At 71.7% G+C, this 115,087-nt stretch carries 106 protein-coding genes and 5 tRNA genes (2 of these 111 cut by a window edge); 67 read left to right on the top strand and 44 right to left on the bottom strand.

All coding sequences use genetic code 11. The features are described 5' to 3' along the window. A protein-coding gene (locus EDF23_RS02595) for a flagellar hook protein FlgE (protein WP_123292728.1) crosses the window boundary here: on the top strand, positions 1-304 show its end. It extends 872 nt beyond the left edge of the window; only the last 304 of its 1,176 coding nucleotides appear in the window; its start codon lies off the left edge, out of view; its stop codon occupies positions 302-304. A gap of 142 nt (positions 305-446) precedes the next feature. Beyond that, complete coding sequence (locus EDF23_RS02590; protein ID WP_123292743.1) at positions 447-989, top strand: DoxX family protein; 543 nt, start codon at positions 447-449, stop codon at positions 987-989. 86 nt (positions 990-1,075) lie between these two features. Here the strand turns inward: EDF23_RS02590 and EDF23_RS02585 are convergent, their stop codons facing one another. The 4 genes from EDF23_RS02585 to EDF23_RS02570 form a co-directional block, all read right to left on the bottom strand. Then, a complete protein-coding gene (locus EDF23_RS02585) occupies positions 1,076-1,705 on the bottom strand; it encodes a hypothetical protein (protein ID WP_243648785.1) in 630 nt (209 codons plus the stop codon). An 18-nt stretch (positions 1,706-1,723) separates the two neighbouring features. Beyond that, positions 1,724-2,722 carry an alpha/beta hydrolase gene (locus EDF23_RS02580; RefSeq protein ID WP_243648784.1) on the bottom strand — a complete coding sequence of 333 codons (999 nt, stop codon included), beginning with the start codon at positions 2,720-2,722 and terminating at the stop codon, positions 1,724-1,726. A 74-nt stretch (positions 2,723-2,796) separates the two neighbouring features. Next, complete coding sequence (locus EDF23_RS02575; protein ID WP_131920263.1) at positions 2,797-8,811, bottom strand: isopeptide-forming domain-containing fimbrial protein; 6,015 nt, start codon at positions 8,809-8,811, stop codon at positions 2,797-2,799. Continuing rightward, positions 8,808-9,722: an HAD family hydrolase gene (locus tag EDF23_RS02570; RefSeq protein ID WP_131879970.1), complete on the bottom strand. Its 915-nt coding sequence runs from the start codon at positions 9,720-9,722 to the stop codon at positions 8,808-8,810. Before EDF23_RS02570 ends, EDF23_RS02575 begins: the two co-directional genes overlap by 4 nt. 154 nt (positions 9,723-9,876) lie before the next feature. On the opposite strand from EDF23_RS02570, the gene EDF23_RS02565 reads away from it, so the two are divergent. The 5 genes from EDF23_RS02565 to EDF23_RS02545 all read left to right on the top strand — a co-directional run bounded on the left by EDF23_RS02565 (position 9,877) and on the right by EDF23_RS02545 (position 13,645). Next, entirely contained in the window at positions 9,877-10,296 is a 420-nt protein-coding gene (locus tag EDF23_RS02565; protein WP_123339567.1) for an SHOCT domain-containing protein, read from the top strand. Further along, positions 10,293-10,799: a DUF1269 domain-containing protein gene (locus EDF23_RS02560; RefSeq protein ID WP_123339568.1), complete on the top strand. Its 507-nt coding sequence runs from the start codon at positions 10,293-10,295 to the stop codon at positions 10,797-10,799. The genes EDF23_RS02565 and EDF23_RS02560 overlap by 4 nt, the downstream gene beginning before the upstream one ends. Further along, positions 10,796-11,101 carry a hypothetical protein gene (locus tag EDF23_RS02555; RefSeq protein ID WP_123292747.1) on the top strand — a complete coding sequence of 102 codons (306 nt, stop codon included), beginning with the start codon at positions 10,796-10,798 and terminating at the stop codon, positions 11,099-11,101. Before EDF23_RS02560 ends, EDF23_RS02555 begins: the two co-directional genes overlap by 4 nt. 103 nt (positions 11,102-11,204) lie before the next feature. Next, positions 11,205-12,746, top strand: coding sequence for an arylsulfatase (locus EDF23_RS02550; protein ID WP_123292748.1), 1,542 nt, complete (start codon positions 11,205-11,207; stop codon positions 12,744-12,746). Between the two features lie 50 nt (positions 12,747-12,796). Beyond that, entirely contained in the window at positions 12,797-13,645 is an 849-nt protein-coding gene (locus tag EDF23_RS02545; RefSeq protein ID WP_131880222.1) for a formylglycine-generating enzyme family protein, read from the top strand. 58 nt (positions 13,646-13,703) lie between these two features. Here the strand turns inward: EDF23_RS02545 and EDF23_RS02540 are convergent, their stop codons facing one another. The 3 genes from EDF23_RS02540 to EDF23_RS02530 all read right to left on the bottom strand — a co-directional run bounded on the left by EDF23_RS02540 (position 13,704) and on the right by EDF23_RS02530 (position 18,828). Next, entirely contained in the window at positions 13,704-15,284 is a 1,581-nt protein-coding gene (locus tag EDF23_RS02540) for a Na+/H+ antiporter (RefSeq protein ID WP_131846864.1), read from the bottom strand. 80 nt (positions 15,285-15,364) lie between these two features. Further along, positions 15,365-15,859, bottom strand: a complete 495-nt coding sequence (locus tag EDF23_RS02535; protein ID WP_123292749.1) for a MarR family transcriptional regulator — start codon at positions 15,857-15,859, stop codon at positions 15,365-15,367. Beyond that, complete coding sequence (locus EDF23_RS02530; RefSeq protein WP_131920261.1) at positions 15,856-18,828, bottom strand: glycosyl hydrolase; 2,973 nt, start codon at positions 18,826-18,828, stop codon at positions 15,856-15,858. The genes EDF23_RS02535 and EDF23_RS02530 overlap by 4 nt, the downstream gene beginning before the upstream one ends. 216 nt (positions 18,829-19,044) lie before the next feature. Here EDF23_RS02530 and EDF23_RS02525 point away from each other — a divergent pair, with 216 nt between their 5' ends. Continuing rightward, the gene (locus EDF23_RS02525; protein WP_243648783.1) at positions 19,045-20,385 is read left to right on the top strand and encodes an MFS transporter; all 1,341 of its coding nucleotides are present in this window, start codon (positions 19,045-19,047) and stop codon (positions 20,383-20,385) included. Position 20,386: 1 nt separating this feature from the next. Here the strand turns inward: EDF23_RS02525 and EDF23_RS02520 are convergent, their stop codons facing one another. The 6 genes from EDF23_RS02520 to EDF23_RS02495 form a co-directional block, all read right to left on the bottom strand. Then, positions 20,387-21,532 (bottom strand): DUF475 domain-containing protein, encoded by a 1,146-nt coding sequence (locus tag EDF23_RS02520; protein WP_131920259.1) that lies wholly within the window; start codon positions 21,530-21,532, stop codon positions 20,387-20,389. Between the two features lie 147 nt (positions 21,533-21,679). Further along, entirely contained in the window at positions 21,680-23,248 is a 1,569-nt protein-coding gene (locus EDF23_RS02515; protein WP_185002989.1) for a UDP-N-acetylglucosamine 1-carboxyvinyltransferase, read from the bottom strand. A gap of 108 nt (positions 23,249-23,356) precedes the next feature. Beyond that, positions 23,357-24,106, bottom strand: a complete 750-nt coding sequence (locus EDF23_RS02510; RefSeq protein ID WP_131879979.1) for an anti-sigma factor — start codon at positions 24,104-24,106, stop codon at positions 23,357-23,359. Further along, positions 24,103-24,648: a sigma-70 family RNA polymerase sigma factor gene (locus tag EDF23_RS02505; protein WP_131920257.1), complete on the bottom strand. Its 546-nt coding sequence runs from the start codon at positions 24,646-24,648 to the stop codon at positions 24,103-24,105. Before EDF23_RS02505 ends, EDF23_RS02510 begins: the two co-directional genes overlap by 4 nt. A 68-nt stretch (positions 24,649-24,716) precedes the next feature. Continuing rightward, complete coding sequence (locus tag EDF23_RS02500) at positions 24,717-25,316, bottom strand: class F sortase (RefSeq protein ID WP_131920256.1); 600 nt, start codon at positions 25,314-25,316, stop codon at positions 24,717-24,719. 50 nt (positions 25,317-25,366) lie between these two features. Next, positions 25,367-26,206 carry a DUF4397 domain-containing protein gene (locus tag EDF23_RS02495; protein WP_131920254.1) on the bottom strand — a complete coding sequence of 280 codons (840 nt, stop codon included), beginning with the start codon at positions 26,204-26,206 and terminating at the stop codon, positions 25,367-25,369. Positions 26,207-26,445: 239 nt separating this feature from the next. Here EDF23_RS02495 and EDF23_RS02490 point away from each other — a divergent pair, with 239 nt between their 5' ends. The 13 genes from EDF23_RS02490 (at position 26,446) to csrA (ending at position 36,980) form a co-directional block, all read left to right on the top strand. Further along, on the top strand, positions 26,446-26,727 hold the full coding sequence (locus tag EDF23_RS02490) for a flagellar FlbD family protein (RefSeq protein ID WP_123938088.1): 282 nt from the start codon (positions 26,446-26,448) through the stop codon (positions 26,725-26,727). 1 nt (position 26,728) lies between these two features. Next, a complete protein-coding gene (locus EDF23_RS02485; RefSeq protein WP_123339575.1) occupies positions 26,729-27,553 on the top strand; it encodes a MotA/TolQ/ExbB proton channel family protein in 825 nt (274 codons plus the stop codon). 2 nt (positions 27,554-27,555) lie between these two features. Next, positions 27,556-28,485, top strand: coding sequence for a flagellar motor protein MotB (locus EDF23_RS02480; RefSeq protein ID WP_131920252.1), 930 nt, complete (start codon positions 27,556-27,558; stop codon positions 28,483-28,485). A gap of 87 nt (positions 28,486-28,572) precedes the next feature. Beyond that, positions 28,573-29,451 carry a flagellar motor switch protein FliM gene (locus tag EDF23_RS02475; protein WP_131920250.1) on the top strand — a complete coding sequence of 293 codons (879 nt, stop codon included), beginning with the start codon at positions 28,573-28,575 and terminating at the stop codon, positions 29,449-29,451. Continuing rightward, positions 29,451-30,155, top strand: coding sequence for a flagellar motor switch protein FliN (gene fliN / locus EDF23_RS02470; protein ID WP_123292757.1), 705 nt, complete (start codon positions 29,451-29,453; stop codon positions 30,153-30,155). The genes EDF23_RS02475 and fliN overlap by 1 nt, the downstream gene beginning before the upstream one ends. 7 nt (positions 30,156-30,162) lie before the next feature. Continuing rightward, positions 30,163-30,690 (top strand): flagellar biosynthetic protein FliO, encoded by a 528-nt coding sequence (locus tag EDF23_RS02465; RefSeq protein WP_131920248.1) that lies wholly within the window; start codon positions 30,163-30,165, stop codon positions 30,688-30,690. A gap of 68 nt (positions 30,691-30,758) precedes the next feature. Further along, entirely contained in the window at positions 30,759-31,505 is a 747-nt protein-coding gene (gene fliP / locus EDF23_RS02460; protein ID WP_228505755.1) for a flagellar type III secretion system pore protein FliP, read from the top strand. 9 nt (positions 31,506-31,514) lie between these two features. Then, entirely contained in the window at positions 31,515-31,790 is a 276-nt protein-coding gene (gene fliQ, locus EDF23_RS02455) for a flagellar biosynthesis protein FliQ (protein ID WP_111084131.1), read from the top strand. Further along, complete coding sequence (locus EDF23_RS02450; protein WP_123292760.1) at positions 31,790-32,548, top strand: flagellar biosynthetic protein FliR; 759 nt, start codon at positions 31,790-31,792, stop codon at positions 32,546-32,548. Before fliQ ends, EDF23_RS02450 begins: the two co-directional genes overlap by 1 nt. Before the next feature lie 6 nt (positions 32,549-32,554). Next, positions 32,555-33,748 carry an EscU/YscU/HrcU family type III secretion system export apparatus switch protein gene (locus tag EDF23_RS02445; protein ID WP_131920247.1) on the top strand — a complete coding sequence of 398 codons (1,194 nt, stop codon included), beginning with the start codon at positions 32,555-32,557 and terminating at the stop codon, positions 33,746-33,748. Then, positions 33,745-35,799, top strand: coding sequence for a flagellar biosynthesis protein FlhA (locus EDF23_RS02440; RefSeq protein WP_123938084.1), 2,055 nt, complete (start codon positions 33,745-33,747; stop codon positions 35,797-35,799). The genes EDF23_RS02445 and EDF23_RS02440 overlap by 4 nt, the downstream gene beginning before the upstream one ends. Continuing rightward, positions 35,774-36,706 carry a hypothetical protein gene (locus EDF23_RS02435; RefSeq protein ID WP_131920245.1) on the top strand — a complete coding sequence of 311 codons (933 nt, stop codon included), beginning with the start codon at positions 35,774-35,776 and terminating at the stop codon, positions 36,704-36,706. The genes EDF23_RS02440 and EDF23_RS02435 overlap by 26 nt, the downstream gene beginning before the upstream one ends. Before the next feature lie 4 nt (positions 36,707-36,710). Then, complete coding sequence (gene csrA, locus EDF23_RS02430; RefSeq protein WP_111084126.1) at positions 36,711-36,980, top strand: carbon storage regulator CsrA; 270 nt, start codon at positions 36,711-36,713, stop codon at positions 36,978-36,980. A 113-nt stretch (positions 36,981-37,093) separates the two neighbouring features. Here the strand turns inward: csrA and EDF23_RS02425 are convergent, their stop codons facing one another. Next, the gene (locus tag EDF23_RS02425; RefSeq protein ID WP_243648802.1) at positions 37,094-39,067 is read right to left on the bottom strand and encodes an acyl-CoA dehydrogenase; all 1,974 of its coding nucleotides are present in this window, start codon (positions 39,065-39,067) and stop codon (positions 37,094-37,096) included. A 377-nt stretch (positions 39,068-39,444) separates the two neighbouring features. On the opposite strand from EDF23_RS02425, the gene EDF23_RS02420 reads away from it, so the two are divergent. Continuing rightward, positions 39,445-40,908 (top strand): peptide MFS transporter, encoded by a 1,464-nt coding sequence (locus EDF23_RS02420; protein ID WP_131920241.1) that lies wholly within the window; start codon positions 39,445-39,447, stop codon positions 40,906-40,908. Positions 40,909-41,109: 201 nt separating this feature from the next. Here EDF23_RS02420 and EDF23_RS02415 read toward each other — a convergent pair whose 3' ends face one another. From EDF23_RS02415 to EDF23_RS02395, 5 genes are all read right to left on the bottom strand, one after another. Beyond that, on the bottom strand, positions 41,110-41,409 hold the full coding sequence (locus tag EDF23_RS02415) for a hypothetical protein (RefSeq protein ID WP_123292766.1): 300 nt from the start codon (positions 41,407-41,409) through the stop codon (positions 41,110-41,112). A 363-nt stretch (positions 41,410-41,772) separates the two neighbouring features. Beyond that, positions 41,773-45,138, bottom strand: a complete 3,366-nt coding sequence (locus tag EDF23_RS02410) for an SbcC/MukB-like Walker B domain-containing protein (RefSeq protein ID WP_131920239.1) — start codon at positions 45,136-45,138, stop codon at positions 41,773-41,775. Further along, positions 45,135-45,923 carry a DUF4194 domain-containing protein gene (locus tag EDF23_RS02405; protein WP_131920237.1) on the bottom strand — a complete coding sequence of 263 codons (789 nt, stop codon included), beginning with the start codon at positions 45,921-45,923 and terminating at the stop codon, positions 45,135-45,137. The genes EDF23_RS02410 and EDF23_RS02405 overlap by 4 nt, the downstream gene beginning before the upstream one ends. Beyond that, positions 45,920-47,449 carry a DUF3375 family protein gene (locus tag EDF23_RS02400; protein ID WP_123292769.1) on the bottom strand — a complete coding sequence of 510 codons (1,530 nt, stop codon included), beginning with the start codon at positions 47,447-47,449 and terminating at the stop codon, positions 45,920-45,922. Before EDF23_RS02400 ends, EDF23_RS02405 begins: the two co-directional genes overlap by 4 nt. A gap of 100 nt (positions 47,450-47,549) precedes the next feature. Further along, positions 47,550-47,622: transfer RNA gene (locus tag EDF23_RS02395), tRNA-Val, on the bottom strand. 215 nt (positions 47,623-47,837) lie between these two features. Here EDF23_RS02395 and EDF23_RS02390 point away from each other — a divergent pair. The 9 genes from EDF23_RS02390 to EDF23_RS02355 all read left to right on the top strand — a co-directional run bounded on the left by EDF23_RS02390 (position 47,838) and on the right by EDF23_RS02355 (position 52,059). After that, a tRNA-Gly gene (locus EDF23_RS02390) sits at positions 47,838-47,909 on the top strand. A gap of 82 nt (positions 47,910-47,991) precedes the next feature. Then, positions 47,992-48,065, top strand: a tRNA-Cys gene (locus EDF23_RS02385). Between the two features lie 48 nt (positions 48,066-48,113). Then, positions 48,114-48,188 (top strand) — tRNA-Val (locus tag EDF23_RS02380). A 931-nt stretch (positions 48,189-49,119) separates the two neighbouring features. After that, positions 49,120-49,296, top strand: a complete 177-nt coding sequence (locus EDF23_RS19090) for a hypothetical protein (RefSeq protein ID WP_165900977.1) — start codon at positions 49,120-49,122, stop codon at positions 49,294-49,296. 97 nt (positions 49,297-49,393) lie between these two features. Continuing rightward, positions 49,394-49,993 (top strand): hypothetical protein, encoded by a 600-nt coding sequence (locus EDF23_RS02375; RefSeq protein WP_131880015.1) that lies wholly within the window; start codon positions 49,394-49,396, stop codon positions 49,991-49,993. 80 nt (positions 49,994-50,073) lie between these two features. Continuing rightward, on the top strand, positions 50,074-50,253 hold the full coding sequence (locus EDF23_RS02370; protein ID WP_131880017.1) for a hypothetical protein: 180 nt from the start codon (positions 50,074-50,076) through the stop codon (positions 50,251-50,253). A gap of 284 nt (positions 50,254-50,537) precedes the next feature. Further along, positions 50,538-50,960, top strand: a complete 423-nt coding sequence (locus tag EDF23_RS02365; RefSeq protein ID WP_131880019.1) for a hypothetical protein — start codon at positions 50,538-50,540, stop codon at positions 50,958-50,960. Between the two features lie 166 nt (positions 50,961-51,126). Further along, positions 51,127-51,411: a hypothetical protein gene (locus EDF23_RS02360; protein WP_123655005.1), complete on the top strand. Its 285-nt coding sequence runs from the start codon at positions 51,127-51,129 to the stop codon at positions 51,409-51,411. Positions 51,412-51,459: 48 nt separating this feature from the next. After that, entirely contained in the window at positions 51,460-52,059 is a 600-nt protein-coding gene (locus EDF23_RS02355; protein ID WP_131880021.1) for a hypothetical protein, read from the top strand. A gap of 112 nt (positions 52,060-52,171) precedes the next feature. Here EDF23_RS02355 and EDF23_RS02350 read toward each other — a convergent pair whose 3' ends face one another. The 3 genes from EDF23_RS02350 to EDF23_RS02340 all read right to left on the bottom strand — a co-directional run bounded on the left by EDF23_RS02350 (position 52,172) and on the right by EDF23_RS02340 (position 55,035). Continuing rightward, positions 52,172-52,987 carry a hypothetical protein gene (locus tag EDF23_RS02350; protein WP_131920235.1) on the bottom strand — a complete coding sequence of 272 codons (816 nt, stop codon included), beginning with the start codon at positions 52,985-52,987 and terminating at the stop codon, positions 52,172-52,174. A gap of 317 nt (positions 52,988-53,304) precedes the next feature. Beyond that, complete coding sequence (locus EDF23_RS02345) at positions 53,305-54,270, bottom strand: alpha/beta hydrolase-fold protein (RefSeq protein ID WP_243648782.1); 966 nt, start codon at positions 54,268-54,270, stop codon at positions 53,305-53,307. A gap of 141 nt (positions 54,271-54,411) precedes the next feature. Continuing rightward, positions 54,412-55,035, bottom strand: coding sequence for a hypothetical protein (locus tag EDF23_RS02340; RefSeq protein WP_131880025.1), 624 nt, complete (start codon positions 55,033-55,035; stop codon positions 54,412-54,414). Positions 55,036-55,505: 470 nt separating this feature from the next. On the opposite strand from EDF23_RS02340, the gene EDF23_RS02335 reads away from it, so the two are divergent. Together EDF23_RS02335 and EDF23_RS02330 are read left to right on the top strand one after the other, a co-directional pair. Continuing rightward, positions 55,506-55,970 (top strand): hypothetical protein, encoded by a 465-nt coding sequence (locus tag EDF23_RS02335; protein ID WP_131920234.1) that lies wholly within the window; start codon positions 55,506-55,508, stop codon positions 55,968-55,970. A gap of 147 nt (positions 55,971-56,117) precedes the next feature. After that, a complete protein-coding gene (locus tag EDF23_RS02330; RefSeq protein ID WP_131920232.1) occupies positions 56,118-56,879 on the top strand; it encodes a glucose 1-dehydrogenase in 762 nt (253 codons plus the stop codon). Here the strand turns inward: EDF23_RS02330 and EDF23_RS02325 are convergent. Together EDF23_RS02325 and EDF23_RS02320 are read right to left on the bottom strand one after the other, a co-directional pair. Beyond that, entirely contained in the window at positions 56,864-58,315 is a 1,452-nt protein-coding gene (locus EDF23_RS02325; protein WP_279388185.1) for an MFS transporter, read from the bottom strand. The two genes, EDF23_RS02330 and EDF23_RS02325, sit on opposite strands and share 16 nt — an antisense overlap. Before the next feature lie 135 nt (positions 58,316-58,450). Then, positions 58,451-58,873, bottom strand: a complete 423-nt coding sequence (locus tag EDF23_RS02320) for a helix-turn-helix domain-containing protein (protein WP_123938059.1) — start codon at positions 58,871-58,873, stop codon at positions 58,451-58,453. Positions 58,874-58,982: 109 nt separating this feature from the next. Here EDF23_RS02320 and EDF23_RS02315 point away from each other — a divergent pair, with 109 nt between their 5' ends. The 3 genes from EDF23_RS02315 to EDF23_RS02305 all read left to right on the top strand — a co-directional run bounded on the left by EDF23_RS02315 (position 58,983) and on the right by EDF23_RS02305 (position 63,417). Continuing rightward, positions 58,983-59,855 carry an oxidoreductase gene (locus EDF23_RS02315; protein ID WP_131920230.1) on the top strand — a complete coding sequence of 291 codons (873 nt, stop codon included), beginning with the start codon at positions 58,983-58,985 and terminating at the stop codon, positions 59,853-59,855. 73 nt (positions 59,856-59,928) lie between these two features. Next, positions 59,929-62,001, top strand: a complete 2,073-nt coding sequence (locus tag EDF23_RS02310; protein WP_131920228.1) for a GMC oxidoreductase — start codon at positions 59,929-59,931, stop codon at positions 61,999-62,001. A gap of 36 nt (positions 62,002-62,037) precedes the next feature. Next, a complete protein-coding gene (locus EDF23_RS02305) occupies positions 62,038-63,417 on the top strand; it encodes a hypothetical protein (protein ID WP_131846841.1) in 1,380 nt (459 codons plus the stop codon). 36 nt (positions 63,418-63,453) lie between these two features. Here the strand turns inward: EDF23_RS02305 and EDF23_RS02300 are convergent, their stop codons facing one another. Continuing rightward, positions 63,454-63,660 (bottom strand): hypothetical protein, encoded by a 207-nt coding sequence (locus tag EDF23_RS02300; protein ID WP_111084081.1) that lies wholly within the window; start codon positions 63,658-63,660, stop codon positions 63,454-63,456. Between the two features lie 186 nt (positions 63,661-63,846). Here EDF23_RS02300 and EDF23_RS02295 point away from each other — a divergent pair. Continuing rightward, positions 63,847-63,918 (top strand) — tRNA-Gly (locus EDF23_RS02295). A 543-nt stretch (positions 63,919-64,461) separates the two neighbouring features. Here the strand turns inward: EDF23_RS02295 and EDF23_RS02290 are convergent. After that, positions 64,462-65,301, bottom strand: a complete 840-nt coding sequence (locus tag EDF23_RS02290; protein WP_243648781.1) for a ferredoxin reductase — start codon at positions 65,299-65,301, stop codon at positions 64,462-64,464. Next, positions 65,298-65,891 carry a molybdopterin-dependent oxidoreductase gene (locus EDF23_RS02285; RefSeq protein WP_131920226.1) on the bottom strand — a complete coding sequence of 198 codons (594 nt, stop codon included), beginning with the start codon at positions 65,889-65,891 and terminating at the stop codon, positions 65,298-65,300. Before EDF23_RS02285 ends, EDF23_RS02290 begins: the two co-directional genes overlap by 4 nt. Before the next feature lie 155 nt (positions 65,892-66,046). On the opposite strand from EDF23_RS02285, the gene EDF23_RS02280 reads away from it, so the two are divergent. The 8 genes from EDF23_RS02280 to EDF23_RS02245 all read left to right on the top strand — a co-directional run bounded on the left by EDF23_RS02280 (position 66,047) and on the right by EDF23_RS02245 (position 75,199). Beyond that, positions 66,047-67,648: an ABC transporter substrate-binding protein gene (locus EDF23_RS02280; protein ID WP_111084078.1), complete on the top strand. Its 1,602-nt coding sequence runs from the start codon at positions 66,047-66,049 to the stop codon at positions 67,646-67,648. Then, positions 67,645-68,673, top strand: coding sequence for an ABC transporter permease (locus tag EDF23_RS02275; RefSeq protein ID WP_131920224.1), 1,029 nt, complete (start codon positions 67,645-67,647; stop codon positions 68,671-68,673). Before EDF23_RS02280 ends, EDF23_RS02275 begins: the two co-directional genes overlap by 4 nt. Further along, positions 68,670-69,554, top strand: a complete 885-nt coding sequence (locus EDF23_RS02270) for an ABC transporter permease (RefSeq protein WP_111084076.1) — start codon at positions 68,670-68,672, stop codon at positions 69,552-69,554. Before EDF23_RS02275 ends, EDF23_RS02270 begins: the two co-directional genes overlap by 4 nt. Continuing rightward, positions 69,551-71,332, top strand: coding sequence for an ABC transporter ATP-binding protein (locus tag EDF23_RS02265; RefSeq protein WP_131920222.1), 1,782 nt, complete (start codon positions 69,551-69,553; stop codon positions 71,330-71,332). Before EDF23_RS02270 ends, EDF23_RS02265 begins: the two co-directional genes overlap by 4 nt. After that, positions 71,329-73,398, top strand: coding sequence for a CocE/NonD family hydrolase (locus EDF23_RS02260; RefSeq protein WP_131920220.1), 2,070 nt, complete (start codon positions 71,329-71,331; stop codon positions 73,396-73,398). The genes EDF23_RS02265 and EDF23_RS02260 overlap by 4 nt, the downstream gene beginning before the upstream one ends. After that, a complete protein-coding gene (locus EDF23_RS02255) occupies positions 73,395-74,099 on the top strand; it encodes a TetR family transcriptional regulator C-terminal domain-containing protein (protein ID WP_243648780.1) in 705 nt (234 codons plus the stop codon). The genes EDF23_RS02260 and EDF23_RS02255 overlap by 4 nt, the downstream gene beginning before the upstream one ends. Positions 74,100-74,128: 29 nt before the next feature. Then, positions 74,129-74,542, top strand: a complete 414-nt coding sequence (locus EDF23_RS02250; protein WP_123292793.1) for an SIP domain-containing protein — start codon at positions 74,129-74,131, stop codon at positions 74,540-74,542. A 156-nt stretch (positions 74,543-74,698) separates the two neighbouring features. Beyond that, the gene (locus tag EDF23_RS02245; protein WP_111084072.1) at positions 74,699-75,199 is read left to right on the top strand and encodes a DNA starvation/stationary phase protection protein; all 501 of its coding nucleotides are present in this window, start codon (positions 74,699-74,701) and stop codon (positions 75,197-75,199) included. Positions 75,200-75,583: 384 nt separating this feature from the next. Here the strand turns inward: EDF23_RS02245 and EDF23_RS02240 are convergent, their stop codons facing one another. The 5 genes from EDF23_RS02240 to EDF23_RS02220 form a co-directional block, all read right to left on the bottom strand. Next, complete coding sequence (locus EDF23_RS02240; protein ID WP_123292794.1) at positions 75,584-76,246, bottom strand: response regulator transcription factor; 663 nt, start codon at positions 76,244-76,246, stop codon at positions 75,584-75,586. Then, positions 76,246-77,460: a histidine kinase gene (locus EDF23_RS02235; RefSeq protein WP_131920218.1), complete on the bottom strand. Its 1,215-nt coding sequence runs from the start codon at positions 77,458-77,460 to the stop codon at positions 76,246-76,248. Before EDF23_RS02235 ends, EDF23_RS02240 begins: the two co-directional genes overlap by 1 nt. Beyond that, a complete protein-coding gene (locus EDF23_RS02230; protein ID WP_131920216.1) occupies positions 77,457-78,230 on the bottom strand; it encodes a VTT domain-containing protein in 774 nt (257 codons plus the stop codon). The genes EDF23_RS02235 and EDF23_RS02230 overlap by 4 nt, the downstream gene beginning before the upstream one ends. A 93-nt stretch (positions 78,231-78,323) precedes the next feature. Further along, entirely contained in the window at positions 78,324-79,859 is a 1,536-nt protein-coding gene (rfaE2, locus tag EDF23_RS02225; protein WP_131920214.1) for a D-glycero-beta-D-manno-heptose 1-phosphate adenylyltransferase, read from the bottom strand. Further along, entirely contained in the window at positions 79,856-81,271 is a 1,416-nt protein-coding gene (locus EDF23_RS02220) for an aldehyde dehydrogenase family protein (RefSeq protein WP_131920212.1), read from the bottom strand. Before EDF23_RS02220 ends, rfaE2 begins: the two co-directional genes overlap by 4 nt. A 145-nt stretch (positions 81,272-81,416) precedes the next feature. Between EDF23_RS02220 and EDF23_RS02215 the strand changes: the two genes are divergently transcribed. Next, positions 81,417-82,514: a glycosyltransferase family 9 protein gene (locus tag EDF23_RS02215; RefSeq protein ID WP_131920210.1), complete on the top strand. Its 1,098-nt coding sequence runs from the start codon at positions 81,417-81,419 to the stop codon at positions 82,512-82,514. A gap of 235 nt (positions 82,515-82,749) precedes the next feature. Here the strand turns inward: EDF23_RS02215 and EDF23_RS02210 are convergent, their stop codons facing one another. From EDF23_RS02210 to EDF23_RS02180, 7 genes are read right to left on the bottom strand one after another with little or no spacing between them, the layout of a single operon-like run. Next, a complete protein-coding gene (locus tag EDF23_RS02210) occupies positions 82,750-83,454 on the bottom strand; it encodes an SDR family oxidoreductase (protein ID WP_131920208.1) in 705 nt (234 codons plus the stop codon). A gap of 35 nt (positions 83,455-83,489) precedes the next feature. Continuing rightward, positions 83,490-84,887: a PfkB family carbohydrate kinase gene (locus tag EDF23_RS02205; protein ID WP_123938124.1), complete on the bottom strand. Its 1,398-nt coding sequence runs from the start codon at positions 84,885-84,887 to the stop codon at positions 83,490-83,492. Between the two features lie 44 nt (positions 84,888-84,931). Beyond that, positions 84,932-85,552: an SIS domain-containing protein gene (locus tag EDF23_RS02200; RefSeq protein ID WP_123938041.1), complete on the bottom strand. Its 621-nt coding sequence runs from the start codon at positions 85,550-85,552 to the stop codon at positions 84,932-84,934. Further along, entirely contained in the window at positions 85,549-86,907 is a 1,359-nt protein-coding gene (locus EDF23_RS02195) for a glycosyltransferase (RefSeq protein ID WP_123938040.1), read from the bottom strand. The genes EDF23_RS02200 and EDF23_RS02195 overlap by 4 nt, the downstream gene beginning before the upstream one ends. Next, a complete protein-coding gene (locus tag EDF23_RS02190) occupies positions 86,904-87,917 on the bottom strand; it encodes a glycosyltransferase (protein WP_123938039.1) in 1,014 nt (337 codons plus the stop codon). Before EDF23_RS02190 ends, EDF23_RS02195 begins: the two co-directional genes overlap by 4 nt. 53 nt (positions 87,918-87,970) lie before the next feature. Continuing rightward, the gene (locus EDF23_RS02185) at positions 87,971-89,047 is read right to left on the bottom strand and encodes a glycosyltransferase family 9 protein (protein WP_243648779.1); all 1,077 of its coding nucleotides are present in this window, start codon (positions 89,045-89,047) and stop codon (positions 87,971-87,973) included. Continuing rightward, positions 89,044-89,775: an HAD family hydrolase gene (locus EDF23_RS02180; protein WP_131920206.1), complete on the bottom strand. Its 732-nt coding sequence runs from the start codon at positions 89,773-89,775 to the stop codon at positions 89,044-89,046. The genes EDF23_RS02185 and EDF23_RS02180 overlap by 4 nt, the downstream gene beginning before the upstream one ends. On the opposite strand from EDF23_RS02180, the gene EDF23_RS02175 reads away from it, so the two are divergent. From EDF23_RS02175 to EDF23_RS02165, 3 genes are all read left to right on the top strand, one after another. Next, positions 89,711-90,703: a glycosyltransferase family 9 protein gene (locus EDF23_RS02175; protein ID WP_131920204.1), complete on the top strand. Its 993-nt coding sequence runs from the start codon at positions 89,711-89,713 to the stop codon at positions 90,701-90,703. The two genes, EDF23_RS02180 and EDF23_RS02175, sit on opposite strands and share 65 nt — an antisense overlap. 50 nt (positions 90,704-90,753) lie before the next feature. Then, on the top strand, positions 90,754-91,110 hold the full coding sequence (locus EDF23_RS02170) for a PRC-barrel domain-containing protein (RefSeq protein WP_111084060.1): 357 nt from the start codon (positions 90,754-90,756) through the stop codon (positions 91,108-91,110). Between the two features lie 152 nt (positions 91,111-91,262). After that, positions 91,263-92,189: an SGNH/GDSL hydrolase family protein gene (locus EDF23_RS02165; protein WP_165900976.1), complete on the top strand. Its 927-nt coding sequence runs from the start codon at positions 91,263-91,265 to the stop codon at positions 92,187-92,189. Here EDF23_RS02165 and EDF23_RS02160 read toward each other — a convergent pair. Further along, positions 92,137-93,033, bottom strand: a complete 897-nt coding sequence (locus EDF23_RS02160; RefSeq protein ID WP_131920200.1) for a universal stress protein — start codon at positions 93,031-93,033, stop codon at positions 92,137-92,139. The two genes, EDF23_RS02165 and EDF23_RS02160, sit on opposite strands and share 53 nt — an antisense overlap. Before the next feature lie 185 nt (positions 93,034-93,218). Between EDF23_RS02160 and EDF23_RS02155 the strand changes: the two genes are divergently transcribed. Both EDF23_RS02155 and EDF23_RS02150 read left to right on the top strand, forming a co-directional pair. Next, complete coding sequence (locus EDF23_RS02155; protein ID WP_243648778.1) at positions 93,219-93,692, top strand: NUDIX domain-containing protein; 474 nt, start codon at positions 93,219-93,221, stop codon at positions 93,690-93,692. 116 nt (positions 93,693-93,808) lie between these two features. Then, complete coding sequence (locus EDF23_RS02150; RefSeq protein ID WP_131920198.1) at positions 93,809-95,893, top strand: carboxypeptidase regulatory-like domain-containing protein; 2,085 nt, start codon at positions 93,809-93,811, stop codon at positions 95,891-95,893. Between the two features lie 406 nt (positions 95,894-96,299). Here the strand turns inward: EDF23_RS02150 and EDF23_RS02145 are convergent, their stop codons facing one another. Continuing rightward, positions 96,300-97,652: an MFS transporter gene (locus EDF23_RS02145; protein WP_131920196.1), complete on the bottom strand. Its 1,353-nt coding sequence runs from the start codon at positions 97,650-97,652 to the stop codon at positions 96,300-96,302. A 228-nt stretch (positions 97,653-97,880) separates the two neighbouring features. Continuing rightward, positions 97,881-98,846: a hypothetical protein gene (locus EDF23_RS02140; RefSeq protein WP_131920194.1), complete on the bottom strand. Its 966-nt coding sequence runs from the start codon at positions 98,844-98,846 to the stop codon at positions 97,881-97,883. Between the two features lie 95 nt (positions 98,847-98,941). Here EDF23_RS02140 and EDF23_RS02135 point away from each other — a divergent pair, with 95 nt between their 5' ends. Next, a complete protein-coding gene (locus EDF23_RS02135; RefSeq protein WP_131920192.1) occupies positions 98,942-99,157 on the top strand; it encodes a hypothetical protein in 216 nt (71 codons plus the stop codon). 27 nt (positions 99,158-99,184) lie between these two features. On the opposite strand, the gene yidC is transcribed toward EDF23_RS02135, so the two are convergent. Together yidC and EDF23_RS02125 are read right to left on the bottom strand one after the other, a co-directional pair. Continuing rightward, the gene (gene yidC, locus EDF23_RS02130; protein ID WP_131920191.1) at positions 99,185-99,928 is read right to left on the bottom strand and encodes a membrane protein insertase YidC; all 744 of its coding nucleotides are present in this window, start codon (positions 99,926-99,928) and stop codon (positions 99,185-99,187) included. 63 nt (positions 99,929-99,991) lie between these two features. Next, positions 99,992-100,297 (bottom strand): DUF6412 domain-containing protein, encoded by a 306-nt coding sequence (locus tag EDF23_RS02125; protein ID WP_131920189.1) that lies wholly within the window; start codon positions 100,295-100,297, stop codon positions 99,992-99,994. 66 nt (positions 100,298-100,363) lie between these two features. Between EDF23_RS02125 and ybaK the strand changes: the two genes are divergently transcribed. The 15 genes from ybaK to secF form a co-directional block, all read left to right on the top strand. Then, on the top strand, positions 100,364-100,849 hold the full coding sequence (gene ybaK, locus EDF23_RS02120; protein WP_111084051.1) for a Cys-tRNA(Pro) deacylase: 486 nt from the start codon (positions 100,364-100,366) through the stop codon (positions 100,847-100,849). A 96-nt stretch (positions 100,850-100,945) separates the two neighbouring features. Next, entirely contained in the window at positions 100,946-103,555 is a 2,610-nt protein-coding gene (locus EDF23_RS02115) for an ATP-dependent Clp protease ATP-binding subunit (protein ID WP_131920187.1), read from the top strand. Between the two features lie 648 nt (positions 103,556-104,203). Beyond that, positions 104,204-104,437, top strand: coding sequence for a hypothetical protein (locus tag EDF23_RS02110; protein ID WP_131880088.1), 234 nt, complete (start codon positions 104,204-104,206; stop codon positions 104,435-104,437). A gap of 220 nt (positions 104,438-104,657) precedes the next feature. Continuing rightward, positions 104,658-105,200 (top strand): adenine phosphoribosyltransferase, encoded by a 543-nt coding sequence (locus EDF23_RS02105; protein ID WP_123292807.1) that lies wholly within the window; start codon positions 104,658-104,660, stop codon positions 105,198-105,200. A 103-nt stretch (positions 105,201-105,303) separates the two neighbouring features. Further along, on the top strand, positions 105,304-107,292 hold the full coding sequence (gene thrS / locus EDF23_RS02100) for a threonine--tRNA ligase (RefSeq protein WP_131920662.1): 1,989 nt from the start codon (positions 105,304-105,306) through the stop codon (positions 107,290-107,292). After that, positions 107,292-107,861 carry an HIT domain-containing protein gene (locus EDF23_RS02095; RefSeq protein WP_123671781.1) on the top strand — a complete coding sequence of 190 codons (570 nt, stop codon included), beginning with the start codon at positions 107,292-107,294 and terminating at the stop codon, positions 107,859-107,861. Before thrS ends, EDF23_RS02095 begins: the two co-directional genes overlap by 1 nt. 13 nt (positions 107,862-107,874) lie before the next feature. After that, positions 107,875-108,795 carry a pyridoxal 5'-phosphate synthase lyase subunit PdxS gene (pdxS, locus tag EDF23_RS02090; RefSeq protein WP_111084046.1) on the top strand — a complete coding sequence of 307 codons (921 nt, stop codon included), beginning with the start codon at positions 107,875-107,877 and terminating at the stop codon, positions 108,793-108,795. Then, a complete protein-coding gene (gene pdxT / locus EDF23_RS02085; protein WP_131920185.1) occupies positions 108,785-109,396 on the top strand; it encodes a pyridoxal 5'-phosphate synthase glutaminase subunit PdxT in 612 nt (203 codons plus the stop codon). Before pdxS ends, pdxT begins: the two co-directional genes overlap by 11 nt. A 118-nt stretch (positions 109,397-109,514) precedes the next feature. Continuing rightward, positions 109,515-110,282 (top strand): YebC/PmpR family DNA-binding transcriptional regulator, encoded by a 768-nt coding sequence (locus tag EDF23_RS02080; protein WP_111084044.1) that lies wholly within the window; start codon positions 109,515-109,517, stop codon positions 110,280-110,282. A 2-nt stretch (positions 110,283-110,284) separates the two neighbouring features. Next, complete coding sequence (gene ruvC / locus EDF23_RS02075; RefSeq protein WP_111084043.1) at positions 110,285-110,929, top strand: crossover junction endodeoxyribonuclease RuvC; 645 nt, start codon at positions 110,285-110,287, stop codon at positions 110,927-110,929. Continuing rightward, positions 110,926-111,546: a Holliday junction branch migration protein RuvA gene (gene ruvA / locus EDF23_RS02070; protein ID WP_111084042.1), complete on the top strand. Its 621-nt coding sequence runs from the start codon at positions 110,926-110,928 to the stop codon at positions 111,544-111,546. Before ruvC ends, ruvA begins: the two co-directional genes overlap by 4 nt. Continuing rightward, on the top strand, positions 111,543-112,586 hold the full coding sequence (gene ruvB / locus EDF23_RS02065; protein WP_111084041.1) for a Holliday junction branch migration DNA helicase RuvB: 1,044 nt from the start codon (positions 111,543-111,545) through the stop codon (positions 112,584-112,586). The genes ruvA and ruvB overlap by 4 nt, the downstream gene beginning before the upstream one ends. 91 nt (positions 112,587-112,677) lie before the next feature. Beyond that, a complete protein-coding gene (locus EDF23_RS02060) occupies positions 112,678-113,076 on the top strand; it encodes a preprotein translocase subunit YajC (protein ID WP_131920183.1) in 399 nt (132 codons plus the stop codon). A 92-nt stretch (positions 113,077-113,168) separates the two neighbouring features. Then, positions 113,169-114,920: a protein translocase subunit SecD gene (gene secD / locus EDF23_RS02055; RefSeq protein WP_123292812.1), complete on the top strand. Its 1,752-nt coding sequence runs from the start codon at positions 113,169-113,171 to the stop codon at positions 114,918-114,920. Next, a protein-coding gene (gene secF / locus EDF23_RS02050; RefSeq protein ID WP_123292813.1) for a protein translocase subunit SecF crosses the window boundary here: on the top strand, positions 114,920-115,087 show its 5' end (the start). Its footprint extends 846 nt past the window's final position; the window shows 168 of its 1,014 coding nt (coding positions 1-168); it begins with the start codon at positions 114,920-114,922; the stop codon falls past the right edge of the window. The genes secD and secF overlap by 1 nt, the downstream gene beginning before the upstream one ends.

The following is a 115,087-nucleotide window of genomic DNA, read 5'->3' as shown; positions in this document are numbered from 1 at the left end:
CTCGAACGGTGCGTCACTGGCCCTCGGCCGCATCGCCCTGGCGACGTTCGCCAACCCGGCGGGCCTCGAGAAGACCGGTGCCTCGGGCTACCGCGCCACCGGCAACTCGGGCACCGCGACCGTCGGCGGTCCGGGATCGGCGGGGGTCGGCTCGCTCGCGGCGGGCACCCTCGAGATGTCGAACGTCGACCTGTCGCAGGAGTTCACGAACCTGATCGTGGCGCAGCGCGGGTTCCAGGCGAACGCGCGCATCATCACGACCTCGGACGAGGTGCTGCAGGAGCTGACGAACCTGAAGCGGTAGGCGCGCTGCGCGCGTCGCGTTTCGTTGCGCCGCGGCGCTGTGCGCTTCGTGAGCAGAAATGGTCGGGTGCCTCCGGGCGACCCGACCATTTCTGCTCACGATCGCCGGTCGCGGCGTACGGTCCCGGCGTACCGTCGCGCGCATGAGCTCGCACACCACCGGCACCGCTTCGGTCACCGCCAAGACCCTGCTCCGCATCGCCCTCGGAGCCGTGCTCGTCTCGCACGGCTCCCAGAAGCTCTTCGGCGCGTTCGGCGGCGGAGGCATCGAGGGCACCGCGCAGGGCATGCACGCGATGGGGTTCCGCCCCGCCAAGCGGAACGCCGTGCTGGCCGGCATCGGCGAGGCCGGCTCCGGTGCCGCCCTGGCACTCGGGCTCGCCACCCCGATCGCCGGTGCGGGCGCCGCGACGACGATGGGCGTCGCGTCGAGCGTGCACACCCCGAACGGCTTCTTCAACGCGGACGGCGGCTTCGAGTTCCCGGCGTTCCTCGGCTTCTCGGCGGCGATGTTCGCGCTCGGCGGCCCCGGTCCGGTGTCGCTCGACCACGCCACCCGGCACGTGTTCGACCGCCCGTGGCTCCGGGCGGTCGCCCTCGCCGCGATCCCGGTCGCGATCGCGGTCCAGGTCGCGCAGCGTCGGAAGGCGCTCGCGTCCGACGCGGCGGCGCCCGAAGACGCGTAGACCACGAGACGGGAGGCCCGGTGCCAGCTGGCACCGGGCCTCCCGTCCTGTCCGTGGTCGGCGCTCCTGCCGCGCTCGCGCCCGTCTCAGACCAGGACGGGGAACGTGGCGAGCAGGCACGCCCCGCCGACGAGGCCGATGACCGCGGCGACGAACAACGCGATGCGGGCCCACTCGCGGCCACCTCGGTCCGACACGGCCGCGAAGAACAGGACGAGGGCGAACAGCACCGTCAGGAGCGAGTAGTCGTCGGACTGCTGGTTGTCGGCGAGGGCACGGTCGAACTGCCGGTCGGCCTTCGCCGAGAGCGTTGCCGCGCGGTCCGATCCGGCGGGCACGTACGCGTCCGTCGCGAACGGCCCGTCCGCGGTCCGACCGGTACCGTCCCACTCCTCGAACGCGGTGCGGAGCTCCGGGGAGAACCGCTCCTGCACGTAGCTGCGGAGCGTGGCGTCGTCCCGTGAATCGGCGAGCACCCACTGCACCCAGATGGTGACGTCCCACTGCCGTGCGTCGCGCGCGCCGGACGCGGCGTCGGCGGCCTGGATCCGGGCGCTCGACGCCTGGCTGAACGAGATGGACATCTCGCCGCCCCACTTCGACGCCTGGAAGCCGCACCAGGCGGTCACCACCGCGGTGATCGAGAGGAGGACCACGGTCGCCACCTCGCGTCGGCGCGTCCAGTGGGGGCGCTCGGGCTTCTCGGTCATCGTCATCGTCATCGTCCTGGTCGGTCAGGCGCCCGGCAGGGGGAGCGTGCGTGCCCACCGTCGGATGGCGGTGTAGGCGGTCTCGCGGACCCGGGGTTCCGAGAGCATCACGTCGTGCAGGGCGCCGTGGATCCGGGCGACGCTGACGTCGTCGCCCAGCGAGAGTGCCCGGTGCGCGACGGCGTCGACGTTCAGTGCGACGTCGACGTGGGTCATCTCCTCCGACCACTTCGGGGACAGCAGGCTGTGCGTGCTGAGCAGCACGAGCGTCGGGGTCTCGGCACCGAGCCCGTGGGCGACCTGGTCCTGACCGGCGAACACCGCCGCGAGCCACCCCGGGTGGAGCGGGAAGCCGCGCTCCGGACGCCAGGCCTGGTTGTAGGTCCAGCTGCCGTCGGACCCGCTCGACACGGCGCGGGTGTAGAAGCCGGGGTCGACGGTCGGGAGCGGAGCAAGGGGGTTGCGTCGCGCGCCGAGCTTCATCAGCGGAGCGATCAGCTCGCGGGCGAAGCCGGTCGCCTGGAACTCCAGCCACGGACTGTTGAGCACCAGTCCGGCGGCCACACCCCGGTGGCGGCTGTTCCAGAGCGCCAGCGTCAGCCCGCCGGTCGAGTGGCCGAACAGGATGAGTCGCCGACGTCCGTGCTCGGGGTCACCGTGCCCGATGGTGTCGAGTGCCGCAGCGATGTCCTCGTCGTAGACGGCGAGGTCGTCGACGTACCCGGGGGTCTGGTGCGGCAGCAGACTCCGGCCGTACTTGCGGAGGTCCAGTGCGAAGAAGCGCGCGCCGAGCGCCTCGAGGTGCTCGGCCATCTCGCGTTGGAAGAAGTAGTCGGACCATCCGTGGACGTAGAGCACGTCGGCGCCGCCCAGGGGGAGGTGGCCCGACCGCCACGGGATCGCGGTCCGCCACCGTCGCGGGAGCCGGTGGGTCCGGGTGCGCCGCACCAGGGTCGCGGTCACCGGTCCTTCGTCGTCGTCCTCGAGCGGCAACGAGCGGGCCTCGAAGTCGGGACCGAGCACGTCCGGGGCCCACCCGCTCGACGGATCGTCGCCGCGACGGGCTCGTCTCGTCGGCCCCGCACCCGGGCGCGTCCTCACCCGGACCACCTGGTCCCGTCTCGACGCCGACGGCGGGTGGAACGGCGGATCGCGATGCCACCGGTGAGCAGGAGCGCGGCGATGGCGAGCGCCACGACCGCCTGACGACCGTCGTAGCCCGTGGACGCCAGGGAGTCCGGAGCGGGGCCGACCGGACCCGACCCGCTGCCGTCCCCACCCGGTGTCACCGACGGAGGGCCCGGTGCCGGTGTGGGTGTCGGGGTCGGGGTCGGCGTCGGCGGGGTGGGGGTGAAGTCGTAGTCGTTGGTGATCGTCACGACCTGCAGGGTCGGCACGCTCTGGTCGGCTGTCGATGCGACCAGCACCCGGACCGTGCCCGGAGTGACGGTCCGGGCGTCCTCCCCGTACGCGCCCACCGCACCGCGTTCCGCGACGTCGCAGGTGGCGCCGACCGGGATGCCGTCGATGCGCGCCTCGAGGGCGTTCTCGGACGTGAGGGCCACCACGGCGGCACCACCCAGGTCGAGCGCGACACCGGCCACCTCGCACCGGACGTCGGCGTCGAACCGATCAGGGGCTCGGCCTGCGCCGGCGCCCGTCACCTGCTTCCGGATGAGCATCGACCCGACGGACGGTGCGACGCCGACCTTCACCGGCGCCTGGGCGATCGGGAGTCCGCCGTCGCTCAGTGTGGCGGTGGTCCCGACCTGGTTGAAGGCCGTCTCGTCGCGGAGCGGGACCGTCGTGGGGACACCGTCCGGGTGCGCGGCGGTCACCGGCTCGTCGACGGTGCGGTACCGGGCCGTGACGGCTTCGCCCGGGTCGAGCCCGCCGACGGACCCGAGGTCGACCGAGACGCGCAGGCCCGTCACGTCGTCCCAGTCGCCGGTGAACGCATCGTTCGCGGTCCACGTGTTCGTCGAGCAGAGCGAGTCGTCCGTCCAGGTCGTCGAGTCGGTGGTCGAGCACACGGTGCGGTCGCTCGTGACCTGCCAGGTCGTCGTCGCACCGAGCGGTGCGTCGACCTCCACGCCGAAGGAGTCGTCGAACACCGGCCGGTAGCTGCTCCCACGCGGAGCCCCGGTCGCGAGGAGCCGGTCGCCGGGCTGCGGGAGCGGGTCGACGAAGGTGACCCGGTCCTGGTCGACGGTGCCGGTGTTCGTCGTCCGGACGCGCCACTCGTCGGTCCCGCCGACACGCGTGGCGGCGACGCAGGGCGGGAGGGTGAAGCCGTCGTCGTCCGGGGTGCAGGACGTGCCTGGGTCCGACGGGTCGGACGCACCCGAGACGAGCGGGTCGACGACGTCGCCACGCACCGCCTTGCTCGTCTGCAGCGCCGGCCCGGGCGTGGGCTGCACGTAGTTGGTCGTGCCGCACTCCTCGGCAGGGAGTCCCGAGATGGTGCCCTGCCCGTTGCCGGAGTCGTTCGTGCAGCGGTCGAGCGCCGAGCCGGTGACGGCGACGGCCGAGTTCGTGGCGCGCTCGTCCTCGTGCAGACCGGGTTCCAGCGTCAGGGGGATCGTGATGGTGAACGTCTCGTCCGGGGCCATCCGGTCGTCGTCGGTGGGCCAGGTGAACGTGATCGTCCGGCCGTCCTGGACCGTCGTGACGTCGGCGGACAGTGTCCCGTCGGGCGAGGTGCGGAACGTCGGGTCCGTCCCGTCCCACGTGAGGCCCTCGGGGAGCTCGTCGCGCACGGACGTCAGCGTGACGATGCCGGTCCCGGTGTTGCGCATCGTGACGGTCCACGGGACCGGGGTCCCGACCGGCACGGTGTGCTGGTCGTTCGCGGGCGCCTTGGCGACGTCGAGCTGGCGGGTGCCCGGGTCGAGCGTGAGGGTGTCGTCCGCGGCGGCGGTGGCGTCGGGGAAGAGCGTGTCGTCGCTGCGGTGGGCGGTGACGGTCGCCGAGTCGTCGAGGGTGCCGGGGAACCGGACGGGTGCACCGTCCCGGCCGACCGGGAGCACGACGACGTGGAGCACCGCGGCGGCGGTCCAGGCTGCCGGCGGGTCGGCGTGGGAGAGGACGTCGCCGTCCGCTCGGTCGAAGACGAAGCGGATGCCCGTGATCGCGGCCGTGTCAGACGTCGGCAACGTCGCCGAGTCGGACGCCGCCCCGAGCTCCCACGCAGGCTGGCCGTCGAGCTGGACGTCGACGCGCACCCGGTCGGCCCCGGCCGGGAACGTCACGTCGTCCGCGGAGAACGCTGCGAGCCGGACGTCGTTCCAGAAGTCCTGGTCGGTGTCCTCGATGGTCACCGTGTCCGGCGAGACCGTCGCGTCGTCGCCCTGCGCACCGTCGAGGCGCACGTCGATCGTGTCGCTGCGGTCGGCCTCGAGCAGGGTGTCCGGTGTGAAGGTCTTCTCCGCGGTGACGTCGAGGACGCCGCGGACCAGCGCGACGGCCGCGGAGGCCGTGTCCGTCGGGGTGCTGGTCTGACCGGACGGCGCCAGGACGGGGTCGTACGACTGCGCGAACGCCCGGTTCGTGACGGTGGTCGTCGCGGTCACGGGGACGGACGGCAGGCTCCGGAGCGTCGCCCGCAACTGCGTGTGCATCGTCATGGTCAGCGGTCGGCCGGTGGAGATGGTCCCGCCGGTGCGGGTGGGGTCCGTGCCCTGGTAGACGACGCTGACGCCGACGACGTCCGCGAGCTGTGCCGCGGTCTGGGCCCGGGCGCCGGTGATCGAGGTCGTGCTGCTGGAGGTCGTCCCGGTGTCACTCCGGTGCAGCAACGTCACCGTCGATGCGTCCGCGTCGACCTCGTCGTCGTCGACGCTGAAGTCGAGTCCGGTGAGGGTGAACCGTTCGAACGGGTTGCCGGTCGTGGAGTCGGCTCCGTCGAAGGGGTCCGCCGACCACGCGTCGGGGTCGCTCGTGCAGTCGGAGAGGGTCGCCGGTGTGCACGGCATCGGGTCGGTCACGCGGACGTACGACGCGCGCGAGGCGGAGCCGTTCGTGGCGGTGACGGTGAAGTCGTTCGTGGGGTACTCGTCGGGGTCGACGTCACCGCGTGCCGGGACGGCGAGGCTGTCGTGCTCGGAGGTCTTCGCGAGCCCGACGAGGGGCGGCCGGTCGAGGATGACGAGGTCGTCGACCGCAGTGGAGCTCTGGTCTCCGTCGTCGGTCGTGGCCGTGACGTCGACCGCGTTGCGGACGGACCCGGCGGTGCTGAGGTTGTAGTCGGTGGTGCCGTTCACCCACTCGACGTCGGCGGTGCCCGGTGCTCGGAGGGAGTTCCGGAGCTCCCAGGTGAGGTGGAACGGTCGCGGCGTCGTGCTCGTGGCGATCCCCGACCCCGGAACGGGTCGGGTCGGGTCGGTGCTCGCCGCGCGGGCGTCGTCGTCGGGCGCCACGGTGATCCGGACGCCCGTCGTCGCAGCGGTCTGCTCGCTCGTCAGCGCGTACCCGACGAAGCCGGTCTGGTCGACCCAGCCGGAGGTCGGCGCCGGGACGGTGGACCACGTCCCGTCGCTGAAGAGCTCGACGGAGGTGACGGTGTCCCACCGCCAGAGCGGGTCGGTGCTCACCGCGATCGGGTCGATCGACTCGAGGTCGAACGCCTGGAAGACGGTGGCGGCCGGGTTCCCCGCGTTGCCTGCTGGATCGGTGACGACGATCTGGGACGTCCCGGTCGTCCGCGAGCCCCACTCGAGGACGGACCCGACCTGCTCGCCGGACTGGCTGTCCACGGTGGTCCGGTCGGTGGCGAAGTCGGTGTCGGTCCACCGCTTCCCGGCGATCGTGCTCCCCGTCCCGGTCGTCGACTCGATGTCGGCGTCGGCGTCGGCCTCGACGACGTCGCTCTCGATGGTGGTGCCGCCGTCGACGGCACCCTCGCCCTGTGCGGTCGCCGTGTTGGTGTAGGTCGACGGACCGGCGTCGGGGGTGCTCGTCGATCCACCGCCGTACCGCTGGTCCGCACGGGCCTGCGAGACGACGTTGGGTTGCACGGTGGTGCCCTGCGGGAAGCCGTCCGGGTTCGTGAACACGAACCGGAGTCCGGTGATCGCGCTTCGGAGGTCGGCGGGGACGGTGCCGGAGAAGTTCGTCGGGCCGGTGGCGGGGAGGCCGTCGATCGGGAGCGGCTGCCAGGTGGCGCCGTCGTCGGACGTGTAGTCGATGGTCAGCGTGGTGCCCGCGGGCACCTGCGTGGGCGCGATCGCGACCGGGTCGAACGCGTTCCAGAACGATCCGTCGTCGTGGGGCGTCGGCGCGACGTCCTCGATGGTGATCGTCGTCGGGGTCACGAACGCGGAGTCCGTGCTGGTCGTGGCCGGGAGCTGGGCCACGACCGTCCCGCCCGGTGCGATCGGCTCCTGCGGGCTGAGGGTCTTGGAGAGCGCGATCTCGATGTCCGGGCGGAACACGTCGAGCGGCGCGGACGCGCCGTCGTCGGCGGTCGCACGCCCGTTGCGTACGGAGGCCGTCGCACGGTTGGTGGTCCGGAGTGGTGCGTCGTCGGCAGCATCGAGCGCGGTGTCGATGCCGAAGCGCGTCGTCGTCGTCGCGTCGGCATCGATCGGGCCGTCGTACACGATCTCGAACCCGGTCACGAAGGTGCCGTCCGGGGCCGCGGCCGCCGGGGTGTCGCCGTCGGCGAACGGATCGGTGCGGGTCGTCCCGTCGCTGAAGTGCCAGACGACGTCGGCGCCGGTGGCGGTCGCGGGGTACGCGAGCGGACTGCTGAACCCGGCGAAGCCGACGTCGGCGGTGAAGTAGTCGAGGTCGCTGACGCGGAGTTCCTCGACCGGTCCGTCCGACGTGTTCGTGGCGGTCACGCTGCCGACCGCGTTCGTGCCCGCGGGGACCCGCGCCGGGTCGATCGACTTGGTGACCGCTGCTCCGAGGTTCGTCGGTGAGACGGCGTGTTCGGCGGAGGCCGTGCTCGTCGCGGGGTCCTGCCCGGGGACCGAGACGGTGGCGGCGGCGGTGTTCGTGGCGGACCATCCCTCGCCGAGCTCGACGTCGGAGTCCCGCTCGGTGCTGCGCTGTCCGACGTCGAGTTGGATCGAGGCAGCCGGATCGCCGGGCGTGAGGACGGCCCCGCCCGGGCCGGTGAAGGTGTACCGGACCCCGGCGACGTCGGCGTCGTCGACGCCGGCCGGGAACGTCGCGGATCCCGGCGCCGAAGGAGTCCCGGTGACCCAGCGGTAGGTGCCGGTCCCGGGGTCGAGCACGTACGCGTCGACCTGCACGGCGGTCGCTCCTGCGGGCAGGGCGATCGTGCCGGGTCCGGTGACGTCGACGTACCGGAACGGGTTCGTGGCGTCCAGCGTCGCCGCACCCTCCGCCGCGTTCGACGGGTCCTGGACGACGAGGGACGTGGCGGGGACGTTCGACGCGTTCGAGGCGGAGAGCTCGATGGTCGACGGTGCGCCGGGGGAGTACTGCTCGTTCGTGGGCGTCCAGGACTTCGTCGTCGCGACGTCGACGGTCGTCGGGATGTCCACGGTGACCGTCGCGGCGCTGGACGCGGTCGCGGCGTTGTCCGCGGTGCCGGTACCGGTGTTCGTGATCGGCTGGCCGTTGTAGGGCCACGTCGGCGGGAGGTCGGCGGGGACCCGAAGGGTCGCCGTGAGCGTGTACGCCTGGCCCGCGGCGAGGCCCTGGGAGCCGTCGGCGAGCGGTTGGACGAACTCGAGGGTGCCCACGCACGGCGGGTCGCTGGTGACGACCGTCGCCGGTGTGCCGCCGCAGCCGGTGTGGGTGACGACCCAGTCCGGGTCTGCCGGCGCGGCGGGGTTGGGCGGAGTGGCGCTGAGGTCGACGATCGGGAAGCCCTCGAGCTCCGCCGGCAGGGTGTCGACGATCCGGGCGTCCACACAGTCGGCGTCATCGCACCCGAGTCGGATCGTGAAGGTGAACTCGTCGCCGGGGCCGAGGGTGGCGCTCTTGCCGCCGTCGACCAGCTTGTTCACCTCGATCGCCGCAGGGTCCGCAGCCGATGCGGGGACCGCTGTCGTCACGATCGCCCCGGTCGCGAGGAGCACCGCGGTCGTCGCGGCGATCGCCGAGCGCAGCACGTGGTTCCGGCCGATGCGCTTCACGTCGGGAACACCGTGGCCCAGTCGTCGCGGACGCTGACCACGGTGATGTCGCGCTCGTCGGCCTCACGGAGCACGACCTCGGCGCCCTTGTCGTACGGCTGGTCGCCGCGGCCGGTGTCGTCGTCGTGGTGGACGAGCAGACGGAGTCCTGCGTGGCCGGGCACGGTGTACTCGAGCATCTCCCGGTCGCCGTCGGAGTTCCCGACCGCGACCGCCGGCCGCCGTCCGATCCGGCTCCAGACCCGGACGGGCTTCTCCGGGCCGTCGTCGAAGAACGCGAGTGCGTCGACGTAGCGGACCTCGCCGTCGACGTACTCCAGGCCCATGGCGGAGCCGATGACGTGTTCCGGGGCGATGCCGTAGTTCTGCTCCGTCATGGGACGCATGAAGTCGCGTTCCCCCGCGGACACCACGTAGCAGGTGAACCCGTGCTCGTGCAGGAGCCGCACGAGCTCGACCATCGGCTGGTAGACCGTCGCCGCGTAGGGAACGCCGAGCACGGGGTGTTCGGCGTGCGCGTAGAAGTCCGACACGAGCCGTCGGTAGTCGTCGACGCTCATGCCGGCGGTCGCACGCCCCACCGCCGCCAGCAGTAGCCGGAGATCGGAGTCGTCCCCGCTCGCGTGCCGGTCGACGGCGCCCCCGATCCACGACAGGTCACCGGACTGCGCGGCCGCGTAGGGCTGCGTGCGAGCGAGCTCCGGGTCGGCGGACGCTGCAGCGGCCCACTGCTGGACGAGCCAGTGCAGCTGGGTCGGCATCGGCTTCTCGTTCCAGAGCGTGCCGTCGTTGTCGAAGACGGCGACGCGGTCGTCGACCGGCAGCGGGGTGTCCCCGCCGGTCGTGCGGGCCAGGAACTGTTCGACGGCGTCGCGGGCGTGCCCCGGGCGCCAGGAGGGGAGTGTGTCCATGCCCCGGATCGTCCGGCCGCGCGGGCCGGTGCGCACCATCCTGATCGGGTGAACCGGGAAGCCCGTCGCGCCGGATCGCCCGAAGCGGGTGGTGCCGGCCGCGCGCCGTCGGCGCTAGACAGCACGCCCACGCACTCCTGAAGGGAACACGATCATGGACTTCTGGTACACGTTCTGGGCAGTGATCTGGTACGGGCTGCTCATCTCGGCGCTCATCGCCTCGCTCATGGCGCTCTTCTCGGTCCTCGCGGACCTCGTGCGGGATCGTTCGCTCAGCGGGTGGTACAAGGCGATCTGGGTCTTCTTCCTGGTCTTCGTGCCGTTCCTGACGACGTTCGTCTACCTGATCGCACGCGGTCGTGGGATGGCGGACCGCAGCGCGGAGTCCGCCCAGCGGCAGAAGGACGCCGCCGACGGCTACATCCGCACCGTGGCGGGCACGTCCCCGTCCGACGAGATCGCGAAGGCACGCGCGCTCCTCGACGCCGGCACGATCACGGCGGCGGAGTTCGACGCGATCAAGGCGAACGCGGTCGGCAGCACCCGCGCGGCGCCGGCACCGGCTGCGGCGTGAGCGACCGGGCGACCGAGCTCGTCGTCATCGCCTTCGACGACGACGACGGCGCCCGGGCGGCGCACGACGCCGCACTGCGCCTCGACCGCCGCGCGGAGATCGCCCTCGACGGCATCGCCGTCGTGCACGTCGACGAGCATGGTCGCACCCACGTCGACTCCACCGGGCGTGATTCGCAGCGTGGTGCACGGGCGGCCTCGAGCGCGGTGTTCGGCACCGTGCTCGGGTTCCTGTTCCTCATGCCGTTCGCGGGGCTCGTCGTCGGCGGTGCGGTGGGGGCGCTCTTCGCGAGCCTGGACCGTGCCGGCGTGGACGCGGACTTCCGGGAGCGTCTCGCCGCCGAGCTGGCGCGGGGCGGGGCGGCCGTCATCGTCTCGGTGGCGTCGGTCGACGGGGACCGGCTCGTCGGCGCGATGACGGACCTCGGCGGCACGGTGCTCCGGACGACGCTCTCCGACGAGGACCTCCGGGCGATCGCGCACGACCTTGGTGGGCACCCGTGACGAGCGCAGTCGGTCCATCGGCTCGGACACTCGTCCTCGTGACGGCGGCGTCGCTCGTGTCCACCGTGGCCTTCTTCGTCGTCTTCGGCCTCGTGGCGCCCCTCGACTGGTGGTGGACGCTCCCGATCGCGGGGGTCGGCCTCGTGGTCGTCGTGGTCCTGGGGTTCCTGCTGCGCCGGTTCGACGGTCGGCACCTGGTGGTGCGGTCGACCGCCACGGCGGCCCAGGGACTCGGGCTCCTGCCGATCGCGTGTGCGCTGGCGACCGCCGTCGCGGTGGCCGTCGCGCTGCTGACGGGCTGAGCAGACGACGTCCACGATCTCACCCGGTCGGGGTGGCCCGCACCGGAGCGCACCCGAGCACGATCCATGCACGAGCACGACCACACGAACGAGGAGGACAGCGATGCCGAAGGACAAGCCGAACATCCTGGTCATCTGGGGCGATGACATCGGGATCACGAACCTGAGCGCCTACAGCGATGGCCTGATGGGCTACCGCACACCGAACATCGACCGGATCGCGGATGAGGGCATGCGCTTCACCGACTCCTACGGGGAGCAGAGCTGCACCGCCGGCCGGTCGTCCTTCATCACAGGACAGAGCGTGTTCCGCACGGGGCTCAGCAAGGTGGGCATGCCCGGCGCGGACCTGGGGCTCCGCGCCGAGGACCCGACGATCGCCGAGGTGCTGAAGCCGCACGGGTACGCCACCGGGCAGTTCGGCAAGAACCACCTCGGCGACAAGAACGAGTTCTTGCCGACGGCGCACGGGTTCGACGAGTTCTACGGCAACCTGTACCACCTGAACGCGGAGGAGGAGCCCGAGTCGGCGAACTGGCCGTCCATCGAGGAGTTCCCGGCCTTCAACGAGCGGGCCCGGCCGCGCGGCGTGATCCACTCGTGGTCGACCGACGAGGACGACGACACCGAGGACGGTCGATACGGACGACGTGGCAAGCAGCGCGTCGAGGACACCGGCCCGCTGACCAAGAAGCGCATGGAGACCATCGACGAGGAGTTCGCGGACGCCGCGATGGACTTCATCGGGCGTCAGGCGGAGTCCGAGACCCCGTTCTTCGTCTGGATGAACACCACCCACATGCACTTCCGGACGCACCCGAAGCCGGAGAGCCGGGGGCAGGCCGGCCGGTGGCAGTCGCCGTACCACGACACGATGATCGACCACGACCTGGTGGTCGGCTCGCTCCTCGACCAGCTCGACGAGCTCGGGATCGCGGACGACACGATCGTGATCTACTCCACGGACAACGGCCCGCACATGAACACGTGGCCGGACGGCGGGATGACCCCGTTCCGCAGTGAGAAGAACACGAACTGGGAGGGCGCGTTCCGGGTCCCGCAGATGATCCGCTGGCCCGGCCACATCGAGGCGGGGTCGATCTCGAACGCGATCATCCAGCACCACGACTGGCTCCCGACGTTCCTGGCGGCGGTGGGGGACACGACCACGGTCGAGGAGCTCAAGGTCGGGAAGACGATCGGCGACCGGACCTACAAGGTGCACATCGACGGCTACGACTTCCTGCCGTACCTGACCGGGGAGGTCGAGCAGGGTCCGCGACCGGGCCTGGTGTACTTCTCGGACGACGGCGACGTCCTCGCGCTCCGGTTCGACAACTGGAAGGCGGTGTTCATGGAGCAGCGCGTCACCGGCACCCTGCAGGTCTGGTTCGATCCGTTCGTCGTGCTGCGGGTCCCGAAGCTCTACAACCTGCGGACCGACCCGTTCGAACGAGCGGACCAGACGTCGAACACGTACTTCGACTGGTTGTTCGAGAACGACTACCTGCTGCTCGCCGCCACGACGCTGGTCACCCAGTTCCTGGACACCTTCGAGGAGTTCCCGCCACGACAGCGCGCGGCGACGTTCAGCATCGACCAGGCGGTCGACAAGCTGCAGTCGTTCCTGGCCGGCGGCGACTGACGGTGCCGACCACCACCGGCCCGGCCACCGCCACGGCGATCCGCTCCTCGATGGTGCGGATCGCCGGCGGCGCGTTCACGATGGGCTCCGACCAGCACTACCCGGAGGAGTCCCCGGCGCGCAGCGTCACCGTCGCCGCGTTCGAGATCGCCCCGCAGGCCGTGACGAACCGGGAGTTCGCGGCGTTCGTCCGTGCCACCGGGTACCGCACGGTGGCGGAGCGGCCCCTCGACCCGGCGCAGTTCCCCGGTGCCCCGGCCGAGAACCTGCACGCCGGCTCGATGGTGTTCACCGGGACGAGCGGGCCGGTGGACCTCCGACACCTCAGCCAGTGGTGGGCGTGGACGCCCGGCGCGAACTGGCGTCGTCCCTCCGGTCCCGGCTCGACCATCGCCGACCGCGCCGACCACCCGGTCGTGCACGTGGCCCACGAGGACGCGGCTGCCTACGCGGTGTGGGCGGGCGGGCGACTGCCCACCGAAGCCGAGTGGGAGTTCGCGGCGCGCGGTGGCCTCGAGGGCGCGGAGTTCACCTGGGGGGACGAGGCGGAGCGCCCCGGGGAGCGGCGCGCGAACTACTGGCACGGCGACTTCCCCTGGCGCGCGGAACGCGGGTACGGACGGACGTCGCCGGTCGGGTCGTTCCCACCGAACGGCTACGGTCTGCACGACACGGCGGGCAACGTCTGGGAGTGGACGAGCGACCGGTACGTGGACCCCGCCGCCGAGCACGACTGCTGTGCGCCGGCGTCCGAGGCCGTGACCGTCGAGCGCCGGGTCGTGAAGGGCGGATCGTTCCTGTGCGCCGACAGCTACTGCCGCCGGTACCGTCCGGCGGCACGGCGTGGCCAGGAGTCCGACACCGGGATGAGCCACATCGGCTTCCGCATCGCGGGCTGACCGCCCCCGACCGGTCTGACCGCGCGCGACCGGTCTGACCGCCCCGTCCGGTGTCCCGCTACGCGGGGGTGATGCCGTCGAGTCGCGCCTCTTCCGCGTCGTAGCCGGCGCGGACCTGGCGGAGCACCAGGTCGTCGATCTCGTCCGAGTCACGGAGCCGCAGCAGGGTCGCGGCCTTGTGCTGCACCAGGGCGAGCTCGAGCGCGACGGCGGTGTCGTGCCGCTGCACCGCCGGGTGCTCGTCGTCGTCCTCCTCGCGCGCCTGGATGACGTCCAGGTGCGCCTCGTAGTCCTTGCGCACCCGGTCGACGGTGGCCTGGTCGGCTCCGGTCGACCGTGCCAACCGCGGCAGGGCGTCGAGGGCCTCCTCGATCGCGGTCCGCTCGGCGTAGCGACGTTCCTCACCGACCGACTCGTCCTCGGGCAGCGCAGCCCGCCGCAGGACCGCCGGCAGCACGAGTGCCTGACCGACGATGGTGACGACGACCACGCCCGCCGTGACGAAGACGATGAGGTCGCGGTCCGGGAAGTCCGCTCCGGACTCCAGAACGCGGGGGACGGCGACGGCCATCGCCAGCGAGACCGCGCCGCGGAACCCGGCGAAGCCGCTCACGAGCCGGTCGCGGTGGCCCTCGCGGGGCGCGCCTCCCGTGCGACGGGTGACGAGCCAGACGGTGCCGCCCGCGGCGTTGAGGAACGCGAACCGGACCACGACGAGCACGACCGCGACGGCCAGGACGACGCCGACGGCGCGGAGCAGCTCGGACGGCGTCAGCGCCCGGGCCGCGACCATCGCCTCGATGCCGACCAGGACGAACAGTGCACCGTTGAGCAGGAACGTCAGGAACGACCAGAAGGCGCGGACCTGCTGCCGGGTCTCGGCGCGGTCGAGCTTCGGCCCGACCTGGCTGACGACGATGCCGGCCGCCACCACGGCGAGCACACCGGAGGCGCCGATCGCCTCGGCAGCCAGGAACGCACCGAACGGCACGAGGAGCGTGACGAGGTTCTCGAGCACCACGGTGTCGACCCGGCGCAGCACGAGCGTGCCGACCCACGCCGCGGCGAGCCCCGCGGCGACCCCACCGAGGTACGACAGGACGAGCATCCCCGACACGCCCCAGAACGTGAGTTCCTGCGTGCCCACCGTGACGGCGACCGCGATGCCGTAGACGACGAGGGTCGTGCCGTCGTTCACCAGGCTCTCCGCCCGCAGCACGGTGACGTTCCGGCGCGGCAGCATCTTCGTGAGCACTCCGACCGCGGTCGCGTCGGTCGGGGCCACGGCGGCGCCGAGCACCCAGGCCGGACCCCACGGCATGCCGAGCAGGTGGAGCAGGACGGCGACGGCGCCCGCCGTGGCGACGACGAGCAGCGTGCCCATCAGGACGATGCCGCGCAGGTTCTTCCGGATCTCGCGCAGCGACGTCGTCAGACTCTCCCAGTACAGGAGCGCCGGCAGGAACAACAGCAGGACGGCGTCGGCCGGCAGCTCGACGTCCGCGAACTCCGGCACGAAGGCCAGCGCAGCGCCGAAGACGAGCAGCAGGACCGGAGGGGCCACCCGGATCCGGTCCGCGATCCCCGCCGTCAATGCGATGGCGAGGCCGAGGACGACCACCAGTTCAGGACCCAGCACGTGCACTCCTCGTTCGACCGACACTCCAGTCAACGCGGCCGACGGTGATCGTGCACACGGGTGCCGGAGCGACGCTCGGCTCAGGACCCGTTCGCCGCGTCGTGTCGCAGGCGCGCGAGCACCCGCCGGAGGGCGTCGACGTCCTTCGGACCCCAGTGGGCGAGGACCGCATCGAGGTCCTGGCTGAGCTGGTCGCTGATCCGCTCGCCGTACCCGCGGCCCTCGGCGGTGAGCGCGATCAACACGCTGCGCTCGTCATCGGGAGCCGGTACCCGGACCACGAGCCCGATGTCCTCGAGCCGGTTCGCGATCTTCGTGAGGTTGGCACGACCGGTGCCCAACGCCCCCGCGAGCACGCTCGGCTTCGTCGCGCCGCGGTAGGTCAGCTGGTTGACCACCAGGAACATCGACAGATCGGCCACCGGGAAGTCGATCGCGGTCATCATGCGCTGCCGGACCTGCGGGCTGTCCGCCCAGTGCACGATGCCCGCGAGCGCGACCCGGATGTCGAACGGGTCGGGGGTGATGACGGGGCGCAGGTCCACACCGCTCGGTCGTCCGCCGCGACGGGTCATCCGACCACCAGACGAACGGGACCGAGCAGGCCGTGGTCGCGGACGTGTGTCGTCTGCACCGCGTCGGGGTCGCCGAGCAGCTGCGCGATGACGTCGGGGACGTCCTCGTAGTACCCGCGGGCGAGCAACCGGTTGTTGAGTGAGCTGGCGACCCGCACGACCACCGTGTTCTCTCCCACGCGCAGGTCGTCGGTGACGTCGACCACCGGGTGCGAGGTGTCGAACCCGCGTGCCGGTCCGCCGTTGAGCACGACCGAACCGAGCCCGCCGGCCGTCGACCCGAGGTCGAGCAGGAACCGGGCGCCGTCGTCGTCCACCGTGTCGACGGTGAACGACGTGGCGTACTCGCCGACCCCGGAGACCTCCGGTCCCACGGCGGGCAGGTCCTTCCATGGACGGAGCGGACCGGTACCGGCGTCGAGTCGTCGGACGTCGGTCAGCGGCCGGACCTCGCGCGTGACGTAGCCGTGGCCGCGGTCCTCGGTGATGAGTTCCTCACCGCCCGCGTCCCAGCTCTCGACCACGATCCGCCAGTCGGACATCTCGACGACGACGTCGGTCGTCGTGCGTCCGCCGAGCCGGGCGTCGAGTGCGGTCTCGAGCGCAGGATCGCTGCGGTCGAGTGTGAACACCGCGGTCTCACCGGGCGCGAGGTCCACGGTGACGATCGTCCGGTCGCCCTCGATCCGTGCGGCCGGGTGGGGGAACACCGCGCCGGACCAGGCGTCCACGCGGTACACCGCGCCGGCGCCGGGCAGCGCGACCTCCACGGTGGTGGCCGAGGTCGTCTCGTACAGGAAGTGGTACAGGTAAACGTGCAGCAGGTCACCGTCCTCGCGCAGGTGCGACAGGACGCTCCGGTCCTCCGTCACGAACTCGGCGCGGCCGGTCACCCCGAGGCCGCGCAGGGCGGCGACGGTTTCGGCGGCGTCGTCGATCGCGGTCACCGACGGCAGGGCCAGCAGCCGCTCGACGGTGTCCGCGAGCTCGGCGTCGCGCCCGTCGAGGCCCGGGGTGCGGGCGGCCGCTCGGGGGTGGTGCGTGTCCGTCCCGGCGATCAGCGACTTGAGCTCGCGCGTGCCGTGCACGACGAGGATCCGCACGCCGTCCTCGGCCCAGGCGAGCAGGCGTGCAGCGACGTCGGCGTCGAGCGCGCTCTGGAAGACGAGCAGCGCCTGGTACCCGGGGCCGTCCGGTTGCACCAGGCCGCCGTCCACCCGGACGTCGTCGCGGAGCAGCAGCGACCCGTCGAGGAACTCGTACGTCCACCCGGCGTCCTGCATGCCGAGGTCGCGCCACCAGTGGTTCTGCCGGTCGCGCATCCAGTACTGGCCGTAGGCGACCTCGTCGGGGACACGGCCGCCGTCGGCGTCGCGGAACACCATGCCGGACGCGTTGTCGGTGAAGTGGTCGGTGTGCAGGATGCCGACGTCGATCCGCGGGCGTCCCTGGCGCAGGACGTACTGGTACCGGCCGATCGCGTCGTTCCAGAGCGGGTAGAACTCGGCAGCGGGCTGCCGGGCGTCGAAGCGCTCCGAGAACATGCTCCACATGCCCTCGTGTCCCGGCCAGCTCGTGACGCCCTCGGCGCCCGTGGTGCTCGCCCAGCCGTGCAGGACGGTCTTCGTGATGCCGGCGGCGAGCTGCGTCGCGACGATCTGGTCGTAGAACCGGTGGTCGAGCATGTGGTTGCGGGTCGTCGCACCGGTCTCCGACGAGTACTGCTTGCCGAACAGGTGCGCCGGCCCTGCGAGCAGCCGGTACGCGTCGATCTGGGCGGCGAACTCGAGCGACTCCGTCTCGATCCCGTCGACCTCCGGCCCGGGGCGCGTCAACTCGAACGGCAGCCCGTAGCTGATCTCGGACCGCAGCGTCATGCCGTTGGCGTGCAGGAACGCCGCGAACGGGCGCAGCATGTTCTCGATGTACAGGTCGGTGAGCGTCCGGACGTAGTCGAAGCGGACCTTCTCGACGTCGACCGCCCGGTCCGGCACCGGTTCGGCGTGGTACGTGGTGCTCGACGCCATGAACGGAGCGCTGCGGGTCAGGAACGGCAGCCACGGCGTGATCGGGTAGCCGCGGCGCGTCCGGAACTCCTCGGCGACGTGCGCTCCCCAGAAGAGGCCACCGGCGCCGTAGGTCGACAGCTCGAGGGAGTCCATGTACATCTGGGCACGGGGATTGCGAGCGATCTCGGCGCGGAGGCCAGGGGTCAGGACGACGTGTTCCCAGTAGTCGATCACGGCGTCCACGCCCGCTCGCTCCAGGTAGTTCACCGTCCAGTTGACCGTCGCCGACGGTGACGCCGTCTGGCCGGTGCCGTGGCTCCAGAACGTGGACAACCGCCAGGTGCCGCCCTCCGGTGCGGTCCAGTCGAGCGCCTCGTCGGTGACCGCGCTGGTCAGGTCCACCACCGAGTCGGGGTCCAGCACGGTCGCGGCGCCGGAACCGGCGGGGTCCGGGACGACGCGCGTCGCGACCACCGCGACGAGCGTCTGGACGCGCACCGTCCCGCGTTCGCCGGGGAGCGTCGTCTGTGCGATCGGCGCGTCGAGGTCGATCCGACGGAGCGCACCCGAGCGGCTCGTCCCGCCGGGCAGGTCCTCGTGCACGACGTCGAGTTCCTGCGCAGCGGCGGGGTGGTCTGCGTCGATCGTCGGCAGGTTCGCGTTCGACCAGTTCGTCCCGGACGTGAAGCTCACCGACATGCCCCTGGCGGTGGTCTCCTCGACGACGATCTGCGAGTCGTGCACCCACTCCTCGGACCCCCAGCCGTACCGGCCGTGGTCGATCGCCCCTTCGTCCATCGCCAGGAACTCCATGCCGCCGAACCCGAGTGCGTGGGCGGTGTCGACCTCGCGTCGGAGGGTCACGTCGGTGTGCAGGCCCTCGGCGAGCCACCACCGCAGCTCCGGACGGTACTCGATGGCCGGATGGGCGACGCCACGGGCGAGGTGCTCGATCGACATGGTGTTCTCCTCGGGAATGCGCGGCGACGGTGCTGCTGCGATGACCGTAGGTTCTGGGAGTCGCGGAAGTCAATGTCCTCAGGAAACGAACAGCGAGGCTGTGGACAGCAGGCGGAGTGAACGATCCTTGCGGTTGCGGTACTCGGCGGGCTACAGTGCCGCCGACCGGTTGAACCGTTTCATCCGGTGTTCGGCCGACGTTCAAGGGAGAACGCAGTGAACCGACCCCAGCAGCCCGCCCGGCGACCGCACCCCTGGTGGGTCGCCGTCATCTCGGGGATGGCCTCGTACATCGACGCGGCCGCGATCGTGAGCTCCGGCACCGCGCTCGTCCTGTACCAGCAGTCGATCGGCATCACCGGCACGCAGATCGGGGTGCTCTCCGGCGCGCTCACGTTCTGCATCGCGATCGGCGCGCTCTCCGGCGGCCGGCTCGGTGACCTGTTCGGTCGTCGGGCGGTGTTCATCGTGACGATGGCGATGACCGTCGTCGGTGCGGGGGTCCTGGTGGCGAGCCCGGCGTTCGCAGGGCTGCTCGTCGGCACGATCCTCGTCGGCCTCGGCACCGGGGCGGACCTGCCGGTCTCGCTCGCGACGATCTCCGAGGCGGCGACCGACGAGAACCGGGGCGGGCTCGTCGGCTTCTCCCAGGTGCTCTGGTTCGCCGGGATCCTGGCGACCTACGCCATCTCGGCGGGCGTCGGAGACCTCGGCCGTGCCGGTGGTCAGATCATGTTCGCGCACGTCGGGGTCGTCGCACTCGTCGTGATGGTCCTGCGCTTCACGATCCCGGAGTCCACCACGTGGTCCGACGCCCATGCCGAGAAGGCCGCGGGCGCACACACCGTCCGTGCTGCCCGCCACGGCATCCGCGACGTCCTGACGCAGCGCATCTTCCTGCTGCCGTTCCTGTCCCTGCTGGTCTTCTACACGTTGACGAACCTCGGCGCGAACACCGGCGGGCAGTTCGGCGCCTACGTGGCCGTCAACGTCGTCGGGCTGTCGGTGCCGTTCTTCTCGACGATGAACCTGGTCAGCGTGCCGATCGGGATGCTGCTCGCGTTCTGGTTCATGCGCATCGTCGACGGTCAGCTGCGGATGCCGTTCTACATCGTCGGCGCCGTGTGCCTCGTGGTGAGCTACGGCCTGCCGCTCGTGTTCGGCTTCTCGCTGCCGACCCTCGTCGCGATGCTCGCGTTCGGCGCGGTGGGCAACGCGTTCGCCTTCGAGGCGATCATGAAGGTCTGGTCGCAGGAGTCGTTCCCGACGTTGCTCCGCGGTTCGGTCCAGGGCACGATCATCGCGGTGGCCCGGATCGCCGCGGCGCTGCTGGCGTTCGTGACCCCGCTGCTCCTCGACCACCCCGAGGTCATGTACGGCATCCTCACGGCGCTCGTCGCGGTCGGTGTCGTGGTCGGGTGGCTCGGGTTCCGGCACGCGGTCTTCGACGCGTTCTCGATCGAGGGCAAGGACCTCGCCGACGCGCAGGAGGCACTCTTCGCCGCCGGTGTCCGCGATGACGCTCCCGCAGCCGCCGCTCGCCGCGACCACCGCTGACTCACGGAGCGAGACCGCTGCTGCTGCGCGACCTCGCAGATCCCCGCGCCACGCGACGCCACCACGCCCGCCACGGCAACGAGCTCGCGAGCGCCGAGCCGATCACCACGCTGCCGAACCAGGCGACGACGACCCCGGGGACCGGCACGAGCAGGCTCGCCCACAACAGCACCGCGAGCACCCCGAGCACGTACGCCGCACCGGCCTTCAGGTACCGCAGCCGCTTCAGCCCCGCGGCCTCGTCCAGCCGCGAGGTCAACCGCGCCAGGAACACGGCACCGACGCCGATCGCCGCCACCGCGACCGCCGCCTGTTCGAGCGCTCCGAGGCCGTCGGCGCCGAGGGTCCCGGACCCGGACAGGCTGTACACGCCGTCCAGGATCTCGAACAGCATGAACACCACGAGCCCCCGCTCGAACACGACGGTCGACGCGTAGGCGTGGATCCGCCAGGCACCCCGCCCGACCCCGATCGACGCGGTGTCCGAGCCGACCCCGTCGAGCGCCCAGGCGGCGACGCGCTTCGACCCGAGGTACGCGGCGATGCCCGCCGCACCGCCGAGCACGACCGGCAGCAGGGCACCCGGCGACCACGCGCGGTCGACGCCGACGAGGACGGCCGTGACGGCGACCCCCGTCGCAGCGGTGACCAGGGACCAGACGCGAGGACGCGCGACGGCGGCGAGCCGGGCCTCCAGGCGGCCCAGCCAGGACCTGCGCGACGCACGGTCGGTGTTGAACAGGTACTCGGCGAACACGAGCCAGATGAAGGCGGCACCGAAGGCGGCGAGGGCGGGGCGCACCTCGGCGAGGTGCGCCGAGAACGAGCCGGGCGCGAAGACGGCCTCCTGCACGGAGCTCGCGGGGTCGGTCGCGTCGCCGACCGCGACCGCCGCCGGCGGCAGGAGCAGCCGCATCGCGAGGACGCCCGCGACGATCCCGAGCGACAGGAACAGCCGTCGGGCGGGGGAGTGCAGCCGTCCGGCGATGCCGGCCATCGGCACCGACGAGTCGGCGGCCATCGCGATCTCGAGGAGCGCGAGCGCGACGAACGCCAGGGCGGCGGCGGGGCCGAGGACGAACCAGGCCGCCGCGGCGGCCGCGACCGTGGTGAACAGGGGGACGGTCAAGAGCGATCTCGTGGCCATCACCCCATCCAGCACTGGTCGCCTGGGTGGGTGGTGGAGCGCTCCTGCGCATCAGCCTGGAGGCACGGGTCGATCCGCGCAGAACGGGTGACGGCCCGTCCCCACTTGCGGGGACGGGCCGTCGGGTCACGCGGGTAGGCGGTCGCCTCAGTCGTGGAACGTCTCGATGGACGCGCCGAGGGAGTTCAGGCGCTCCTGCAGCTGCTCGTAGCCGCGGGCGATGATGCCCACGTTGCGCAGGACGCTCTCGCCCTTCGCCGCGAGCATCGCCAGCAGGATGACCACCGCGGGGCGGAGGGCCGGCGGGCAGCTGATCTCGGCACCGGAGAAGTGCGTCGGACCGGTGACGTCGAGGCGGTGCGGGTCGCGCAGGGTGACGCTCGCGCCGAGACGGGTCAGGTCGAGCAGGTGGATCGCCCGGCCCTCGTACACCCAGTCGTGCACGAGCGTGGTGCCCTCGGCCATCGCGGCGATGACCACGAAGAACGGCAGGTTGTCGATGTTCAGCCCGGGGAACGGCATCGCGTGGATCTTGTCGATCGGGGCGTGCAGCTCGGACGGGTGCACGGTGATGTCGACCAGGCGGGTGCGGCCGTTCGCTGCCGGGTACTCGTCGGTGACGTCGAACCGCAGGCCCATCTCGGCCAGGGTCGCGAGCTCGATCTCGAGGAACTCGATCGGCGCCCGGGTGACGGTGAGCGTGGAGTCGGTGACGATGCCGGCGGTCAGCAGGCTCATCGCCTCGACCGGGTCCTCGCTCGGCCAGTAGTCCACGACCTCGTCGATGCGGCTCTTGCCGGTGATGCGGAGCGTCGTGGTGCCGATGCCCTCGACCTGCACCCCGAGCAGCTCGAGGAAGAAGCAGAGGTCCTGCACCATGTAGTTGGGGCTGGCGTTGCGGATGACGGTCTCGCCGTCGCGGGCGGCCGCGGCGAGGATCGCGTTCTCGGTGACGGTGTCGCCGCGCTCGGTGAGGACGACGGACTTCGTGGGGACGTCCTGGTTCGCGACGCCGACCTCGTACCAGCCGGAGGTCGCCTCGACGTCGACGCCGAAGGGGCGCAGCGCGATGAGGTGCGGCTCGACCGTGCGGGTGCCGAGGTCGCAGCCACCGGCGTACGGGAGCCGGAAGGACTCGTACCGGCCGCTGAGCGGGCCGAGGAACATCAGGACGCTGCGTGTGCGGCGGGCGGCGTCGGCGTCGATCGCGTCGAGGTGCAGGTCGGACGGTGCGACGATCTCGAGGGTCTCGCCGTCCTCGGACCACGTGACGCTCGCGCCGAGGCTGCGGAGCACGTCGATGATCCGGTCGACCTCGACGATCCGGGCGACCTTGTGCAGGCGGGTGACGCCGCGGTTGAGCAGCGAGGCGCAGAGCAGCGCGACGGCGGCGTTCTTGCTCGAGTTGACGGCGATGGACCCGCTGAGCTTCCGCCCGCCCTGCACGCGCAGGTGGGCACGCTGCGGGGCGCCGCCGATCGAGACGATCTGCTGGTCGAGGGCGTCGCTGATGCGGGTGAGCATCTCGAGGGACAGGTTCTGGCCGCCCTGTTCGATGCGGTTGATCGCGCTCTGGCTGGTGCCGACGCGTTCGGCGAGCTGCGCCTGGGTCATGCTGCGGCCCTTGCGGGCGCCCCGGATGAGGGCACCGACCTCGCGGAGCGGGGCGGCGGATGCCGGGGTGGCCGGCGAGACGACGGTGGTGGTGTCGGACATGGCGCCAACGTAACACGCTCATGAGATAAAACGGCTGGAGAACGACGCCCGTTGCCCGTCCCGAGGTCTCGAATACATCACAGCTGAGAATTCGGGGGACGAAGACGCTCAGGGATCGGTCAGCGTCCCGCGCACGATCGAGTCGCCGGAGTGCGCCGGGTCGCCGTCGTCCGCTTCGGCGGAGACGTCGACCACGGGGAACCGCGCGGTGTCCAGGTCGGCGGGCACGGTGAAGGTGCCGCGGTCGCCGTCCAGGTAGCCGACGCTCACCAGGCCGGCGAGGTCGGACCGCATCATCCAGACCTCGCGGAGCGGACCGGTACCGGATCGACCGCGTTCACCGTGCAGGTCGACCACGAGCGTCACCCGCCCGTCCCGGTCGCGTTCGAGTTCGGCGGTACCGGACGTGCCGGACCAGCCGGGGAGCGCCGCGAGTTCGGTGTTCGCGAGGACGGTCTCGGTGCCCCCACGGGGCAACCCGGGGACGACGCCGGTCGCCACGCCGATGCCCAGGACGACCGCGAGGACGCCGGCACCCGCGATCAGGACCGTCACGAGACGACGAAGACGCGTGGCCGACCGGGGTCGACGGGACACGACGTGGGACCGCGGGTCGACGGGGGCGGTCACCTGCTGCGGCGTCTGCGCGATCTCGGCCGCGATCCGGTCCCACACGTGGTCCGGTGGCGCGATGAGCTCGAGGTCGTCGGACGCCCGCGTGACGGCGGCGACCCGCTGCAGCACGGCGACCTCGTCGCGGCACCGGGCGCAGGACGCCAGGTGTTCGGCGACGTCGTCCTCAGCCACCTGGTCGGAGACCGCGAGCATCGCCAGGGTCTCGTCGTCGACGTGCTTCATTCGATCACCTCCAGACGTGTTCGGAGCCGAGCCAGACTCCGGTGGATGTGGCTCTTCACGGTGCCCAGCGGCAGGTCGAGCCGTTCGGCGATCTCACGATGGCTGAGGTCGTCGTAGAACGCCAGTCGCATAACTCGTCTCGGTGTCTCGTCGAGTCGGTCGAGCTCGCCCGCGACCAGTGCGCGCTCCGCCAGGTCGAACGCCGGTTCCGGTGCGGGCGTCGTCGCTTCGACGACTTCGGGGTCGGCTGCGCTGGCGTGCCGACGGCGATCGTTCAGGGCGTCGACGATGCAGTTGCGGGTGATGCCGACCAGCCAGGCGCCGAGCGGACCCCTGGCAGGGTCGTAGCTGGCGCTCCGCTGCCAGGCCTTCACGAAGACCTGCTGCGTGACGTCCTCCGCGGCTGCCGGGTCCGACAGCGCCCGCAGGGCCAAGGAGTACACGAGCGACGACCAGCGTTCGTAGACGGCGCGCAGGGCGTGCTCGCCCCCGGCGCTGAACGCGTCGGAGAGTTCGCCGTCGTCCGAGAGGATGGTCGTCACGTCTTCCTGTCGCTGGTGCGGTCGTCGTCGACCACGACCTGATCGTAAGCGGCCGTCGGTCGCCTCGGTCAGATCGGTGCCGCGGTGACGACGAGGTTGCTCTCGTAGTGTCCGGTGCTCGTGTCGAACCGGCCGCCGCACGTGACCAGGACGAGTCGGCGCGGTCCGTCGTCGCGGAACACGTCTCCCCAGGGGAGGCCCTGCTTCTCGAGCGTGCTGACGGAGTCGATCCGCCACCGGGTGTCGGCACCGGCAGCGTCGGTGAGGGTGACCGTCGTCCCGCGGGGGACGTCCCGGAGCCGGGCGAAGGGTCCGATACCGTACCCGACGGCGTCGACGTGGGCGGCGATCACGACGGTGCCCTCCGGTGACGACGGCGCTGGGCCGAACCGGTACCACCCGGCGGTCGCGGGGTCGGGCGGGAGGCCCATCGCCCCGCTGCCGTCGACGCCCTCGGGCTGGACGGGGGCGCTGATGCCGTCGTGGTCGACGACGATGCCGGTCGGAGCCGGTGCGCGCCGGACCGGGGGGATGGTGGCTGCCTGCTGCGGCACCGCGGTCGAGAACGCCGTCGGGACCGGAGTGGGGGTGCTCGTCGGCAGGGCGGGCGGCTGCCCGTCGGGGGCGAATCCGGCCGACGAGCACCCGGTCAGGGATGCGACCGCCACGGCGACGACGATGGCCGTCACCGTGACGGACCGCACTGGGAACCGCACGTTCAGCGGCGGGCCGCTGCGGTGCGTCGACGGAGCAGCACGGCACCGATCGCGGCGGCTGCGGCCAGGGCCGCTGCTGCACCACCGACGAGCGGCAGGGAGTCCTGACCGTTCGTGGCCACCAGACCCGCGTTGCCGGCGGGGACACCGTTCGGCGTGCCACCGAGGTCCGAGATCGTCTGCGTGGCGAGCGCGAGGTTCGAGTCGTCCAGGCTGCCCCACGCGTACACGATGGTGTCGGCGCCGGCCGTGACCGCGACGTCTGCCGGGCCGATCACGGGGTCGGTCGTCCCGGTCGCGGCGACGGTCGCCGAGACCGTGCCGGCCGCCAGTTCCAGTGCCTGCTCGTCCGGGTTCGACAGGTTCGTGACGACGGCCTTCCCGCCGGCGAGGACGTCGACCGCGGGTGCGGCCGCGACGTGCCGGACGACGAGACGCCCCTGGCCGGCGGGCACGGCGGAGGTGTCGTTGGTGAACACCGTGGCGGTCGGTGATCCGTCCGCCGCGTCGTGTGCGACCGCGGTGTAGTTGCCGCCCGCGTCGAACGAGACGTCCGCCGGTCCGATGATCGGCTTCGACGCGTCGGCGGCGTCCGAGGCGGTGATGGCGAGTTGGTGTGCACCTGCCGGCACCATCATCGGACCGGCGAGGGTGCCGGGAGTGAAGTCGTCGATCGCCCGCTTCCCGTCGAGGTACACGTCCACGGTGACGTCCGCGACGGCGTGGAGGACCGAGAGTGTCGCCTCACCGGTGGCGGCGGTCGCGGCGGTCGCGGGCAGTACGACCGCGGCGGCCGCGAACAGCACACCGGCGCTCAGGCCGGTGACGAGTGTCTTGCGCATGGCGTTCTCCTTCGGGCCGGTCCGGGCCGGAGCGGACGGCGTCGTCATCGACGTCGTACCCCCACTACCTGCCGTGGACCCCGATCGGATGCACCGGATCCGTGCGGATCAGCCGAGCCGCCGCCAGACCGCTGCTAACGCCCCGGCCCCACCCGCCGATAGACCTCCGTGCAGGCCCACGGACGGGCAGCATCCCGCCCCACGGACGGCGGCGGGACGATCGAGAACCAGGACGGGCCATGATCGTCGTCACACGACTCAACGGCAGCGCATTCGCTGTCAACCCCGACCTCGTGGAGCGCATCCACGAGACGCCGGACACGACGCTCATCATGGTCGACGGGGCGAAGTACATCGTCCGCGAGTCCATGGCCGACGTCATCGACCTGATCGCCGCGTACCGCGCCCGCATCGTCGGCATGGCGTACGGCACCGACCTGCCGAACACGCGGAACGCCACCGGCCCCCAGCCGACGCTCGCGGCGGTCGCACCCCTCCGCACGCAGGACGGGGGACGCTGACGTGGACATCGCGACGATCATCGGGATCCTGCTCGCCTTCGGTGCCCTGTTCGGCATGGTCGAGATGGAGCACGTCGAGCTCGCCGGGCTGTTCCTGCCCGCGCCGATGCTGCTCGTGTTCGGTGCCACCATCGGCTGCGGCATCGCGAGCACCACGCTGAAGGACGCCATCGCGAGCTTCAAGGCCGTCCCGAAGGCGTTCACCGGCAAGGTCACGCCGCCGCAGTCGGTCATCGACGACGTCGTGGGCCTGGCGGAGACGGCTCGGTCGAACGGTCTGCTCGCCCTCGAGCAGGAGGCCGACAAGCACGACGACCCGTTCATGAAGAAGGCGCTGCAGAACATCGCGGACGGCACCGACGGCGACGAGCTGCGGATCCTGCTCGAGGACGAGATCGAGTCGAACGCGGCCCCCACGCGCAGTGCGAGTGCGTTCTTCATGGGTCTCGGCGGCTTCGCCCCGACGGTCGGCATCATCGGCACCGTGGTGTCCCTGACCCACGTGCTCGCGAACCTCGGCAAGCCCGACGAGCTCGGCCCGCTCATCGCGAGTGCGTTCGTCGCGACCCTGTGGGGCCTGCTCACCGCGAACTTCATGTGGCTGCCGATCGGCGGCAAGCTCCGGAAGCTCGCACAGCTCGAGTCGGACCGCCAGACGCTCCTGATGGAAGGGCTGCTCGCGGTCCAGGCCGGCAGCCAGCCCCGCCTACTCGGTGAGCGCCTCAAGGCGATGGTGCCGCCGGCCGCGCGCACCGACACCTCGAAGAGCAAGGCCGGCAAGAACAAGCAAGACGCCGACGCCGACGACCAGCAACTGGCGGCCTGACGATGAGCGCCAACCCCCGAGGGCGCGGCCGCGGTCGTGCGAAGAAGGGCCACGACGACGCCGAGCACCCCGACGAGCGCTGGATGGCCTCGTACATGGACATGATCACGGTGCTGATGTGCATGTTCCTGGTGCTGTTCGCCATGTCGACGGTCGACCAGGAGAAGTACATCGCCCTGAAGAACTCCCTGGCGACCGGCTTCGGCGAGGTGAAGTCGCAGAAGGTCGACACCGCCAGCGGCACGGTGGTGACGAAGGACCAGGTCGAGGACGGCTCCGGGTACTCGACTGACAAGTCGCAGGCCGACCACTCGACGGCGTCGTCCGGCACGAAGGACACCAACGTCGACCCCGCGTCGACCGTCGTGCCGGTGACCGCGACGAAGCAGGACCTCGCCGACGCCCAGAAGGAGCTCGACGACCTCACGGCGATCGAGCAGGCGATCAAGCAGAACCTCGCGAAGGCGGGGCAGACCGCGAACGTGCAGTTCACCGTCGACGCCCGTGGCCTGATCGTCCGCCTCGTCGGCAGTGAGACCTACTTCGGCACGAACAGCGCGGACCTGTCCGACCAGGCGAAGTCGATCATGGACGCGATCGCCCCGGTCCTGCAGACGAGCCACCACGACGTCAGCGTCGAGGGGCACGCCGACCAGCGGAACTCGACGGCACCGTACGCCACCAACTGGGAGCTCAGCGCCGCTCGGGCGACGGGGGTGCTGCGCGACCTCGTCGAGCGTGGCGGGATGCCGGGCGACCACGTGCAGAGCGTCGGCTTCGGGTCGAGCCGGCCGCTCGCGAAGGGCGGCACCGACCAGGACCTCGCCCTGAACCGACGGGTCGACATCGTGGTCCTTTCCAACGCCGACCAGGACGTCAGCGCGCTGATGCCGGCACTGGCGAAGGCGCAGGACGGAGCACGCCAGGGCTGACGCACGATCGACGGGGCTGGAGACCCGCATCCCCAGTACGGGGTACAGCACTGACGGGTGTCGCACAGGCGACCGATAGACGCACCCGTGACCGAGACCCTGCCAGCGCCCGAGGTGTACGACTTCGCGCGCCCGTCGACGCTCGCCCGCGAGCACGCCCGGGTCCTCGAGCTCGCGTTCGAGACCTTCGCGCGGCAGTGGGGCACGCAGCTCACCGCGAAGGTGCGTGCCGTCAGCCAGGTCACCTGCGAGCAGGTGCAGATGGTGACGTACGACGAGTACGCCGCCTCGCTGCCCGCGCTCACCGGCATGGTGCTGCTGCCGATCGCGGACATCGCCCCGAAGGGCGTCCTGCAGGTCCCGCTCGACGCCGCGCTGACCTGGGTCTCGCACGCCCTCGGCGCGTCGAAGCCGCTGCCGACCCCGGAGCGCACCTTCACGCCCATCGAGCAGGCCCTCGTGCGCAAGATCGTCGAGGACGCCCTCGACGACCTCCGCTACTCGTTCGGCGGGTTGCTCGCGCACGACGTCACGGCTGGTGGCTTCCAGTTCAACTCGCAGTTCGCCCAGGCCGCCCAGAAGGGCGACCTGATGATCGTCGCGGCGTTCTCGATCCGCGTCGGCGACCGCGTCGCCCCCGGCACGCTCGCGCTGCCGGCCGAGGCCGTGCTGCCGCAGCTCGGCGAGGCCGCCGCGCACGTGTCGCCCGCCGACGCCCAGGCCCTGCTCGACGCGCAGCTCGCGGGCGTCCCCGTCGGCGTCAGCCTGCGCTTCGCCCCGGCGACCGTCCTGCCCACGCAGGTGCTCCGGCTCGCCGTCGGCGACGTCCTGCCGCTGCCGCACCCGCAGCACCGCCCCCTCACCATCGCGGTCGACGGTGAACCCGTCGGCACCGCCGCGGTCGGCGCGAACGGCTCGCGCCTCGCCGGCATCGTCGTCACCACCACGAGCACGGAGCAGCACTGATGACCGAAACGACCACCCTCCAGACCACCGCGGCCGAGTCGCTCGCGGCGCAGCTCCCGACGGCCGTCCCGCTGGGTGCGCTGCTGCTGCCGGGAGGCGCGACCCCGGTCGTGCTCGAAGCGGCGACCGACGCCGTGGTCGCGTCGTTCGTCGGCGGCCTGTCGGCCGATCTGGCCCTCGTGCTCACCGACCTCGAGGCCGTGATCGCGGCCGGCGGCACCGACCACGGGATCGTGGCCGTCACCGACGTGCTGCGTCCGTCGCTCGAGGCCGCCGCGTCCGTGCTTGGCGTGGGGGTCCTCGGTGAGGCGAGCCGCGAGTCGGCGGCGGCGCTGCTGGCCGACCCCGACACGGTGGTGTTCGAGCTGACCGCCGGTGGTGTCCCGAGCGGCTGGTTCGGCATCCGGGTGCGCGAGCACGGCACGGTCTCCGCCGCCGCGCCCGTCGGGGTGCCCGCCGGCAACCTCGGCCGCATCAACAACGTCGAGATGACCCTGACCGTGGAGATCGGTCGCACCCGCATGTCGGTCCGCGACGTGCTCGGCATGGAGCCCGGCGCGGTCGTCGAACTCGACCGCAGCGCCGGTGCGCCCGCCGACGTCCTGCTGAACGGTCGCCTCATCGCGCACGGCGAGGTCGTCGTCGTCGACCAGGACTACGCCGTCCGGATCACCCGCATCCTCGACGTCGCCGAATCCCTCTGAGCCCCGCGTGGACACCCTCCTCATCACGCTCCGCGTCGCGCTGTCGCTCGGCGTCGTGCTCGCCCTCATGTGGGTGCTGCACCGTGCCAGCAAGAAGCGCTTCGCGGGCAAGACCTCCGGGCGCCGTGCGGCGACCGTTGAGGTCGTCGGTCGCCAGGGCCTCGGCGGCAAGGCGAGCGTCGTGGTGGTGGACGTCGAGGGGGAGCGTCTGGTGCTCGGGGTCTCCGAGCAGGGTGTCAGCCTCTTGACGAGCGGGCAGGCGCCCGCTCCTGAGCTCACCATCGTGACCGGACCCGTGCAGCTGCCCGTGCGTCCCGCCCCGTCGACCGACGCGTTCGGTCAGGAACTGACACTGCAGACGGACGCAACCGAGAGCCTCCCGGCCGACGCGGCGACGCCGCTGCCGATGCGCCCGCGCAACCGTCGTCCGCAGCGCACCACGGTGCCGACCGCGCAGCAGCTGCAGGGCTCGATCCTGTCGGTCGACACCTGGCGGCAGGCGGCCGCCGCCCTGCGGAACCGGCGCGCGGGGTGACCGCGGTCCGCACCGGACGCACCGCCGCACTCGTCCTGCTCGGGCTGGCGGTCGTCGCCGGTTTCCTCATGCTCACCGCGACCGGTGCCCACGCCGCCGGCGTCGTCGAACCCACCGCCCCCGCGACGCCGACCGCTCCCGCGAACGGCGACTTCAGCGTCAGCGTGAACGGCCCGGACGGCACCCCGTCGTCGGCCGTCGTGACGCTCATCGGCATCACGCTGCTCAGCGTCGCCCCGGCGCTCATGCTCATGATGACGTCGTTCACGAAGATCTTCGTCGTCCTCGCGATGACCCGGAACGCGCTCGGACTGCAGTCGATCCCGCCGAACCAGGTGATCGCGGGCCTGGCGCTGTTCCTGTCGCTGTTCGTGATGGCGCCGGTGCTCGGGCACATCAACGACGACGCCCTGCAGCCCTACCTTGCCGGCCACCTCGACTTCAACCAGGCCGTCGAGATCGGCACGAAACCCTTGCGGACCTTCATGCTGCACCAGACCCGTGACGAGGACGTCGCCCTGATCACCCGCGCCGCAGGGCTCGACAACCCGAAGTCGATGGCCGACGTGCCGATGACGACCGTCATCCCGGCGTTCATCATCTCGGAGCTCCGCAGCGCGTTCATCATCGGGTTCGTCATCTTCATCCCGTTCCTGGTGATCGACCTCGTCGTCTCGGCGGCACTCATGTCGATGGGCATGATGATGCTCCCGCCGGTCATGATCTCGCTGCCCTTCAAGATCCTGCTCTTCGTCCTGGTCGACGGCTGGGGCCTCATCATCACGTCGCTCATCGAGAGCTACCACGTTGTCTAGGGGGCGGGCATGAACCAGCAGGCCGTCATCGACCTGGTCCTCCAGGCGCTCCTGGTCGCGGGCAAGCTCGCCGCTCCGGTGCTCGTCACGTCGCTCGTCGTCGGGTTCGCGATCTCGCTGTTCCAGTCCGTGACCCAGATCCAGGAGGTCACGCTCTCGTTCGTGCCGAAGGCGGTCGCCGTCGCGATCGCCCTGGTCGTCTGCGGCAACTGGATGATCTCGGAGATGGTGGCGTTCACGCACGTCGCCTTCGACATGATCCCGAAGCTCCTCGGCAGCGGCTGATGGAGCTCGCGATCAACGCCGACCGTCTGGAGGCGACCATGCTCGCCGGCGTCCGGCTCGTCGCGTTCTTCATCATCGCGCCGCCGTTCTCGTACCGGGCGTTCCCCGGCACCGTGAAGGTGATCCTCGGGCTCGGCCTGGCGATCGGCGTCGCCCCGCGCGTCGCCGTCGGCTACGAGTCGCTCGACACCGGGCCCTTCCTGCTCGCGCTGCTCACCCAGCTCGTCGTCGGGCTGTCGCTCGGCTTCCTGGTGTTCCTGGTGTTCGCCGCGGTGCAGTCCGCCGGTGCGCTCATCGACCTGTTCGGCGGGTTCACGCTCGCGCAGGCGTTCGACCCGCAGTCGCAGGTCAACGGCGCCCAGTTCACCCGGCTGTTCCAGATGGCGGCGCTCGCGCTCCTGTTCACCTCGGGCGGGTACCAGCTCATCGTCGGTGGGCTCGTGCGCTCCTTCGATGCCGTGCCGCTCACCGGCAGCTTCGCGGTCGACGGTCTGGCCCACCTGCTCGTGGCGGCGATGTCGCAGATGTTCCTGGCGACGCTGCAGATCGCCGGCCCCCTGGTGGTCGTGCTGTTCCTGGCGGACGTCGGCCTCGGCCTGCTCACCCGTGTCGCACCGGCCCTCAACGCGTTCCAGATGGGGTTCCCGATCAAGATCGGGCTGACCGTCCTGTTCGCCGGAGCGCTCTTCATGGCCCTGCCCTCGGTGGTGTCGTCGCTGACCGGCGACGCCGTCCAGGCGATCACGGGACGGGGGTGAGGCGCCGTGTCCGACAGTGGTGAGAAGTCCGAGAAGGCCACCCAGAAGCGCATGCAGGAGGTCCACCGGAAGGGCCAGCTCGGCCGGTCCCAGGACCTCGGTGCGTGGATCGGCATCGCCGTCGTCGCCCTCATGGTGCCGTCGATGATCGGCAACGCGGCGGCCGCCGGTACGGCACAGCTCGTCGCCGTGCAGTCCGTCATCGCGAACCCGACGATCGGCACCATGAACCACCTGTTCGGCGACGCGATGGCCAGCGTCGGCGCGACCCTCGGCCCGATGCTCGCGGTGGTGCTCGTCGCCGTCACCGCGGCTGCCGTCGCGCAGGGCGGGGTGCACATCCGCAAGCTCGCGCCCGAGGCGTCGCACTTCGACCCCATCGCGGGCCTCAAGCGCGTGTTCGGCGTCCAGGCGCTCTGGAACGGGGCGAAGGCGCTGCTGAAGACCACCGTCGTCGGCCTCGTGCTCTGGTTCGCCGTGCAGGGCCTGATGCCCGTGCTCATGACCAGCGGCTCGCTGCCGTTGTCCGCCGTGCTCGAGGCCGCAGCGGACGGCGCGGGCACCCTGCTCCGCGCCGCGATCGCCGCCGGGCTCGTCCTCGCCGCGATCGACGTGCTCGTGGTCATCCGCCGCAACCGCAAGCGCACCATGATGACCAAGCGCGAGGTCAAGGACGAGCAGAAGAAGAGCGACGGCGACCCGCTCGTCAAGGGTCAGCGCCGCTCCCGCCAGCTCGCGATGAGCCGCAACCGGATGATCCAGGCGGTCGGCACCGCGGACGTCGTCATGACGAACCCGACCCACTACGCCGTCGCGCTCAAGTACGAGCCGGGCAAGGCCGCGCCCCGGGTGGTCGCGAAGGGCGCCGGGCCCGTCGCCGACGTCATCCGTGCCCGGGCGGAGGAGGACCGTGTGCCGATCGTGCGCGACGTCCCGCTCACCCGAGCGCTGCACGCCGCGTGCGAGCTCGGGCACGAGATCCCCGTCGACCTGTACACGCCGGTCGCCCGGGTGCTGTCGTTCGTGATGGCTCTGAAGGCCCGCGGCGCCGCTGCCGGCACCCACGCACCGCCGAGGCCGACCACGCCCGACGAGGTGGCGAGCGTCATCGACCCGGCCACGCTGACCGGTGACCTCCGCCCCCGCAAACTCCGCGCACCGCGCATCGCCGAGACCCCGACCGAAGGACTCCCCGCATGAACCGCAAGGACCTGCCGAAGCTCGTCGTCCCGGTGTTCATCGTCGGCATCATCCTGCTGCTGATCCTGCCGGTGCCGTCGTTCCTGCTCGACTTCCTGATCATCATCAACATCCTGCTGGCGCTGGTGATCCTGCTCACGACGCTGTTCGTGAAGAAGCCGCTCGACTTCTCGGTGTTCCCGTCGCTGCTGCTCGTCGCGACACTGTTCCGCCTCGGCTTGAACGTGGCGTCGACCCGGCTCGTGCTCGGCGAGGGCTTCGCCGGCGACGTCATCCAGGCGTTCGGCCACGTCGCCGTGTCCGGGTCGATCATCATCGGCGCGGTGATCTTCCTGATCCTCATCGTCATCCAGTTCGTCGTCGTGACGAAGGGTGCCGAGCGCGTCGCCGAGGTCGGGGCACGGTTCACCCTCGACGCCATGCCCGGCAAGCAGATGGCGATCGACGCCGACCTGAACGCCGGGCTCATCACCGACCAGCAGGCGAAGGACCGCCGCGCCGCGGTCTCCGCCGAGGCCGACTTCTACGGCGCGATGGACGGCGCCTCGAAGTTCGTCAAGGGCGACGCGATCGCCGGCATCCTGATCATCATCATCAACCTGGTCGGCGGCATCGCGATCGGCATGCTGCAGAACGGGCTCTCCGCCACCGACGCCCTGTCGAAGTACGGCATCCTGACGATCGGCGACGGCCTCGTCACGCAGATCCCGGCCCTGCTCATGGCGGTCTCCACCGGCATGATCGTCACGCGCTCCGGCGCGGAGTCCGAGATGGGGGCCTCGGCCGCCACCCAGCTGTCGCAGTCGCGCAACGCCCTGATGATCGCCGGCGTCGCCGCGATCGCGATGGGGTTCATCCCCGGCATGCCGATCCTGCCCTTCCTGCTCGTCGGTGCGACCCTGCTGTTCACCGCGTGGCGCATCGGCCGGAACGCCGCGAACGCCGAGTCGGCCGCCGCCGAGCAGCAGGCCCTCGAGGCCGCCGCGCCCTCCGGCGACACCCCCGAGGACCTCATCGAGCAGATGCGCGTGCACGCCCTCGAGATCCTGCTGGCGCCCGACCTTGTCGACATGGTGTCCGGCGCCTCCGACGACCTGCTCGGCCGGGTCCGTGCCCTCCGTCGCAAGATCGCCGTCGACATGGGCATCGTCGTGCCGCCGGTCCGCACCCGCGACAGCATCGACCTGCCGCCGTCGACCTACGCCATCCGGATCGCCGGCGTCGAGGCCGGCCGCGGCACCGCCCCGGCCCGCAGCGTCCTGGCGCTCGGCGACCACCTGGACGGCCTGCCGGGCACCTCGACGGTCGAGCCGGTGTTCGGCCTGACCGGCAAGTGGGTGCCCGCCGAACTCCGGCACGCCGCCGAGATGACCGGCGCCACCGTGATCGACCGGGTGTCCGTGCTCGTCACGCACCTGCAGGCCGTCATCGGCGACAACGCCGCCCGCCTGCTCACCCGCGAGGACGTCAAGGTCCTGACCGAGGGCGTCAAGCAGGTCAACCCCGCCGCGGTCGAGGAACTCGTGCCGGGCATGCTCTCGATGGCCGAACTCCAGCGCGTGCTGCAGGGCCTGCTCGCCGAACGCGTGCCGATCAACGACCTCGGCCGGATCTGCGAGGCGCTGACCCTGCGCGCCAAGGCCTCCACCGACCCCGAGGGGCTGGTCGAGGCCGCCCGCGCCGCACTCGGCCCCGCCCTCGCCGCCCGGTACACCGACCAGGGCACCCTGCGCGTCATCATGATCGACCCGCTGCTCGAGCAGTCGATGCTCGAGGGCCTGCGACCATCCGAACAGGGCAGCCAGATCGTCCTCGACGCCCACCGCATCGAGCAGGTCCTGGGCTCCGTCCGCGATGCCGTGCGCAGCATCGAGGACCAGGGCCTGTCCGCCGTCCTGGTCTGCGCCCCGCAGCTCCGCCCGGCCGTGCACCGCATGGTCGCCGCCCAGTCGAACGGGCTCCCGGTGCTGTCGTACCAGGAGGCCACCGCCGCGGGCTCCACCATCGAGACCGTGGGAGTGGTCCGTGCCGCCGACCCGATTGCAGCGTAACGGCGCAACGCTCGACGAGGTCCGCGACGCCGTCCGGACCGAGTTCGGCGCGGGCGCGAGGATCGTCGCCGCCGAGCGGGTCACCACGCCGGGCATCGGCGGGCTGTTCCGCAAGGCCCACGTCGAGGCCACCGTCGAGGTGCCGGAACCGGGGGAGACCCCGACCGCACGCGTCGTGATCGCCGACTCACCCGTCCAGCGGATCGGCATCGCGGCGCTGCTCGCCGACGCCGACGCGGCCGAGGCCCGCATCGCGCGCGGTGACGGCACCCAGGCCACGCGTGCCGACGCGTTCGCGTCGGTGCTCGACGGCTTCGTGGCGGACGGGATCACGGGGAGCGCCCCGCGCCCGACGCGCGCACTGCCCGGAGCGGACGGGCCTGCGGACGTCGACCCGCGCCTCCAGGCCGTCACCGACACTCTGCCAGGAGGCCCGGCCACCGTCGCCGACGTCGCGCCCGGCCGGCGCGCGGCCCGGTCCACGGCGCCTGCCGTGCGGTCTGCTGTCCCGGCAGTGCGGTCTGCTGACGGTGACCTGGTCCTGTTGGTCGGCCGGGCGAACGACGTCGACGCCGCGGCCGGGCTGTTCGCCGTCCGGCACGCGCTGCGGCCGACGGACGCCGCCGACCGGCGGTCCGCCATCCTCGCCCGCGCCGACGGCGTGCGCGACGGCCACGCGGTGCTCGCCGTCGCCGCGTGGGACGACCGCGCGACCGGCGAAGGGATCGAGGCCGACCAGGTCTGGGTCGTCGTCGACGTCGGACGGAAGCCCGAGGACACCGCGGCCATGGTGTCCGCGGTGGCCGCACGGCTGCCGGTGGCCGGTGTCGTCGCGATCGGCGCGGGGGAGACCGCCACGCCGGAGTCCGTCGACCTGCTGGGGGTCCCCGTCCTGTCGCTAGGCTGAGCGGGTGCTGGTACTCACGCGGAAGGTCGGCGAGCGGATCCTCGTCGGTGACGACATCGTCATCACGGTCCTCGACGCCCGGGGCGACGGCGTCCGGATCGGCATCGACGCACCACGCGGGGTGAAGATCCAGCGTGAAGAGGTCGTGCGGGCGGTCGCCGAGGCGAACGCCGAGGCCGCTGCGGCTGCCGGCGCGACCGGTGCCTCCGGTGACGACGCCGAGGCACGGTTGCGTGCCGCGCTCGGCGACCGCGGCGGGGCCGACCGGGCGTAGTCCGGGCCGGGCGCGGTCGTTGTCGCACCGTCGTCGGCGAGCGCGCCCCGTGGCGGGCATAGCGCCCCGACTCTTCGGGGCGCGATGACGCTGGCGGGGCGCGGGCCGGGCGGCTACGCGCGGGGCTTCTTCTCCTGTTCGGGGAGTCGTCCGGCTGCCGCCTCGGCGGCGAACCACGCACGGGCCTCGTCCTGGCGCGCCTGCTCCTCGCCGAGCGCGATCGGCGCCCGCACGTGGCCGGGCTCGTAGCCGAAGGTCTCGATGAGCTGCGGGACCACCGGACGGAGCCGCGCCACGAGCCGGTCGATCGACGCCGACACCGCACGGGCACGCTGCGCGCTCAGGCGGCCGTGCACCAGGTACCAGTCGAGGTGCTGCTCGAGCAGCCCGAGCGCGAACAGGTCGCGCAGCCACACGAGGACCCGGCGGGTGTCGCCCTCGGGGACCGCGTCGAGCCCCTCGGTGAAGGCGTCCCACTGCATGAGTTCCGCGTGGGCGCGCGCAGCCTCGATCAGCTCGTGCTGCGACCGGTTCAGGAGCACGGCCTGGCGGGCGCGGTCCTTGCCGGCGGTGTTCAACCGCAGCCCGATCTCGGTGACCATGGTGTCCACGCGGCCGGCGAGCAGCGCGCGCTGGGTGGCGGGGTCGTGTAGGTCCATGACGCTCGCGGCGAGCGACCCGCGGTCGGCGAAGGTCTGGGTCAGGCGGCGGAGGCCCGAGGCGTCCGCGAGCTTCGCGCCCACCTGCGAGGCGACGAACTTCGCGGTCGACGCGGCGTCGCGCGGCGCGCGCTTCCGGAAGTCGGTGAGCAAACGCTTGCCGACGAGCTGCAGCAGGACGGTGTTGTCGCCCTCGAACGTCACGTAGACGTCGAGGTCGGCGCGCAGGCTCGTCAGGCGGTTCTCGGCGAGGAAGCCCGCGCCGCCGCAGGCCTCGCGGCACTCCTGCAGGGTGTCGAGCGCGGACCACGTCGACAGTGACTTGAACGCGGCGGCCTGGGTCTCCAGGTCCTCGCGGCGCTCCGGGGTGTCGGCGCGCCCGCTGAACACGTCGTCGAAGGTGCGGAGCAGCTGCTCGTGCGCGAACGACTGCGCGAACACCGTCGCCAGACGGGGGATCAGTCGGCGCTGGTGCCGGCCGTAGTCGAGCAGGACGCCCTCGACACCGCCCGCCGTCGGGAACTGCCGGCGCTGCATCGCGTACGTCAGCGCGATCTGCAGCCCGATCTTCTGGGCGACGACCGCGGCACCGTCGAGCGACACGCGGCCCTGCACCAGGGTGCCGAGCATCGTGAAGAAGCGGCGTCCGGGCGAGTCGATCGGCGAGCTGTAGGTGCCGTCCTCGGCGACGTCGCCGTAGCGGTTCAGCAGGTTCGTGCGGGGGACGCGGACGTGGTCGAAGTGCAGCCGGCCGTTGTCGATGCCGTTCAGGCCGCCCTTGACGCCGTCGTCCTCGCCGCCGACGCCCGGCAGGAACGCGCCGTCGTCGTCACGGAGCGGCACGTAGAACGCGTGCACGCCGTGGTCGACGCCCTGGGTGACGAGCTTCGCGAAGACGACGGCCGCCTTGCCGTGCAGGGCCGCGTTGCCGATGTAGTCCTTCCACGCCCCGCGGAACGGCGTGTGCACGACGAACTCCTGCGTGGCGGGGTCGTACGTGGCCGACGTGGCGATGTTCTGCACGTCCGAACCGTGGCCGGTCTCGGTCATGGCGAAGCAGCCGGGAACGTCGAACCCGATGATGCCGGGCAGGAACTCCTCGTGGTTCCGTGCGGTCCCGAGGTGGTGCACCGCGGAGCCGAACAGGCCCCACTGCACGCCGGCCTTGATCTGCAGCGACGGGTCGGCGGTGGTGATCTCCTCGAACGCCGCCAGGTTGCCGCCGTGGTTGTCCTGGCCGCCGAGCTCGGGCGGGTAGGGGCGCTGGATGGCTCCGGCGTCGACCAGGATCTGCAGCTGCTCGAACGCGCGGGCACGGTGCTCGATGGTGCCGAGTCCCTCGGTCTTGTGCAGTGCGGGGTCGAGCACGAGGCGGCGGGAGATCCGGCGGTCCTCGGCCCAGCGGCCGAGCAGGAGGGTCTCGACCATGTCGACGTCGATGCGGATGTCGGTGTGCTTGCTCGGGTTGTCGCTCGTGTGCTTGCTCGCGTTCTTGCCCGATTCTTCGCTGGCGTTCGTGCCCGGGTTCACGCCGGCGTCGTGCTTCGCCGTGGGCGTGCCGGTGTGCTGCGCGGATGCGGTGTCGACCATGGTCGGAGTCCTCCTGAACTGCGGTGTCCGGTGTTGCGCTCCCCACGCTAGACACCACCGCCGGGAGCCGGCGGAACGCCGTGCGGGCCGCACAACGCTGCCCGGCACGGACCGACCACGATGGTGGGAACCCTCCAACTGCACGCGTCGATCGATTTGATGAGCACCCATCAACGATTGGGCGCGCCACCGGCCCGCGGGGCAGACTGGCCGACATGTCAGGCTCCACCACGGGACACGATCCCAAGCCCAAACGCACCTTCTTCGGACAGCCGTTCGAGCTGTCGACGCCCTTCGCGGTGGAGCTCTGGGAGCGGTTCTCGTTCTACGGCATGCAGGGCATCGTCCTGATCTACATGTACTACACGGTCACGCAGGGCGGCCTGGGGATCGACAAGGGCATCGCGACCGGGATCATGGGCGCGTACGGCGGCGCCGTGTACCTGTTCACGATCATCGGCGCGTGGATCGCCGACCGGCTGCTCGGTGCCGACCGCACACTGTTCGGCAGCGCGATCGTCGTCATGCTCGGCCACATCGCCCTGGCGCTCATCCCCGGGGTGGCCGGCGTGGGCGTCGGGCTCGTGCTCATCGCGCTCGGGTCCGGCGGACTCAAGGCGACCGCCACGACGATCGTCGGTGGGCTCTACAGCCGCGAAGACCCCCGCCGTGACGCCGGGTTCTCGCTGTACTACCTCGGCGTCAACCTCGGTGCGTTCTTCGGGCCGCTCCTGACCGGGCTGCTGCAGAGCTCGCTCGGCTTCCACTACGGCTTCGGGCTCGCCGCCGTCGGCATGGCAGCCGGCCTGGTCCAGTACGCCATCCGTCGGAAGAACCTGCCCGACACAGTCCGCCACGTCACGAACCCGGTCGATCGCCGACGCTTGCCGCTGATCGGCGTCGGGGTCGTCGTCGCCCTGGTCGTGATCGCGGTCGCCGTCCTGACCGGGCTGCTGAACGTCGGCAACCTGCCCACCGTGGTCGTCGCGATCGTGATCCTCGCGACGATCGGGTACTTCGTCGTCATCCTGACGAGCGGCATCACGGCGCAGGAGCGCTCGCGGGTGTTCGCGTTCATCCCGCTCTTCATCGGCAGCGCCGTGTTCTGGTCGCTCTACCAGCAGCAGTTCACCGTCGTCACGGTCTACTCCGACGAGCGACTGAACCGCTCGCTCTTCGGGTGGGAGATGCCGGTCTCGTGGGTGCAGTCGATCAACCCGGTCTTCATCATCGTGCTGTCCGGGGTCTTCGCGGCGCTCTGGACCAAGCTCGGCGACCGACAGCCGTCGACCCCGACGAAGTTCGGCCTGGGCACCGGCATCATGGGCGTCGCGTTCCTGTTGTTCCTGCCCTTCGTCGGGTCGGGCCAGAACGGCACGCCGCTGCTCGCCCTGGTCGGCATCCTGCTCGTCTTCACGCTGGCCGAGCTGCTGCTGTCACCCGTCGGGCAGTCCGTCGCCACGAAGCTCGCGCCGCCGAAGTTCCAGACGCAGATGGTCGCGCTGTTCTTCCTGTCCGTGTCGCTCGGCACCGCCGTCACCGGGCTGCTGTCGCAGTACTACGACCCGGCGAACGAGGCGCCGTACTTCGCCGTGCTCGGTCTCGTCGCCGTCGCGGTCGGCGTGGTCCTGCTCGTCCTGGCCAAGCCGGTGCTGAAGCTCATGCGCGGCATCCGTTGATCCGTCGCGGCATCCGCTGATCCGTCGCGGCATCCGCTAACCTGAGGGAAGCCACACGGCCAAAGCAACCAAGGAGTCACCCCATGCTCGAACTCATCGCCGGCATCATCATCGGCATCGGCGTCCTCGGTGGTGTGGGCTGCTGCATGGCGGTCGCCGCCATGATGAAGAGCGGCTCCGAAGAGTACTGAGCCCGCTGGGCTACTCGCCGCTGCCGGTCGTGATCGGCACCAACTGACGACTCAGGACGGTCGCGCGCTCGAAGGGGCCGCGGCCGTCCTTCGTGTACACGGGCTCCTCGAACGCGACGGTCCACGACAGCGGTTCGCCGACGCCGGGGTAGCCGACGATCTGGTTGCCACCGGGAGCCACGATCACACCGATCGGCTCGTCGGCCCACCGCTCGCCGCCCTCCGCGGAGTCGATGACCTGCACGAGCGCACCGATGCCGAGGCCGGGGGCGTCGTCGGGGCGGGGCTTGGGGGAGCGGCGTCCGAACACGCCCTCACCGTAGTGGCGAGTGGTGAAGGAACGTCTGTGCGGCGCCTGTCGACACGCTGACGAAGCACCCGCCGGGTGGCCACGACATCCCGTCGGCCGTGCTCCGAGTGGTCGCAGGCCGTCGGCGGCGGCGCCGCCAGGCGACGCATCGTGACCAGTGCGCGAAGGTGAGCGGGGTGTTGCGACCGGCGGACGAGCGGCCGGGACGCCCGTGGCGGGCCCGCACCGCGCCTCCAGGCCGCCGTCGGCCGTTCCCACAGCGTGTGCCGGGTGGTCAGGACACGCCGCCTGACGCGCGTCGAGTGGTCACCAACTGTCGGCGGCGCCGCCGCCATCCGACAGTTCGTGACCTCTCGGCAAGCGTCAGGCGTCGGCGGGGACCCGGGCGATCTCGGTGATGGACGAGTGACCGGTCTCGGGGTGCTTGCGCATCGAGAGCAGCCGCTCCATCGAGGGCTCGAGCGCCGTGACCTTGTCGAGCGGCGCGCTCACCACCAGCTGGAACCCGAGCCGGAGCCACGCGGTGACCGCACGACCGGCGAACTCCGAGTCCGCCTTGATGAACGCCTCGTCGAGGAACACCGGGGCGAACCGCGGCCGGGGCCGGGTCTCGTCGCCGAGCTGGTAGCGGAGCGCCGCACCGACGATGAACGCCACGAGCTCCTGCGTCTCACCACCGGACTTGTCACCGAGCGACGAGTACACACCGAGGTCGTTGCCCGACGTGTCGTAGCGGACCGCCGTGATCTCCATGTGCCGTCGGACGTCGAGCACGGCGTCGCGCTGCGTGGTGCGGCCACGGGCGGCGTCCGGGTCGGGGCGGATGACGGCCATGAACCGCCGGAGCCGGCGGAACCGGGTCTCGAGCACGTCGTCGGTCAGCTCGGCGTCGACCGAGGCTGACAGGGCGCGGAGCTCGCGGCGGAACGCGGTGACGTCCTCGCGGGTGACCCGCCGGATCTGGATCTTCAGACGGTCGCGGTTGGCGCCGAACGGCAGGTCCCGCAGGATCTCGTTGACCGGTTCGAGGCGCTCCTCGATCTCGACTACGGCACGGTCGAAGGCGCCGGCGAGCGGAACGAGGTCCTCGCCGCTCCACTGCGACAGCCGCCGACGCCACTCGGTGCGGCGGGCGTGCAGGCCGGTCGCGACGATCTGGTCGAGGATGGCGTGGTAGTCCGGGTACGACGCGACGCCGGTGCCGAGGTTCGGGTCCGGCCAGGCGTCCTGGTAGCGCTGGAACGTGAGGGTCAACGACGTCGAGGCCGCTGCGGCACCGTCGAGTGCCTGCGACAGTCGCTCCTCGAGGCGTCGTCGGAGCCGTCGGGTGGCGTCGTCGAAACCGTCCACACCGTCCGGTGCCCCGACCTCGGCGAACGTCTCGGCGAGGAGTCGCGACTGCTCGTCGTCGGGCAACGACTCGGGGGTGTCGTCGAAACGCGACAGGATCTCGGCGGCGGCGTCCTGGCCGTCCACGAGCACGGCCTGCCGCTCCTCGAGGCGCTGCACGGAGAGCCGCGCGGCAGAGCGGCGGTCGGCGGTCTCGTCGAGCGACTTCCGCAGGCGGGCGACCGAGGCGCGCAGGGTCCGGAGGCCGTCGTCGGCGGCGAGCAGCGCCTGCCGTTCCTCGTCGAGGCGTGCCAGCGAGGTCTCGACTCCCTGGACGTCGATGGCGTCCCACGTCACGTCGACGACGTGCTGGTGCGCGGCGCGGAGGACGTCGAGTGCGGTGAGGTCCTGCGCGACGTCGGTGCGACGGGCCTCGAGCGTGGCGAGGTCCTGCGCGATCGACGCGAGCTCCTGCTCGACGGCGGCGACTCGGGCCTCGTTCGTGAAGCCGATGACGTTCGCCTGGCGGCGGTCACCGTGCGCACCACGCCGGCCGTCGCGGAGCTGGCCGGACTCGGTCACCCGACGGCCACCACCACCGAGCTCCGAGGCGTCGGTGACGCAGCGGGCGTCGGTGCGGTCCGACTCGATCCGCTCCCGCACCCAGGTGCTGAACGGCGAGTGCTTGATGGCGAGCTTGCCGGAGACCATCGCGGGGTCGCCGTCGAGGTCCAGGTGTGGTCCGGTCGGCACGCCCTCGAACTGCACGCGGACGGGCAGGCGGAGTGCGTCGATCGCCTCGCTGAACGCGCCGAGGCGGTCCTGGTCGACGAGCAGGGTGCGGGCGACGGGGGCCAGCACGGACTCGATGGCCGTGCGCCAGCGCTCCTCGCCGGGCTGCACGTCGAGCAGTTCCGCGACGAAGGGCAGGTCTGCGGGGTCGATGCCGGCAGCCCGGGCCATCGCGAGTCGGGCCTCGTGCATCGGCAGGGGCATCGCGCCCTGACGGTGCTCGAGCGACTGCCGCTCCTGCCGCAGTGAGCGCTCCCGGTCGAGCAGCGGGTACTCCTCGCGCGTCAGGGCGTCGCGGCGGTCGTCCAACGACGAGCGCGAAGCAGCGTAAGACCCGAGGAATTCGTGCGAGCTGCGCTGCGCGGCAGTGAAGTCGGCCTCGGTCGCGACGGACGTGCCGAGCACCGCTGTGCGCTCGTCGAAGGTCGCCCGGGTCCGGACCACCGCGTCGCGCTCACGGGTGAGTCGCTCGATGCGGTCCTCGAGCTGGGCGAGCGCGTTGCCGCCCTGGTCGCGCAGCCGTGCCTCGGCGTCGCGCAGCTCGATCTCCACGGCGGCGTGCCGGGCCTCGGCAGCGGCGACCTCGGCGCGGGACGCGGTGCGCTCCCGGCCGTTGCGGTCCACCTCGGCGTCGAGCAGGTCCCGCTTCCGCGAGGCCGTCCAGTGCGCGAACGGGGAGACCTCGGCGCCGGTGGCGATGCCGTCCAGGGCCTCGGCCGCGGCCTTCGAGCGTTCGATCTCGTCGTGCAGGTCGGTGATCGGGGAGAGGATGCGGACCTTGCGCTCCTCGGTGTCCATCGCCTCGTACGCCTCGTCGAGCGCGGAGAAGTGCGCGAGGGCACGGTCGGCCGCCTCGTAGGTGCCCGGGGTCTCGAGCACGAGCGACTTGTACAGCGCATCGACCGTCGGCAGGTGTTGCCCGGCCTGGATGCGCGCGAGCAGACGCATCGCCCGGTTCCCGCCGCCGGAGTCGCCGATGCCGAGCCGGGTCTGCAGCGTGTACGCGAGCTCCTGGTAGGTGTCGCGGATCACCAGCCCCGGCACGCGACCGGTCAGCTCCAGGTGGTGGAAGCGGGTCGGCACGAACTCCTCGAGCCGACGCAGGTCGAAGGTGTCGTCGACCGTCGCCATGGTCATCTGGATGTCGCCGACGCCACGCGCGCGCTTCGGCACGATGTACGCCCGCAGCACCGTGAAGCGCCGCTCGTCGTCGTTCCGGAACGTGACCGCGGCCGCGCCCCAGGTGGTCTGGTCGTCGCCGCGCAGGTTCACGTCGCGCAGGGCACCCGACTCGGGATCGCGGCGGGTGTCGACCTTGCCCCGCAGGTACGTGAGCAGGTTGCGCTGGTCGGCGCTCCGCGCGCGACCCGTCGTGGCGTCGTTCGAGGCGCCGTTGAACGGCACGTCGGACGGCATCATCACGGCCAGGTACGCGTCCATCAGCGTGGACTTGCCGGTGCCGGACGCGCCGGAGATGAGCGTCGCGGTGCCGGACAGCTCGACCTGGCGGTGGCCGTGGAACCCGCCCCAGTTGACGACCTGCATCGACTCGGCGCGCCACTGCGCGACCGTGTCGAACAGCGCGGGGATCTGGAAGGTGTCGGTCATGCTTCCGTCTCGCCGTCGTCGTCGGTGTCGGTCTCGGCTTCGCCGTCTGCCGGGAGGCCCGTGGCAGCTCCGTCGGTCGGCTCGCCGCCCTGGTCGGCCGGGTCCTCCTGCGCGGTGGTGGTCCGCAGCCACGTGTCCAGTTCCAGCAGGCGCTCCAGGGGGAGCAGCACCTCGACGACGCTCGCCACCCGGAAGCGGTCCGGGTCCGAGGTGCGGATGAGGATGCGCGCCGTGACGAGGCGTTCGACGGCCTTCGCCACCCGGCCCTCGTCGCGCGTGCGGTCGGTCGCGGTCGCCGGTCGGAAGCCGGCGACGTGCCCGAGGATCTCCGAGCGGTCGACGACCACCTGGTCCGGACCCGGTCGGGCGTCGGCGCGCAGGCGCATCCGCAGGTAGACGAGGACGATCGTCTCCTCGCGGGTGTACGGCAGGTCGCGCAGCAACGTGGGGAACGTGCGGCGCTGGCTCTCCGACCGGGCCTGGCGCTTCCACGCGACCTCGCGGTCACGGTCGACGTGCAGCTCGAGGAACAGGTCGTTCAGACGCGACCGCAACTGGTACTCGGCGTCGAGCACCGCACGCCACTCGTCGGGGTGCGTCCGGGAGCTGACGTACGAGTGCCGGAGCAGCGCCACCAGCGCGCGGCGCTGGTGCTCGTCGAGCCGGCCCTCGTCGCCCTCGAAGAGGGCGAAGCTGGACTCGTCGCGTTCGTCGTCCTGCACGACCGTTGCGGGGTCGTCGTACGGGACGGTCTCGTCGACCGGTGCCGGCGTCGTGTCGCTCACCGTGCCTCCTGTGCGTTGTCGTCGTGGGGATCGCCGACCGGCGCGTGCTCGGCAGCGAGCGCAGCGGTGGGCATGTGGAAGGTGACCGGGCTGCCGTCCGGACGCACTGTCCGGTGCTCCGCGACGTGCGCGGCGGACTCGAAGTCGTCGCGTCCGGTGAGCAGGTGGGCGAGGCCGAACAGCTCGACCGGTCGACGCTGTTCGGGCGGCAGCCCGTGGAAGGCGTCGACGCTCGAGTCGGCCTCGGCGAACCGGAGCGCGGCACGCAGCTCGGTCAGGAGCGGGCCGCCGTGCTTGCGGAGCATCTCGACGTCGAGGTCCTCGAAGACGTCGTCGTCGGGTTCCTCGATGGGTGGCGGCACCGACTCGGCGTCCGGGTCGTAGAAGCGCTCGCGCAGGGTGCCGACCTCGGCCGACGCCGGCAGCAGCGGGAGCGGGATGCGGTCGCGCGCACCGCCCTGGTCCATGAGTGTCGCCAGGCCGCGGTTGATCGAGCGGATCACGGCGTCGAGCTCACGGTCGCGGACCACGTCGTGGGCGACGATCTGGTCTCGCAGTGTCGCGGTGAGCTGACGCCGCTGGGCGAGGACGTCCTCGATGCCCTGGCGCAGGATCGTCACGGTGTTGCGGAACGCCCGACGCTCACCGGCTCCGAGGCCGTCGGCGAAGGAGTGGGACAGGATCGTCGCGATGTCGTCACGCAGGCGGAGCAGCAGGGCGTCGTCGCGCAGGAGCTCGAAGGCGCCCTCGAACGCGCGGCCCTCGGGCGTCGCCTGCATCAGGTTGTCGGTGCGCGCGAGGTAGTCGTCGAGGATCTCGCCGATCGGGCGGACCTCTTGTCGGAAGTCCTCGACGATCGAGCGGTGCATCGTCGCGACGGCCTCTTCGACGCGCTTGAAGTCGCTCGGCAGCTGCCGGATCAGGTCGGAGATGTTCGTGTACCCGTCGCGCATCCGGTCGTCCTCGACGGTGACGACGTCGTCGCCGTGCTCGAGGCGCTCACGCTCGGCCCGCAGTTCGGCGATCTGGGCGTCGATGCGGCGGATCTGCACGTCGGGGTCCGGCTCCGCGCGGGCGGCCCAGCGGTGCACGGCGTCGACGATCATCGCGAGGCGGCTCTCGCTGATCAGTGCGCGGTCGGCCGACAGGGCGTCGACGAGGCTCAGGGCCTCGAGCGCGTGACTCGTCAGGGAGTACTGCTCGTCGCCGTCGGGGGAGTTGGAGCGGACCAGCCACTGTGCCGCCACCCATTCACGGCAGAGGGCACGGCCGTTCGGTCGGGGGTCCTGCTCGCTCTGCTCGTGCTGTTCGCTCGCGGGCACACGTGCACCCGATGCCTGCAGGCGGGCGACGTGCTCCTCGACCTGCAGGTGCATGCGGTCGGCGGGGACGTACTGGACGTCGCGGTCGAACACCGTGCGGAACACGGCGAGGACCGTCGCGCTCGTCGGGCGGGACATGAGGCGCAGGGTCGGACGGTCGAGGACCGCTCGGACCCGGGCGAACTCGAGGTCGACGTCGGTCATGCGCCCCTTCGTCCGATCGTGCTGGTGGTGTCGCCCGCGTACTGCGGCCGGGTGAGATGACAAGAGCCCGACGCTGCTGCGTCGGGCTCTGTCTCAAGGGTGGGCGATACCAGACTCGAACTGATGACCTCTTCGGTGTGAACGAAGCGCGCTACCAACTGCGCCAATCGCCCCCTGCACTGTTCGTGCGAGTCGATAGTAGCGGAAGTCCGGCGGTGCATCGAACACGGCGCGCGCCCCGGGTGTGGCGCGCGGTCTGCGAGGGGTGCTGAACCGGCCGGATCCGCATGAACTCGGGGGACACGCCCGGTGAACGGGAAGGATTTTGGTGGATGCCCCTGGGTTCGTATAGAGTTTACGTCGTCGCCGCGACAGCGGAAAGACAAGTGCGGATGTGGCGCAGTGGTAGCGCATCACCTTGCCAAGGTGAGGGTCGCGAGTTCGAATCTCGTCATCCGCTCGAGTGTGGGGCTTCTCGAAGTCCCACGACTCACCAGAGGGTATCCCACCGTTCGGGTACTCACGGAGACGTGAACCTCGATGGTGGGGTGGCCGAGAGGCTAGGCAGCGGCCTGCAAAGCCGTCCACGCGGGTTCGAATCCCGTCCCCACCTCCAGCAACACCCTCCAGATCCTGTACGAACCCCGGTTCAGACAGGGAATCTGGGCGATTGGCGCAGCGGTAGCGCGCTTCCCTGACACGGAAGAGGTCACTGGTTCGATCCCAGTATCGCCCACCACCGAGAAGCCCCCGGCAGGACCATCAGGTCCGGCCGGGGGTTTTTGTGTTCCTGCGGCCACGTCCTCTGGTTCACGCAGGACACTCGGCACCGAGCTGGCACGTTCTGCTGTCCCACCGCATCGGAACCGCGCTGTCCCTCCGCGCGTCGCTCTCGCCCGATAGCCCCCTCCGCGTGAGCCTCTCCGACTTCGACGTCGAGCCCGTAACCGGGTCGCGCTCCGGGGCGGTCTTGCTCGGAATCGCGAGCGCAATCGCCGGAGTTCTCGCGATCATCGGGTGGCCGTTGCCTGTCATCTCGTCGACACATGGCCGAGGTCAGCATGCTTGGGCACGGACCATCCGTGGAGTCCAAAACTGGTTCGCACACGACGGCTGGCGGATGTCCGGAGCATCGTGGATCTACGGTGCTTTCGCGGTCGTCGCCGCGGCCACCGTGGTCGTTCTGCTTCATCCTGCTTGGAGCGGCCGCCGCGCCTTGCTCATCGTCGTCGTGCCGGCCGGAGCGTTACTCGTGCTGGGCCCTGCTCTGCAATGGGCTCTCGGGCTGCCCTGGTCAAACTACGGAAGCGAGTCGACCGGCGACACGGCCATTGGCATCATCGCGACGGTTGTGTGCGGCGCCGTGCTCATGGGCTTCCGTCGGGCAACGAGGCGTAGGGCCCGACGTGACAGAGATCAGGGGACGCGCACTCACTGACCTGGTGAGCCAGCGGACGGCCTCCCGAGGGGCCGCGGTACCGCCTGGCCACCATGCGCCGTCGGCGCGAAGACCAGAACGGTCGCAAGAAGGGACCCAGGGCTGACGTCGCTGTACTCGTCGCAGGTATGGGCAGCTTCGCTCGGTGTCGTCGTTCTAAATACAACTGAATGCCCGACCGGGGTCCCGGAGGCCGATCCGCTACTGGGACGGTCGGAGGTACGGTGACCCCATGAACCGTTCGAACGCCCTGTGGCTCATGTTCGCGCTGCTCGGCGTGGTGTTCCTTGGAGCCACAGCCGCTTTGTTCGCGCACGAATCATCGAGGCCGTTCGGATGGATCACCCTCATCAGCGCCATCGTCATCATGGCGAGCGCCTGGTTGGGCTACAGACGTTCCAGGCTGTGAAAAAGGGGGTGCCGTGCGTTTAGATAGCCGATCCGCTACCGGGACGGCTTTGGCCGGCACATCAGCTTTCTCGGCAGCGATACGTGAGGATGGCGGCATGGACCTTGAAGTCGAGCGCGCCAACCGCGTCGTGCAACTTCGTCGGGCCCTCCAAGCAGCTCAGCCCGGATCGGTCGCGAGCGTCAGAGGCTCACTTGCGGAAGGGACTGCGGATGCGTGGAGCGACATCGACCTTTCGTGGCGGGTGAGCGACGGCGACGACGCACTCAACGCCCTGCCGCACACACTCAAGGCGGCGGGGCAGGTCGAGTCACTTCGGCTCGACCCCGAACTCGGTCCGGATCGTCGTCTGGTGTTCGTACGGTTCAGAAACTGGTCTCTGTTCCAGCGGGTGGACCTCGAGGTGGTCGGTTCGTTGCGCAGCGGGCGCGCACCTTGGGATTGTGGATGGTCACGGGCAGAGAGCGCCTTGATGAACGCGGTCGCTGCCGTGAAAGCGTCACATCGAGAGCGCGGTGACATCGACGGGCTGGTCCAGCGAGGGCTGGAGCGGGTGGAGGCCACTGATCCTGGCGGGGCGTTGACGGACCGGTTGTTCGTCCTCATCGACGCTGCGGTCGCCGCCGACCCTACTCAGACAGGTCTGGCACAACGGGTCCATAGAGAAGTGCTCGCCCTCGGCAGAGCGAATAGCTGATCTTCGCCGTTCGAATGTGGATCCTTTAACGGAGCATCGCTTTGCTTGCGCCCGCGGTTGGTCGCACTTACGCTGCCCGCATGTGGTGGTGGATCGGAACCGGCTTGGTCTTGGCGGTGCTTCTCGTGCTGTGGTTCGTCATGCACCGCTACACGAACTTTGGCTCTCGGGCGGCGAAGTTCGAGGGAACTGACCCCGAAGTCGCGGAGGGCCTTCGGCAGGCCGAGGCTGACATCGCGCGGGGGCGCGTGTACTTCTGATGCTCTCAAGGACCAGCGAGCCCACGGCCGTCCGGAAGCCGATCCCGTTCCGGGCAGAAGCAAGTCGACCAGGCGGCGTTCGTCGAGCCGACCGGCTTACCGGCACCATGTCGAACCGCCCCGCACGGCGTTACTAGCTAGGTTGATTGCAATTCGGTACTGCCGACGTGGCGAGCGGGAGGGATGACAATGGGTGCTGGAGTGCTCCGTTGGGTGCCGTGGGTGGGCGTCCGGCTGATCGTCGCAGCCATCGTCTATGCGGTCGTCTCGCCGTGGCGGAAACTGTGAACGAGGTAGTACAGTTCCCCCGGGCGACGAAGTATCTCCTTTCTGGACTGCTCTCGTTCCTGATCATCGGCGCCGCCCTCCTCGCCGCGTTCGCTGACCCTCGGATGTTGGTGCTGGTGGCGTTCCTGGTCTTGCTCTGGTGGCGGCTCTTCGCTCTGAAGGTCGTGTTCGCTTCGGACGAGCTCGTCCTCATTGGCCTGGTGTCTGTCCGACGGGTACCGCGGATGAACGTGCTCCGGGTTGAGGAGGGGGCCGTCGTCGTTACGAGCAAGCAGGGTCATGATCGCCGCATCACGATCCCGATCGCTATGGGTGCCTCCAAGATCACTGACTACTCGCCTGATGCACGGGTGAAGCAACGCATCGACGCCGCATACCGAACGTGGCTCGCGGCGCCGGCGACGCCCGCATCGGCCTGAACGCGACCCGCCCCATCGACCGCCGGAAGCCGTGCAGCTGTCGAATGCGCCCGGTGAACGACAAGCTAACGGGCAGGTGCGAGGAGCTCCTGAACGAGCATCCGCCTGGTCTTCTACCGGCGGTCGGGCTTCTGATAACTCATGGATCGCGGGGTAGCGTACCCGCATGACGTCCTGGTGGGATCGCACCGATCCAACTGACCGCCCGGAACTCACGAACCGCGCCCCCGCGGGGCTCCTCGCATCATGGTGGAACGTCATTGCGGGGGCCGCGTTGCTCGTCGGCTTGCCGGTGATCGTGCTCAGCGGCGGCTTCAGCCCAGCGCGCATCGCTTTCGCTCTGTTCGGCCTGGCGGTGATGGTGGCGATCGAGCTCGTCTTCTTACGGAAACTTCTTCAGCGGATTGCAGGCAGGCGAGCCCTTCGAGCGGAGTGCGCCGACGAGGAGTGAGCGCGATGCCCGATGGCCGATCGCCAGGCGGGCACATATGGTGGCGGCATGCGCCGACGCTACGACCCATCCGTGGACCGATGGGCACCATTGTCTGTGGCGGGCGTGCGAGACGTCATCGCTGGTGGCCCAGCGTGGCTCTCCGGTGGGTTCGGCCTCGATGCCCTCCTCGGGTACACATCACGCGCGCATGGCGATATCGACGTGAGCATCGTCGATGAGGACTTCCCCGCCCTCGCCGCGGCATTGCCCGGTTGGATGCAGCTCTTCGCCGCGCAGTCAGGGCAGCTCGCGCCGATCGACGAAGCCGTCGACACGGAACCGCTGGACAACATCTGGTGTCTCGACGAACGAACGGGACTCTGGTGCTTGCAGATCAATCGAGAGGCCGGCGACAGCGACAGGTGGCTCTACCGCCGAGTTCCGGCGGTCCAGCGCCTGTGGTCCGCGGCCGTCCTCGACGTCGAGGGATTACGGGTCGTCGCGCCCGAGGTGCAACTGCTCTGGAAATCCGCCGACCCGTCCGCGAAAGACGAATCGGACCGAGCAGCAGTGACACCGTTGCTCGACGACGAGGCGCGTCAGTGGCTCCACGAGGCGATCACACGGGCGCACCCTGGATCAGCATGGGCCAACGCGTTCCGTTGACGTCTCGATCGCCGATCGTCGATCCGAAAGAACCCGCAAAGTCTGATCTGTCGGCTGGCTGACCTCCATATGGCGGGGAGAACAGGCGGGAGGAGCCCGTGCTCTCGATGCTTCAACCGAGGTCGAAGTCGACGATCGCTGCGACGTGGGCGGTCGCCGTGACCATGCGAGCTCGCCATTCCCGAGGATCCTCGTCGCGACGGTCGATGGCACCGAAGTCATCTCGAGCCAGGAACCGGATTCCGTCGCCTTCGACGTAGCCGACGCTCGCCCCGTGTGCACGGACCAGCATCGGCCAGGTCACATCGTTCGTGATCGAGGTGTCGCGACTCTGATCGACGATCAACTGTGCGGTGTCCCGGGTCATCAAGCGCATGGCGATCAACAAGTCCCACCGATTCGCGAGTCCGTTTGCAAGCCCGTACACGTGGTTCACGATCTCCTCAGTTCGGCGAAGCCGATCTGGGGCAGCCTCCATCGCCACGGCGGAGCGTCCAACGACGAGGAAGTTGACGTCGCGTCGAGCGAGCGTGCGCTCCACTTCCCCTCGAGCACCGCTCACCCATCGCAGCATGTGGTCCAGGTCCGAGTGGAACAGCCATCCGCAAGCGCTTTGCAACCCGAGGGCCAGCGCGTTCTTCCTCGCCGTTCCGATCCCGATCGTGCCGGCAGCGTGTTCGTCGAGGAGCAACGGCACAGCCAGCGCACGAAGTGCCGCGATCGTCGCCGGATGAGTTTCAGCGGTGGCGTTCACTGCCACAGCACCGAACACCTCCGCGAGGGCGGGTACGGCGGCCTCGATACCTGCGGCGAATCCTCCGAGCGGGTCGTGACAGGTCGCAACGAGGCATACCGACTCCGGAGCCGCGTGATCATCGAACGTCCCGGCGGCCCGAGTTGCAACCACGTCGTCTTCGAAGCCAGGCATCACCCGACCATACGACGTTGCTCCAGGTCGCCCGACGAAGCGTGTGCTCGAAGGTTTCCCCGTCTGCGCCATCCGTCCGATGGCCGATCGTCGACCGGCCTCCTTTCAGGAGGCGGCGATTGTGAGCGCCAGGACCACGACTCCTGCGCCGATCAAGACTCCGATTACGCCGGCACCGATGATGCCCATGCGCGCGAGTCGCGGCCGGAACGGTACGCCGAGCCTGCCCCAGGATGCCTCGTAGATGGTGCGGGCGAGTCCACGGGAGGTTGCTATCACTCCAACGCAGGCGACGATCACCACGGCCCCCGCGGCGATCATCGCGATTTGCCGTCCAGGCATCCGACGCTCCCTTTCCGTTCGCAGGGAACGCTACTCAGCTTGAAGGCGCGCTTGGTTCGAGCGATCCCGCAAGCCAATCGACTATCGAACGGACGCGGGGTGAGCTTGCCAGAGCCAGCGGAGAGCGTCGGGGAGAAGTACTCCGCCGTGGTTGGGTGAATGGCCGCCGTCGCCGACAACGAGGCGAAAGTCGTAGCCCTCGCGCGCGAGTGAGGCCGCGGTGTCCAGGCTCTCGGCGAACCTATTCCACTCACGCTCGTTCCAGTGCAGATCGCGGTGAGCGGCGTGGAGGAACAGACGTGTCTGCCTGCGCGGTTCGGTAGCAAAAAGGGCCGGGTACGGGTTGCCACCGGGCATCTGCACGAAGCTCGGATTGAAGGCGATCGCTCGGCCCAGGCCCTCGGGTCGACTCCACGCCGCGGTGACGCAGCGTTCCCGCCACTACTGCCACCGCATATACCGCGCATCATCGGATCGTCCGAGACAACGTAGCGCTCTCGCACGACGGGGAGCACCTCGTCGAGGAGGAAGCTGGCGTAGGCGTCGTTGAACGCGTCGTACTCGGCGTTGCGGTGCTTCTTCGGCGTTCCGTTGACATCGAGCACGCCTGGGTCCACAAAGACGCCGATCATCTGTGGCAAATCACGGTTGGCAGCGAGGTTGTCGAGGACGATCCCACCGCGGACGTCGCCGTCGGGATCGAGGTACCACCAGCCGTCGTTGAAGAACATGACCGCGCTCGGCTCGTCGGCCCGATGCCCTGCTGGGCGGTGCACCCACACACTTCGCGTGGTGCCCGGGAAACGCTGGCTCTCTTCGAGCTCGAACTGTTCGGTCGAGCCTGGCTCAACGCCGACCCTTGTCACAGAGTCAGGTCCGTACTCGTACGAGACGTTGTCCTGAGACAGAGGAAGAGCAGCGAATGGTTGCGGCGTCGACACGCTCGGATGCTACCGGGATCGCTTCATCCCGCAGAGCGATCCCCTTCCGAACGCCCGCCGCCGCAAGTGACCACTCGTGCCGTCGAAGCGGTGCCAGGGACCGGCTCCCGTTCGTGTCGCGGAGGGCGGCGTCAGACAGTCTCAGCCGTCCTCGCGTTGAACGCCAGGGACGTGCGCGATTGCCTCACGCACTCGCTGCCACCGACGTCGTTCGATCCAGCTGACGACCGCGATGAAGACGCTGACGCCCAGGAAGCCGAGCAAAAGAACCCCCGAGGTGAGGTTCGCGCCAACGACGGCGACTCCGAACCCGATGAGCGTTGGCCAAAGGTTCCTCGCCGATGCTTGCTGCCGACGCGTCAGGAGGTCGACGAGCTCCATCGAGTGCGGAGTGGGCGGTGTCTTCCCGCGCATCTGCAAGCGGACGGCACGCCGTTGATCACGCTCGAGGAGTGAGGCGGGGGTTCGCTCGCCGCTGCCGAGGAAGGGCTCCAAACCTTCGTGCCGGCGGGCCCAGAACCACCCGAGCAGAGCGATGGTGACCCCCGCGCCGCTGACAATTGCCTTCCAAGGCGATGGCTCGAGTATCGACAGGGTCGTACCGAGCGCGAAGAAGATGAGGGCTAGTCCGGTCAGGACGGCCTGCACTGATGGACCGACGACTATCGGCCCTCGGTTTACAAGCACCCTGGCTTGCTGCGCGGCAGCGACCCAACTCGCATCGACCTGCTCCTCACGGAATAGAGGTTCTCTCGGATCACTCACGCGTCGAGCGTACGGCCCAGTGCGCGCATCGAACCGATCTCAACAAGTAGAGGCGGTCCCGCGCCGATGATGAATCGACTACCGCGCGGCGGCGGAGAGGGACACAGTCCGTCCGCGTCAGTCCGTTGGGAAAGGGCGCCGTGCAAGCCACGCCGTGAACCCGACGAGGAGTAGCGCATCGAGCGCCAGGAGGAAGAAGCCCCACCCGGCTCCGAACCCGGCTGCAAGTGATCCGACGCCGACAAGGACGAGCGCGATAGCTCCCAGCGCGAGGAACACGGGAGGATCCCGCTCAGACGGGGTTGGGCGTTCAGCGTGAGCTGAACCTCGCGAACCCATCGTTCATCCCGGCCACGACGGTGGCGAAGAGCCGTCCCGATAGCCGGATCGGTGGACGCTGTCAGGATCGAGCGGGTTCGGGACATCTCTCAGGAGAAGCACCGATCCGATCGCTCGAAGGAGTCAGCACCATGCAGACCCACGTCCGTCCCCTCGTCGCCGCTGCGGCGGCCACCGCACTCGTCGTCGCACTCACCGGCTGTGCCGCAGCATCGCAAGCCGGCCCGGCGACCTCCACGCCGGACCGCGTCGGGACCAGCACGTCGACGAGCCCGACGCCGACAGAGACGACTGCGCCCTCCCCGACCGCCACCGCACCGTCCCCGGCCCCGACCGCCACCGCGACGCCCACGGTCTCGGCGCTCGCCCAGCACATCTACGACGAGTGCAACAAGGGCGCCGACGACGCCGCGGTCGTCCTGGAGTTCACCGCGGAGCCGTCCGGGTACACCAGCGACGGCAAGTACCTGCTCGTGTACCCGATCAAGCTGTTCACGGACGGCCACACCGACCCGTGGGCGATCTACAACTGCACCCTCACCGACGCCACGGTCGGCTCGACGTTCGTCGGCGGCGGCGTGACCGACACGCACTGAGCGACCAGAGGCGGTGGACGTGACCAGCGCGGGAGGCGCGGTGCGGGGCGGACGCACGCCGCGCCTCCCGGCCGGGTCGTGTACGCAGGGCGGTACCTCGTCGACGCGGTGCACCGCGCCGACCCCGCTCAGGAAGGCGCCCGCACCATGACCTCACCCTTCGACCTCACCGGCCGGACCGCCCTCGTCACCGGCGGCAACCAGGGACTCGGCCGGGCCTTCGCCTTCGGCCTCGCCGAGGCCGGCGCCCGCGTCGCGATCGTCGGGCGCTCCGCGGAGCGCAACACCCGGGTCGCCGCCGAGGCCGCGGATGCCGGCCACGACTTCGTCACCATCACGGCGGACATCACCGACGGCGAGCAGGTGGCGCGCATGACCGAGGAGGCGATGGCGGCCCTCGGCCGCCTCGACGTGCTCGTCAACAACGCCGGCACGTGCCACCACCGGGACGCCTTCGACGTCCCCGACAGCGAGTGGGACGACGTGTTCGACCTCAACGTCCGCGCACTGTGGAAGACGTCGACGGCGGTCGGCGCGCACATGCGTGACGCCGGTTCGGGCTCGATCGTGAACATCGGCAGCATGTCTGGCCTCATCGTGAACCGGCCGCAGTGGCAGCCGGCGTACAACGCGTCGAAGGCCGCCGTGCACCACCTGACGAAGTCGCTCGCGGTCGAGTGGGCGAAGTACGGGATCCGCGTGAACGCCGTCGCCCCCGGGTACGTGAAGACCGAGATGGCGCCGGTGGACTCCCCGGAGTTCCGGCGGTACTGGATCGAGGACGCACCGCAGCAGCGCTTCGCCCTGCCCGAGGAGATCGCGCCGAGCGTCGTGTTCCTGGCGAGCGACGCGGCGTCGTTCATCACCGGATCCGTGCTCGTGGCGGACGGCGGCTACAGCGCCGTCTGAGCCGGTTCGGCCACCGGCGTGCCCGCGCGGGTCGTCGCGCGGGCCATGCCGACGGCGACGAGCACGGCGGCGACGACCGTCAGGACGACGCCCGCGACGGTGATCCCGCCTTCGAACGCGGCCAGCCGATCGACGCTCCAGGACGTCGTCGCGATGCTGCCCGGCACGAGCAGCGCCAGCACCGTCCCGGTCGCCGCGATGCCCACCGCGGTCGCGAGCTCGCTCGCGGTGTCGACGAGCGCCGCACCGACCGACGTCCGGTTCGACGGCAGGCCCTGGAGCACGTTGTTGCCCGCGACGACCCCGACGACCCGCATCCCCGCGGCGACGAGGACGAGCGCCGCGGCGACCCAGCCGTACCCGGCACGGCCGCCGACCGTGAAGAGCGCGAGTCCTGCGACGACGGCGCCGGCGCTCAGCCATGCCGCGCGGCCGAGGCCCACCCGCTGCACGAACGGGCCGACGAATCGCCCGGACGCCAGGAGCACCACCACCTGCGGCAGGGTCCCGATCGCGGCCAGCGCCGGCGACCACCCCCAGGCGAACTGCAGCTGCAGTGTCACCAGGTAGGACAGGCCGGAAACGGCCAGTCCGGAGGCCGCCTTGTACGCCAGACCGCTCGCGACGAGCGGACGGGCGAGCAGGCGCAGGTCGAGCAGCGGCTGTGCCGCGGTGCGCTCCCGCTGCACGAAGGCCGCCACCGCCGCGACCGTCACGACGACCCCGGTCCACCCCGGCCAGGAGGCGCTGCCCGCCTCGGCGAAGAGGGTGGGCGTCCCGAGTGCACCGACCAGGGCCGTGGTCCCGAACAGCGCGCCGGTCACGTCGATCCGGTCGGGGTGCAGGTCCTCCGGTCGGTCAGCGGGCACGCCGGCTCGGATGCCGATGAACGCGAGCGCCGCGATCGGGACGTTCACCAGGAGCAGGGCCTGCCACGGCGCCACCGCGAGGGCGAAGCCGCCCGCCGTCGGACCGACCGCGAGCCCGACCAGGCCCGCGGTGGAGATGACCGTCAGCGCCCGGACCCGCAGGGCGTCGGAGTCGAAGAGCCGGAAGGCCAGGGCCATCGACCCGGGCGTCGTCATGGCCGCTGCGAGCCCCATGAGCGCGCGGACCGCGATGAGTTCGCCGGTCGTGGTGACGAGCGTGGTCGCCAGCGCGGTGAGCGCGAGCAGCACCAGGCCGACGAGCATCACCCGGCGTCGGCCGAACCGGTCGGCGACCGCACCGAACAGGAGCATGAGGGCGCCGAACACGACCGAGTAGGCGCCGGTGACCCACTGCAGGCCGGGCGTCGACGCGTGGAGCTCACGGCCGATGGTGGGCAGGGCGACGTTCAGCACCGAGTTGTCGAGCATCTCGAACAGGAAGACGGCGGACAGGCCGGCGAGGGCGATCCCGGCGTCACGGAGCCGGGCGGGGGAACGGGTGGACACGTGCACTCCTTCGATGAAGAAGTGGCGACTCGTCCGAGACCGCGTGTGGGTGCCTGGCCGACGGAGCGACGAGGCGTTTTGCCCTCTGCGAAGACCATACGTCCCGCCGGACGTCCGGTGCAAGCGCGCCGGAGGCTAGCCGGTGACGTCGTAGCGCTCCTGGTGCGCGGCCACCTCGTCGCGGTGGGCTTCCGACCAGCGCTTGAGCTGCCGCACGGTGCCGTGCAGCGAGAGCCCCAGATCCGTGAGCTCGTACGTCACCGTCACGGGTACCGTCGCCGTCGCCGTGCGGACGACGAGGCCGTCGCGTTCGAGCGACTTCAGCGTCTGCGACAGCATCTTCGGACTCACGCCCGCCAGGACGCGACCGAGTTCGGAGTACCGCATCGGCCTCGGGTCGCCGTCGCAGTCCGGGCCGCTCCCGAGTGCCGACAGCACGAGCGTCACCCACTTGCCGGAGACCCGTGCGAGCAGCTGCTGGCTCGGGCAGGCTGCCAGGTAGGCGTTGTACTGCGCCTTGGCGTCAGCTCGTTGCTCGGCGGCGGTCGTGGTCGGCACAGGGCTCCTCGGGTAGCAACGCACTTCTGGGTAACTCCTTCCGAACGGGAAGCAGTTCGTCAAGAGTGGAACACGAGCAACCGCTCCACAAGTCCTCGAAGGAGATCCGATGACCACCACCACCCCTCGCCTGCCGGGCGGCACCTGGACCCTCGGCGACCGGCCGGTCGCACGCTTCGGCTACGGCGCGATGCAGCTCACCGGTCCGTGGGTCGTCGGGCCGCCGAAGGACCACGACGAGGCCGTCGCCGTGCTCCGGGACGCCGTCGCCGGCGGCATCTCGCACATCGACACCGCCGAGACGTACGGCCCGCGTGTGGTCAACGAGCTGCTGCACGAGGCGCTGCACCCGTACGCCGACGACCTCGTCATCGCGACGAAGGTCGGCGCGCGGCGCGACGCCCGAGGCGGTTGGCCGACTGCTCGGGAACCCGACCAACTGCGTGCGCAGGTCGACGACAACCTCGAGACGCTCGGCGTCGATGTGCTGGACCTGGTCAACCTGCGGTTGGGCGATGCGAACGGTCCGGTCGCGGGGCCGATCGCCCCGGCCTTCGAGACGCTGGTCGACCTGCAGCGACAGGGGGTCATCCGGCACCTCGGGGTGAGCAACGCGACGACGGACCAGGTGGCGGAAGCGCAGGGGATCGCACCGATCCTGTCGGTCCAGAACATGTACAACCTGGCCAATCGGCAGGACGACCCACTCATCGACCGGCTCGCGGCCGAGGGAGTCGCCTACGTGCCGTTCTTCCCGCTCGGCGGCTTCGCCCCGTTGCAGTCCGAGGTGCTCTCGACCGTGGCGACACGGCTCGGGTCGACGCCGATGTCCGTCGCCCTGGCATGGCTGCTGCGCCGGTCGCCGAACATCCTGCTGATCCCGGGCACGTCGTCGCGGGCGCACCTGCGCGAGAACATCGAGGGTGCCTCCGTCGTGCTGAGCGACGACGACCTGCTTGACCTCGAGGGCATCGGCGGCTGAGCCCGGCCCGTACCCCGCCGTGTCCGTTACGGTGCTCGTGGGCGGCACCGGCGCTGCTCGAGAGGCAGGACCGATGACGGACCACGCGGCCACCGCGGCGCAGGAGTTCCTCCGCACGCACGAGGAACGGCTCCGTGCCCTGGTCGACCGGGTGGTGCCGGCGGACGAGTACCCGTCGGCGTCCGAGGCCGGCGCACTCGACTTCCTGGCCGGGGTCCTGGTCGACCGGCCGGACTGGCTGGACCGTCTCCGTGCCGTCGTCGCGCACGCGGACGACCACGAGGGCGTCGACGAGCCCCGGGACGAGGACGATCCCGACTGGACCTGGTTCGCCGAGCTCGTCGCCGCGGGGTACTACGCCGACGCGGGGAACGGCGGGAACGCGGGGGAGCGGTCCTGGGACATGGTGGGGTGGCAGCCCGGTCCGCCGGACGGATGGAGCGTGCCGGTACCGGTGGCGACCGCAGCGCCCTCGGTCGTGCACCCGTCGCAGCTGGCCGACCGGTACGACGCGGTCGTCGTCGGGTCGGGCGCCGGCGGGGGTGTCGCGGCGTGCGGGCTCGCCGAGTCCGGTCGGCGCGTGCTCGTGGTCGAGGCCGGTGGGTGGCCCGGCACCGCGGAACTCAGCCGTGACCACATCCGGAACCCGCGGTCGAGCTGGGGCGTCGCACCGCGGTCGGGGCCGTCCGACGTCGGCAACCCGCGGACGGTGGCGGACGGTCGCGAGCTCCTGGTGCTCCGGCCCTCGTCGCCGGGGTGGCACAACAACGCCGTCACGGCCGGCGGCGGCACACGGGTCTACGGCGCCCAGGCCTGGCGGTTCGGGCCGCGGGACTTCGCGATGGCATCGACGTACGGCGTGCCGGACGGCAGTGCGCTGGCCGACTGGCCGTTCGGGTACGACGACCTCGAGCCCTGGTACGAGCGCGCCGAGTGGGAGATCGGGGTCAGCGGCGGTGACGTCGACGGTCCGTGGTCCGGGGAGCGCTCGCGCGCGCGACCGATGCCACCGCTGCCGTCCGGGGCAGCGCGGGACCGGCTCGCCGCCGCCGCGGACGCCCTGGGCATCTCGACGGTGCACGTCCCGCTCCTGATCAACTCGACGCCGTACCTGGGTCGCCGCGCGTGCGAACAGTGCGGCATGTGCGTCGGCTTCGCGTGCCCGGTCGACGCCAAGAACGGCAGCCAGAACACCATGCTGACCCGCGCGTTCGCCACCGGGAACGCGTCGATCGTGCTCGAGTCGCGGGTCGCCCGACTGCGCACGGATCATGCCGGCCGCGTGGTCGGCGTCACGATCGTCGGCACCGCGGACGGCCGCGACTGGCGGGCCGAGGTCGACGCCGCCGAGGTCGTCGTCGCGGCCGGAGCGGTGGAGTCGGCACGGCTCCTGCTGAACAGCCGGAGCGACCAGGAGCCCGACGGCATCGGCAACGGTGCGGACCAGGTCGGCCGGCACCTGCAGGGCCACGTCTACGGCGGCGCGATGGGGGTCTTCGACGACGTGGTGGACGACGGTCTCGGACCGGGGCCGTCGATCGCCACCACCGACTACCGGCACGGCGTGCCCGGGCAGATCGGTGGCGGGATCCTGGCGAACGAGTTCATCGCGACGCCGTCGAACACGTACCAGTACCTCGTCGGCACGGGGCTCGCGCCGCGATCCGGGCTCGACGGCAAGCACGCGATGCGGGACCTGGCGCGGCGCAGCATGCGGATAATGGGGCCGATCCAGGAGGTCACCACGGCCGACGCACGCGTCCGGGTCGACCCCGCGGTGACGGACCGGTACGGCATCCCGGTGGCGTCGTTCAGCGGTGGGGTCCACCCGGAGGACGTCCGTGCTCGCGACCACACCAGCGCCCGGAGCGGCGACTGGTTGCGCGCGGCCGGCGCCACGCGCGTGGCGGAGCTGCACGGTCCGGTCCGGGGCACGAGCGGTGGCCAGCACCAGGCCGGCACGCTCCGGATGGGGACGGATCCGGCGACGTCGGTCGTCGACCCGTTCGGCCGGGTGTGGGGACACGACAACCTGCGCGTGACCGACGGCTCGGTGCACGTCACGAACGGCGGGGTGAACCCGGTGCTCACCATCCTGGCGACCGCGATGCGGAGCGTCGACGCGATGGTCGCGCAGCACGGTTGACCACGTGCCCGGTCCGCCACCGATACGGTGGCGTCCGTGACCGACGACCCTGAAGCCGCCATCGCCCAGCACGTCCACGACGCGTGGGACGGTTCCCTGCGGCTCGTGCACATCACGATCTCGGACGAGGACGGCGACGCCTACCCCGGCCAGGACGTCGACCGGTGGGTGATCGACGTCCGGGTGCCCATCACCGACGACGAGGCCGAAGCGGTGTCGGTCGCCGAGGTCGCCGCGTACACGAGCCGTTCGCCCGAGTCGGTCGAGGCACTGGTGCTCGGGTACCAGGTCTCCGACGTCGACGGTGACTTCGCCGCGGCGATCGTCGTGCCGGACGCGACCGGCGAGACCTTCCTGTCGCTGCAGACGCACGCCGCCGAGATGCTCGGCAAGCCGGACCTGCTGGCGCTCGACCGCCTCACCGTGCGACCGGCGTACCGCGGGCTGCCCGGACTCGTCCCCGCCGTGGTCGACGCCGTGCGCCGTGGCCCCGCCGGTCGATCGGCGTCGTGGGTGCTCGCGGACCCCTCGGTCTGGAACGTGCCGTTCGAGGACCAGGACCGTGCGGCCGGCGAGTTCGTCCAGTGGGCGGACACCCCCGTGTTCGCGTCGATGAACGCCGACCACGAGGACCTCGAGCGGTTGGCCGCCGTGCCCCCGACCGGCGGCATCGTCATGGGGTCCCGCTCGGACGAGGTGCACCTCGGCGACGCGCTCGACGAAGCATTGGCACGTCCGGCGATCGCAGTCGCGTTCGCCCTGCCGCCGAAGCTGCCGGCGAGCATCTGGGCCGCGGCCCCCGAGGATGTCCACGGCGTGCACCCCGACGAGGCCACCGGGTCCATCACCGTCGAGACGCACGACGAGCAGCTCGAGGTCGTCGGATCGCCCGGCACGGCACCGCAGCTGGTCGGGACCTCGGCCTCGGCCGACGCCGCGACGCAGGACTGGCTCCGGGCGGTGCACCAGCGCTGGTGGCAGTACGAGCCCGGACTGCACGACCGGATCCACGAGGTCGTCGACGAGTACCTGACGTCGGGGGAGATCGAGTCCGTCACCGACGAACGCGCCCCGCACCTGCACGCGCCGGACCTGCCCGTGTTCCGCACCGAGTGGCCCGGGATCGGCGAGGTGCACCTGGAGCCCCTCGGCGAGGACACCGAACCCGTCGTGTACGACGCCGTGCTCGAGGTCGGCGATGCCCACGACCACATCGGGGTCGTCGTCGTGCACGAGTCCGGGCACGTCCGGGCGTCCCTCCACGACGAGTGGAACCCCGCCCTGGCGGACGTCACCGGTGCGCTCACCCACCTGGTCAGCCTCGGTGCCGGGGAGTTCTTCGCGGACGCGCTGCACGACGAACTGTCGGCCGGCGCCGAGCACGCGATCCTGACGGGCGACGTCCGCGGGCACTGACCGCAGTCGAGCGCCCGGCTCGTCGCAGAGCGCGGCTCAGACCGGGCGGTAGATCGCGATCGGGGGCGCCTGGTCGTCACCGTCGTCGTGCGCGTCGCCGGTGGCGAGCCAGGTCCGCCCCTCGTGCTCGATCGTGGTCGGCAGGTCGCCGTGCACCAGGATGCGGATGGCGGGGGTGTCACCGTCGATCAGGTCGACGCCGTGGGCCTCGGTCCCGCCCGGGTTGTCGTGCACGTAGCTCATGCTCCGATCGAACTCCTCGGTGCCTGATGACCGCGCCTGATGACCGCGCCGGGCCGCGCCGGGCCGCGCAGGGCCGCGCTGGACCGCGCCTCGCGACACCGGACACGCCCGGATCTGCCGCAGAACACGTCCGTAGGGCCGGGATCGGGTACAGTCGACTCCGCACGGCCCACACGGCGTGCGAATGCGGATGTGGCGCAGTGGTAGCGCATCACCTTGCCAAGGTGAGGGTCGCGAGTTCGAATCTCGTCATCCGCTCGGACGGAACAGGACCCCCGGGGTTGCTCACAGAGCAGCACCGGGGGTTCTGTCGTTCCCGGGCGCCGTGGGCGGGCGCATCCGGGGGCGCAGGCTTCGGGTACCCGCGCCCACCGGACGCAGAGGCCGCACTGCCCCGAGTGGAGACGCTGGGTGGGTGGCCCAGCGATGTCCCGAAGAGTGATCCGGAGCATCGTCTCGGTCGGATTGGACCCCAGTTCGGGGCATGCGGAAAGCCGCAAGAACTCCGCACGCGATGCGGTCGGTGATTGCGCTAGCCGCGATCCTCGGGTATTGGGATCAATGTGGCACGGGTACCGGGGAGGGTGATCCAGCGCGCGGATCCGGCCTCGACCACTGTGACGAGCACGGTGTCACACGTCCGGCACCGGGCGACGGAGCCCATCGCCGAGCAGTACACGGCGGTACGTGCGACCGTTCCGCGGGACCCGCACCCCGCGCAGCAGAGCACCGTCACGGTCGGCTCCGGACCGAGCACCTCGGACAGGACCCCCGCGAGCGCGTTGCCGTCGACGACCGTCATCAGCTGCCCCCGAACCGTTCGGCACGGACGTCGGTGGTGTCGTGTCCGAGGTCGGCGAGCCAACGGAGCACCTGTTCGACGAAGGGCGTCGAGCCGCACACGTAGACGAGCGCCCTGGCGTCGGGTGGGAAGACCGCGGCGGCGAGCGCATCGCGGGTCAGCCGTCCCGCGGGCACGGCGGACCCGGGTGGAGCGGTCCGGCTGTACACGGTGGTCACCTCGAGCGGAGCGTCGGAAGCGACGGCCCGGTCGAGTTCGGCGCGGAAGAAGACGTCGTCGGGGGTCCGGACGGCGACGAGCAACCGGAACGGTGCGGGGTCCCCGGCCTCGGCGTGCGCGGTGACCATGGCGACGAGCGGCACGATCCCCGAGCCGCCGGCGATCAGCTGCACCGGACGGTCGGACGCGCCGGGGCGCCACACGAACCAGCCGCCGAGCGGCCCGTGCACCTCGAGCACGTCGCCGACCTCGACCGCGTCGACCAGGAACGGGGACACCTCGCCACCCTCGACGCGGTCGACGGCGAGGACGACGTCGGTCCGGTCACCCGCCGAGGCGATCGAGTACGAGCGGGATGCCTGGTAGCCGTCCTCGGCCGTGAGTCGCAGGTCCAGGTGCTGGCCCGGGTCGTTCCCCGGCCACGTCGGGACGTCCAGGACGACCCGACGGGCGTTCGGGGTCTCGCGCTCCACCGAGGCGACCGTCGCGGGGTGCCAGGCCGGCCGCCTGCGGGGCGCGGGCCGGGTGGCGGGCGCGATCCGGGCCTCCAGGTCGGTGGACGGGTCGGCGGACACGCCGGCGGACACGCCGGCGGACACGCCGGTGTCGGGAACCGTCACCAGTACCGCTCTTCCTTCCACGGGTCGCCGTGCAGGTTGTAGCCCGCGTTCTCCCAGAAGCCCGGTTCGTCGTCCGCCTGCATGACGATCCCGCTCACCCACTTCGCGCTTTTCCAGAAGTACAGGTGCGGCACCAGCAGGCGCGCCGGACCGCCGTGTTCGGGCTCGAGCGGTTCACCGTCGGCCTCGAACGCGATCCACGCCTTGCCGTCCAGCAGCTCGTCGAGCGGCACGTTCGTCGTGTACCCGCCGGTGCTGTGCACCATGCAGTAGTCGAGCGACGTCTCGACGTTCTCGAACAGGCGGTCGAGAGGGACGCCGCGCCACGGCATGTCGAGCTTGGTCCAGTGGGTGACGCAGTGGATGTCGACGGTGACGTCCTCGACGCCGAGCGCGTGCACCTCGTCCCACGTCCAGGTGTGCAGACCGTTCTCGGTGCGGATCGAGAAGACCCACGACGCCGGATCGACGTCGGGCGTGGCACCGGCCGACAGGACGGGCCAGTCGCGCACCAGGGTCTGGCCGGGCGGGATGCGGGTGTCGTCGCGGTCGGCTCGACGGCCACCGAACCCCCTGGTGAACGTCGCCATGATCCTCCTCGGACGGGATGGTCCGATCATGCTCCGAGCCGGCGGCGCCCGTGTAACGAGTTCGTAAACACTCCGGAGGACGAGGAGCAGGAGTTGGGGGATCGCCGGTCTCCCTCTATCGTTCACCGGAACGATTACAGGAGGGGCCACCCCGAATGCAGCCCATCGTCCCCGAACCCCGGAACGCCCGCGGCCCGAGCCGCCGAGCGCTCCTCACCGGCGCCGCCGGTCTGGCCGGCCTCGGCCTGCTCACCCTGACGGGGTGCAGCTCCGGCGCGAACGCCGGCACGCCCACCATCCCCGAGGCGGCGGCCACCGGCGTCGCCCGACGCGGCGGTCGCTTGCGCATCGCGCGTCCGGCCGCCTCGGCCGCCGAGACCCTCGACTCCGCCAGCTCCCTGTCGGCGTACGAGTACCTCGGCGCGCTCTACAACCGGCTCGTCAAGCTCGACGAGCAAGGCACCACCGTGCCCGACCTCGCCGAGGAGTGGTCCGCGAACGCCGACGGCACCGAGTGGACGTTCTCGCTCCGCCGTGGCGTCACCTTCCACGACGGCAGCCGCTTCACCGCTGACGACGCCATCGCGAGCATCCGGCACATCCTCGACGAGAAGACCGGCAGCCCGCAGGCCGGGGTCCTCGGCGAGGTGATGGACGCCGACTCGATGCGTGCGACCGACCCGTACACGCTGCGGTTCTCGCTGACCAAGCCGAACGCCGAGTTCCCGTCGCTGCTCACCGCGTACCAGTGCTACATCGTGCCGGCGGCCGCGATCGCCGACATCGGCCGCACCGGGATCGGGACGGGCCCGTTCCGGCTCTCCGCGTTCACCCCCGCCGGTGCCGGCAGTGTCGAGGCGTTCGACGACCACTTCGCCGGGCGTCCCGCGCTGGACGGCATCGACTTCTACTCGATCCAGGACACCACCGCCCGGGTGAACGCGCTGCTCGCCGGCCAGATCGACCTGATCTCGCAGACGAACCTGGACTTCGCGACCGCTCGGGTGGTGTCCGCCTCCGACCGCGCCACCGTCGCCCGGTCGAAGAACGCCCAGTGGTACACGATCCCGATGCTCGCCACGAGCGACGAGTTCAGCGACCCGCGGGTCCGCCAGGCGATGAAGCTCGCCTACGACCCGCAGCAGATCGTCGACACCGCCCTGCAGGGCACCGGCTCGCCCGGGTGGGACAACCCCGTCCCGCCGCAGCTCGCCGCGTTCGTCGACGACCACCGCGAGTACGACCCGGACAAGGCGAAGGCACTGCTCAAGCAGGCCGGTCACGAGGGGTTCCGGACCTCGATCTACACGTCGAGCTACGAGTCGGTCTTCACGCCGATGGCGGTCGCCTACCGCGACGCCGTCGCCGACGCGGGCATCCGCCTGACGGTCCGCAACGCGAGCTCGGACTCGTACTACACGCAGATCTGGATGCAGAAGCCGCTCATGGTGAGCTACTGGTTCACCGGCCGGCCGATCGACCAGCTGCTCAACCAGATCTTCCGCACGGGCTCGTCCTACAACGAGAGCGCGTGGTCGAACGAGACCTTCGACGGGCTGCTCGACGACGCCCGCGCCGAGATGGACGACGCCAAGCGGCTGACGCTCTACCAGGACGCCCAGCGGCTCGTGGTCGAGGACGGGGCCGACATGACCCCGATGTTCGGCGACCGGCTCGTGGGGCTGTCCCGCGACGTCGTGAACTACTCGGAGTACGGCTTCGAGTTCGACTACCTCCGGATCGGACTGCGCCGATGACGACCAAGAACACCCCGTCGGACGTCCTCGTCCCCGTCCTCCGCCGGTTCGGCATCGCCGTGCTCACGGTCGTGCTCGCCTCGCTCTTCGTGTTCCTGGCGGTGCAGGCACTGCCCGGCGACGTCGCGCAGCAGCTCCTCGGCCAGAACGCCACCCCCGACGCCGTCAAGCAGCTCCGCGAGACCCTCGGCCTCGACCAGAACGTGTGGCTCCGCTACCTGCAGTGGCTCGGTGGCGCGGTGCACGGCGACTTCGGCACCTCGCTCGTCAGCGGCGAGGCCGTCGCACCGACGCTGTTCACCGCCTTCCGGAACAGCATGCTCATCGCCGTGCCCGCCATGCTCGTCGGCGTCACGGTCTCCCTGACGCTCGGCGTCCTCGCCGGGGTCCGTCGGGGTCGCCCGTCCGACAAGGTGATCTCGATCGTCAGCCTCGTCGTGATGAGCGTGCCCGAGTTCATGGTCGCGACCGTGCTCGTGCTGCTCTTCGCGATCGGCCTGCCGGTCTTCCCCGCCGTCGTGCTGCGGGGGAGCGACGCCACGGTCGGCGAACTCCTGCCGACGATCTGGCTGCCGATCATCGTGCTCACCCTGGCGATGGCCGCCTACATCGTGCGCACCGCCCGCTCCTCGACCATCGACGTGATGGCGTCCGAGTTCGTCACCACGGCGGAGCTCAAGGGCCTGACGATGCGCCGCGTGGTCTGGAAGCACGCGGTGCCGAGCGCGCTGCTGCCGACGCTGAACGTCGTCGCGCTCAACGTCGCCTGGCTGCTCGGCGGTGTCGTCGTCGTCGAGAACGTCTTCAACTACCCGGGCATGGGCAAGCTCATGCTCGAGTCGGTCTTCAACCGCGACCTGCCGACGATCGAGGCGATCGCGCTCCTGAGCGCCGTCATCTACGTCGTCTGCAACCTCGCCGCCGACCTCGTGGCGCTCGCCCTCGACCCGAAGCTGCGGACCCGCCAGCGGCGACCGCGCACGCGCACCCGTACGACGCGCAGCACCAGGAAGGCCGCCGCATGACCGCCACCGCCACCCGCCGCCCCGGACGCGTCGTCCTCGCCGGGGCCCTCGCGCCCCTGCGCGGCTCGACGGCGCTGAGCATCGGCCTCGGCCTCATCGCCCTGCACGTCGTGCTCGCCCTGCTCGCACCGGTCATCGCCGGGTACGACCCGGTGGCCACGAACGCCGGAGACGTCCTCGCCGGCCCGACCTGGACGCACTGGCTCGGCACCGACCAGTACGGCCGTGACGTGCTGTCGCGGACGCTCAACGGCGGCCGGTACGCCCTGCTCGTGACCTTCCTGGCCACGACGATCGCCGTCGCGGTCGGCACGGTGCTCGGTTGCATCACGGCGTACGCGGACAACTGGTTCGACGAGGCCGTCATGCGCGTCGTCGACGCCCTGCTCAGCGTGCCGTCGATCCTCGCCCTGCTCGTCGTCGTCACGGTCTTCGACGCTGGGCTCTGGGTCATCGTCCTCGCCGTCACCGTCGTCTACGCGCCCGCCGTGACCCGCGTCGTCCGCGGTGCCGCCCGCACCGTCATCACGCAGGACTACGTGACGGCCGCCCGGGCCCGGGGTGAACGCGCGCTGTCGATCGTGTTCCGCGAGATCCTGCCGAACGTCCTCGACGTGGTGCTCGTCGAGTACGCCATGCGGGCCTCGTGGATCGTGCTGCTCGTCGCGTCGCTGTCCTTCCTCGGCTTCGGCGCCAACCCACCGACGCCCGACTGGGGGCTGATGGTGCAGGAGAACCGCACCGCGCTGACCGTGGTGCCGCTCGGCACGCTCGCACCGATCGTCGCCCTGGCGACCCTGGTGATCGGGCTCAACCTCGCCGCCGACGGCCTGAGCAAGTCGCTCGGCGTCGACCGCGCCACGAAGGGAGTGAGCGCATGACGCACACCGACACCGCACCGGCCGCACCGGCGACCGCGACGGACCCCATCGTCCGCGTCGACGACCTCGCGATCTCCTACGCGGCCGGCAAACGCCTGGTCCCCGTGGTGCGCGGCGTCTCCTTCGCGATCCCCGCCGGGCGCACCCTCGGCCTCGTCGGGGAGTCCGGCAGCGGCAAGTCCACCGTCGCCCGGACCCTGCTCGCGCACCTCCGGGCGGGCTCGACCATCGTCGGCGGCTCGGTCCGCGTCGGCGGCGACGACGTCTTCGCGCTGTCACCGTCCGGCCGCCGCGAGCTCCGCGGCGGCGTTGCCTCCGTCGTCGCGCAGAACGCCGGCCAGGCACTCACCCCGTCGATGCGTGTCGGCGAGCAGATCCGCGAGGCCCTGCGCGCCCACCGCGAACCCGACGGCCCCGAGCGCGTCGCCGAGCTGGTCCGGTTGGTCCGGCTGCCGGACCCCGACGCGATCGTCCGCCGCTACCCGCACCAGCTCTCCGGTGGGCAGCAGCAGCGCATCGCGATCGCGATGGCCGTCGCCGCACGCCCGCGGGTGCTCGTGCTCGACGAGCCCACGACGGCGCTCGACGTCGTCACCCAGGCCGCCGTCCTCGGCCTGATCGCTGACCTCGGCCGGCAGCTCGGCATGGCCGTCCTGCTCGTCAGCCACGACCTCGGGGTCGTGTCGGCGATGGCGGACGAGATCGCCGTCATGCGCGACGGCGAGATCGTCGAGCACGCCGCCACTGCGGCGCTCTTCGCCGCCCCGCAGCACGAGTACACGCGTGCCCTGCTGGCCGCGGTGCCGGACGGGCGACGGCCGGGAGGATCGGGGCACGTGCCCGAGACGGCGACCGTCTCGTCGACGGTCGCCTCCACGGCCGGCCGAACCGTTCCTCCCGAACCGCTCGTCCGTCCCGTGGTGACCGCCGAGGACCTGGTGATCCGCTACGGACGCGGCCTGCCGGCCGCCGTCGACGGCGTCTCCTTCACGATCGCACCGCGTGAGACGCTCGCGGTCGTGGGGGAGTCCGGAAGTGGCAAGTCGACGCTCGCGACCGCCCTCGCCGGCCTGGTGCCGGCCGAGTCGGGCACGTTCTCGTTCGACGACGGGACCGTGAGCGGCGACCTGCGCGAGCCGATCGCCGGACGGTCCCCGGACCTTCGTCGTGCGGTGCAGCTCGTGTTCCAGAACGCCGACACGTCGCTCAACCCGCGGCGCACCGTGGGCGCGGCGATCGGGCGACCGCTCAAGCTGTTCACGGGCACGTCCTCGCGGCAGCGCGTCGGCGAGCTGCTCACCCAGGTCGGCCTCGGCCCGGAGTTCGCCGAGCGGCTGCCGGCGCAGCTCTCCGGCGGGCAGCGGCAGCGCGTCGGCATCGCCCGGGCCCTCGCCGCCGAGCCGCGCCTGGTCATCGCCGACGAGATCACCACCGCGCTCGACGTGCAGGTGCAGGCCGGGATCCTCGCGCTCCTCGCCGACCTGCAGCGCTCGCGCGGGCTCAGTTGCCTGTTCATCAGCCACGACCTGGCCGTCGTCCGCGGCGTCGCCGACCGGGTCGCCGTGATGACCGGCGGCCGGATCGTCGAGATCGGACCGACCGAGCGGGTCTTCACCGGCCCGAACCACCCGTACACGTCGACGCTGCTGGCCGCGACGCTCGAGCCGGGCAGCACCGAGCTGCCCGACGTCGGCGACGGGGTACCGCGCTGGCGGCACACCGAGGGCTGGACGGACCACAGCGACGGCCACCTGACCCGGAACTGGGAGGACGCATGAGCCGCGATCGCTCGGTGTACGCCGACGCTTCGACCCTCACCGCCATCGGCGCGCCGGACTCGCTGCCGGACGGCGTGACCGTCCGCGACGAGTGGATCCCGATGCCCGACGGCGTCCGACTGCACACCCGGATCTGGTCGCCGGCGTCGCCCGACGGTCCGGTGCCGGTGCTGCTCGAGTACCTGCCGTACCGACTCGACGACTGGACCGCGCCGCGCGACTCCGAACGGCACCCCTGGTACGCCCAGCACGGGTACGCCTCGGTCCGGGTCGACATCCGGGGCAGCGGCTCGTCGGACGGGTTCTTCGACGACGAGTACAGCGAGCAGGAGCTCCGCGACGGTGAGGCCGTGATCGCCTGGCTCGCCGAGCAGGAGTGGTCGACGGGCGCCGTCGGCATGTTCGGCATCTCGTGGGGCGGGTTCAACGCCCTGCAGCTGGCAGCGCGTGCGCCCGCCGCGCTCAAGGCCATCGTCACGGTGTGTTCGACCGACGACCGGTACGACAACGACGTGCACTACGTCGGCGGAGCGGTGCTCGGCATCGACATGGCGGCGTGGGGCGCGACCATGTTCGCGTTCAACTCGCGGCCGCCCCGGCCCGAGGTCGTCGGCACGGACTGGGTCGACCGGTGGCGCGAGCGGCTGGAGTCGAACCGCCCGATGACGCCGGTGTGGCTCGCGCACCAGGAGCGCGACGACTACTGGCGGCACGGCAGCGCCGCCGAGGACTACGGCAACATCGGTGCAGCGGTCCTCGCCGTCGGCGGCTGGGCGGACCCGTACCGCGACGCCGTGCTCCGACTGGTGTCGAACGTGCAGTCCCCGGTCAAGGGCATCGTCGGGCCGTGGTCGCACCAGTACCCGGACCGCGGTCTCGCACCCGGACCGTCGATCGGGTTCCTGCAGGAGACGCTGCGTTGGTGGGACCGCTGGCTCCGCGGGATCGACACCGGCGTGGAGGAGGACCCCGCACTCCGCGCCTGGATCAACGAGGGCGAAGCCCCGGCGACGTACTACGCCTCGCGACGGGGCCGGTGGGTCGGCGCCGAGGCGTGGCCCTCGGCGGCGACGCACCGGCGTGCGCTGCCGCTCGCGACGCTCCGCGGCGGCGAGGACGGGCCGGTCGTCGTCCGGTCGCCGCAGCACACCGGCGCCGACGCCGGACGGTTCTTCCCGTTCGGCAACGCGACCGACCTGCCACCCGACCAGCGTGCCGAGGACGGCCGCTCCGTCTGCTTCGACCTGCCCGTCGGCCGGGCGTTCGACCTGCTCGGCAACGCGCTCGTCACCCTGTCGGTCACGAGCGACCAGCCCCGCGCCACCCTGACGGTGCGGTTGTGCGACGTCGCGCCGGACGGCTCGTCGACCCTCGTGACGCGCGGGGTGCTCAACGCGGCGAAGCGGGACGGCATGGACCGGAACGACCCGCTGGTCCCCGGTGAGCCGGCGTCGCTGCCGGTGCAGCTCGTCGCGACCGGTCACCGGTTCGCCGCCGGGCACCGCCTGCGGATCGCGGTGTCGTCGTCCTACTGGCCCTGGGTCTGGCCGCACGGCACCGAGGCCACCGTCACGATCGACCCGACGGCGTCCGAGGTGTGCCTGCCGGTCTGGACGCGCGAGACCGACGACGACGTGCGCTTCGACGAACCCGAGCGGTCGACGCCGCTCGCGATCGGGCGCGTGGCACCGACCGAGCAGCTGCCCCAGCGCACCGTCACGCACGACGTCGAGACGGGGGAGTGGACCCTCGACGTCGACCCCGGGTACGGCGGCGGACGGGTCTACCCCGACGGGCTCGTCTTCAGCGAGGACGCCCGCGAGACGTACCGCATCCGGTCGGACGACCCGAACTCGGCCGTGGCATCGTCGCGCTGGGCGATCGGCCTGGAGAAGCCGGACTGGTCGGCACGGCTCGAGACGTCCTCCGAGGTCACCGCCGACGCCGAGGCCTTCCACGTCGTGAACACCGTGCGGGCCTGGGCCCGTGACGGCGGCCCCGACGCCCCCGAGGTGCTGGTCACCGAGCAGACCTTCGCCGACGACGTCCCGAGGACCTCGGCGTGACCGGGGCAGCGGGGGCTGCACCGGGCGCCGCAGCGGACGCCGCAGCGGGTGCGGCGCCGCGCGTCCGGCAGCGTCCCGCGGTCCGGCGCGCGATGATCGTCGCGGCCGCCCGTGCCGTCATCGTCCGGAACGGCGTCGGGGCGACGGGCCTGCGGGACATCGCCGCCGAGGCCGGAGTGTCCGTCGGCACCGTGACGTACCACTTCGGCAGCGTGGCGGAGATCCTCAACGAGGTCGTCGTGCTCGAGACGGAGCGCTTCTACGGGGCGATCGTCATCGCCGTCGACGCCGAGTCCGACCCCGTCGAGGCGCTGCGGATGCTCGTCGCGCCCCTGTTCGACGACACCGAACAGGTCCGGCAGCACTGGCGGATCTGGTCCGACTACTGGACCGCGGTCGCCCGCCGGCCCGAGGTGGCCGCCGAGTACGCCGAGCGGATCCGCGTCTGGGAGGCCTGTCTGGTCCGGGTGATCCGCCGCGGAGCCGACGCCGGCACGTTCCCGGGCGGCGCCGGACCGATCGAGCCGGACACCGTGGCGCTGAAGCTCGCGGCCTACAGCGACGGTGTCGCGACGCAGATCGCGCAGGGCGTCCCGGGGCTCACGAACACCGTCGCGCTGTCGTGGATGTGGACCTTCCTGGCGCACGAACTCGGTGTGCCGGCTGTGGAGATCGCCGGAACCGGCCAGCAGCCCTTGTGATGAGGTAAGGCTTGCCTTACCGTTGCAGCATGGCACGGACCCGGCGACAGCCCAGCGAACGCATCCTCATCGCCGGCGGCGTCGAGGACCTGCCGGAGATCCGCCGTCAGCTCGAAGACCTGCCGGAGAACGCGTACGGACAGGTCTTCGTCGAGGTCGCCCTCGACGAGCAGATCCGCATCCTGCCCGCGCCGCCCCGCGTGACCGTGACGTGGCTGGTCCGCAGCGCCCGCACCTCGGCGGTGTCGCCGCTCGTCTTCGCCGACCACGGCGAGGCCCTCGCGCACGCCCTGACCGGCTGGGCGGCCGAGTGGTGCGTCGCCGACTGCGAGCCGCGCACGAGCGTCTGGATCGGGTGCACCGACAGCCCCTGGGTCGAGCGGGCGCGTTCCGCCGTCCAGATCGAGCTGAGCGACGCCGGCTTCGACACGCTCGTCGGCTGACCGCTGCCGGCTGGCGGCTGCTCGCCGCCGGTAAGGGCAGCCTCCGCTTCCTTGCGGCATACAAGAGAAGCGGGCATGGTTGTGTCCATCGGCAGCACCGAACTGGTCAGGACAGGCCCAGCGATCCGGTGTAACCACGACGCAGGAGGTTCAGACATGACCACGACTACCACCAGCACCACGACCACCACGTCCCCGTTCTCGACGACGCCGGAGCTCGCCGCCGGAGTGGCACAGTTCCTCGCCCCCGTCGTGATCGACCTCGAGGCACTCGTCGTCAACGGCAAGCAGGCGCACTGGCACGTCCGCGGCCGCAACTTCGTCGGTGTGCACGAGCTCCTCGACGACATCGTCGAGCACGCCCAGGCCTACGCCGACACCGCCGCGGAGCGCATCGTCGCCCTCGGCCTGCCGGTCGACTCGCGCATCGCGACCGTCGCCGCCAACACGACGCTGCCGCCGCTGTCGCAGGGCTTCCAGAACTCCGACGTCACCATCACCGAGGTCATCGCCCAGATCGACGCGGCCCTGCTGCAGGTCCGTCGCGCCGTCGAGGGTCTCGACGAGGTCGACCTCAACAGCCAGGACGTCGTCATCGAGATCGAGCGCGGTCTCACGAAGGACCGTTGGTTCCTGCAGGCGCACCTCGCCGCCTGAGTCGCGACCAACCCCTGACGGGAGGCCCGGTGCCAGCTGGCACCGGGCCTCCCGTCTGTCTGTCGTCGCGTCGGCCCACCGCGACCCGCGTCGACCCCGTGCGACACTCTCGATGTCGTTCGACAACGACCCTGTCGCCGCTCCGCGGGTGCAACCGTTGCGGGCGCGCAGTTGCGACGAACTCGATGTCGTACGACATCGGCGACGTCGCTGGTTGCGCGCGCAAGTACCCGCGCGCGACCTGTACCCGTGCCGGACCTGCGACACCGACGAGATCGCGCGACACGCCGCTGGCGCGACGCCGAGGTTCCACGGACCGACGTTTCGGCGCGCGAGATGTGCAGATTTCGGAACCTCGGGGGACGTGAGCGGCGCGGCGGCGCGTCAGGCGGACGGGCGGACCAGACCGGCCTCGTACGCCAGCACCACGGCGTGCACCCGGTCGCGCAACTGCAACTTCGCCAGCACCCGCCCCACGTGGGTCTTGACGGTCTGCTCCGCGATGAACAGGTCGCCCGCGATCTCGCCGTTCGACCGCCCGCGCGCCATGAGCAGGAACACGTCGCGCTCCCGGTCGGTCAGGACGTCGAGCACCTCGGTGCGCGGAGCGGCGGTGACCGGTCCGGCGACGAACGCCTCGACCAGGTGCCGGGTCACGCGCGGAGCGAGCAGCGCCTCGCCCGCAGCCACCGTGCGCACCGCCGCGACCAGCTCGTCGGCGCTCGCGTCCTTGAGCAGGAAGCCGCTCGCCCCGGCCCGCAGAGCGTCGAACACGTAGTCGTCGATGTCGAACGTCGTCAGCATGACCACGCGGACGGGTCGGTCCGTCGGCGCCGCCGTGATCCGTCGGGTCGCCTCGATCCCGTCGAGTTCCGGCATCCGGACGTCCATCAGGATCACGTCCGGCTGCAGCCGGATCGCCGCGACCACCGCCTCGGCACCGTTCGCGGCCTCGCCGACGACCTCGACGTCGTCCTGGGCCTGGAGGATCGCCCGCAGTCCCATGCGGAACATCTGCTGGTCGTCCACCACCATCACCCGCGTCATCAGCTTCCCCCGTCGGCCGCCGGTACGCGGACGGGCAGGGTCACCACGACCGTGAAGCTGCCGTCCGCCACGGGGCCGTGCTCGATCGTGCCGTCGAGCGCCGTCACCCGCTCGCGCATCCCGGCCAGGCCGAAGCCACCGTCGTCGGGTGGAGCGGCCGGCACGGTGCCAGCGGGTGGAGCGGTGTTGGCGACCTCGACCCGGAGACGCGAGCCGTGCCTCCTGACCGTCACGACGGTGGACGCGCCGGGCGCGTGCCGGGCGACGTTGCCGAGCGCCTCCTGCACGACCCGGTAGACGGTGAGCTGTGCGAGCCGGTCGACGTCGTCGGCGACGTCGACGTCGAGCTCCACCGGCATGCCGGCAGCGCGCGTGGCCTGCACGAGCGCGGGCAGGTCGGCGAGGTCCGGCTGCGGCGCGCGTTCGGCGGCGGTGTCCCCGCGCAGGGTGCCGAGCAGCTGGCGCATCTCGCGCAGCGCGGTGCGCGAGGTCTCGGCGATCGCGGCGAACTCGGCGCGGGCCTCCTGCGGCAGGTCGGCCACCCGGTACGGGGCCGACTCCGCCTGCATGTGCACGACGGACATGCTGTGCGCGACGACGTCGTGCAGCTCGCGGGCGATCCGGGAGCGCTCCTCGACGGTGCGGCGCCTGGCCTGCTCGAGCTCGGCGTCGCGGCGGGCGGCGACGAGCTCCTGGCGGATGCTGCGGCGCTGCCCGATGACGACGGCGGCCGCGGCGACCAGGAGCGTGTCGCCGGCGGACACGACGAAGCTCGTCGCCCACACGGCGGGCTGGTCCCAGCGGCCCGGCGTCACGGCGACGAGCAGCAGGGGGAGCACGGCGGCGACGGCCCACACGATCGCGGTCAGCCGCCAGGTCGAGCGGACCCCGAGCACGACGAGCAGGACGCTCAGGCCGATGATGCCGGTGACCGGGATCGGCCACGGGCTCGTCTCGACCGGCGCGGTGAGCAGGCCGAGCGCGACGAGACCGACGAGGTGGGCGGCGGCTGCGGTTCGGGGGACGAACGGGGCGATGCCGATGCTGACCGCGAGCACCGCCGACACGAGCAGGGAGAGCGGGACCGCGACGGCGTAGTAGACCGAGGTCACCGGGGCGGCGACGCTGAACAGGGACACCACCGCGACCACGAGAGCGATCCGGGTCGCCAGCGGCAGCCAGGTCGGTCGCGGGCGGAGCAGGGCGGTGGTCACGGTCGGACGATCTCTCCGGTGGGGACGATTCGGGGTGTGGCGGACGGGGCGTGCGTGACGGGCGTGGTGCTCGCGGAGGGCAGGTCGGTCGCGGACACGTCGGTCGTGGGCACGCCGGTCATGGGCACGCCGGTCGTGGGGACGATCGCGGCGGCCGCTCGGGCGGCACGGGCATCGCGCCTGCGGCTGATGCTACCGATCACCCGGTCGACCGCGATGCCGAGGCCGCCCGCGACCACCATCGACACCAGGGCGGCGACGAGCGGCTCGTGCAGCACCTGCGACGCGGCCAGGGCGATCCCGACCGAGGTCGCGGACCACGCCGTCCCGGCGATCGCACTGATGGCGAGGAAGCGACGGTAGGGCAGCCGGGTCGCGCCGGCGGTCATGTTCACCGCGACCCGGCCGACGGGGATGTAGCGGCCGACCAGGATCAGGCTCGCGGACCGGCGCTGCATCTGCCGTTCGGCGAACGCGAAGGCCGCAGCGATCCGCGGCCGTCGGGACTGCGCCAGGCGGGCGAGTCCGATCCGGCGACCGATCCAGTACGCCACCGAGTCACCCGCGATCGCACCCACCGCGGCGGCCACCAGGACCCCGGCCAGGACGGGCTGGCCGGACGTCGCGGCGATGGCGGCGACGGCTACGAGCGCGGACTCGCTCGGGACCGGCGGGAAGAAGCCGTCGACGAAGCACAGGGCGACGAGCACGACGTAGACGAGCGGACTCGCGGCCAACTCGACGACGAACGGGGTGATCTGGTCGAACACGGCGACGCTCCCTCCGCCGACGGACCTCGTCGACGGGTTCGACGCTACGGAGCGCCGGGAGCGCTGCCATCCCGCCGGGGTCTCGACGACCCCCTACTGCGGTATGACCTTTCCGTGCGTGGTCCCCTCGGGGTCGGGCGCGGCTGCGGTCGCTGCCGACGCTGCCGCGGCTTCGCGGATGCGCCGGACCACGGCCGTCGTGGAGTGCTCGGGGACGTAGTCGACCATGACCACCTCACCGCCGTACCCGCGGACGACCGCCGTCTCGCGGAGCATCTCGGGTGAGTAGTCGCCGCCCTTGACGTAGACCTCCGGGCGCAGCCGTTCGATGAGCGGGATCGGGGTGTCGGTCGCGAACACCGTCACCAGGTCGACGCAGGCCAGGGCGGCGATCACCCCGGCGCGGTCCTCGGCCGGGTTGATCGGGCGTTCCGGGCCCTTCAGCCGCCGCACCGAGTCGTCGTCGTTCAACGCGACGACGAGCAGGTCGCCGAGGTCCCGAGCCTGGCGCAGGTACGTCGTGTGCCCACGGTGCACGACGTCGAAGCAGCCGTTCGTGAACACCACGCGCCGACCGGCCTGGCGGGCCCGTTCGACGGCGGCCGCGAGTTCGTCGTGGTCGACGACGGTGGCTGCCGGTGCCGACACCGAGTCGAGCAGGGCGGCGGCGCTGCACACCGACGTACCGGCCTCGCGGACGACGACGTCGGCGGCGGCCTGGGCAACGGAGACGGCATCACGGACGGACGCGTCGACCGCGAGCGCCACCGTCGCGGCGGCGCAGAACGTGTCCCCGGCGCCGGACGCCTGCTGCTCCGAGGCCGGCACCGCGCGGGTGCGGAAGCCCTCGTCCGTGTCGGGCTCGAGCAGCACGGCGCCGTCGCGGTCGAGCGTGACGACTGCCGCGCGGGCACCGGTCCGGGCGAGGACGTCGGCCCGTGCGCCCAGGACGGCGGCCACCCGGTCGGCGCCGGTCCCGAGGTCGTGTCCGAGCAGTGCTGCGGCCTCGCCGGCGTTCGGCGTGACGAGGTCGGGTCGCAACGACGCCCAGCGGGGCAGGTCGTGCGCGTCGACGACGATCGCCCCGGGGCGGTCGCGGTCGAGCACCGGGACGACGTCCTCGGCACGGACGCCGAGTCCGTAGTCGCAGACGACCGCGGCGTCGGCGCACCGGACCGCTCGGGCGACGGCACGTGCCAGCCGTTCGTGGTGGTCGGCGGTCGGGGTTCCGGCCAGGTCGTCGACCCGGACCACGACCCGGTCGCCACCGACCACGCGGGACTTCGTGGTGGTGCGTGCACCGGCGATCTCGACCATGAACGTCGTGTCGACGCCCGCGGTCTCGAGCCGTTCGCGCAGGACGTCACCGGCCTCGTCGTCGCCGATGAGTCCGACGAGCCGGACCCGGGCGCCGAGCGCGCGGGCGTTCACCGCGGTGTTCGCGGCACCACCGGGCACCGCGATGGTCCCGGTGACCCGGACGACGGGTGCCGGTGCCTCGCGCGAGACCCGCTCGGCCTCGCCCACGGTCCACCGGTCGAGGATGCAGTCGCCGATCACGACGACGAGCGGTTCGCGGTCGTCGATCGTGGCGACCAGGTCGCGGACGAGCCGGACGTCGACGCTCATCGCGTGCCGCCGACGGTGCGTGCGGGGGCGGGCTCGAGGTGCACGACCGTCGTGGTGGTCATCTCGTCGAGCAGGTGCGGGCCGTACCCGAAACCCGCTCCGGAGGCACGGCGTGGCTGGGCGCTGCCGCCCGGCGCACCACCGAACACCGCGTTGACCTTGACGGTGCCGACCGGCAGTTCCGCGGCGGCGCGCAGGGCGTGACCGGTGTCGTTCGTCAGGACGGTGGCGGCCAGGCCGTACCGGTCGGCGGCGGCGAGCCGGAGGCCCTCGTCGAAGTCAGCCACGACGCGGACCGGCGCGATCGGACCGAAGGTCTCCTCGGTCATCACGAGCATGTCGTCGGTGCACCCGGTGAGCACGGTCGCCGGGTAGAACGACCCGGCGCCGCCCGGGGTGACCCCACCGGTCCGTGCCGAGGCACCGCGCTGCAGGGCGTCGTCGACGTGGGACTGCACGGTGCTGCGCAGCCGGTCGTCGACCAGCGGCCCGTAGGTCGTCGCGGGTGCGGCGGTGCGGCGCTCCGCCTCGGCCACGAGGGCGGCGACGAAGGGCTCGGCGGAGTCGCGGTGCACGTAGACGCGTTCGACGCTGGTGCAGATCTGCCCGGTGTTCGCGAACGCACCGAGCGCCACCTGGGCGGCGGCCCACTCCGGGTCGACGTCGGCGTCGACGACGACCGCGTCGTTCCCGCCGTTCTCACGGACCACGTGGGCGCGGGTCGCGACGGCGACCTCGGACAGCCGGTCACCGGTCGCGGTGGACCCGACGTGGGCGTACACGTCGATGCCGTCCTGGGCGAGCAACAGCTCGCCGGTGGAGCCGTCCCCGTCGACGCCGACGAGCACGCCGTCGGGCAGGACCTCGGCGAGCAGCGCGTTCAGGCGTGCGATGGTGGCGGGGGACCGCTCGCTGCCCTTGTGCACCACGGTGTTGCCGGTGACGATCGCGGCACCGAGGATCCCGCAGGCCACGGCGACCGGGTCGTTCCACGGCGTCAGCGCGAGGACGACGCCGCGGGGGTGCGGGACGGCCCAGTCGGCGGCCCCGAACTGCCCGCGCAGCGCCTCGCCGCGGTGCACCGGTCCGAGCTCGGCGTACTGCACGAGGGTCCCGATGCCGGCCTCGACCCCACCGAGTGCGTCACCCGGCACCTTGCCCGTCTCGCGGGTGTTCAGGTCGGCGAGCTCCTGGGCGTGTGCGCGCACGTGCTCGGCCGCCGCGTGCAACAGTGCGCCGCGCTCGGCCGGGGCCGTGCGCGCCCAGGCGCCGGCAGCTGCCCGGGCACGGGCGACGGCATCACGGACCTCGGCTTCGGAGGCACGGGGCACGGTCGACGCGACCGTCCCGTCGACGGGGTCGGTCACCACCAGGTCCGTGGCGGCGTCGGCAGCTGCGGGTGCGATCGTCATGGTGTCCTTCCGGAGGGCGTACGGGGGTCAGACGGTGCTCGGACACCGCTGTGTGCCGACTCGACTCCGCGCTTCGTGTCCATCGGTGGCCGTCCGTCGCCCGGTGCTGGACGTCCCACCGGCATCCGACCGGTAGACGAGAGGCGTGCAGCAGATCGGTGTGGGCGGAGAACGGTTCGACGGCGTGACCGAGATCGCGGTGCTCCGCGGCGGGGGCCTCGGCGACCTGATGTTCGCCGTGCCCGCCCTCGAAGCCCTCGCCGCGGCCTACCCGGACGCGCGCACCACCCTCCTCGGCACGCCCGCCGCGGCAGCGGTCCTGGGCGGTCGGACCGACGCCGTGCACGCCTTCGAGGAGCTCCCGGTCGCACCGGGTGTCCGCGACGTCGGCGCCGACGCTCCTGATGCCGAGGACTTCTTCGCGCGGCTGTCCGGCCGGTTCGACCTCGCGGTGCAGCTGCACGGTGGGGGTCGCAACTCGAACCCGTTCCTGCTCCGGCTCGGCGCCCGGCACACCGTCGGCACCGCGACCGAGGACGCCGAGGTCCTCGAGCGCTGGGTGCGCTACGTCTACTACCAGCACGAGGTCCTGCGTGCCCTCGAGGTCGTGTCGCTCGCGGGGGCCGCCCCCGTCACGCTCGACCCGCGGGTGCGCGTGTCCGACGACGAGCGGGCAGCGGTCCGCGAGCGGCTCGGCGTCGCCGGGGACGGCACCCGGCTCCTGGCGATCCACCCCGGAGCGACCGACCCGCGCCGGCGCTGGAGCCCCTCGCGCTTCGCCGAGGTCGCCCGTGTCCGGCTCGCCGCCGGGGACGACGTGGTGCTCGTCGGCGACGCGTCCGACGTGCCGGCGTCGACCGCCATCGTCGACGCGCTGCCCGCCGACCTCGCCGGACGCGTGCACGACCTGACCGGTGCCGTGCCGCTCCGCGAGCTCCCCGCCGTGCTCGCCGCCGCCGACGTCATGGTCGGCGACGACTCCGGCCCGCGGCACCTGGCGGTCGCCGTCGGGACGCCCACCGTCGGCGTGTTCTGGTTCGGCAACGTCGTCAACGCCGGGCCGTTCGACCGCGGGCGCCACCGCGTGCACCTGTCCTACGTCACGCGCTGCCCGGTCTGCGGGATCGACGTCACGCAGGTGGGGTGGACGGCCGAGCGCTGCGCGCACGACCCGTCCTACGTCGACGAGGTCGACCCGCAGCAGGTCCTCGACGACGTCGCCGACCTGCTCCGCACCGTCTGACCGCGGCGCTCTGGTCCCGCCCGGTTCCGGAAAGCGACAGTCTCCCGCGAACGTTCCGCGCGGAACTGTCGCGTTCGCGGCAGGGACGGACCGGCGCCGCGGAGATCTGTCGCTTCGGCGGGGTGGTCCGGTCCACCGCTGGACGGGAGGCACGGTGCCAACCCGGCACGTGCCTCCCGTCCGCCCCGTGGCGACGACCAACGCGCCAGGCACCGGCGCGGCGCGCAGCGAGCGCCTACGGCCAACTCGGCTCCGTCGCGGGCATGATCGACAGCTCCCGGATCTCGCAGCCGGCCGGCTGCGACAGGGCGAAGAGGATCGCGTTCGCGACGTACTCCGGCTCGATGAGCTGCGCGTCCGGACCCGGCTTGTACTGCTCGGTGCGGTCGGCGAAGAAGTTCGTGCGCATGCCGGCCGGGATCACGTTGGTGACACCGACGCGACCGGCGGTCTCGGCGGCCAGGGCCTGCGAGAAGCCGCGGACGCCGAACTTCGAGGCCGAGTAGGCGGTGCCGTCGCCGACGCCGCGCAGGGCGAGCGAGGACGAGATCGTGACCACACGTCCGTGCGCTGCCTCGAGGGCGGGCAGTGCGGCGCGGACGACCGAGGCGGTGCCGATGAGGTTGACCGCGACGATCTTCTCCCAGTTGCCGGAGGAGATCGCGTCGATCGGTGCGGGAGTGTCGATCCCCGCGGCGGTCACGACCGCGTCGAGTCCGTCGTGACGCTCGGCCGCCTGGCGGACCGCCTGCTCGACCGCGTCGGTGTCCGACACGTCGACGGCCACGGCGTCGATGCCCTCGGACACCGCGTCGACGCGCAGGTCGAGGACGATCGGGGTGCCGCCGGCCTCGACGACCGCGGCGACGACCGCCGCGCCGAGTCCGGAGGTGCCGCCGGTGACGAGGACGCGACCGATGGGGGTGGTGGGGACGGGCATGGACTTCCTTCCGTAGGGGCGTGGATCCGTCGGGCTCAGCCGACGTGTTCGAGGGCCGTGGCCAGGCGGGTCGTCGAGCGGCCGGGGTGGAACGGGACGGTGACGACGTGTCCGCCCCACTCGGCGAGGGTCGCGGCCTCGGGCAGCTCGCTCGCGGTGTAGTCGCCGCCCTTCGCCCAGACGTCCGGGCGGAACCGGCGGAGTGCTTCGTCGGGGGTGTGCTCGTCGAACACCACGACGGCGTCGACGCAGTCCAGGGCGAGCAGCAGTTCGACGCGGTCGTCCTGGGTCATGATCGGCCGGTCCGGACCCTTGAGCGCGCGGACCGAGGTGTCCGAGTTGAGGCACACGACCAGGCAGTCGCCGAGTGCCCGCGCCGCCGACAGAGTGCGGGCGTGCCCGGCGTGCAGCAGGTCGAAGCAGCCGCCGGTCGCGACGACGGTGCCGCCGGCGCTCCGGACCTCGTGCACGGTGCGCAGCGCGTCGCGGTCGGCTCCCGGTACCCGCAGCGGCGTGGGGCCGTCGTCGGCGAAGAGCGAGGTGACGCCGCCGGCAGCCAGGTACTCGGAGGCCGCGACCACGCCGGCGGCGACGGCGTCGGGGACGTCCGCTCCACCGGCCAGTGCGACGGCGACACCGGCCGCCAACCGGTCGCCGGCGCCGCACGGGTCGCCGGCGGTGACGGAGGGTGCCGGCACGAAGCGGCTGTCCGAACGGTCGTCGGCGAGGAGTGCTCCGCGGTCGCCGAGCGTCACCGCGACGGCGCCGACGCCCCACTGCTCGACGAGGGCCGCCGCGGCCACGGTCGCGAAGGGCACGGTCGCGAGGGGCACGGTCGCGAGGGGCGCGCCGTGGCCGTCGACGTCGGTGAACCGGCGGGCCTCGGCGGCGTTGGGGGTGGCCACGGTGATGCCGGGCACGGGTGCGGCGCCCTTCGGGTGCGGGTCCCAGACCACGGGGGTGTGCTCGGCGACGCGTGCGAGGGCCTCCCGCAGCGCCGGAGCCGCGGCGACCCCGCGACCGTAGTCGGCGACCACGATCGCGTCGGCGTCGTCGAGGGCGGCCGTCATGGCGTCGGTGGCCTCGGGCACGGGCGGGGTCGCACAGCCCTCGTCGATGCGGACCAGCGCGTGGTCGACGACGCGCACGCGGGTCTTCACCGGCGTCGGGGCACCGGAGGGACCGGCGACCACGGTGACGTCGGGGAGCAGGTCGCGGAGCTCCTGCGCACGACTGTCGTCGCCCAGGACGGTGACCAGGGTGACGTCGTGTCCGTCGCGCACCAGCATCGTGGCGACGAGTCCGGCACCCCCGGCGCGGCGGTCGTCGGTCGTGACGTCGACGACGGGCACGGGTGCGTCCGGGCTGAGCCGATCGCTGGTGCCGGCCACGTCGACGTCGAGCAACGTGTCGCCGACGACGACGATCCGCAGGCGACGACGATCCGCAGGGTGCTGCGCGGCCGGTCGCTGCGGCGTCATCGCCGGACCCCGCGGCGCAGAGCGGGCTCCATCGCCCGGCACAGGGCGTGCACGAGCACGAGCTGCGCCTCCTGCACGTTGGCGGACTGCCCAGCGATGCAGATCGCGTCGTCCACGGCCTCGGCCAGGGGGTTCGGCCGGGGCCCGGTCATGGCGATCGTCCGGGCGCCGACGGCACGGGCGGCCTCCGCGGCGCGGAGCAGGTTCGGGCTCCTGCCGCTCGTCGACAGCAGCACGACGACGTCACCCGCCCGTGCGTGCGCCGACACCTGTCGGGCGAAGACCTGGTCGAAGCCGTAGTCGTTGCCGATCGCCGTGACGGCCGAGGTCTCCGCGTGCAGCGAGATCGCGGAGTAGGCGGGGCGGTCGCCGTCGAACCGTCCGGTGAGCTCCGAGGTCAGGTGCTGCGCCTCGGCGGCCGACCCGCCGTTCCCCGCGGCGAGCAGGCGGCGACCCGCGACGAGTCGGGCCGCGATGTCGTCGGCCCAGGCGGCGATGTGGTCGTGGTGGTCGACGAGCGAGGCGATCACGGGGACCGAGGCGGCAACGTGGTCGAGCACGATGCGTGCACTCGCGGTGGTGTGCTCGTCGATGCCGGGCTGCTGGTCGATGGTCATCGGGCGGTCCTCTCGGTCGGCTGTGCGGCACGCGGGACCCGTCCGGCGTGGGTGGCGGTGCGCTGCGGTGCACCCGCCGTGGCGGCGCGCTGCGGTGTGCCCGCCGTGGTGGTCGGTGCGGCCACGGCGACGGCACCGGCCAGCAGCCGCTCGTAGACGCGCTCGCTGTCCGCGGCCACCTTCTGCCACGTGTAGCGCGACTCCGCGCGTGCACGGCCAGCCCGCCCGAGGGATCCGCGGCGGTCCGGGTCGTCGAGCAGGGCGCCGACGGCAGCGGCGACCTCGGCCTCGTCGCGCGGCGGGACGTGCAGGCCCGTGCCGTCCTCGACGACGGTGTCGATGAGGCCACCGACACTCGACGCGACGACGGGTCGACCGCAGGCCATCGCCTCGAGCGGGACGATGCCGAACGGCTCGTACCAGGGTGCGCAGACCACGACGTCGGCGCTCCGGTACACGGCGGGCATCTCGTGCTGTCCCAGCTGTCCGCGGAAGGTCACGTGGTCACGGACCCCGAGCGACCGGGCGAGCGCGTCGAGCCGCTGGTACTCGGGGTCGTCCACCAGGTCGGCCCCGGCGACACCGGCACCGCCGACGACCACGAGTTCGACGTCGCGCCCCTCGGCGACCAGGGCGGCGAGTGCGGCGATGGTCGTGCCGACGCCCTTGCGCCGGACCAGCCGCGACACGGTGAGCACCCGCTGCGGACGGCCGCGCTCCTCGACGGGCCCGTCGGGGCGGAACAGCGCGACGTCGACACCGCACGGCACGACGGAGATGCGCTGCAGGGGGACGCCGAGGGCCTTCAGCTCGAAGGCCTCGTCGGAGCACGTCGCGACGACCTGATCGGCGCTCCGTCCGACGGCCGGTTCGAGCCACTCGCGCTCGGCGGGACTCGTGTCGGCCGAGCCCTGGTGTCGACGCTTCACGACGCCGAGCGCGTGGAAGGTCTGCGCGACGGCGATGCGGGTGCCGCCGGTCCGGGCCTGCACCTGCGCGACGGCGTCGAGTGCCGCGTGCCCGGACATCCAGAAGTGGGCGTGCACGACGTCGGGTCGGTCCACGAACCACTCCGCGGCGAGCACCGACGCGAACGTCCCCATGAAGGGGAACAGCTCGTCCTTCGGCACGTGCCGCGCCGGACCGGCGTCGACGTGCACGACGTCGACCCCGGGTCGCAGCGGCACCCGGACCGGCGCGGATGCGTCGTCACGCCGGGTGTAGACGGTCACCTGGTGCCCGCGGTCCGCGAGCGCTCCGGACAGTTCGGCCACGTGGACGTTCTGTCCACCGGCGTCGACGCCGCCGAGCACGGCGAGCGGGCTCGCGTGCTCCGACACCATCGCGATCTTCATCGGAGGCTCCGCTCGAACGTGGCCGAAGTCGCGGCCGAGGCCACCCGGTCGCGCCGGGCACCGCGGGTCACGGCGTCGTCGAGCAGGTCGTCCCAGTCGGCGGTGAAGCGGCCGAGCGCGTGTCGTGCGAGCACGGCCTCCCGCGCCACGGCACCCCGTCGGCGCGCCTCGTCGGGGTCCTCGACGAGGATCCGGGAGGCCCGCACCAGCTCCTCGACGTCCGTCGCGATCGCGCCGGCCTCGCCCGGCACCGTGCGGGCCGCGTCCGTCGTCGCGAGCACCAGGACCGGCATCGCCAGGTGCATCGCCTCGAGGAGGGACAGGCCCAGCGAGGTCCACCGGTTCGGGTGGACGTACGCACGGCGTTCGGCGAGGGCCGCGTGCATCGGGTCGGAGGGCACGTCACCGCGGGCGACCACGGCGTCGCCGAAGCCGAGCTCCGGCAGCCGTTCGGTGCCCATGCCCCAGACGTCGACGGGTGCCACGGCCGCGAAGCGGGGGAGCAGGTCGGTGCCGACGACGCGATCCCGACGCACGGGCTCGTTGATGACGACGCCGAGGCGGTCGAGCGAGCCGGTGTAGCGCGGGCCGGGGTCGACGACGCCGTGTTCGACGACCGTGGTGCGCGTGGTGCCGCAGTCCCACATCAGCGCGTTCCAGTGCGTGACGTGCGCGATGGTCAGGTCGTCGCGGTCGCGGAACGGGTGCAGGCTGTTCGGCACGTCGACGCGGGGCGCGTTGTGCTCGACGAAGACGATCGGCACGTCGCGACCGGCCAGCAGGCGCTTCGCCGCGTCGAGTTCCTCGGTGCGTTGCAGGACGACCACGTCGACCTCGGCGTCGGCGACGTCGGCGGGGTCGATCTCGATCGCCGACGCCGGCCAGGCGCGCCCGCCACGACCGAGGCCCCAGGCGTCGCGCGCCGGCGTGGTGGGGATCAGGTACTCGTGCGGGCCGCGGACGAACGCGTCCATCCAGCCGCCGTGCACGTGCCAGACGAGGATGCGCATGCGGGGCCTTTCGGTCGGTCGGGCACGAGGAGAAGGGGGAGCAGTGGCGGACGCTACGCAGCACCTTCTGGCGCGCTCCGCAGACTTCTCGGTTCCATCCGCGAAGCGCGGTCGAGCAGTCGTCGGTGGGCCGCGAGCACGTCCTCGATGCGCACCGTGGACAGGCACGGGTGGCCGGGGACGGGGCACTCGCGGGCACGGCTGAGCCGGCAAGGAGCCGCCTGGTCCCCGAGCAGTTCGACCAGCGGTGCGTACGGCGCCCACCGGACGGCGGGGACGACGGGCGAGAAGAGGCTGACGATCGGTGCGCCGACCGCCGCGGCGAGGTGCGCCGGCCCGGTGTTGCCGACGACGACGACCTCGGCACCGGCCAGGACCGCGGCGAGCTCGGCGGGCGTGGTCCGACCGCCGAGGTCGATGCCGGTGGCGCCGGCGACGGCCGCGGTCAGGTCGCGTTCACCGGGGGAGCCAGTGACGACGACGGGCACGCCACGCTCGGCGTACGCGGCGACGAGCTCCCGGTGGTGCGACGCCGGCCACGACCGGGCGGGGACGCTGGCGCCGGGGTGCACGACCACGTACCGTCCCAGCCCGGCCACGGACCGGGGTGCAACGGCGTCGTGACGCACCACGAGCCTCCCGTCGTCCCCCGGCGGCAGCCGGAACCCGGCCGCGTCGGCGATCCGCAGCGCACGCTCGGGCTCGGGGACGTCCTCGGGCAGGTCCTCGCCGGGTCGCAGGCGGACGTCGAGGAGCGACCCCGGGTGGTCGACCGAGGCCCCGGAGACGCGGGGGACACCGGCGAGGCGCAGGAGCAGTGCCAGGGGCAGCGGCGACTGGTGGAACGAGGTGAGGACGACCGCTTCGTCGGGTCGCTCCTCGGTGACGAGCGCGCGGAACTCGGCGAGCACGGCGTCGTCGATCGGCCGCGCCGTCTCGGTGACCCAGGGCGCTGCCCACACCCGGACGCGGTCCACACCGGGCAGCAGGTCGGCGGCCGGGGCGCCCTGCGGTCCGCACAGCATCGTGACGTGCGAGGCACCGGCGGCGACGGCGCGGACGGCGGGGCCGGCGACGAGGACGTCACCGAACGAGTCGAGGCGCGCCACGAGGACGCGGGGACGGCTCACGTGCGGTCCGTCTCGACGGTCGACGGTCCGGCCGCGGCGATCACCAGGTCGACGGCCTCGGCGAGGGTCGCCGCGACGGTCTCGGCGTCGTCGACCTCCTCGGGTCGCGTGCGCGGGGTCGGCACGAGCACGCCCTGCGCTCCCGCGGCCCGCGCCGCCTGCACGTCGGCACCGATGTCGCCGACCAGCACGAGCGCGTCCGGCGGGACCCCGAGTCGCTCGGCGGCATCGAGGACCATCCCCGGCCGCGGCTTCCGGCAGGCGCAGTCGTCGCCGGCGTCGTGCGGGCAGACGCACCAGACGTCGAACGGCCCGACGAGCGCGTCCACGCGGGCGTTCGTCGCGTCGACCTGCTCGCGCGTCGCGAGGCCCTTCGCGATCACGGACTGGTTGGTGACCACGCCGAGCAGCAGCCCGGCTGCACGAGCCCGCTCCACGGCGCGACGGGCACCGGGGACGGGCACCACCAGGCGCGGGTCGGCGTTGTACGGGAAGTCCACGACGAGGGTGTCGTCGCGGTCGAAGAGCAGGCCGCTGATCGCGCGGTCCGGAGCGAGGGGCATGGCACCGGAGTACCGGTCGGCGGCCGCGTGCCGGTTCAGGACAGCCGGGGAACGCGCCCGCTGCCGACGCCACCAGCGGGCACCGCCTACCGTCGCGCCCGTGACCGCACTCGAGACCCTGCCCGCCGCCGACGGACGCCCGGAGCTCGTCGTCCTCCGCGCCATCAAGCTCGGCGACCTCCTGGTCGCCGTCCCCGCGCTCCGCGCCCTGCGACGGGCCTTCCCCGACCACCGCATCACCCTCGCGACGACCGGGTGGCTGGCACCCGTCGTCGAGCTCGTCCCCGCCGTGGACGTCCACCTGGCGCAGCACGGCCTCGACCACCCGATCAACGTCCCCGCCGGCACGGTCGACGTCGCGGTGAACCTGCACGGCGCCGGCCCCGAGTCGTCCGACCTGATCGCCGCCCTGCAGCCCCGTCGGGTCATCGGGCACGCCGACCCGACCCACGGCTACGACGGTCCCGAGTGGCCGACGGACGTGCACGAGCGCGACCGCTGGGCGGACCTGCTCACCTGGCACGGCGTCCCCGCCGACGCCGACGACGTGGCCGTCGACCGTCCGGCGGCACCGCCGGTGGTCGCCGACGCCGCGGTCGTCCACGTCGGTGCCTTCCACGGGGCGCGGCACTGGCCCACGGACCGCTTCGCCGACGTGGTGCGCGGACTGCGGGAGCGCGGTGCCGACGTGGTCCTGACGGGAGGCGCGGACGACGTCGTCCGCGCACGTGCCGTCGCGGACGCGGCCGGCCTGGCGCCGGGGGCGGTCCTGGCCGGCTCCCTGGAGCTGCAGGAGTTCGCGGGCGTCGTCGCCGCGGCGCGGCTCGTCGTCACCGTCGACACCGGTGCGGCGCACCTCGCGACCGCGTACGGCGTGCCGTCGGTGGTGCTCTTCGGCCCGGCGCCGCCGGAGGCCTGGGGACCGCCCGCATCGGGTCCGCACATCGTGCTCACCGATGCCTCGGTCCGGCGCGGCGACGTCTTCGCCGAGGACCCCGACCCGGCGATCCTGGCGGTCGGCGCGGCCGACGTGCTCGCCGCGGTGGGCCGGCTCGACGTGCTCGGGGTGACCGCACAGGCGACCGACCGGTAGCGTCGACCGAGAGCCACCCGGACCCACCGGGCACTCGGAAGGAGTCCTTCGTGTTCGAAGCCGCCAACATCCGTGACTGGATCGGCCTGCCGGTCGTCGACGAGGCCGAGGACAAGGTCGGGACGCTCGAGAGCATCTACTACGACACCGCCACGTCCGAGCCGGCGTTCGGTGCGCTCACGACCGGGATGGTCGGCTTCCAGAAGCTCGTGTTCGTCCCCCTCGTCGGGGCGACCGTCGCACCGAAGCACCTGCGCGTGACCTTCCCGAAGAAGCTCGTGAAGGACGCGCCCTCCATCGCGACCGACGGTGAGCTCGACGCTGCGACCGAGCCCGAGCTGTTCCAGCACTACGGCCTCGAGTACCGCACGGGCAGCGGCGGCGAGCGTCGCCTCGGACGCCGCTGAGGCCGGGACTGCTCCGGATCGCCCGCCGTCCACTGCGCGCTGCCCTGGCGGTGGTCGGCGCCGTCTGTCTCGTGGCGGCGGGCCTCGGCGGGTCCGTCGGCGCGCCGCCGGCGTCCGCGGCACCGATGTGGCCGGTGCCCGAGCCGTACCCCGTGACCGCCGACCCCACCGAGACGCTCGACGCGGTCCCGCCGGGCAGTGAGTACGTGGCGCTCGGCGACTCCTACTCGGCCGGGTACGGCCTGGGGGACCGCACCGGGCTGCCGACGAACGCCTGCGTGCAGTCGGCGCGCGACTACCCGCACCGGCTCGCGGCGCAGTTCGGGCTCACCCTGACCGACGTCACGTGCGCCGGCGCCACGAGCGACGACGTCACCACGGGCCACCAGTTCAAGGGCGTCCCACCCCAGATCGAGTCGTTGTCCGACCGCACCCGACTGGTGACCCTGACGATCGGCGGCAACGACGCCGACCTGTTCGGCACGGCGGCCTCGTGCCTGGCGATCTCCGCGAACGGCCCGGTGTTCTCGGGCCGCGACGCCCCGTCGTGCGAGAGCACCCTGGTGCAGGACGGCGTCGACCAGCTCGCCGTGAAGATCCAGTCGCGCGTGGCACTCGGCATCGCCGACACCCTCGGCGCGGTGCAGCGGGCCGCCCCGAACGCCGTCGTCGTGTTCCTCGGGTACCCGGCGATCTTCCCGCACGCCGAGGACACCCCCGCGAAGGGCTGCTTCCGGTCCGCACTCGACCTCGGCACCCTGGCGGGCTCGTTCCCGTCGGACACCTACCCGTTCACGGACACCGACGTCGAGTACCTGCACGGTGTCCAGGACGAGCTCAACGAGGTCTCCCGGTCCGCTGCCGCCGCCGCCGGGGTGCGGTTCGTCGACGTCTTCGCGAGCACGCAGGACCACTCGCCGTGCGCCGCGTCGGAGCGCTACGTGGCCGGTGTGACCCTCACCGGTTCCGGTGACCTGCGGAAGATCGACCTGAAGGCGGGCGCCCTGCACCCGAACGAGCGTGGCGTCACGTACCTGACCGCGCGGATGGCCGCCGCGATCCGCGCCCTCGCCGGCTGATCCCACCGGCGGTCTCGGTCGCCGTGGCCGCTCGGCTGTCCGGGTGCGCCGCCGGCGGGACCACGCAGACCGGGGCTGCCGTCTCGCGGACGACGTCGTGCAGCAACGAGCCCGAGAGCGCGCGCACGTGCCCGCGACCGAGCACCACCAGCGACGCCCGGCGGGTGTGCGAGGCGATCGCGTGACCCGGGTGGCCCTCGACCAGCAGCGGACGGAGGCGGAGCGACGGGTACCGTGCGGCCAGCACGGACGTCACCCGCTGCAGCAGCTCGGCGTTGCTGGTGCGCCACCGGAGCGGGTCCTCGGCGAAGTCGGTCAGCCCCGTCCGGGTGAGCACGGGCATCTCCCACGCGCGCAGCAGTGTCAGCCGTCGGTTCCGCCGGACGGCCTCGTCGACGGCGATCGACACCGCACGTTCGTCGATCGGGTCCTCCACCGCGAGCACCACGTCGCCGTCGATCGGGTGCGGACCCTCCGGCACGACCACGGTCGGGACGGCAGCACGCTCGGCGACCCGCGCCGGGTCACCGCCGGCCGTCGATCCGCGCCGGTGGCGGAAGCTCCCGATCACGAGCAGGTCACCGCCGGCCGACTCCTCGACCAGGGCTGCGGCGAACGGGCCCGCGTGCCGGTGCACCTCGACCGCCACACCGGGCAGAGCGGTCCGCGCGGCCTCGGCGAGCTGGTCGGCGACCGGCGTCCGGCCCTCCAGCGCGTGGTCGGCGCCGATGATCCGCAGCCGCTCGACACCGGCACCGGCTCGGGCCACGATCCACCGCAGCGCCTCGTCGTGGGGCATCGCCGCATCGGCGGCCAACGTCACCGTCGTCCATCGCTCGTCCATCCCGATCGGCCTCCTCCGTCGCAGGCTTCGGGGGCGTCACCTGGCGCTCCGTGCGCCACACGGTACTCCGGTCGGGGGCGGTGGAACCGACCGTGCGCAGCGGTGGAACCGGCCGTGCGCGGTGGTGACCGCGAGCGGCGGACGTGAGCCGGGCCTCCCGTCCGACGCCGCGTAGTCTCGCAGGCGTGGTGGTGAGCGCCGGACTGTTGCTGCACCGGACCGGTCCGGCCGGGCCGGAGGTCTTCGTCGCGCACATGGGCGGGCCGTTCTGGCGGAGCCGGCCACGTGCCTGGTCGGTCCCGAAGGGACTCGTCGAACCCGGCGAGGACCCGCTCGAGACGGCCCTGCGTGAGTTCGGTGAGGAGATCGGGGTCCCCGCACCCGTGGCCGCCGACGACGTCACGGACCTGGGCGAGTTCCGGCAGGCCTCGGGCAAGCGCGTCCGGGTGTTCGCCGCCCCGGCCCCGGCGTTCGAGGTCGTCGTCGTGCGGAGCAACACCGTCCGGCTCGAGCTGCCACGCGGTTCAGGACGGTTCGTCGACGTGCCGGAGGTCGACGACGCCCGGTGGGTGCCGGTCGCCGAGGCGCGGGAGCTGCTCGTCGCGGGCCAGGTCGCCGCGGTGGATGCACTGCTCGATGGGCCGGATGCGGCCCGGTGAGCGCATCGCCCGTTGCGGGTGAGTCACGATGTGGTGACGGTGCGGACAGGGTCACGGGGGCGTGGATAACCTGACCGGGTGTCGGGTGGGCCGGCGCGACCACCAGGGGAGTACACATGCGGCGCTGGCGCACGGTCACAGCAGGGTTCACCGCCCTCGCGCTCGGAGCAGGACTCGCGATCGGCGGCGCGACGAGCGCCTCGGCGGAGCCCGCGGGCAACTGGGGCACGTTCACCCTGAGCGGGGCGTCGAAGGCGTACACGGGCACGATGACGTTGCCCGGGTTCCCCGCCACGACGTTCACCTCGAACTCGCGGCAGTCGACCGTGATCAGCGGGGCGTCGACGTGGCAGTCCGCGGGGACGCCGGTCGGTGGGGTCTACGGCACGAGTCGTGCGCAGACGTACATGAACCAGCGGCCCCAGGCTGATCGTCCCAACGGGGACTCGGCCTCGACCACCACCTACACGTTCGACGGCGCGACGCCCGGCGCGCAGAGCTGGTCGTTCGTCCTCGGGGACATCGACGCCGACCAGGCGACGATCTCCGCCACGGTGGCCGGCGGTGGTGCCGCGACCGCCGAGCAGCTCGGGTACCAGGGCTCCTACAACTCGTGCTCGGCTGCTCCGACGGCCGGCGGCTGGTCGTGCACCCCCGACCCCGACGGCACCACCGGCAAGGACCAGCCGACCTGGGACGCCGCCACGCGTACGCTGACCGGCAACGCCGCCGCGTCGGACACCGCGGGCGCCTCGGCCTGGTTCACGCCGACCGCGTCGCTGACGAGCCTGACCATCACGTACCAGCAGCGCAGCGGGTTCCCGGTGTACCAGACCTGGTTCGCCAACCGCACCGCGGCGATCAGCGGCACCGCGACCCTCGACGGCACGCCGATCCCGGGAGCCACCGTCACCGTGACCGCACCCCGCGGCACCGTCTACACGACGACCACCGACGCCGACGGCAACTACGTGTTCCCGCAGTTGCCGGTGATCGCGAACTACCGCGTCGAGATCACCCCGCCCGCTGGTGCTGACGGTGACGCCACGGTGACGGGTGTCTCGCTCGCCGTCGCCGGCACACCAGGTGGCGTCGACAAGACCGCCGACTTCGCGTTCACGTCGCCGGACGACACGACGTCCGTCATCGGGACGGTGACCGACGACGACGGCAACCCGGTCTCGAACGTCCCGGTCGTCATCACCGACCCGGACACCGGCGACACGCTGGTCGACACCACGACGAACAGCGACGGCGTCTACACCGGTTCCGACCTGCCCGCCGGCACCGAGCTGGACGTCTCCGTCGCCGACGAGCCGCCCGTGTCGATCACGACCGGTGACGCCGATGCAGCACCGGTCGAGCCCGAGCCGATCGTCGCCCCGCCCGCCGTGATCGCGACGATCACCGGCGTCGTGTCGCTCGACGGCACGCCCGTGCCCGCCGGCGTGGTCGTCGAGCTCCTCGACGAGAGCGGCGCCGTCGTCGGATCGGACACCACCGACGCCGACGGCCGCTACACGTTCGCCACGTCCGCCGGTACCTACACGGTCCGCACGGTGGTCCCCGCTGCGGGTGCCACCGGTGACACCGCGAACACCGGCATCGCCGCGGTCGCGGGCACCAGCGTCACGTCGGACCTGCCGTTCACGTCCGCCGCCGCGCCCGAGGTCATCACGACCGACCAGCCCGGCACCGTGGTCGACACGAACGGCGACCCGGTCGCCGGCGTGGACGTCGTCGCGACGCCGACCGACCCGGAAGCTGGCCCGCCGGTGACCGTGGCCACCGACTCCGACGGCGCGTTCGACCTGGTCGACCTGCAGCCGACGACCGAGTACACGATCACGGTCGACGTCGACGGCGCCACCCCGGTGACCGTCGTCACGCCCGAGGACGGCGCTGCGACCCCGCTCGCCTTCGTGGTCGAGGCCGCGGTGACCCCGGTTCCGTCGCCGTCGCCCAGTGCACCGACGCCGAGCAACTCGCCGACCGCGGTGCCGACCGTGCCGGCTGCCGGAGGCTCGGGCAACGCGCCGGCCGCCGGTTCGGGTGACGTCGGCAACGGCGGGCCGCTGGCCTACACCGGTGCGGACCTGAAGCCCGGGCTCATCGCGGCCGGGGTGCTCGTGCTGCTCGGTGCGGCGCTGCTGACCTTCCGCGCGGTGCGCAACCGTCGCCGGAGCCACCTGCAGGACTGATCGGTCACGAGGAGGGGCGGGCCCGGCGCGATGCCGGCCCGCCCTTCGTCGTTGGTCTGCGCCCCGGGCCCCCACGGTCGCACGGCCGCGCCGCCGCCCCGCAACACGCCGCCGCCCCACCCCCGAGGTTCCGAAATCTGCCCATCTCGGCGGTGCCAACGGCGGTTCGTGGAACCTCAACGCCACGCACACGGCATGTCGGCGCGGCCCCTCGCCACATGCCAACTCACTCCGCCGCGACGACGCCACGCCCGGGCCTCGACGCCGAGGTACCACGACATGCCGCCGCTGCACCGCCGAGGTTCCACGGATCGCCGCCAGGACCGTCGAGATGCCGAGATTTCGGAACCTCGGCGCAGCGCGAGGACGACGACGACGACCCCCCGCGCCGACCCCGCGCGCCGCGCTACTGCGTGCGGTGCGAGCCCGTGACCGTCGCGACCGAGCCAGTCAGGGTCTGGATCGCCCGACCGACGACGGGCACCGACGTGGTGACCACCGCGAGCGAGGACGTGATCGCCTCGATCGACGACGTCGACAGATGCTCCTGCCCGACCGTGTGCACCGGGAAGCCCCGGCGCGCCAGCACGACGACCCCGAGCGACCCGAGCAGCACGGCACCACCGGCGAACGGCAGGTACTGCAGTCCCACGATCCCGAGCGCCTGCCCACCGATGGCAGCGCCGCCGGCGATGCCGATGTTCGACGCACCGTTGATGAGCGCACCGGCGATGTCGGGGGAGACGCCTCCGGAGCGGATCGCGGCAGCCATGAAGAGCGTGCCCGTCGTGCCGTTCGCGGCCATCCACACGCCGGCGACGACCATCGTGCCGACCAGGGAGCCGTGCACGAACGGCATCGCGGCGAACGCGACGGCCATCACGGCGACGGCGGCGATGAGGGTCTGGCGGGGCGCCCGGTCGACGAACATGCCCGCGAGCCAGAGGCCGATCACCCCGGTGCCGCCCAGGACGAGCAGCGCGCCGCTCACCATCGAGGCGTCGAGTCCGGCGTCGATCGCGTACGGCCCGACGTAGGTGTAGACGACGTAGTGCCCGGCGAACAGGAGCAGGTCGGCGATCACGACGGACAGCAGCCCGGTGCGCGCCCAGGCCTTCGGGGACCCGATGTGCGGCGACGAGGCACCACTGACGGCGGGCAGGAACAGCAGCGCCACGGCGGCGAGCACGGCGGCGGCGACACCGATCGAGAACACGGCGGGGCGCCAGCCGATGTGCTGCGCGACCCAGGTGGCGACGGGCACGCCGAGCACGAAGCCGAGCGAGCTGCCCGAGTACACGAACGCGATGGCGCGACCGGCCAGGCGCGGTGGCACGATCCGGGTGGCGTACGCCGAGGCGACCGAGAAGAACAGCGCGTGCGCGATGCCACCGACGACCCGGCCGGCGCAGACGACGGCGAACGACGGTGCGAACGCGATCATGAGGTTCGACACCGTGTAGCCGATGAGCGTCGACACGAGCACGGCCTTGCGGGGGAGCTTCGCGGTGAACGCGGTGAGCGGGAGCGCCAGGAGTGCCACGGCCCCCGCGTACACGGTGACGACGATGCCCATGGTGGCCTCGGACACACCGAGGTCGGCGCTCATCGTGCCGAGCAGCCCGACGGGCATGAGCTCGGTGGTGATGGCGAAGAACGTCGCCAGCCCGAGCACGGCGATGCCGACGATGGACTGGGTGGTGACGGTGATCGGCCGCGTGTTCGTCGACACGGCCGAGGTGGTGGTGTTGGTGGACACGCTGCTGACCTCCTCCGGGGCACGGGCGAGCGCGCGACGGTGCCGTTCAGGGGAACGACGATGACCGGGAGGTCTGCGGGGCGCGCTCGCTGTGGATGTGGGTGATGTGGGTACGACTCCACGGCGAGTGCGCTCATCCAGTGTTGCACGATGGACCGCAGCCCGCGAGGGGGTCAGAGGAGATTCTCGGAGCGCTCCAACAAACAGCGCGTCCAACAGCCCGCGCCCTCAGTTCTCGTTCGTCACCCGACCCTGCACGCCGCCGCCCCGCAGCGCGATCGTCAACGTCCCGCTCATCGACTGCGCCGACATCGACACCGAGCCGTGCAGTGCCGCCTCGCGGGGGAAGCACGCCGTCGACGACTCGATCCGGTTCGCAGTCGCCACCAGGCAGATCGTCGACCGGTCCGTGCCGACCCCGGCCCACACGGCCCACGGCGTGTCGAACGAGCCGCCGTCCAACGCGCGGTTCGTGAACACGAGCCGCGTGGAGTGCAGGCTCACGGGTGCCTCCACCGGCCCCGGCAGCTGGTCGGCGTACGTCTGCGGCACGTCGAGCAGCTGCTCGAGCGTGACCGTGCCCGCCGTCGGCGTGACGCTCGGTGCTGCCGCGACGTCGCCGCGCACGGGCCCGACGACGGTGCCGGCGGCGAACGCCACACCGACCGCCGCTGCCGCGCCGAGCGCGATCCAGACGCGTGGCCGCTCCGTCCAGAGCAGCGTGCGCCACCGGGACCGTCGCGTCGGCCCGACCGGGAGGCCCGACTCGCCCCCGCCGTCATCACCCGCGTCGTCGGGACGGTCGGGTTCTCGGGCTTCGGTCGCCGCCCACGGTCCGGCCTCCGTTCGCGGGGTCGGGTCCGGTTCCGCGACAGCCGCCGCGCGCTCCGGGACCGACCGCTCCGGCAAGGGCACGGACGGTGGAGCCGTCAGTTCCGGAGACGAGCCGAGCAGTGGAGCCGACCGCTCGGGGGACGCGACCTGCCCGCTGGCCGGGGCCGTGCCTCCCGGCCGCCCGTCCGGCCCCGTGTCGGAGGCGACGCCCGCGACCGCTCGCCGACCACCCGACCGCCGCCCGCTCGCCAGGTCCTGCAGCGCGATCCGGGCGCGCGCCGCGTCGGCGGGGCTCGATGCCGCTCCCCAGGCGACGGCCTCGAGCCGTGCCCGTTCCGCTGCCACGTCGTCGTGGGCCATGCGCACTCCCGATCTGCCGGTCGCGTGGACTCCCTTCATCGTGGCACTGCCGGGGCGGCGGCGCGCACCCAGAACGAGGGGAGTAGGCGTGACGCATGAGCACCGAACCCGAACCGCGGCAGGACGCCGACCCGGAGACCCTCGAGCCGCTGAGCCACGACACCCAGTCCGGCGAGGCCGACTACGTGGCGACGAGCCCCGGCGGGACCGGCACGGAGCGCCACGTGCCGACCGCCGACGAGGAGCAGGGTCGCGGCACCGAGTACGACCCGGTCGACCAGGGGCCGCAGCAGGAGGGCCAGGGCGGCTGACGCCGGGCCCGACGCCACGCGCCCGCGCTACCGGATCACCCGGCGCAGCACGGCCCGCTCGCCCGCCGTCCACGCGGCGCTCGTCACGACGTACAGCGCGGCGGCGAGCGGGGCGATCGCGGCGAACACGACCGTGACGAACGGGGCGAACCGCCCGATCGCGACGGTCGCTGCCGCACCGGGCACCTGTGCGCCCGGCTCGGGCGTCGGCACCGGGTTCCAGCGCAGGTTCGCGCGGCGGCTGAGCTCCACGACGACGGCGAGCACGGCCAGCAGCAGGACGACGACCCAGGCGTGCACCCACAGTGGCGACGTGAGCGTGACGACGAGCGAGTGCCCGAGCGGGACCCCGACCAGGGTCGCCTCGAGCAGCGCGTTGACCGTGCCGCCGATCGACGCGTGCGTGAACAGGGCGTAGACGAGGGACAGCACCGGGGCTTGCGCGAGGACGGGCAGGCATCCGGCCAGGGGTGAGACCTTCTCGTTCGTGTAGAGCTGCTGGACCGCGCGCTGCAGCTGCTCGGCGTTCTTGCCGTGCCGCTTGCGCAACGCGGCGAGCTGCGGCGCGAGCCGACGGCGGTCGCGCTCCGCTCGGACCTGCAGGACCGACAGCGGCACGAGCACGGCCCGGACGGCCAGGGTGAGGAGCACGACGGCGATCGCCGCGGCGAACGATCCGGTGGCGGGGGAGAGGGCCGCGGTCAGGGCGGCGACGAGGTCCGCGCCGCCGTGCAGCAGCGGGCCGACGAGGGGCAGGGTGGACAGGTCCATGACGGTTCCGATCGTTGGTGGTTCGCAGGAGGGGTCACGAGGGGCCCGGCCACCGGTCGGTGGTCAGGCCGGGGCGACGACTCCCGGAGCACGCGATCGGACGTGCCCGTCGGCATCGGGGTGGCTCCACGCGATGCGGGTGACCAGGTCCGGTACCGCAGCGTGTTCGACGCCCGTCGACCGCAGCCCGAGGACCGTCGCCAGCACCGTGGCGATGACCTGCGCGACGACGACCGCCACGGCGACGGCCGTCAGGCCGAGCGCGGCCACTGCCAGCAGCGGCAGGACGCCGGCTGCGGGGTCGCCCGCTGTGGGCGCACCGAGCACCAGCGCGGCGGCGGCGCGGAGGATCAGCAGAGTGACGGTCATGGTCGGTTCAGCGTAACGCCCGCGTGCCGCCACGGACAGGACGGCAGCGCGGGAGAGGATCGCCGCATGACCGCAGGTTCGCCGAGCACCCCAGCGACCGTCGCGCTCGACCGAGCCGGGGTGTCGTACACGCCGCACGTGTACGACCACCACGAGAGCGCCACGAACTTCGGCGAGGAGGCCGCCGCCGCACTCGGCCTCCGCGAGGAGCAGGTCTTCAAGACCCTGGTCGTCTCGGTCGACGGCGCACTGGCGGTGGCGATCGTGCCGGTGGCGAACCGGCTCGACCTCAAGGCCATCGCGGCCGCGGTCGGTGGCAAGAAGGCGACGCTGGCCGATCCGGCCCTCGCCGAGAAGCGCACCGGGTACGTCGTCGGCGGCATCAGCCCGGTCGGCCAGAAGTCCCGGATCCGGACCGTGCTCGACGAGTCGGCCCTGGCGTACGACAGCATCTTCGTCTCCGGCGGGCGCCGCGGGTTCGACATCGAGGTGGCTCCGGCCGACCTCGCGCGGGTCACCGAGGCGATCTCGGCAGCGATCGCGCGGACCTGAGTCGAGTCGCCGCAAGTTTCTCCCGTGACCGGGAATGACCCCGGCACTCCTGCGTTGCATTGAGTCGAAGGCACTCAAGTTCCCCAGGAGGTCCCTTTGCCAGAGACGTTCGGCCCGACCGGCGGCAGTGACTCGTTCGACGAGTTCCTCGCCCGCCTCCTCGCGGCGCAGAACGCCGGTGACCCGCAGCGCCCCCGTGCGTTCGGCCGACCGGTGGACATCACGCGGCTCCTCAGCCGCCGTACCCACGAGCTGCTCCAGCACACCGCCGAGTACGCGGTGTCGCAGGGGCAGCACGAGCTCGACGCGCTGCACCTGCTGCACGTGCTCGTCCGCACCGAGCCCTTCGACGCCGTCGTCCGTTCCGCCGGGGTCGACCCCGAGCGCCTCGCCGCCGAGATCGAGCAGCGCCTGCCGATGGCCCGCGAGCCGCAGCCCGAGCAGACCGGTCGTCCTGCCCTGACCGGCACGGCGCAGCGCATCCTCGTCGAGGCCACCCAGGCCGCGCGGGGCTTCGGCAGCACCTACACCGACCCCGAGCACGTCTTCTTCGCGCTCGTGACCGACCAGGAGACCGTCACCGGGCAGCTGCTCGCCAGCGCCGGTGTCACCCCGCAGGCCATGCAGGACTACGCCCAGCAGGCCGCGGCAGCAGCACGAGAGGGGCGCCCCATGCCAGGAACCGGTGCAGCGACCGGAACGGCCGACACCGACGGCGAGAGCGACACCCCGACCCTCGACCAGTTCGGCACCGACCTCACCGCGCGGGCCCGTGACGGTCGCATCGACCCCGTCATCGGTCGTGCCGACGAGATCGAGCAGGCGGTCGAGATCCTGCTCCGTCGCACCAAGAACAACCCCGTCCTGATCGGCGAGCCCGGCGTCGGGAAGACCGCCATCGTCGAGGGACTCGCCCAGCGCATCGTGGACGGCGACGTCCCGTCGCTGCTGCAGGGCAAGCGGGTCGTCGCCCTCGACCTGCCCGGCATGCTCGCCGGCACCCGGTACCGCGGCGACTTCGAGGAGCGCCTGACGAAGGCCATGGACGAGATCGCGGCGCACGCCGACGAGCTCATCGTCTTCGTCGACGAGCTCCACACCGTCGTCGGCGCCGGTGGTGGCGGTGAGGGCGGCTCGATGGACGCCGGCAACATCCTCAAGCCCCGGCTCGCCCGCGGCGACCTGCACCTGGTCGGCGCGACCACCCTGAACGAGTACCGCCGGATCGAGAAGGACGCCGCACTCGAGCGTCGCTTCCAGCCGGTCACGGTCGGGGAGCCGAGCGTCGAGGACGCCGTCGCGATCCTGACCGGCCTCTCACCCCGGTACGAGGAGCACCACGGCGTCGTCTACACGCCGGAGTCGCTGCGCGCCGCCGTCGAGCTCTCGCACCGGTACGTCACCGACCGGCACCTGCCGGACAAGGCCATCGACCTCATCGATCAGGCCGGTGCACGGCGCCGGCTCGCCCGCTCGGGTGCCGTCGACGTCGAGGCCCTGCGCGACCAGGTCGCCGAGCTGCTCGCCGAGAAGGACCGCGCGGTCGCCGAGGAACGGTACGAAGAGGCGTCGCGCATGCGCGACGAGACGGTCGGACTGGAGGCCCGGATCGCCGCCGCCACGTCGGCGGACGCTCCCCGCGCCTCCCGTCCCGAATCCGTGGGCACCTCGATCACGGAACGCGACATCGCCGGTGTGGTGTCGCGTGCCACCGGCATCCCGGCGACGCGCCTGACCCAGGGCGACCGCTCGCGGCTCGCCGTGCTCGAGCAGGAACTGCACGAGCGCGTCGTCGGCCAGGACGACGCCGTCGCGGCGATCGCGAAGGCCGTCCGACGCAGCCGGACCGGCATGGGCGACCAGCGTCGACCCGTCGGCAGCTTCCTGTTCCTCGGCCCGACCGGCGTCGGCAAGACCGAACTGGCGAAGGCCCTGGCGTCGTCGCTGTTCGGTGACGAGTCCGCCATGCTCCGCTTCGACATGAGCGAGTTCGGCGAGCGGCACACCGTCTCGCGGCTGGTCGGGGCGCCTCCCGGGTACGTCGGCTACGACGAGGCCGGGCAGCTCACCGAACGCGTGCGTCGGAACCCGTACTCGGTGATCCTGCTCGACGAGGTCGAGAAGGCGCACCCCGACGTGTTCAACCTGCTGCTGCAGGTGCTGGACGACGGTCGACTGACCGACGGCCAGGGGCGCACGGTGGACTTCCGGAACACCGTCGTGATCATGACGTCGAACATCGGCTCGGAGTTCCTGGCCTCACGGTCGGGCGCCCTCGGCTTCGCGCCCGTGGGTTCCACTGACGGGTACGGCGAGGATGACCTCCGCGCCCGGGTGATGGGCAAGCTCCGCGAGGCCATGCGGCCGGAGTTCATCAACCGCATCGACGAGATCGTGCTCTTCCGCAAGCTCGACCGGTCGCAGATCACGTCGATCGTGTCACTGCTGCTGCAGGACACGGCGCTCCGGCTCGTCGCGCAGGACATGGTGCTCTCCGTGTCCGACGCCGCGGTCGACTGGCTCGCCGACCACGGGTACGAGCCCGAGTACGGCGCCCGTCCGCTCCGCCGGCTCATCCAGCGCGAGGTCGACGACCGCATCGCGACGCTCGTGGTCGACGGTGGCGTGACCGCCGGGGACACCGTGCGGATCGACGTCGTCGACGACGTGCTGACGGCAGCGGTGGCGGAACCCGCGACGCTGTAGCAGCCGTTCGCCCACGAAGGCCCGGTACCGATTCGGTACCGGGCCTTCGTGGCGTCCGGGTGCGGTGCGGGGTGTTCGGGAATGCAATTCCGGAGAAATCGGAGAAAGGGGTTGCGCTGCGAATTGCGGGGCCGATAGTGTTCACTCGTCGCGAACCGCTGCAGTGCAGCCGGGGAACGACTCCGACAGCTCGAGACCGAAAGGGGGCCGACCATGATGATCACCGCAACCACTCCGTTCCGTGGAATCCGTGGACGCGTCGGCACCCCGTTCCGCGTCCGCTGACCCGGAGCGTTCCGCCTTCTGCCGACATCTGTGTCGTTCGATCCTCGTCTCGTGACGAGTCCGTCGCCTGACACTTCGCGCTGAGCCGTTCTGGCTCGCGTCGAACCGGCTCCGTCGATCGCCGATCGGTCCCGATCCGTGTGCTCCGTGCACGCGATCGGACTGCGTCGATCGTGGCCGGAGAATGTCGGCGGTCGGTGCGACGCTCTCGGTACCGGAAGTCATTCAGTACCGCGTCGTCGGACATTCCTCCGGTGACCGCGGAATGCATTCTCACGCATTCATTTTGTCCTGCCCGTGTTCCGGGCGATCCACTCCTGCCCGTGTGCCGGGCAGCTCCGTCATGCCCTGAAAGGGATCACCGTGTCATCGAAGACCGCCACCCGTCCTCCCGATACCCGCGCAGCGCGCCACCGGGTCTCCCTCACCGACCGCATCGCGCTGCGCATCGGCATGTCGCTCATCATCTGGAGCCGCCGGACCCGCCGGGACCGTCCGGTGATCGACCACGCAACACGGCTGCAGCTCGACCGCGAGCGGCAGCAGCGCGAGAACGACCTGCTCCTGCAGGCCGCACTCATGCGCGCCTGGCGCTGAGCCGGATCGGACACCCCACCGTCGCACCGTGCGACCGTCGCCGTCCCGTGCCCGCTTGGTGGCTCGGTGCGAGGGGACAGCCCCGCACCGAGCCACCGTCGGCGCACCGGCCGACGCAACCCGCACTGTGCGCCGCACCGACGACGGCGCACGCCGCGACCGACCTCGCATCGTGCGCCGACGTGTCGGACGCACCCCGGGCCTCCCGTACCGTTGGCGGGTGACCGAAACCGCAGCTGCACTCGTCGAACGCCTGACCGCCGTCGTCCCGGACTTCCCGAAGCCGGGGGTGCTGTTCCGCGACGTGACGCCGGTGTTCTCGGACGCCGTCGCGTTCGGCCGCGTGTGCGAGGCACTCGCCGCGCCGTTCGCCGTCGGTGCCGGGTTCGACGCCGTCGCCGGCATCGAGGCGCGGGGCTTCGCCCTCGCCGGCGGGATCGCCGCGCAGCACCAGGTGGGCGTGCTCACCGTGCGCAAGGCCGGCAAGCTGCCGGGCGAGGTCCTCAGCGAGCAGTACGCACTCGAGTACGGCGAGGCCGAGCTCGAGCTGCGTCCGGGCCAGCTCCCCGCGGGCACCAGGGTCCTCGTCGTCGACGACGTCCTCGCCACCGGTGGGACCGGCGCCGCCACCATCACGCTGCTCGAACGCGCGGGCTACCAGGCGGTCGGGTTCGCCGCGCTGCTCGAGCTCGACGGGCTTAACGGACGCGAGCGACTCGAGCCGCGCCTGCCCGTCACGACGCTCGGCGCCGTGCCCGCCTGAGCCCCACGCGCGCACTAGTCTTGACGCACCATTTCGAACGAGGAGTCCCATCATCGTGACCGAGTCAGTCGCCGCAGCGCCGGAGAGCGCCGAGCCCGCAGCCGTGCCCCAGGCACCCGAGCCCCGCACCGCGACGACGACCACGACGGGCACCGAGCTCTTCGACGGTGAGCGCGGCGTCGTCGCGATCCGCGTCGACGGTGTCCTGAAGGACCTCGCTGCCGACGTCGCCGCCGGCGAGACCGCCGAGGCCGTCACCCTGCAGGAGCAGGACGGGCTCGACATCCTCCGTCACTCGGCCGCGCACGTGCTCGCGCAGGCCGTCCAGCAGATCAACCCCGAGGCCAAGCTCGGCATCGGGCCGCCCGTCACCGACGGCTTCTACTACGACTTCGACGTCGCCGAGCCCTTCACCCCCGAGGACCTCAAGGCCATCGAGAAGGGCATGGACCGCATCGTCAAGCAGGCCCAGCGCTTCCGCCGCGTGGTCGTCTCGGACGAGCAGGCGCGGGAGCTGATGGCGGGGGAGCCGTACAAGCAGGAGCTCATCGGGCTCAAGGGCGCGGCGACCGACGGCGACTCCGGCGAGAGCGTCGAGGTCGGCGCCGGCGAGCTCACCGTGTACGAGAACGTCGACCCGAAGTCGGGCGAGGTCGTCTGGCAGGACCTCTGTCGGGGCCCGCACGTGCCGCACACCCGCTGGATCGGCAACGCCGCGAAGCTCATGCGCGTCGCGGCCGCCTACTGGCGCGGCTCCGAGAAGAACCCGCAGCTGCAGCGCATCTACGGCACCGCCTGGCCCGACAAGGACCAGCTCAAGGCCTACCTGGTGCGCCTCGAAGAAGCCGCCAAGCGCGACCACCGCAAGCTCGGTGCCGAACTCGACCTGTTCTCGTTCCCCGACGAGATCGGTTCCGGCCTGGCGATCTTCCACCCGAAGGGCGGCATCATCCGCCGCGAGATGGAGGACTACTCGCGCCGTCGGCACGAGGAGAACGGTTACTCGTTCGTCTACACGCCGCACATCACCAAGGGCGACCTGTTCGAGACCTCCGGGCACCTCGGCTGGTACAAGGACGGCATGTTCCCGGCCATGCACATGGACGAGGCGAAGGACGAGGACGGCAACGTCACGCGTCAGGGTGCCGACTACTACCTCAAGCCGATGAACTGCCCGATGCACATCCTGGCGTACCGGTCGCAGCCGCGTTCGTACCGCGACCTGCCGCTCCGGATGTTCGAGTTCGGCACGGTCTACCGCAACGAGAAGTCCGGCGTCATCCACGGCCTCACCCGGGTCCGCGGCATGACCCAGGACGACGCGCACATCTTCACCACGCAGGAGAAGATGAAGGAGGAGCTGACCACGACGCTCGAGTTCGTGCTCTCGCTGCTGCGCGACTACGGCCTCGACGACTTCTACCTCGAGCTCTCGACGAAGGACCCGGAGAAGTACGTCGGCGACGACGAGGTCTGGGACGTCGCGACGAACACCCTGCGCGAGGTCGCCGAGGAGTCCGGTCTCGAGCTCGTGCCCGACCCCGCCGGGGCCGCCTTCTACGGCCCGAAGATCTCGGTGCAGGCCCGCGACGCCATCGGCCGCACCTGGCAGATGTCGACCGTGCAGCTCGACTTCAACCTGCCCGAGCGCTTCGGCATCGACTACACCGCGGCCGACGGCTCCCGCCAGCGCCCGGTGATGATCCACCGCGCGCTGTTCGGCTCGATCGAGCGGTTCTTCGGCGTGCTGACCGAGCACTACGCCGGCGCGTTCCCGGCCTGGCTGTCGCCGGTGCAGGTCGTCGGCATCCCCGTCGCGGCTGAGTACGGCGACTACCTCGACGAGGTCATCGCGAAGCTCCGGTCGCACGGCGTCCGCGCCGAGGTCGACCACTCGGACGACCGCATGCAGAAGAAGATCCGCACGCACACCAAGGCGAAGGTGCCGTTCCAGCTCATCGCCGGCGGCGACGACCGCGACGCCGGTGCGGTCTCGTTCCGCTTCCGTGACGGGCGCCAGGACAACGCCGTGCCCGTGGACGAAGCGGTCGACCGCATCCTGACGGCGATCCGCGAGCGCGCGCAGGTCTGATGACGGACGAGCAGGACCCGCTGGTCATCCGGGACGCCGCCACCGGTGCGGCCGTCCCGGATGCCTTCCAGCGCCTGTGGAACCCGCACCGGATGGCGTACATCGACGCCGGGCGCGAGGGCACGGGCCGCGGGCACGCAGACGACTGCCCGTTCTGCGAGGCACCGCGGAAGTCCGACGAGGACGCCCTCATCGTCGCCCGGGGCGAGCACGCCTACGTGCTGCTCAACCTGTTCCCGTACAACAACGGACACCTGCTGGTCTGCCCGTACCGCCACGTGCCGCTGTACGACGAGGCCACGCCGGACGAGCTCCGCGAGATGGGCGAGCTGACCCAGACCGCGATGCGGGTCCTGCGCGCCGTGTCGCACTGCGACGGCTTCAACATCGGCATGAACCAGGGCGAGGTCGCGGGGGCCGGCATCGCCGCACACCTGCACCAGCACATCGTGCCGCGGTGGCAGTCCGACGCGAACTTCTTCCCGATCATCGCGCGGACGAAGTCGATGTCCCAGATGCTCGGGGACACCCGCCGACTGGTCGCCGAGGGCTGGCCGGCAGCGGACTAGACTGATCGGCATCATGAGCGACAGCACCAGCACCTCCGGCACCCCTGGCACCTCGATCACCGGCTCCGACCGCGTCAAGCGCGGCCTCGCCGAGATGCTCAAGGGCGGCGTCATCATGGACGTCGTCGACGCCGAGCAGGCCCGCATCGCGGAAGAAGCAGGCGCCACCGCGGTCATGGCGCTCGAGCGCGTCCCCGCCGACATCCGCGCACAGGGCGGCGTCGCCCGCATGTCCGACCCGTCGATGATCGAGGAGATCATCGCCGCCGTGTCGATCCCCGTCATGGCGAAGGCCCGCATCGGCCACTTCGTCGAGGCGCAGGTCCTGCAGGAGCTCGGCGTCGACTACATCGACGAGTCCGAGGTGCTCTCGCCCGCCGACTACGTCAACCACATCGACAAGTGGAACTTCACCACGCCGTTCGTCTGCGGTGCCACCGAGCTGGGCGAGGCGCTCCGTCGCATCACCGAGGGCGCTGCGATGATCCGTTCCAAGGGCGAGGCCGGCACGGGTGACGTGTCCGAGGCCACGAAGCACATCCGCACGATCAACAAGGAGATCGCGGCGCTGCGCCACCTCAAGGAAGACGAGCTCTACGTCGCCGCCAAGGAACTGCAGGCGCCGTTCGAGATCGTGCGCGAGGTCGCCCGCACCGGCAAGCTCCCCGTCGTGCTCTTCACCGCCGGTGGCGTCGCCACCCCGGCCGACGCCGCGATGATGATGCAGCTCGGCGCGGACGGCGTGTTCGTCGGCTCCGGCATCTTCAAGTCCGGCGACCCGGCGAAGCGTGCCGCCGCGATCGTCAAGGCCGTCACCTTCCACGACGACCCCAAGGTCATCGCCGAGGTCTCGCGTGGTCTGGGCGAGGCGATGGTCGGCATCAACGTCGCCGACGTCCCCGCGCCGCACCGCCTCGCCGAGCGTGGCTGGTAGCACGGCGAGCAGTGCTCGGCCCCGCATCGGGGTCCTGGCGCTGCAGGGTGACTTCCGCGAGCACATCGCCTCGTTGACGGGGCTCGGCGCCGACGTGGTGCCGCTCCGTCGCCCCGAGGAGGTCGCGGCGCTCGACGGCGTCGTGATCCCCGGCGGCGAGTCGAGCGTGATGGACAAGCTGTCCCGGGCGTTCGGCGTCGCCGAGCCCCTCGCTGCTGCCATCCGCGACGGCCTGCCGACGTACGGCACGTGCGCCGGCATGATCATGCTGTCGTCGCGGATCACCGACGGCATCAGCGGTCAGCAGACCCTCGACGTGCTCGACACCACGGTTCGTCGGAACGCGTTCGGCAGCCAGAACGATTCGTTCGAGGTCGACGTCCCGATGCCCGAGCTCGGCGACGCCCCCGTGCACGCGGTCTTCATCCGTGCCCCGGTGGTGGAGCAGCACGGCCCCGGTGTCCAGGTGCTCGGCGCGCTGGCGGACGGGCAGGTCGTCGCGGTGCAGCAGGGCAACGTCCTCGCCAGTGCGTTCCACCCCGAGGTCGCCGGCGAGGACCGCTTCCACCGCCGATTCCTCGCCATGGTGCGCAGCGCCTGACGTGCGCCGCGGGCCCTGGGCCCGACCGCCTGCATGCCCGCACCGGCGGGGCGGGGCGGCGCCGGGCCTCCCGGCTGGGTAAACTGACCCCGACTTTCCGCAAGACGCAAGGAGAACCGTGTCCGGGCATTCCAAGTGGGCGACGACCAAGCACAAGAAGGCCGTCATCGACGGCCGCCGTGCCAAGTCGTTCGCCAAGCTCATCAAGAACATCGAGGTCGCCGCGAAGATGGGCGGCGCCGATCTGTCGGGCAACCCGACGCTGGTCGACGCGATCCAGAAGGCCAAGAAGACCTCGGTCCCGAACGACAACATCGACCGCGCCGTCAAGCGCGGTGCCGGCCTGACCGGTGAGTCGATCGAGTACACGACGATCATGTACGAGGGCTACGCCCCGAACGGCGTCGCGATGCTGATCGAGTGCCTCACCGACAACAAGAACCGCGCAGCGGCCGAGGTCCGGACGGCGATGTCCCGCAACGGTGGCACCATGGCCGACCCGGGCAGCGTCGCCTACAACTTCTCGCGCAAGGGCGTCATCTCGGTCACGAAGACCGACGGCCTCGACGAGGACACCGTCATGACCGCCGTGCTCGACGCCGGTGTCGAGGACGTCATCGACCAGGGCGGCGGCTTCGAGATCATCACCGAGGCCAGCGACCTCGTCGCGGCCCGCACTGCGCTGCAGGACGCCGGCATCGACTACGACTCGGCCGACGCCGAGTTCGTCCCCGGCCTCAAGGTGCCGGTCGACGCCGAGACCGCCCGCAAGGTCTTCCGCCTGATCGACGCGCTCGAGGACAGCGACGACGTGCAGAACGTCTACGCCAACTTCGACGTGCCGGCGGACGTCCAGGCCGAGCTCGACGAGGACGAGGGCGAGTAGCCGTGCTCCGTGTGCTCGGGGTGGACCCCGGGCTCACCCGGTGCGGCGTCGGCGTCGTCGAGGTCGCACCGAACCGGCGCGCACGGCTCGTCCACGTGACGGTCGTGCGCACCCCGGCGGACATGCCGCTCGAACAGCGGCTGCTCCGCATCGCCGACGGCATCGCCGCCGAGATCGACGAGCACCACCCGGACGCGGTCGCCGTCGAGCGGGTGTTCGCCCAGGCGAACGTCCGCACCGTGATGGGCACCGCCCAGGCGGCCGGGCTCGCGCTGCACGCCGCGGCGGCCCGCGGGCTGCCCGTCGGCCTGCACACGCCGTCCGAGGTCAAGGCGGCCGTCACCGGCTACGGCAACGCCGACAAGCGCCAGGTGCAGACGATGATCGCGCGCGTGCTCGGTCTGGCCGAGGCCCCGAAGCCGGCCGACGCCGCCGATGCGCTCGCGCTGGCCGTGTGTCATGCCTGGAGGCTCGGATCACCTGACGTCGCCGGCGAACGTGCCACGAACCTCACCCCGGCACAACGCGCGTGGCGCGACGCACAGGGCGGCACCGTCGACTCCCCGCTCGCCCGTGCGGCCGCTGCCGCGGCCCGGCCGCGTGGCTCGTCGGCCGCGTCGGTGGGCGGCCGTAGGCTCGGGGCATGATCGCGAGTCTCCGGGGTACCTGCATCGACATCGCCGGTTCCGGCGTGGTGATCGAGGCCGGGGGAGTCGGGTACGCCGTCACCGTGACCCCGGCCCACGCGCTGACGATGCGCCACGGGTCCGAGGTGTTCGTGCGCACCGCGATGATCGTGCGCGAAGACGAGCACCTGCTCTTCGGCTTCGAGTCGACCGACGCCCTCCAGGTGTTCGACCTGCTGCGCAGCGTCACGGGCGTCGGGCCCAAGTCCGCGATGGGCGTCCTGGCCCACATGGACCCGTCGCAGGTCGCGAACGCCGTCGCGAAGGACGACGACGGCGCCTTCCGCAAGGTCTCCGGCATCGGCCCGAAGACCGCGAAGCTCATCATCCTCGCGCTCACCGGCAAGCTCGCCGCGTTCGAGCAGGCCGCCGTCGTCACCGCCGGCCGCGGCACTGCTGCCCACCCGGCCGCGACCGACGTCGTCTCCGCACTGATCGGCCTCGGCTGGCGCGAGGACGCAGCACAGACCGCCGTCGACGAGACCGTCGCGAACGAGCCAGGGGCCGCGGCCATGGGCACGCAGGCGCTGCTCCGCGCCGCGCTCGGTGCGCTCCGGCCCGCCGGTGCCGGTCGATGAGCGGCATCACGTCCGCCGGAGCCGAGTCGCAGGAAGAACTCGCGTTCGAAGGTGCACTCCGGCCGCGGTCGCTCGACGAGTTCGTCGGCCAGCGGAAGGTGCGCGGGCAGCTCGACCTGCTGCTCAAAGCCGCGGGCATGCAGGACCGCACCCCGGACCACATCCTGATGGCGGGTCCTCCCGGCCTCGGCAAGACCACGCTGGCGATGATCGTCGCGCACGAGACCGGGCGTCCGTTGCGGATGTCGAGCGGTCCGGCGATCCAGCACGCGGGCGACCTGGCTGCCGTCCTGTCGTCGCTCGTGCCGGGCGAGGTCCTGTTCATCGACGAGATCCACCGGATGGCGCGCTCGGCGGAAGAGATGCTCTACCTGGCGATGGAGGACTTCCGGATCGACGTCATGGTGGGCAAGGGCGCCGGCGCGACGAGCATCCCGCTCGACCTCGCGCCGTTCACCCTGGTCGGTGCCACCACCCGCGCCGGCCTGCTGCCGAACCCGCTCCGCGACCGCTTCGGCTTCACGGCGCACCTCGAGTTCTACGAGAAGGACGAACTCGAACAGGTCCTGATCCGCGCCGCGCACCTGCTCGAGCTCGACATCGACCGATCGGCGCTGCGGGAGATCGCCGGGCGTTCCCGGGGCACCCCGCGCATCGCGAACCGGCTGCTCCGCCGGGTCCGCGACTACGCCCTCGTGCACCGCACCACCGACGGCATGGCGGCCGTCCAGGGTGCACTTGACCTGTACGACGTCGACGAGCTCGGGCTCGACCGCCTCGACCGCGCCGTGGTCGAGATCATGCTGACCCGCTTCGACGGCGGACCGGTGGGGCTGAACACCCTCGCGGTCTCGGTCGGAGAAGAGTCCGAGACCATCGAGTCGGTCGTCGAACCCTTCCTCGTCCGGGTCGGTCTGGTCACGCGAACCCCGCGCGGCCGCATCGCGACCCCGGTCGCGTGGCGGCACCTCGGCCTCACCCCCGGGCAGGGCGTCGGGCCGCTCCCGGGCCTGTTCGACGACACCGACACCACCGACTAGCGGCCGATCGGTCGGGTGACATGCCACGCACAGTGGCGTGCCCTAGACTGCTACGGCCCGAAACCGAGCAACCAGAGAAGGCAACTGCATCATGGGTCAAGAAGTCATCCTCATCGTCATCGTCGTGGCGTTCGCGGCCTTCATGTTCTACAACAGCCGCAAGCGCAAGAAGCAGCAGGGCGAGCTCGCCACCAAGATGGTGCCGGGTGCTCGCGTGATGCTGTCCTTCGGCCTGTACGGCACGCTCCTCTCCGTCGACGACGAGAAGGTCACCGCCGACGTCGAGATCGCCCCCGGCACCGTCGTCACCGTGCACCGCCAGACCCTGTCGCGCGTCGTCGACGACAGCGCCTCGGACATCGAGACCACCGCGACGGCGGAGGACGAGGCCAAGCCCGTCGCCGAACTCAACGGGGAGCCGGTCTACGGCGAGCGGGTCGACAACGACCGCCTCGACGAGACCGACTCGAAGCGCAAGTCCGACGACTGACGCCCTCGGCCGCCGGGTCGTCTGACCCGGCGGCTTCCCTCTGCCGTCGTGCCTGAGCGCCGACGGTCCTGAACAGAAAGACGAGACGACCGGTGGCACGATCGACACCCGTCAAGAAGGCGCTGCGCTCGCTCACCTGGTTGGTGATCCTGATGGCGATCCTCGCCGGCCTGAACACCGCCGCGACGATCCTCGCCGGCAGCTCGAAGGACGACACGGACAAGTGGTACCAGGGCGCGAGCTGGGTTCCGGAGCTCGCACTCGACCTGCAGGGCGGCACGCAGCTGACCCTCGCGGCGCAGAACACCGAGGGCGACTCGGTGACCTCGCAGCAGCTGCAGCAGGCGGTGGAGATTATCCGCCAGCGCATCAACGCCACCGGCGTCTCCGAGACCGAGATCAACACGCAGGGTGCGAACAACATCGTCGTGTCGATCCCCGGTCGGCCCGACAAGGCCACGATCGACCGCATCGAGGCAGCGGCGAAGCTGACGTTCCGCCCCGTGCTCTTCACCGAGGCCGCGACGAACTCCGCCGTCGGTGACGACGGGAAGTCCACCGCCTCGCCGACGCCGTACTCGCCGCCCGCATCGCTCGCGGCGACGCCGAGCGCGAAGCCGACGAACGCCAGCGACGTCAACTGGATCACCCCGGCGCTGCAGGACCTGTACACCAACTACAACTGCGCGGCTCCGGACGACGTCACCTCTGCTCCGGACGACGAGCCCCTCGTCACGTGTGACGCCGACGGTGCGTCGAAGTACATCCTCGGCCCGGTCGAGGTCTCCGGTGCGAACATCAGCAACGCCACCTCGGGTCTGGCCACCGACTCGCAGGGCACGTCGACGGGCCAGTGGGCCGTCAACCTGACCTTCGACGGCCAGGGCACGAAAGACTTCCGCACCGTCACGAACCGCCTCGTCTCGCTGCAGGCACCGCAGAACCAGTTCGCGATCGTGCTGGACGGCTCGGTCATCACGGCCCCGTCCACGAACTCCGCCATCACCAACGGCAAGGCGCAGATCACCGGCTCGTTCACGGCCGAGTCGTCGAAGACGCTCGCCGACCAGCTCAAGTACGGTGCACTGCCGATCAACTTCCAGGTGCAGTCGAACGAGAACATCTCGGCGACGCTCGGCACGGCGCAGCTCATCGGCGGTCTCGTCGCGGGCCTGATCGGCCTCGGCTTGGTGATCATCTACTCCGTCATCCAGTACCGGGCGCTCGCGTTCGTCACGGTGCTCTCGCTCGGAGTGGCCGCCGTCCTGACCTACCTGGTCATCGCGATCATGTCCTGGCGCGTCGACTACCGCCTGTCCTTGGCGGGTGTGGCGGGTCTGATCGTCGCGATCGGCATCACGGCGGACTCGTTCATCGTCTACTTCGAACGCATCCGTGACGAACTCCGCGACGGTCGTGCGCTCGAGAGCGCGGTCGAGTCCGGCTGGAAGCGTGCACTCCGCACGATCCTCGCGTCCGACGCGGTGAACTTCCTCGCTGCCGTCACCCTGTACGTGCTCGCGGTCGCCGACGTGAAGGGCTTCGCGTTCACGCTGCTCCTCACGACGCTGATCGACATCGTGGTGGTCGCGCTCTTCACCCACCCGATGATGCAGCTCATCTCCCGCACCCGGTTCTTCGGCGAGGGGCACAAGTTCAGCGGGCTCGACCCAGCGGCGCTCGGTGCGGTCTACAAGGGGCGTGCGCAGTTCCGCGCCCCCGTGGTGGACGGCAAGCGCCAGCGCAGTGCCGGTGAGGCGCAGCGCCGACAGACGATCGCGGAGCGGAAGGCCCAGCAGGCCTCCGGCGACAACGGCTCGACGCCGGACGGGAAGGACGACTGATGGCCAGCTTCAGCCAGTTCGGCAGCGACCTCTACACGGGGAAGCGGTCGTACGACATCATCGGGCGACGCAAGACCTGGTACCTCATCGCGCTCATCATGATCGTGATCTCGCTCGCCACCCCGTGGCTGCGCGGCGGGTACCAGCTCGGCATCGAGTTCACCGGT

The organism is Curtobacterium sp. PhB128 (assembly GCF_004340725.1).
Taxonomy (GTDB): Bacteria; Actinomycetota; Actinomycetes; order Actinomycetales; family Microbacteriaceae; genus Curtobacterium.
Note: the sequence above shows the minus strand (reverse complement) of the source record. Positions and strands in the feature narration are given on the sequence as shown.

Excerpts from the sequence above, each read along its gene's own strand:
- EDF23_RS02590 (WP_123292743.1), top strand. The coding sequence starts at position 447 with ATGAGCTCGCACACCACCGGCACCGCTTCGGTCACCGCCAAGACCCTG.
- EDF23_RS02585 (WP_243648785.1), bottom strand. The coding sequence starts at position 1,705 with ATGACGATGACCGAGAAGCCCGAGCGCCCCCACTGGACGCGCCGACGC.
- EDF23_RS02570 (WP_131879970.1), bottom strand. The coding sequence starts at position 9,722 with ATGGACACACTCCCCTCCTGGCGCCCGGGGCACGCCCGCGACGCCGTC.
- EDF23_RS02565 (WP_123339567.1), top strand. The coding sequence starts at position 9,877 with ATGGACTTCTGGTACACGTTCTGGGCAGTGATCTGGTACGGGCTGCTC.
- EDF23_RS02550 (WP_123292748.1), top strand. The coding sequence starts at position 11,205 with ATGCCGAAGGACAAGCCGAACATCCTGGTCATCTGGGGCGATGACATC.
- EDF23_RS02545 (WP_131880222.1), top strand. The coding sequence starts at position 12,797 with ATGGTGCGGATCGCCGGCGGCGCGTTCACGATGGGCTCCGACCAGCAC.
- EDF23_RS02535 (WP_123292749.1), bottom strand. The coding sequence starts at position 15,859 with ATGACCCGTCGCGGCGGACGACCGAGCGGTGTGGACCTGCGCCCCGTC.
- EDF23_RS02530 (WP_131920261.1), bottom strand. The coding sequence starts at position 18,828 with ATGTCGATCGAGCACCTCGCCCGTGGCGTCGCCCATCCGGCCATCGAG.
- EDF23_RS02520 (WP_131920259.1), bottom strand. The coding sequence starts at position 21,532 with ATGGCCACGAGATCGCTCTTGACCGTCCCCCTGTTCACCACGGTCGCG.
- EDF23_RS02515 (WP_185002989.1), bottom strand. The coding sequence starts at position 23,248 with ATGTCCGACACCACCACCGTCGTCTCGCCGGCCACCCCGGCATCCGCC.
- EDF23_RS02510 (WP_131879979.1), bottom strand. The coding sequence starts at position 24,106 with ATGAAGCACGTCGACGACGAGACCCTGGCGATGCTCGCGGTCTCCGAC.
- EDF23_RS02495 (WP_131920254.1), bottom strand. The coding sequence starts at position 26,206 with ATGCGCAAGACACTCGTCACCGGCCTGAGCGCCGGTGTGCTGTTCGCG.
- EDF23_RS02490 (WP_123938088.1), top strand. The coding sequence starts at position 26,446 with ATGATCGTCGTCACACGACTCAACGGCAGCGCATTCGCTGTCAACCCC.
- EDF23_RS02480 (WP_131920252.1), top strand. The coding sequence starts at position 27,556 with ATGAGCGCCAACCCCCGAGGGCGCGGCCGCGGTCGTGCGAAGAAGGGC.
- fliN (WP_123292757.1), top strand. The coding sequence starts at position 29,451 with ATGACCGAAACGACCACCCTCCAGACCACCGCGGCCGAGTCGCTCGCG.
- fliP (WP_228505755.1), top strand. The coding sequence starts at position 30,759 with ATGCTCACCGCGACCGGTGCCCACGCCGCCGGCGTCGTCGAACCCACC.
- fliQ (WP_111084131.1), top strand. The coding sequence starts at position 31,515 with ATGAACCAGCAGGCCGTCATCGACCTGGTCCTCCAGGCGCTCCTGGTC.
- EDF23_RS02450 (WP_123292760.1), top strand. The coding sequence starts at position 31,790 with ATGGAGCTCGCGATCAACGCCGACCGTCTGGAGGCGACCATGCTCGCC.
- EDF23_RS02440 (WP_123938084.1), top strand. The coding sequence starts at position 33,745 with ATGAACCGCAAGGACCTGCCGAAGCTCGTCGTCCCGGTGTTCATCGTC.
- EDF23_RS02425 (WP_243648802.1), bottom strand. The coding sequence starts at position 39,067 with ATGGTCGAGACCCTCCTGCTCGGCCGCTGGGCCGAGGACCGCCGGATC.
- EDF23_RS02420 (WP_131920241.1), top strand. The coding sequence starts at position 39,445 with ATGTCAGGCTCCACCACGGGACACGATCCCAAGCCCAAACGCACCTTC.
- EDF23_RS02410 (WP_131920239.1), bottom strand. The coding sequence starts at position 45,138 with ATGACCGACACCTTCCAGATCCCCGCGCTGTTCGACACGGTCGCGCAG.
- EDF23_RS02400 (WP_123292769.1), bottom strand. The coding sequence starts at position 47,449 with ATGACCGACGTCGACCTCGAGTTCGCCCGGGTCCGAGCGGTCCTCGAC.
- EDF23_RS19090 (WP_165900977.1), top strand. The coding sequence starts at position 49,120 with ATGAACCGTTCGAACGCCCTGTGGCTCATGTTCGCGCTGCTCGGCGTG.
- EDF23_RS02375 (WP_131880015.1), top strand. The coding sequence starts at position 49,394 with ATGGACCTTGAAGTCGAGCGCGCCAACCGCGTCGTGCAACTTCGTCGG.
- EDF23_RS02370 (WP_131880017.1), top strand. The coding sequence starts at position 50,074 with ATGTGGTGGTGGATCGGAACCGGCTTGGTCTTGGCGGTGCTTCTCGTG.
- EDF23_RS02360 (WP_123655005.1), top strand. The coding sequence starts at position 51,127 with ATGACGTCCTGGTGGGATCGCACCGATCCAACTGACCGCCCGGAACTC.
- EDF23_RS02355 (WP_131880021.1), top strand. The coding sequence starts at position 51,460 with ATGCGCCGACGCTACGACCCATCCGTGGACCGATGGGCACCATTGTCT.
- EDF23_RS02350 (WP_131920235.1), bottom strand. The coding sequence starts at position 52,987 with ATGCCTGGCTTCGAAGACGACGTGGTTGCAACTCGGGCCGCCGGGACG.
- EDF23_RS02335 (WP_131920234.1), top strand. The coding sequence starts at position 55,506 with ATGCAGACCCACGTCCGTCCCCTCGTCGCCGCTGCGGCGGCCACCGCA.
- EDF23_RS02330 (WP_131920232.1), top strand. The coding sequence starts at position 56,118 with ATGACCTCACCCTTCGACCTCACCGGCCGGACCGCCCTCGTCACCGGC.
- EDF23_RS02315 (WP_131920230.1), top strand. The coding sequence starts at position 58,983 with ATGACCACCACCACCCCTCGCCTGCCGGGCGGCACCTGGACCCTCGGC.
- EDF23_RS02310 (WP_131920228.1), top strand. The coding sequence starts at position 59,929 with ATGACGGACCACGCGGCCACCGCGGCGCAGGAGTTCCTCCGCACGCAC.
- EDF23_RS02300 (WP_111084081.1), bottom strand. The coding sequence starts at position 63,660 with ATGAGCTACGTGCACGACAACCCGGGCGGGACCGAGGCCCACGGCGTC.
- EDF23_RS02285 (WP_131920226.1), bottom strand. The coding sequence starts at position 65,891 with ATGGCGACGTTCACCAGGGGGTTCGGTGGCCGTCGAGCCGACCGCGAC.
- EDF23_RS02280 (WP_111084078.1), top strand. The coding sequence starts at position 66,047 with ATGCAGCCCATCGTCCCCGAACCCCGGAACGCCCGCGGCCCGAGCCGC.
- EDF23_RS02275 (WP_131920224.1), top strand. The coding sequence starts at position 67,645 with ATGACGACCAAGAACACCCCGTCGGACGTCCTCGTCCCCGTCCTCCGC.
- EDF23_RS02270 (WP_111084076.1), top strand. The coding sequence starts at position 68,670 with ATGACCGCCACCGCCACCCGCCGCCCCGGACGCGTCGTCCTCGCCGGG.
- EDF23_RS02265 (WP_131920222.1), top strand. The coding sequence starts at position 69,551 with ATGACGCACACCGACACCGCACCGGCCGCACCGGCGACCGCGACGGAC.
- EDF23_RS02260 (WP_131920220.1), top strand. The coding sequence starts at position 71,329 with ATGAGCCGCGATCGCTCGGTGTACGCCGACGCTTCGACCCTCACCGCC.
- EDF23_RS02250 (WP_123292793.1), top strand. The coding sequence starts at position 74,129 with ATGGCACGGACCCGGCGACAGCCCAGCGAACGCATCCTCATCGCCGGC.
- EDF23_RS02245 (WP_111084072.1), top strand. The coding sequence starts at position 74,699 with ATGACCACGACTACCACCAGCACCACGACCACCACGTCCCCGTTCTCG.
- EDF23_RS02240 (WP_123292794.1), bottom strand. The coding sequence starts at position 76,246 with ATGACGCGGGTGATGGTGGTGGACGACCAGCAGATGTTCCGCATGGGA.
- rfaE2 (WP_131920214.1), bottom strand. The coding sequence starts at position 79,859 with ATGAGCGTCGACGTCCGGCTCGTCCGCGACCTGGTCGCCACGATCGAC.
- EDF23_RS02220 (WP_131920212.1), bottom strand. The coding sequence starts at position 81,271 with ATGACGATCGCACCCGCAGCTGCCGACGCCGCCACGGACCTGGTGGTG.
- EDF23_RS02210 (WP_131920208.1), bottom strand. The coding sequence starts at position 83,454 with ATGCCCGTCCCCACCACCCCCATCGGTCGCGTCCTCGTCACCGGCGGC.
- EDF23_RS02200 (WP_123938041.1), bottom strand. The coding sequence starts at position 85,552 with ATGACCATCGACCAGCAGCCCGGCATCGACGAGCACACCACCGCGAGT.
- EDF23_RS02195 (WP_123938040.1), bottom strand. The coding sequence starts at position 86,907 with ATGAAGATCGCGATGGTGTCGGAGCACGCGAGCCCGCTCGCCGTGCTC.
- EDF23_RS02190 (WP_123938039.1), bottom strand. The coding sequence starts at position 87,917 with ATGCGCATCCTCGTCTGGCACGTGCACGGCGGCTGGATGGACGCGTTC.
- EDF23_RS02180 (WP_131920206.1), bottom strand. The coding sequence starts at position 89,775 with ATGGCGCGGAGGACGACGAGCTCCGGGCGTCCGTCGGCGGCGGGCAGG.
- EDF23_RS02160 (WP_131920200.1), bottom strand. The coding sequence starts at position 93,033 with ATGGACGAGCGATGGACGACGGTGACGTTGGCCGCCGATGCGGCGATG.
- EDF23_RS02150 (WP_131920198.1), top strand. The coding sequence starts at position 93,809 with ATGCGGCGCTGGCGCACGGTCACAGCAGGGTTCACCGCCCTCGCGCTC.
- EDF23_RS02140 (WP_131920194.1), bottom strand. The coding sequence starts at position 98,846 with ATGGCCCACGACGACGTGGCAGCGGAACGGGCACGGCTCGAGGCCGTC.
- EDF23_RS02135 (WP_131920192.1), top strand. The coding sequence starts at position 98,942 with ATGAGCACCGAACCCGAACCGCGGCAGGACGCCGACCCGGAGACCCTC.
- yidC (WP_131920191.1), bottom strand. The coding sequence starts at position 99,928 with ATGGACCTGTCCACCCTGCCCCTCGTCGGCCCGCTGCTGCACGGCGGC.
- EDF23_RS02125 (WP_131920189.1), bottom strand. The coding sequence starts at position 100,297 with ATGACCGTCACTCTGCTGATCCTCCGCGCCGCCGCCGCGCTGGTGCTC.
- ybaK (WP_111084051.1), top strand. The coding sequence starts at position 100,364 with ATGACCGCAGGTTCGCCGAGCACCCCAGCGACCGTCGCGCTCGACCGA.
- EDF23_RS02095 (WP_123671781.1), top strand. The coding sequence starts at position 107,292 with ATGACGGACGAGCAGGACCCGCTGGTCATCCGGGACGCCGCCACCGGT.
- pdxS (WP_111084046.1), top strand. The coding sequence starts at position 107,875 with ATGAGCGACAGCACCAGCACCTCCGGCACCCCTGGCACCTCGATCACC.
- ruvA (WP_111084042.1), top strand. The coding sequence starts at position 110,926 with ATGATCGCGAGTCTCCGGGGTACCTGCATCGACATCGCCGGTTCCGGC.
- ruvB (WP_111084041.1), top strand. The coding sequence starts at position 111,543 with ATGAGCGGCATCACGTCCGCCGGAGCCGAGTCGCAGGAAGAACTCGCG.
- EDF23_RS02060 (WP_131920183.1), top strand. The coding sequence starts at position 112,678 with ATGGGTCAAGAAGTCATCCTCATCGTCATCGTCGTGGCGTTCGCGGCC.